This is a genomic window from Desulfosporosinus sp. FKA (genome assembly GCF_002196785.1).
GTDB lineage: Bacteria > Bacillota > Desulfitobacteriia > Desulfitobacteriales > Desulfitobacteriaceae > Desulfosporosinus > Desulfosporosinus acididurans.
This window is the reverse complement of the sequence record NZ_NAHZ01000027.1, coordinates 1-115,343: the sequence shown is the minus strand read 5'-3', so window position 1 is coordinate 115,343 and position 115,343 is coordinate 1. Positions and strand designations below refer to the sequence as shown.

The 115,343-nt window shown below is 42.9% G+C and carries 125 protein-coding genes, 1 tRNA gene and 4 other annotated features (1 of these 130 running past the window's edge); of the genes, 24 read left to right on the top strand and 102 right to left on the bottom strand.

The genetic code is table 11. The features are described from left to right. The 69 genes from carA to B5771_RS09925 form a co-directional block, all read right to left on the bottom strand. Positions 1-959: the 5' portion of a glutamine-hydrolyzing carbamoyl-phosphate synthase small subunit gene (gene carA, locus B5771_RS10265; RefSeq protein WP_088187417.1), read on the bottom strand. The gene continues 142 nt to the left of window position 1, outside the view; the window shows 959 of its 1,101 coding nt (coding positions 1-959); the start codon lies at positions 957-959; its stop codon lies off the left edge, out of view. Between the two features lie 81 nt (positions 960-1,040). Further along, positions 1,041-2,255 carry an acetylornithine transaminase gene (locus B5771_RS10260; RefSeq protein WP_088187416.1) on the bottom strand — a complete coding sequence of 405 codons (1,215 nt, stop codon included), beginning with the start codon at positions 2,253-2,255 and terminating at the stop codon, positions 1,041-1,043. A gap of 133 nt (positions 2,256-2,388) precedes the next feature. Then, on the bottom strand, positions 2,389-3,285 hold the full coding sequence (argB, locus tag B5771_RS10255) for an acetylglutamate kinase (RefSeq protein WP_088187415.1): 897 nt from the start codon (positions 3,283-3,285) through the stop codon (positions 2,389-2,391). 18 nt (positions 3,286-3,303) lie between these two features. Next, positions 3,304-4,566 carry a bifunctional glutamate N-acetyltransferase/amino-acid acetyltransferase ArgJ gene (gene argJ / locus B5771_RS10250; protein ID WP_088187414.1) on the bottom strand — a complete coding sequence of 421 codons (1,263 nt, stop codon included), beginning with the start codon at positions 4,564-4,566 and terminating at the stop codon, positions 3,304-3,306. A gap of 18 nt (positions 4,567-4,584) precedes the next feature. Then, positions 4,585-5,610, bottom strand: coding sequence for an N-acetyl-gamma-glutamyl-phosphate reductase (argC, locus tag B5771_RS10245; protein WP_088187443.1), 1,026 nt, complete (start codon positions 5,608-5,610; stop codon positions 4,585-4,587). A gap of 366 nt (positions 5,611-5,976) precedes the next feature. After that, positions 5,977-7,143, bottom strand: a complete 1,167-nt coding sequence (locus tag B5771_RS10240) for a M20 family metallopeptidase (protein WP_047808656.1) — start codon at positions 7,141-7,143, stop codon at positions 5,977-5,979. Positions 7,144-7,430: 287 nt separating this feature from the next. After that, a complete protein-coding gene (locus tag B5771_RS10235) occupies positions 7,431-8,159 on the bottom strand; it encodes an N-acetylmuramoyl-L-alanine amidase (protein ID WP_088187413.1) in 729 nt (242 codons plus the stop codon). A 129-nt stretch (positions 8,160-8,288) separates the two neighbouring features. Further along, positions 8,289-8,684 carry a 30S ribosomal protein S9 gene (gene rpsI, locus B5771_RS10230; RefSeq protein WP_047808654.1) on the bottom strand — a complete coding sequence of 132 codons (396 nt, stop codon included), beginning with the start codon at positions 8,682-8,684 and terminating at the stop codon, positions 8,289-8,291. Positions 8,685-8,708: 24 nt separating this feature from the next. Beyond that, positions 8,709-9,140 (bottom strand): 50S ribosomal protein L13, encoded by a 432-nt coding sequence (gene rplM, locus B5771_RS10225; protein ID WP_088187412.1) that lies wholly within the window; start codon positions 9,138-9,140, stop codon positions 8,709-8,711. A 249-nt stretch (positions 9,141-9,389) separates the two neighbouring features. Beyond that, positions 9,390-10,175 carry a tRNA pseudouridine(38-40) synthase TruA gene (gene truA / locus B5771_RS10220; protein ID WP_088187411.1) on the bottom strand — a complete coding sequence of 262 codons (786 nt, stop codon included), beginning with the start codon at positions 10,173-10,175 and terminating at the stop codon, positions 9,390-9,392. Between the two features lie 31 nt (positions 10,176-10,206). Further along, a complete protein-coding gene (locus B5771_RS10215) occupies positions 10,207-10,971 on the bottom strand; it encodes an energy-coupling factor transporter transmembrane component T (RefSeq protein WP_088187410.1) in 765 nt (254 codons plus the stop codon). Between the two features lie 10 nt (positions 10,972-10,981). Continuing rightward, positions 10,982-12,430 carry an ATP-binding cassette domain-containing protein gene (locus B5771_RS10210; RefSeq protein ID WP_088187409.1) on the bottom strand — a complete coding sequence of 483 codons (1,449 nt, stop codon included), beginning with the start codon at positions 12,428-12,430 and terminating at the stop codon, positions 10,982-10,984. A 72-nt stretch (positions 12,431-12,502) separates the two neighbouring features. Further along, the gene (gene rplQ / locus B5771_RS10205; RefSeq protein ID WP_047808650.1) at positions 12,503-12,841 is read right to left on the bottom strand and encodes a 50S ribosomal protein L17; all 339 of its coding nucleotides are present in this window, start codon (positions 12,839-12,841) and stop codon (positions 12,503-12,505) included. 24 nt (positions 12,842-12,865) lie between these two features. Next, on the bottom strand, positions 12,866-13,813 hold the full coding sequence (locus tag B5771_RS10200) for a DNA-directed RNA polymerase subunit alpha (RefSeq protein WP_047808649.1): 948 nt from the start codon (positions 13,811-13,813) through the stop codon (positions 12,866-12,868). 69 nt (positions 13,814-13,882) lie between these two features. Further along, entirely contained in the window at positions 13,883-14,512 is a 630-nt protein-coding gene (rpsD, locus tag B5771_RS10195) for a 30S ribosomal protein S4 (RefSeq protein ID WP_088187408.1), read from the bottom strand. 13 nt (positions 14,513-14,525) lie between these two features. After that, positions 14,526-14,915: a 30S ribosomal protein S11 gene (rpsK, locus tag B5771_RS10190; RefSeq protein ID WP_088187407.1), complete on the bottom strand. Its 390-nt coding sequence runs from the start codon at positions 14,913-14,915 to the stop codon at positions 14,526-14,528. Positions 14,916-14,933: 18 nt separating this feature from the next. After that, complete coding sequence (gene rpsM / locus B5771_RS10185; RefSeq protein WP_047808647.1) at positions 14,934-15,305, bottom strand: 30S ribosomal protein S13; 372 nt, start codon at positions 15,303-15,305, stop codon at positions 14,934-14,936. Between the two features lie 93 nt (positions 15,306-15,398). Then, entirely contained in the window at positions 15,399-15,512 is a 114-nt protein-coding gene (gene rpmJ, locus B5771_RS10180) for a 50S ribosomal protein L36 (RefSeq protein WP_083995862.1), read from the bottom strand. A gap of 18 nt (positions 15,513-15,530) precedes the next feature. Next, entirely contained in the window at positions 15,531-15,749 is a 219-nt protein-coding gene (gene infA / locus B5771_RS10175) for a translation initiation factor IF-1 (RefSeq protein ID WP_014825592.1), read from the bottom strand. Between the two features lie 39 nt (positions 15,750-15,788). Continuing rightward, positions 15,789-16,535: a type I methionyl aminopeptidase gene (gene map, locus B5771_RS10170; protein WP_088187406.1), complete on the bottom strand. Its 747-nt coding sequence runs from the start codon at positions 16,533-16,535 to the stop codon at positions 15,789-15,791. 6 nt (positions 16,536-16,541) lie between these two features. Continuing rightward, the gene (locus B5771_RS10165; protein WP_088187405.1) at positions 16,542-17,183 is read right to left on the bottom strand and encodes an adenylate kinase; all 642 of its coding nucleotides are present in this window, start codon (positions 17,181-17,183) and stop codon (positions 16,542-16,544) included. Positions 17,184-17,196: 13 nt separating this feature from the next. Continuing rightward, on the bottom strand, positions 17,197-18,483 hold the full coding sequence (gene secY / locus B5771_RS10160; protein WP_088187404.1) for a preprotein translocase subunit SecY: 1,287 nt from the start codon (positions 18,481-18,483) through the stop codon (positions 17,197-17,199). A 1-nt stretch (position 18,484) separates the two neighbouring features. Further along, positions 18,485-18,925, bottom strand: a complete 441-nt coding sequence (rplO, locus tag B5771_RS10155) for a 50S ribosomal protein L15 (RefSeq protein WP_088187403.1) — start codon at positions 18,923-18,925, stop codon at positions 18,485-18,487. Positions 18,926-18,943: 18 nt separating this feature from the next. Beyond that, a complete protein-coding gene (rpmD, locus tag B5771_RS10150; RefSeq protein WP_014825587.1) occupies positions 18,944-19,123 on the bottom strand; it encodes a 50S ribosomal protein L30 in 180 nt (59 codons plus the stop codon). 12 nt (positions 19,124-19,135) lie between these two features. After that, positions 19,136-19,636 (bottom strand): 30S ribosomal protein S5, encoded by a 501-nt coding sequence (rpsE, locus tag B5771_RS10145; RefSeq protein ID WP_047808642.1) that lies wholly within the window; start codon positions 19,634-19,636, stop codon positions 19,136-19,138. Positions 19,637-19,663: 27 nt separating this feature from the next. Continuing rightward, the gene (gene rplR / locus B5771_RS10140) at positions 19,664-20,032 is read right to left on the bottom strand and encodes a 50S ribosomal protein L18 (protein WP_088187402.1); all 369 of its coding nucleotides are present in this window, start codon (positions 20,030-20,032) and stop codon (positions 19,664-19,666) included. Between the two features lie 53 nt (positions 20,033-20,085). Next, entirely contained in the window at positions 20,086-20,643 is a 558-nt protein-coding gene (gene rplF / locus B5771_RS10135) for a 50S ribosomal protein L6 (RefSeq protein ID WP_047808640.1), read from the bottom strand. 24 nt (positions 20,644-20,667) lie between these two features. Beyond that, a complete protein-coding gene (gene rpsH, locus B5771_RS10130; RefSeq protein ID WP_047808639.1) occupies positions 20,668-21,066 on the bottom strand; it encodes a 30S ribosomal protein S8 in 399 nt (132 codons plus the stop codon). A gap of 29 nt (positions 21,067-21,095) precedes the next feature. Then, a complete protein-coding gene (locus B5771_RS10125; protein WP_083995860.1) occupies positions 21,096-21,281 on the bottom strand; it encodes a type Z 30S ribosomal protein S14 in 186 nt (61 codons plus the stop codon). A gap of 20 nt (positions 21,282-21,301) precedes the next feature. Then, the gene (rplE, locus tag B5771_RS10120; RefSeq protein ID WP_047808637.1) at positions 21,302-21,841 is read right to left on the bottom strand and encodes a 50S ribosomal protein L5; all 540 of its coding nucleotides are present in this window, start codon (positions 21,839-21,841) and stop codon (positions 21,302-21,304) included. A gap of 20 nt (positions 21,842-21,861) precedes the next feature. Then, complete coding sequence (gene rplX, locus B5771_RS10115; RefSeq protein ID WP_088187401.1) at positions 21,862-22,230, bottom strand: 50S ribosomal protein L24; 369 nt, start codon at positions 22,228-22,230, stop codon at positions 21,862-21,864. Positions 22,231-22,243: 13 nt separating this feature from the next. Continuing rightward, on the bottom strand, positions 22,244-22,609 hold the full coding sequence (gene rplN / locus B5771_RS10110) for a 50S ribosomal protein L14 (protein ID WP_047808635.1): 366 nt from the start codon (positions 22,607-22,609) through the stop codon (positions 22,244-22,246). A gap of 36 nt (positions 22,610-22,645) precedes the next feature. Then, a complete protein-coding gene (gene rpsQ / locus B5771_RS10105) occupies positions 22,646-22,906 on the bottom strand; it encodes a 30S ribosomal protein S17 (RefSeq protein WP_053006266.1) in 261 nt (86 codons plus the stop codon). A 23-nt stretch (positions 22,907-22,929) separates the two neighbouring features. Next, positions 22,930-23,133 (bottom strand): 50S ribosomal protein L29, encoded by a 204-nt coding sequence (gene rpmC, locus B5771_RS10100; protein ID WP_047808634.1) that lies wholly within the window; start codon positions 23,131-23,133, stop codon positions 22,930-22,932. Next, positions 23,123-23,560, bottom strand: coding sequence for a 50S ribosomal protein L16 (rplP, locus tag B5771_RS10095; RefSeq protein WP_088187400.1), 438 nt, complete (start codon positions 23,558-23,560; stop codon positions 23,123-23,125). The genes rpmC and rplP overlap by 11 nt, the downstream gene beginning before the upstream one ends. Further along, a complete protein-coding gene (gene rpsC / locus B5771_RS10090) occupies positions 23,561-24,223 on the bottom strand; it encodes a 30S ribosomal protein S3 (protein ID WP_047808633.1) in 663 nt (220 codons plus the stop codon). Positions 24,224-24,227: 4 nt separating this feature from the next. Further along, complete coding sequence (gene rplV, locus B5771_RS10085) at positions 24,228-24,569, bottom strand: 50S ribosomal protein L22 (RefSeq protein WP_047808632.1); 342 nt, start codon at positions 24,567-24,569, stop codon at positions 24,228-24,230. A 22-nt stretch (positions 24,570-24,591) separates the two neighbouring features. Further along, the gene (gene rpsS / locus B5771_RS10080; protein WP_047808631.1) at positions 24,592-24,873 is read right to left on the bottom strand and encodes a 30S ribosomal protein S19; all 282 of its coding nucleotides are present in this window, start codon (positions 24,871-24,873) and stop codon (positions 24,592-24,594) included. An 18-nt stretch (positions 24,874-24,891) separates the two neighbouring features. Continuing rightward, positions 24,892-25,719, bottom strand: a complete 828-nt coding sequence (gene rplB / locus B5771_RS10075; RefSeq protein WP_047808630.1) for a 50S ribosomal protein L2 — start codon at positions 25,717-25,719, stop codon at positions 24,892-24,894. Between the two features lie 30 nt (positions 25,720-25,749). Further along, positions 25,750-26,037: a 50S ribosomal protein L23 gene (locus tag B5771_RS10070; RefSeq protein ID WP_047808629.1), complete on the bottom strand. Its 288-nt coding sequence runs from the start codon at positions 26,035-26,037 to the stop codon at positions 25,750-25,752. Further along, positions 26,037-26,660, bottom strand: coding sequence for a 50S ribosomal protein L4 (gene rplD, locus B5771_RS10065; protein WP_088187399.1), 624 nt, complete (start codon positions 26,658-26,660; stop codon positions 26,037-26,039). The genes B5771_RS10070 and rplD overlap by 1 nt, the downstream gene beginning before the upstream one ends. Before the next feature lie 23 nt (positions 26,661-26,683). Further along, positions 26,684-27,322: a 50S ribosomal protein L3 gene (gene rplC, locus B5771_RS10060; RefSeq protein ID WP_047808627.1), complete on the bottom strand. Its 639-nt coding sequence runs from the start codon at positions 27,320-27,322 to the stop codon at positions 26,684-26,686. A 167-nt stretch (positions 27,323-27,489) separates the two neighbouring features. Further along, the gene (gene rpsJ / locus B5771_RS10055; RefSeq protein WP_088187398.1) at positions 27,490-27,795 is read right to left on the bottom strand and encodes a 30S ribosomal protein S10; all 306 of its coding nucleotides are present in this window, start codon (positions 27,793-27,795) and stop codon (positions 27,490-27,492) included. A 230-nt stretch (positions 27,796-28,025) separates the two neighbouring features. Then, positions 28,026-29,228 (bottom strand): elongation factor Tu, encoded by a 1,203-nt coding sequence (gene tuf / locus B5771_RS10050; protein WP_047808625.1) that lies wholly within the window; start codon positions 29,226-29,228, stop codon positions 28,026-28,028. A 106-nt stretch (positions 29,229-29,334) separates the two neighbouring features. After that, positions 29,335-31,413 carry an elongation factor G gene (fusA, locus tag B5771_RS10045; RefSeq protein WP_047808624.1) on the bottom strand — a complete coding sequence of 693 codons (2,079 nt, stop codon included), beginning with the start codon at positions 31,411-31,413 and terminating at the stop codon, positions 29,335-29,337. A 39-nt stretch (positions 31,414-31,452) separates the two neighbouring features. Continuing rightward, positions 31,453-31,923, bottom strand: coding sequence for a 30S ribosomal protein S7 (gene rpsG / locus B5771_RS10040; RefSeq protein ID WP_088187397.1), 471 nt, complete (start codon positions 31,921-31,923; stop codon positions 31,453-31,455). 47 nt (positions 31,924-31,970) lie between these two features. Then, on the bottom strand, positions 31,971-32,390 hold the full coding sequence (gene rpsL, locus B5771_RS10035; protein WP_047808622.1) for a 30S ribosomal protein S12: 420 nt from the start codon (positions 32,388-32,390) through the stop codon (positions 31,971-31,973). Positions 32,391-32,479: 89 nt separating this feature from the next. Continuing rightward, a complete protein-coding gene (locus tag B5771_RS10030; RefSeq protein WP_047808748.1) occupies positions 32,480-32,731 on the bottom strand; it encodes a ribosomal L7Ae/L30e/S12e/Gadd45 family protein in 252 nt (83 codons plus the stop codon). 68 nt (positions 32,732-32,799) lie between these two features. Next, positions 32,800-36,234, bottom strand: coding sequence for a DNA-directed RNA polymerase subunit beta' (gene rpoC / locus B5771_RS10025; RefSeq protein ID WP_088187396.1), 3,435 nt, complete (start codon positions 36,232-36,234; stop codon positions 32,800-32,802). A 27-nt stretch (positions 36,235-36,261) separates the two neighbouring features. Beyond that, positions 36,262-39,636 carry a DNA-directed RNA polymerase subunit beta gene (rpoB, locus tag B5771_RS10020; RefSeq protein WP_088187395.1) on the bottom strand — a complete coding sequence of 1,125 codons (3,375 nt, stop codon included), beginning with the start codon at positions 39,634-39,636 and terminating at the stop codon, positions 36,262-36,264. A 482-nt stretch (positions 39,637-40,118) separates the two neighbouring features. Further along, positions 40,119-40,499: a 50S ribosomal protein L7/L12 gene (gene rplL, locus B5771_RS10015; RefSeq protein ID WP_047808619.1), complete on the bottom strand. Its 381-nt coding sequence runs from the start codon at positions 40,497-40,499 to the stop codon at positions 40,119-40,121. A gap of 51 nt (positions 40,500-40,550) precedes the next feature. Continuing rightward, the gene (rplJ, locus tag B5771_RS10010; RefSeq protein ID WP_088187394.1) at positions 40,551-41,078 is read right to left on the bottom strand and encodes a 50S ribosomal protein L10; all 528 of its coding nucleotides are present in this window, start codon (positions 41,076-41,078) and stop codon (positions 40,551-40,553) included. 24 nt (positions 41,079-41,102) lie between these two features. Further along, positions 41,103-41,233: a sequence feature (ribosomal protein L10 leader region), on the bottom strand. Positions 41,234-41,271: 38 nt separating this feature from the next. After that, positions 41,272-41,964, bottom strand: a complete 693-nt coding sequence (rplA, locus tag B5771_RS10005) for a 50S ribosomal protein L1 (RefSeq protein WP_047808617.1) — start codon at positions 41,962-41,964, stop codon at positions 41,272-41,274. A gap of 49 nt (positions 41,965-42,013) precedes the next feature. Next, positions 42,014-42,442 (bottom strand): 50S ribosomal protein L11, encoded by a 429-nt coding sequence (gene rplK / locus B5771_RS10000; RefSeq protein ID WP_088187393.1) that lies wholly within the window; start codon positions 42,440-42,442, stop codon positions 42,014-42,016. A gap of 34 nt (positions 42,443-42,476) precedes the next feature. Further along, on the bottom strand, positions 42,477-43,004 hold the full coding sequence (gene nusG / locus B5771_RS09995) for a transcription termination/antitermination protein NusG (RefSeq protein ID WP_047808615.1): 528 nt from the start codon (positions 43,002-43,004) through the stop codon (positions 42,477-42,479). A 42-nt stretch (positions 43,005-43,046) separates the two neighbouring features. Continuing rightward, complete coding sequence (secE, locus tag B5771_RS09990; protein WP_047808614.1) at positions 43,047-43,268, bottom strand: preprotein translocase subunit SecE; 222 nt, start codon at positions 43,266-43,268, stop codon at positions 43,047-43,049. An 83-nt stretch (positions 43,269-43,351) separates the two neighbouring features. After that, positions 43,352-43,501 carry a 50S ribosomal protein L33 gene (gene rpmG, locus B5771_RS09985; RefSeq protein WP_014825554.1) on the bottom strand — a complete coding sequence of 50 codons (150 nt, stop codon included), beginning with the start codon at positions 43,499-43,501 and terminating at the stop codon, positions 43,352-43,354. Positions 43,502-43,670: 169 nt separating this feature from the next. Continuing rightward, a tRNA-Thr gene (locus B5771_RS09980) sits at positions 43,671-43,746 on the bottom strand. A 96-nt stretch (positions 43,747-43,842) separates the two neighbouring features. Next, positions 43,843-44,493 carry an RNA polymerase sporulation sigma factor SigH gene (gene sigH / locus B5771_RS09975; RefSeq protein ID WP_047808613.1) on the bottom strand — a complete coding sequence of 217 codons (651 nt, stop codon included), beginning with the start codon at positions 44,491-44,493 and terminating at the stop codon, positions 43,843-43,845. A 338-nt stretch (positions 44,494-44,831) separates the two neighbouring features. After that, on the bottom strand, positions 44,832-45,581 hold the full coding sequence (gene rlmB, locus B5771_RS09970; RefSeq protein WP_242966812.1) for a 23S rRNA (guanosine(2251)-2'-O)-methyltransferase RlmB: 750 nt from the start codon (positions 45,579-45,581) through the stop codon (positions 44,832-44,834). Continuing rightward, complete coding sequence (gene thyX, locus B5771_RS09965) at positions 45,578-46,258, bottom strand: FAD-dependent thymidylate synthase (protein ID WP_088187392.1); 681 nt, start codon at positions 46,256-46,258, stop codon at positions 45,578-45,580. Before thyX ends, rlmB begins: the two co-directional genes overlap by 4 nt. A 24-nt stretch (positions 46,259-46,282) precedes the next feature. Further along, positions 46,283-46,690: a ribonuclease III domain-containing protein gene (locus tag B5771_RS09960; RefSeq protein WP_088187441.1), complete on the bottom strand. Its 408-nt coding sequence runs from the start codon at positions 46,688-46,690 to the stop codon at positions 46,283-46,285. Between the two features lie 16 nt (positions 46,691-46,706). Further along, complete coding sequence (cysS, locus tag B5771_RS09955) at positions 46,707-48,137, bottom strand: cysteine--tRNA ligase (RefSeq protein WP_088187391.1); 1,431 nt, start codon at positions 48,135-48,137, stop codon at positions 46,707-46,709. Next, positions 48,034-48,780: a serine O-acetyltransferase gene (gene cysE, locus B5771_RS09950; protein WP_242966813.1), complete on the bottom strand. Its 747-nt coding sequence runs from the start codon at positions 48,778-48,780 to the stop codon at positions 48,034-48,036. Before cysE ends, cysS begins: the two co-directional genes overlap by 104 nt. A 78-nt stretch (positions 48,781-48,858) precedes the next feature. After that, positions 48,859-49,071 (bottom strand) — a binding site (T-box leader). 96 nt (positions 49,072-49,167) lie between these two features. Beyond that, complete coding sequence (gene gltX, locus B5771_RS09945; RefSeq protein WP_088187390.1) at positions 49,168-50,616, bottom strand: glutamate--tRNA ligase; 1,449 nt, start codon at positions 50,614-50,616, stop codon at positions 49,168-49,170. Between the two features lie 67 nt (positions 50,617-50,683). Then, on the bottom strand, positions 50,684-51,169 hold the full coding sequence (gene ispF / locus B5771_RS09940) for a 2-C-methyl-D-erythritol 2,4-cyclodiphosphate synthase (protein WP_088187389.1): 486 nt from the start codon (positions 51,167-51,169) through the stop codon (positions 50,684-50,686). A gap of 9 nt (positions 51,170-51,178) precedes the next feature. Beyond that, positions 51,179-51,871, bottom strand: a complete 693-nt coding sequence (ispD, locus tag B5771_RS09935) for a 2-C-methyl-D-erythritol 4-phosphate cytidylyltransferase (RefSeq protein ID WP_088187388.1) — start codon at positions 51,869-51,871, stop codon at positions 51,179-51,181. Then, the gene (locus B5771_RS09930) at positions 51,864-53,039 is read right to left on the bottom strand and encodes a PIN domain-containing protein (protein ID WP_088187387.1); all 1,176 of its coding nucleotides are present in this window, start codon (positions 53,037-53,039) and stop codon (positions 51,864-51,866) included. Before B5771_RS09930 ends, ispD begins: the two co-directional genes overlap by 8 nt. Positions 53,040-53,135: 96 nt before the next feature. Then, entirely contained in the window at positions 53,136-53,612 is a 477-nt protein-coding gene (locus B5771_RS09925; protein ID WP_088187386.1) for a CarD family transcriptional regulator, read from the bottom strand. 179 nt (positions 53,613-53,791) lie between these two features. On the opposite strand from B5771_RS09925, the gene B5771_RS09920 reads away from it, so the two are divergent. The 9 genes from B5771_RS09920 (at position 53,792) to B5771_RS09885 (ending at position 58,829) form a co-directional block, all read left to right on the top strand. Continuing rightward, a complete protein-coding gene (locus tag B5771_RS09920; protein WP_088187385.1) occupies positions 53,792-54,184 on the top strand; it encodes a DUF1573 domain-containing protein in 393 nt (130 codons plus the stop codon). A gap of 151 nt (positions 54,185-54,335) precedes the next feature. Continuing rightward, on the top strand, positions 54,336-55,085 hold the full coding sequence (gene sigK / locus B5771_RS09915) for an RNA polymerase sporulation sigma factor SigK (protein WP_047808605.1): 750 nt from the start codon (positions 54,336-54,338) through the stop codon (positions 55,083-55,085). A 176-nt stretch (positions 55,086-55,261) separates the two neighbouring features. Further along, positions 55,262-55,417, top strand: a complete 156-nt coding sequence (locus B5771_RS24280) for a hypothetical protein (protein WP_172408233.1) — start codon at positions 55,262-55,264, stop codon at positions 55,415-55,417. Positions 55,418-55,595: 178 nt separating this feature from the next. Further along, a complete protein-coding gene (locus B5771_RS09910; RefSeq protein WP_088187384.1) occupies positions 55,596-55,802 on the top strand; it encodes a DUF1657 domain-containing protein in 207 nt (68 codons plus the stop codon). Between the two features lie 15 nt (positions 55,803-55,817). Continuing rightward, on the top strand, positions 55,818-56,675 hold the full coding sequence (locus B5771_RS09905) for a DUF421 domain-containing protein (RefSeq protein ID WP_088187383.1): 858 nt from the start codon (positions 55,818-55,820) through the stop codon (positions 56,673-56,675). A gap of 11 nt (positions 56,676-56,686) precedes the next feature. Next, positions 56,687-57,166, top strand: a complete 480-nt coding sequence (gene spoVAC, locus B5771_RS09900) for a stage V sporulation protein AC (protein ID WP_088187382.1) — start codon at positions 56,687-56,689, stop codon at positions 57,164-57,166. After that, entirely contained in the window at positions 57,167-58,171 is a 1,005-nt protein-coding gene (spoVAD, locus tag B5771_RS09895; protein ID WP_088187381.1) for a stage V sporulation protein AD, read from the top strand. It begins immediately after the preceding gene. A 13-nt stretch (positions 58,172-58,184) separates the two neighbouring features. Further along, positions 58,185-58,538: a stage V sporulation protein AE gene (gene spoVAE, locus B5771_RS09890; RefSeq protein ID WP_047808600.1), complete on the top strand. Its 354-nt coding sequence runs from the start codon at positions 58,185-58,187 to the stop codon at positions 58,536-58,538. Between the two features lie 87 nt (positions 58,539-58,625). After that, on the top strand, positions 58,626-58,829 hold the full coding sequence (locus B5771_RS09885; protein ID WP_047808599.1) for a DUF1657 domain-containing protein: 204 nt from the start codon (positions 58,626-58,628) through the stop codon (positions 58,827-58,829). Between the two features lie 103 nt (positions 58,830-58,932). Here B5771_RS09885 and B5771_RS09880 read toward each other — a convergent pair whose 3' ends face one another. The 3 genes from B5771_RS09880 to acs all read right to left on the bottom strand — a co-directional run bounded on the left by B5771_RS09880 (position 58,933) and on the right by acs (position 62,944). Then, positions 58,933-59,334, bottom strand: coding sequence for a (deoxy)nucleoside triphosphate pyrophosphohydrolase (locus tag B5771_RS09880; RefSeq protein WP_088187380.1), 402 nt, complete (start codon positions 59,332-59,334; stop codon positions 58,933-58,935). A gap of 38 nt (positions 59,335-59,372) precedes the next feature. Then, complete coding sequence (locus tag B5771_RS09875) at positions 59,373-60,398, bottom strand: aminotransferase class I/II-fold pyridoxal phosphate-dependent enzyme (RefSeq protein ID WP_088187379.1); 1,026 nt, start codon at positions 60,396-60,398, stop codon at positions 59,373-59,375. A gap of 236 nt (positions 60,399-60,634) precedes the next feature. Further along, on the bottom strand, positions 60,635-62,944 hold the full coding sequence (gene acs, locus B5771_RS09870) for an acetate--CoA ligase (protein ID WP_088187378.1): 2,310 nt from the start codon (positions 62,942-62,944) through the stop codon (positions 60,635-60,637). 240 nt (positions 62,945-63,184) lie between these two features. Between acs and B5771_RS09865 the strand changes: the two genes are divergently transcribed. Next, the gene (locus tag B5771_RS09865; protein WP_088187377.1) at positions 63,185-64,129 is read left to right on the top strand and encodes a DUF4474 domain-containing protein; all 945 of its coding nucleotides are present in this window, start codon (positions 63,185-63,187) and stop codon (positions 64,127-64,129) included. Positions 64,130-64,190: 61 nt separating this feature from the next. Here B5771_RS09865 and B5771_RS09860 read toward each other — a convergent pair whose 3' ends face one another. Together B5771_RS09860 and B5771_RS09855 are read right to left on the bottom strand one after the other, a co-directional pair. Further along, positions 64,191-65,261 (bottom strand): HD-GYP domain-containing protein, encoded by a 1,071-nt coding sequence (locus B5771_RS09860; protein WP_088187376.1) that lies wholly within the window; start codon positions 65,259-65,261, stop codon positions 64,191-64,193. 222 nt (positions 65,262-65,483) lie between these two features. After that, complete coding sequence (locus B5771_RS09855) at positions 65,484-66,149, bottom strand: HD domain-containing protein (RefSeq protein ID WP_088187375.1); 666 nt, start codon at positions 66,147-66,149, stop codon at positions 65,484-65,486. Positions 66,150-66,308: 159 nt separating this feature from the next. Between B5771_RS09855 and B5771_RS09850 the strand changes: the two genes are divergently transcribed. The 3 genes from B5771_RS09850 to B5771_RS09840 are packed head-to-tail and all read left to right on the top strand — an operon-like array spanning position 66,309 to position 69,286. Continuing rightward, entirely contained in the window at positions 66,309-67,244 is a 936-nt protein-coding gene (locus B5771_RS09850) for a LysR family transcriptional regulator (protein ID WP_088187374.1), read from the top strand. A 56-nt stretch (positions 67,245-67,300) separates the two neighbouring features. Beyond that, the gene (locus tag B5771_RS09845) at positions 67,301-68,080 is read left to right on the top strand and encodes an alpha/beta fold hydrolase (RefSeq protein WP_088187373.1); all 780 of its coding nucleotides are present in this window, start codon (positions 67,301-67,303) and stop codon (positions 68,078-68,080) included. A gap of 42 nt (positions 68,081-68,122) precedes the next feature. Further along, complete coding sequence (locus tag B5771_RS09840) at positions 68,123-69,286, top strand: iron-containing alcohol dehydrogenase (RefSeq protein ID WP_088187372.1); 1,164 nt, start codon at positions 68,123-68,125, stop codon at positions 69,284-69,286. Between the two features lie 145 nt (positions 69,287-69,431). On the opposite strand, the gene B5771_RS09835 is transcribed toward B5771_RS09840, so the two are convergent. Then, a complete protein-coding gene (locus B5771_RS09835) occupies positions 69,432-69,617 on the bottom strand; it encodes a 4Fe-4S binding protein (protein WP_088187371.1) in 186 nt (61 codons plus the stop codon). A 263-nt stretch (positions 69,618-69,880) separates the two neighbouring features. Between B5771_RS09835 and B5771_RS09830 the strand changes: the two genes are divergently transcribed. Next, on the top strand, positions 69,881-70,453 hold the full coding sequence (locus tag B5771_RS09830) for a xanthine phosphoribosyltransferase (protein ID WP_088187439.1): 573 nt from the start codon (positions 69,881-69,883) through the stop codon (positions 70,451-70,453). A 212-nt stretch (positions 70,454-70,665) separates the two neighbouring features. On the opposite strand, the gene B5771_RS09825 is transcribed toward B5771_RS09830, so the two are convergent. Further along, positions 70,666-71,331, bottom strand: a complete 666-nt coding sequence (locus B5771_RS09825) for a hypothetical protein (RefSeq protein WP_088187370.1) — start codon at positions 71,329-71,331, stop codon at positions 70,666-70,668. Positions 71,332-71,598: 267 nt separating this feature from the next. Then, on the bottom strand, positions 71,599-72,219 hold the full coding sequence (locus B5771_RS09820; RefSeq protein WP_088187369.1) for a DUF3786 domain-containing protein: 621 nt from the start codon (positions 72,217-72,219) through the stop codon (positions 71,599-71,601). Between the two features lie 536 nt (positions 72,220-72,755). Here B5771_RS09820 and B5771_RS09815 point away from each other — a divergent pair. The 3 genes from B5771_RS09815 (at position 72,756) to B5771_RS09805 (ending at position 75,463) form a co-directional block, all read left to right on the top strand. Then, positions 72,756-74,741, top strand: coding sequence for a methyl-accepting chemotaxis protein (locus B5771_RS09815; RefSeq protein ID WP_088187368.1), 1,986 nt, complete (start codon positions 72,756-72,758; stop codon positions 74,739-74,741). Between the two features lie 169 nt (positions 74,742-74,910). Next, the gene (gene tlp / locus B5771_RS09810; RefSeq protein WP_088187367.1) at positions 74,911-75,126 is read left to right on the top strand and encodes a small acid-soluble spore protein Tlp; all 216 of its coding nucleotides are present in this window, start codon (positions 74,911-74,913) and stop codon (positions 75,124-75,126) included. A gap of 163 nt (positions 75,127-75,289) precedes the next feature. Next, positions 75,290-75,463 carry a DUF3787 domain-containing protein gene (locus tag B5771_RS09805; RefSeq protein ID WP_083995852.1) on the top strand — a complete coding sequence of 58 codons (174 nt, stop codon included), beginning with the start codon at positions 75,290-75,292 and terminating at the stop codon, positions 75,461-75,463. Between the two features lie 146 nt (positions 75,464-75,609). Here B5771_RS09805 and ileS read toward each other — a convergent pair whose 3' ends face one another. The 15 genes from ileS to B5771_RS09730 form a co-directional block, all read right to left on the bottom strand. Further along, a complete protein-coding gene (gene ileS / locus B5771_RS09800; RefSeq protein WP_088187366.1) occupies positions 75,610-78,708 on the bottom strand; it encodes an isoleucine--tRNA ligase in 3,099 nt (1,032 codons plus the stop codon). Between the two features lie 76 nt (positions 78,709-78,784). After that, positions 78,785-79,011, bottom strand: a binding site (T-box leader). A gap of 524 nt (positions 79,012-79,535) precedes the next feature. Beyond that, positions 79,536-83,063: a pyruvate:ferredoxin (flavodoxin) oxidoreductase gene (nifJ, locus tag B5771_RS09795; RefSeq protein ID WP_088187365.1), complete on the bottom strand. Its 3,528-nt coding sequence runs from the start codon at positions 83,061-83,063 to the stop codon at positions 79,536-79,538. A 264-nt stretch (positions 83,064-83,327) separates the two neighbouring features. After that, the gene (locus tag B5771_RS09790; RefSeq protein ID WP_047808583.1) at positions 83,328-84,137 is read right to left on the bottom strand and encodes a CoA-transferase; all 810 of its coding nucleotides are present in this window, start codon (positions 84,135-84,137) and stop codon (positions 83,328-83,330) included. Beyond that, entirely contained in the window at positions 84,137-85,111 is a 975-nt protein-coding gene (locus tag B5771_RS09785) for a CoA transferase (protein WP_088187364.1), read from the bottom strand. Before B5771_RS09785 ends, B5771_RS09790 begins: the two co-directional genes overlap by 1 nt. Positions 85,112-85,171: 60 nt before the next feature. Continuing rightward, the gene (locus tag B5771_RS09780; RefSeq protein ID WP_088187363.1) at positions 85,172-86,320 is read right to left on the bottom strand and encodes an acyl-CoA dehydrogenase; all 1,149 of its coding nucleotides are present in this window, start codon (positions 86,318-86,320) and stop codon (positions 85,172-85,174) included. A gap of 47 nt (positions 86,321-86,367) precedes the next feature. Then, positions 86,368-87,726, bottom strand: a complete 1,359-nt coding sequence (locus tag B5771_RS09775) for a thiolase family protein (protein ID WP_088187362.1) — start codon at positions 87,724-87,726, stop codon at positions 86,368-86,370. Positions 87,727-88,023: 297 nt separating this feature from the next. Continuing rightward, positions 88,024-90,114 (bottom strand): sigma 54-interacting transcriptional regulator, encoded by a 2,091-nt coding sequence (locus tag B5771_RS09770; protein WP_088187361.1) that lies wholly within the window; start codon positions 90,112-90,114, stop codon positions 88,024-88,026. Between the two features lie 329 nt (positions 90,115-90,443). Then, on the bottom strand, positions 90,444-90,827 hold the full coding sequence (locus B5771_RS09765; protein WP_088187360.1) for a desulfoferrodoxin: 384 nt from the start codon (positions 90,825-90,827) through the stop codon (positions 90,444-90,446). Between the two features lie 23 nt (positions 90,828-90,850). Further along, positions 90,851-91,012: a rubredoxin gene (rd, locus tag B5771_RS09760; RefSeq protein ID WP_047808577.1), complete on the bottom strand. Its 162-nt coding sequence runs from the start codon at positions 91,010-91,012 to the stop codon at positions 90,851-90,853. 356 nt (positions 91,013-91,368) lie between these two features. Continuing rightward, positions 91,369-92,526: a UxaA family hydrolase gene (locus B5771_RS09755; protein WP_088187359.1), complete on the bottom strand. Its 1,158-nt coding sequence runs from the start codon at positions 92,524-92,526 to the stop codon at positions 91,369-91,371. Positions 92,527-92,544: 18 nt separating this feature from the next. After that, positions 92,545-92,832, bottom strand: coding sequence for a UxaA family hydrolase (locus tag B5771_RS09750; protein ID WP_088187358.1), 288 nt, complete (start codon positions 92,830-92,832; stop codon positions 92,545-92,547). 318 nt (positions 92,833-93,150) lie between these two features. Beyond that, positions 93,151-93,969, bottom strand: coding sequence for a GDSL-type esterase/lipase family protein (locus B5771_RS09745; protein ID WP_172408232.1), 819 nt, complete (start codon positions 93,967-93,969; stop codon positions 93,151-93,153). A 43-nt stretch (positions 93,970-94,012) separates the two neighbouring features. Next, the gene (locus B5771_RS09740) at positions 94,013-95,137 is read right to left on the bottom strand and encodes a DHHW family protein (RefSeq protein WP_242966811.1); all 1,125 of its coding nucleotides are present in this window, start codon (positions 95,135-95,137) and stop codon (positions 94,013-94,015) included. A 71-nt stretch (positions 95,138-95,208) separates the two neighbouring features. Beyond that, positions 95,209-96,615 (bottom strand): MBOAT family O-acyltransferase, encoded by a 1,407-nt coding sequence (locus B5771_RS09735; RefSeq protein WP_088187355.1) that lies wholly within the window; start codon positions 96,613-96,615, stop codon positions 95,209-95,211. Positions 96,616-96,661: 46 nt separating this feature from the next. Then, positions 96,662-97,141 carry a DUF4358 domain-containing protein gene (locus tag B5771_RS09730; protein WP_088187354.1) on the bottom strand — a complete coding sequence of 160 codons (480 nt, stop codon included), beginning with the start codon at positions 97,139-97,141 and terminating at the stop codon, positions 96,662-96,664. 315 nt (positions 97,142-97,456) lie between these two features. Between B5771_RS09730 and B5771_RS09725 the strand changes: the two genes are divergently transcribed. Next, complete coding sequence (locus B5771_RS09725) at positions 97,457-98,350, top strand: GDSL-type esterase/lipase family protein (RefSeq protein ID WP_172408231.1); 894 nt, start codon at positions 97,457-97,459, stop codon at positions 98,348-98,350. A 113-nt stretch (positions 98,351-98,463) separates the two neighbouring features. On the opposite strand, the gene B5771_RS09720 is transcribed toward B5771_RS09725, so the two are convergent. Continuing rightward, on the bottom strand, positions 98,464-99,306 hold the full coding sequence (locus tag B5771_RS09720) for a GDSL-type esterase/lipase family protein (RefSeq protein ID WP_088187352.1): 843 nt from the start codon (positions 99,304-99,306) through the stop codon (positions 98,464-98,466). Between the two features lie 260 nt (positions 99,307-99,566). Continuing rightward, positions 99,567-100,583, bottom strand: coding sequence for a 3D domain-containing protein (locus B5771_RS09715; RefSeq protein WP_172408230.1), 1,017 nt, complete (start codon positions 100,581-100,583; stop codon positions 99,567-99,569). 287 nt (positions 100,584-100,870) lie between these two features. Next, positions 100,871-101,149: a binding site (T-box leader), on the top strand. A gap of 72 nt (positions 101,150-101,221) precedes the next feature. Here B5771_RS09715 and iorA point away from each other — a divergent pair. The 4 genes from iorA to B5771_RS09695 all read left to right on the top strand — a co-directional run bounded on the left by iorA (position 101,222) and on the right by B5771_RS09695 (position 106,257). After that, positions 101,222-103,009: an indolepyruvate ferredoxin oxidoreductase subunit alpha gene (iorA, locus tag B5771_RS09710; RefSeq protein ID WP_088187350.1), complete on the top strand. Its 1,788-nt coding sequence runs from the start codon at positions 101,222-101,224 to the stop codon at positions 103,007-103,009. Further along, positions 103,010-103,597, top strand: coding sequence for an indolepyruvate oxidoreductase subunit beta (locus B5771_RS09705; RefSeq protein ID WP_172408229.1), 588 nt, complete (start codon positions 103,010-103,012; stop codon positions 103,595-103,597). Between the two features lie 9 nt (positions 103,598-103,606). After that, positions 103,607-104,833, top strand: coding sequence for a phenylacetate--CoA ligase (locus tag B5771_RS09700; RefSeq protein WP_088187437.1), 1,227 nt, complete (start codon positions 103,607-103,609; stop codon positions 104,831-104,833). Positions 104,834-105,132: 299 nt separating this feature from the next. After that, on the top strand, positions 105,133-106,257 hold the full coding sequence (locus B5771_RS09695) for an NAD(P)/FAD-dependent oxidoreductase (protein ID WP_088187349.1): 1,125 nt from the start codon (positions 105,133-105,135) through the stop codon (positions 106,255-106,257). 46 nt (positions 106,258-106,303) lie between these two features. On the opposite strand, the gene asrC is transcribed toward B5771_RS09695, so the two are convergent. From asrC to B5771_RS09675, 4 genes are all read right to left on the bottom strand, one after another. Next, positions 106,304-107,290 carry a sulfite reductase subunit C gene (gene asrC / locus B5771_RS09690; protein WP_088187348.1) on the bottom strand — a complete coding sequence of 329 codons (987 nt, stop codon included), beginning with the start codon at positions 107,288-107,290 and terminating at the stop codon, positions 106,304-106,306. Positions 107,291-107,305: 15 nt separating this feature from the next. After that, the gene (asrB, locus tag B5771_RS09685; RefSeq protein ID WP_088187347.1) at positions 107,306-108,127 is read right to left on the bottom strand and encodes an anaerobic sulfite reductase subunit AsrB; all 822 of its coding nucleotides are present in this window, start codon (positions 108,125-108,127) and stop codon (positions 107,306-107,308) included. Then, complete coding sequence (gene asrA / locus B5771_RS09680) at positions 108,120-109,130, bottom strand: anaerobic sulfite reductase subunit AsrA (protein ID WP_088187346.1); 1,011 nt, start codon at positions 109,128-109,130, stop codon at positions 108,120-108,122. Before asrA ends, asrB begins: the two co-directional genes overlap by 8 nt. Before the next feature lie 230 nt (positions 109,131-109,360). Further along, positions 109,361-110,356: an NADH:flavin oxidoreductase gene (locus B5771_RS09675; RefSeq protein WP_088187345.1), complete on the bottom strand. Its 996-nt coding sequence runs from the start codon at positions 110,354-110,356 to the stop codon at positions 109,361-109,363. Positions 110,357-110,647: 291 nt separating this feature from the next. Between B5771_RS09675 and B5771_RS09670 the strand changes: the two genes are divergently transcribed. Both B5771_RS09670 and B5771_RS09665 read left to right on the top strand, forming a co-directional pair. Further along, the gene (locus tag B5771_RS09670) at positions 110,648-110,974 is read left to right on the top strand and encodes a DUF1992 domain-containing protein (RefSeq protein WP_088187344.1); all 327 of its coding nucleotides are present in this window, start codon (positions 110,648-110,650) and stop codon (positions 110,972-110,974) included. 288 nt (positions 110,975-111,262) lie between these two features. After that, the gene (locus tag B5771_RS09665) at positions 111,263-111,481 is read left to right on the top strand and encodes a hypothetical protein (RefSeq protein WP_088187343.1); all 219 of its coding nucleotides are present in this window, start codon (positions 111,263-111,265) and stop codon (positions 111,479-111,481) included. Between the two features lie 214 nt (positions 111,482-111,695). On the opposite strand, the gene nagA is transcribed toward B5771_RS09665, so the two are convergent. The 4 genes from nagA to B5771_RS09645 form a co-directional block, all read right to left on the bottom strand. Continuing rightward, positions 111,696-112,859 (bottom strand): N-acetylglucosamine-6-phosphate deacetylase, encoded by a 1,164-nt coding sequence (gene nagA / locus B5771_RS09660; protein ID WP_088187342.1) that lies wholly within the window; start codon positions 112,857-112,859, stop codon positions 111,696-111,698. A gap of 108 nt (positions 112,860-112,967) precedes the next feature. Further along, positions 112,968-113,462, bottom strand: coding sequence for a rubrerythrin family protein (locus tag B5771_RS09655; RefSeq protein WP_047808554.1), 495 nt, complete (start codon positions 113,460-113,462; stop codon positions 112,968-112,970). A 153-nt stretch (positions 113,463-113,615) separates the two neighbouring features. Then, a complete protein-coding gene (locus B5771_RS09650; RefSeq protein ID WP_088187341.1) occupies positions 113,616-113,825 on the bottom strand; it encodes a DUF3006 domain-containing protein in 210 nt (69 codons plus the stop codon). A gap of 55 nt (positions 113,826-113,880) precedes the next feature. Then, complete coding sequence (locus B5771_RS09645) at positions 113,881-114,801, bottom strand: ComEC/Rec2 family competence protein (protein WP_088187340.1); 921 nt, start codon at positions 114,799-114,801, stop codon at positions 113,881-113,883. Positions 114,802-115,343 lie beyond the last annotated feature (542 nt).

The following is a 115,343-nucleotide window of genomic DNA, read 5'->3' as shown; positions in this document are numbered from 1 at the left end:
ACACTTTGATCGTTAAGATTGCGATGGGTTACATATAAAGGAGTCTGAGCTAAACTGTTCTCAGAAATCGCATAACCGTGGTTCTGGGAAGTAATCGTAACCCGCTTTGTCTCAAGCTCCTGTACAGGTTGATTTCCTCCCCGATGTCCAAACTTCATCTTATAGGTATCGCCTCCTAAGGCCAGCGACAAGAGTTGATGACCGAGGCAAATACCGAAAATAGGACGTTGATTAATCAAGTTACGAATTGTTTCTATCCCTGCTTGAACACATTTGGGATCACCTGGACCATTGGAAAGGAAAACCCCATCAGGACGCCGTTTGAGGATCTGCTCTGCCGTGGTGTTGTAGGGAACAACCGTCAACTGGAATCCCTGAGCCTGCATAGCCTGCAAAATATTGTTTTTGATCCCGAAATCCATAACCACAACATGAAAGGAGCCTTTTTTCGATTCCGTAGGCGGCAGGGTATATATTTTCTTGGTGCTGACGTCTGCTACAACGTTCTCCGGAACTTGCCAAGTTTTTAGTTTAGCGGTTAGCTCGTTAAGGTGTTCCAGGCGGGTTGTGATTACACCGCGCAGAACTCCATATTCGCGTATAATTCTGGTTAGGGCACGGGTATCTATCCCTTTGATCCCCACAACGCCTGCTTGTGCCAATGTTCTCGAGATATTTTTCTCGAGCTGCCAATGATTGGGATTAAGAGCAGCCTCTTTGACGATAAATCCTTGCACTTGGACTTTTTCAGACTGATCATCTTGCTTGTTAATTCCGTAATTTCCGATGAGAGGATAGGTCATACAGACCATTTGCCCAGCATATGAGGGGTCTGTCAGTACCTCTTGATAGCCCGTCATTCCTGTGTTGAAGACCACTTCACCCCAGGTCTCTCCAGAGGCTCCAAAGGATTCCCCCATAAAAACTTTGCCTGTCTCAAGAACGAGTGCTGCCTTCATTTTATCCCTCCTCGGATCAATAAGTTAGTTCTGCCTTGTCTATTCATTTTGCACATCCACTATAAATTTGCTTTTCTTGGTCTACTTCCAAAGTTCAGCAAACACTTCGTCCAGTAGTTTCAAAGCTTCATCAATTTCAGGTTTTTCCACGATCAGTGGCGGGAGAAAACGCAGAGTCTTGCCGCCTACACAATTAATGAGTAATCCTTTTTGGAGACAGCGAGCTACAATTTCCGGACCAAACTTAGATACCGGCCAGCCAAGGATAAACCCTTGCCCTCGGATGGGATCTCCTGTTTGATACTTCTGCGCTAAATGTTCCAGACCTTGTCGAAAATAGTTTGCTCTTTCTTGAACGCCCGTGAAAAATCCTTCTTGAAGCATAATATCTAAAACTGCACATCCTGCGGCTGTAGCCAAAGGATTGCCGCCAAAAGTTGAAGCATGGTCTCCAGGCTGAAACACATTCGCAACCTTATCGGTGGCCAGCATTGCACCCATTGGAACACCGCCCCCTAAAGCTTTGGCTAAAGTCATAATATCGGGAGTCACACCGCTCCACTCGTAGGCAAAGAGCTTACCGGTTCTTCCCACGCCGCACTGTACTTCATCAAAAATTAACAAGGCACTATATTGATCACACAAGTCCCTCGCAGCTTGGAGAAACTCCTTAGAACAAGGAATAACTCCCCCTTCACCTTGAATGGGTTCAATAAAGACTGCAGCCGTCTTTTCGTTAACTTTAGCCTTTAAACCTTCTAAATCGTTAAGTGCCGTATAGCTTAGACCGACAGGCAATGGAGAATACCCTTTTTGATACTTTGTTTGTCCGGTCAAAGTTAAGGTCGCCAATGTACGCCCATGAAAGGAGTTTTTCAGCGATATTACTTTATATTTGTGGTCACCGTACATTTCTTTAGCATATTTGCGAGCCAGCTTAAAAGCAGCTTCATTAGCTTCAGCTCCGCTATTGCAGAAGAATACTTTGTCAGCAAAGGAATGCTTCACTAAACTCTCTGCAAGAGCAACTTGATTAGGAATCCAATATAAATTTGAAGTATGCAATACTTCTTCAGCCTGTTCTTGAATCGCCTGCACGATAGCCGGATGGCTGTGTCCCAAAGAATTGACGGCTAATCCCGTTAAAAAATCCAGATAGCGTTTTCCTTCTGTATCCCAAACCCAGACGCCTTTCCCTTTAACAATGGTCATAGGCAAACGGCCATAAGTATTCATAACCACATTTTTTCCACGCTCAATGATGGCCTCTGTGGATAAACCTTCTAACTGTGTCATTGTCTCATTCCTCCCTATCTCTTTTAAGACCCCCGCTTCTATAAGTGGGAGTAGGTCCTTCGTTAACCTCAGGTGGGGTCGAGTCCTCACCTAAAGCCCCGATGTTCAGCTTTAGCTGAACGAGTTCACTGCCTTAGTCCTTAAACATTGTTCCTATACCGCCGTCGGTAAATAGTTCCAGAAGTATTGCATGGCGTATTCGTCCATCAAGGATATGGACACTGCCTACCCCTTGTTCTAGTGCGGACACAGCACACTCAACTTTAGGCAGCATTCCGCCTTGTAAAACTCCTTCTTCTATCAGTGTATCTACTTCATCTCGATTAACCGTTGAGATCAGTGAATCTGAATCCCCGACATCACGAAGAATACCACGCACATCCGTCAACAAAAGCATTTTGTCTGCTTTCAGAGCTTCCGCAATTTTCCCCGCGGCAGTATCCGCATTGACATTGAAGGTTTCCCCATTTTCACCGCTGGCAACCGGAGAAATTACAGGAATATATCCTTGCTCTAACAGAGTATTCAAGATATTGGGTGTCACTGTATGAATCTCGCCGACAAGTCCTAAATCGATTTCTTCCATAGTTCCGTCACTATTTGGCATTTTGAGAGGTTTCTTAGTTGCCAATAAGAGCTGTGCATCTTTTCCAGATAAACCAACACTTTTACCACCAAAACGGTTCAACATAGCGACTATCTCTGTGTTCAGCTTCCCTACTAAAACCATTTGGGCTATTTCCATCGTTTGAGCATCGGTAAATCGCAAGCCCTTAATAAAATGGCTCTCAATGCCCACCTTTTTCAGCATGGCATTAATCTCGGGGCCGCCGCCATGGACTAGAACCGGGCGAATCCCCACGGAATGCAAAAGCAAAATATCTAACATGACAGATTCCTTGAGCAACGGATCTACCATGGCATGCCCGCCATATTTAATGACGACTGTTTTCCCTGCAAATTTTTGGATATAGGGCAGTGCTTCTACCAAAACACCGGCTTTGCCAATTCCCTCTTCAATCGGGGTCATTTCTTCCGCCTCCGTTCTTTAGGTTCTGTAACTCCCATTGATCGTGACATACTCATGAGTAAGGTCACAACCCCAGGCAGTGGCATTTTCCGATCCATCATTTAAAACTAAGCGTATCTCTACCTCTTTGTGCTGCAAAATTTCTTTCGCGGTTTCTTCGGAAAAAGAAATCCCTTTCCCTGCTTGAGCTACAGCCAAATTACCCAGAAAAATATCAACACTGTTCGGATTAAAGTCTGCACCTGAATAACCTGCAGCAGTCAAAATCCTTCCCCAGTTAGCATCTTCCCCGAACAAAGCGGCTTTGACCAAACTGGATCCGCAAATACTGCGAGAGATTTTACGGGCATCTTCCTTCGTTTTAGCCCCAGTGACCTGTACTTCCATAAGTTTACTGGCGCCCTCCCCATCACGGGCAATATCCTTAGCCAGTTGTATGCACATCGCTTTAACCATAGCTTCAAAGTTGACCATGTCGTCGCCATTTGGTGCAATCCCAGACACACCATTGGCTAAAATCAATACCATATCGTTGGTACTCGTGTCTCCATCCACAGTCACCATATTGAAACTATCCTCAACAGCTTCTCGGAGAAGACGCTGCAAGACTGCAGCGGGGACCTCTGCATCTGTTGTGAGAAAACCTAACATGGTTCCCATATTCGGATGAATCATTCCGGAACCTTTCGCCATGGCCCCAAGTTTGATAATTCCTCCTTGTGAGCAAGGAAGTTCATAGGCATATTCTTTAACGACGGTATCTGTTGTCATAATAGCTAAGGCTGCTCGATGAGCTCCTTCCGCTAAAGAAGCATCAAGCTTTTCATCGGAAGCCTTCTCCATAGTTTTGAACAACTCGGTACCGGCGTTTTTAATACCGGTTAACACTCGTTCAAGAGGCAGCTCTACTCCAATTACGCCGGTTGAGGCCACAAGCACATCATCTTGAGGAATCGCTGCGGTCTCTGCCACTGCCTCAGCCATTGCTTCAGCAGATTGGTCCCCAAACGCACCGACGCAGGCATTGGCGTTGCCGCTGTTAACGACAATACCTTGAGCCATCCCATTCTGCAAATGACGCTGGTTTAAATAAAGAGGATGTGCCTTAACCAAATTTTTAGTATATACTCCTGCTGCTTGAGCTTGAACTTTTGAATAAATTAACGCCACATCATATTTGTCCGGATATTTAATACCTGCTTTTACGCCTTCCGCATAGAATCCCTGCGGTGCTGCGATACCGCCCGCAATTTGTTTCCAAGGTTCAACTGTTTTAACCATAGTCTCATACTCCTTCACTTAGGGCCAGAGCGCTGTCCCGCCTAATCCCAATTCTTCCGGCCATCCCATGACCAGATTCATATTCTGCACTGCCTGCCCTGCAGCACCTTTCATCAAATTATCGATCGTAGATACTATAACGGCATTTCCGGTTCTCTGATCTACAGTTAATTGCAAAAAGGCATGATTGCTGCCGCTGGAAAATTTCGTCTGAGGCCAGGTTCCCTGCGGCAAAAGGTGGACAAACTGTTCGCTCGCATAGTGTTTTAACCAACAGTTTCTCAAGTCAGCCTCATTAATTCCCTCTTTAACCTTGGCATAGATGGTGATTAACATTCCCCGTGTCATGGGCACCAGGTGAGGCGTGAAATTTACCGTTAATGGCTGACCGGCCGCTCGCGAAAGTTCTTGCTCTATTTCAGGAGTATGGCGATGGCTGGCGACTCCATAGGCTTTAAAATTTTCATTAACCTCTGAAAAATGATTGCCTAAAGAAACCCCTCGGCCTGCTCCCGAAACACCCGATTTAGCATCGATGACCAACATTTCCGTCTGAAGCAGCTGCTCTTTCAGCAGGGGGACAAGGGCCAATAAGGTCGCAGTTGGATAACAGCCTGGATTGGCAATTAAAGATTGGCCTTTAATTTTCTCGCGGTATAACTCCGGTAAACCATATACCGCCTGACCAAGCAAATCGACGTCAGGATGCTTTAACTTGTACCATTCCTCATATACTTGGGCTGAATTCAGGCGAAAGTCGGCTCCTAAGTCAATAACTTTTATCTTACGATCAAGAAATCCTCTTGCTCTGGAGGCTGTCAAGCCATGAGGAAGAGCACAGAATAAAACATCAAGATCGGGAACATCTTCATCTTGTAAAATACCAATATTTTGACCGCTCCAGTGCGGATAAACCTCCTCATACCCTTGGCCTGCCACACTGGACGATGAAAGAACAAGCTCAGCAACTTCTTCATGGCGACGCAAGAGCCGTACTAATTCTTGTCCTGCATACCCCGTGGCCCCTAGTACACCAACTCTCATTGTCATTTCCTCCACTCTTGTTTCGTTTTCATAATTATACATTCGCTCGTATAATAATTCAATGCCTTCCATTAAAAAAGAGCCTGTCTTAACCAGCCTCTTTTCTCTCTTAATCGTTGATCAAGGTTAACTTACCTTAGTTTATGACAATTTATGCCCATTTATGATTCATTATTCTTCAGGTGCCAAAAGACCTGCCTTTGCTCCAGCACAAGCGAGTAGTGAGCATCGGAATGCGAAAGTGATGAGAATTCGAAGTGAGTGCACATACCAAAGGAGTTCTCGCTTCACTAGTATAGTGGAGTGAGAACTCCTTTAATGATTAGGCGAGCAAAATTGGGGATTCAATGAGAGTTGCCAACAAGTTCAAGTTTTGGCTCGAAATTCTTTCTTAATTTGCTGCAGCAGTTTTTTGTCCCGCAGGACATCTGATCCTGTAAAAGCAAGAATTTGCATTGCCAGCATAACAAGCTTTTCCCCTTCCGAAGACAGAGCTGCCTTCGCAAATTCCTTAGTATGTGGTATCTCTGTCCCGCTGCCCAAGGCTAAATAGGGGTGTATTGCCGGAACTGCCCGACTGACATTACCCATATCCACTGAACCCATTGCCGTCTGAGGAGAGGCAATATGACGAATCCCTAACTCGCGCAGATTTTTCGTAAAACAATCTGCCAAGGTCAAATTTGTGAGCATTTCATCGTAAGAAAATTCGAATTTTTGCCAAGTCATTTTGGCAGAAACCATCGCTGCTGCCCCTTCGGCACAGCGAATGACCTGCTCCCGCAATTCATCAAGTTCTTTTCGCTTCCGCGCCCGGAGGTAAAAACGAGCAACGGCGCGATCCGGAATAATGTTCGGGACCGTTCCTCCTTCAGTAATGACTCCATTAATTTTCATGTCTTGGGAGATTTGCTTTTTGAGAGAATTTATCCCTACAAAGAAATTGATAACTGCATCGAGGGCATTTATGCCAAAATTAGAGGCCGCAACCGCATGAGCAGCCCTGCCATGAAAGGTAAACTCCAAGGCATCCAAAGCCAAGCTGAAAATTACAGGGACATTTTGGCTTCCGGGATGAAACATTATTGCAGCATCGACACCATTAAAAATTCCTTCTTCGACCAGCGTCACTTTAGCTCCGCTGGTTTCTTCAGCTGGACTGCCAACCACAATAATTTCCCCGGGGACTTCCAAACTCTTGCTTAAGATTACAGCCGCTCCGGCACTGGCAGCACCAATCAAATTATGTCCACAACCATGGCCAACCCCTGGCAAAGCGTCATACTCAGCCAGAAAGGCAATCTTAGGTCCGGGAATATTGCTTTTAAAACAAGCTAAAAAAGCAGTTTCTACTCCCGCAACTCCTCTCTTCACCTCGAACTTATGTTTTTTAAGAAAATTACTTAACACCTCAGAAGCAAAGTATTCTTTATATCCGAGTTCCGGGTGCTCACCGATCTGACGAGCAATTTCCCACACGTCTTTGTGCAGATGCTGTGCCTGATCTCGATAAAAAGCCTTAATGGCATCCATGCACATCCCATCTCTCCACTTATTTTTTCAGTCTCTTATATCTTCCATAGATCTTTAAGATTGACTTCATACATATGACAAAAAGATTTTTCAAAACCTTCTTCCTGTAAAAATATTAAGAATTGTTAACCTCTTAATTCAAGACAGCCTCATTCTTTTTTCTAATAACTATTTTACCTACAATCCATTTTCAGCGCAACGAATATTCAGATTCCTCTCGACTTCCCCATCGAAGTCTCGTTGTTCAATTTAGCTGAGAACAGATGATATGACTTTAAAATCTTGAATCAATGCTGATTTGCTGTTTGTTTACTAAAATACTCGTTTAAACCTTGATATATTGCGACAGCCAATGTCTCCTGATACTCCGGAGTTGTTAATAATTGCTCTTCAGCAGGGTTCGACAAGAAACCGACTTCAACGGTGACGGCTGCCTGATGGGCTTTTTTGAGGATATAGATATCTTTATTAGCTTTAATAAGCCGTTTGCCCTTCGTCATTAGATTCAATTTTTCTTGAATAGCTTGCGCTAATATTTTTCCTTCCGCTGAATCTGCATTATAAAACGTTTGAGCTCCAGTCAATTTTTCATTGGGAAAACTATTAGCATGAATGCTTATAAACACCTCGGCTTGAGCTTCCATTGCCAATTGAATTCGTTGAGCCAAATCTTCTCGTTTCCGTTTTAAAAGTCCTTGGGATGTTCCTAAATCTTTATCCTCTTCACGAACCATAATTGTTTTGGCGCCGCATTGCTGTATATGAGCTTGCAGACGTTTCGCTACCGCTAAGGTAATATTTTTTTCTAAGACTTTGTTTTTTCCTACAGCTCCGGGATCAACTCCGCCATGACCTGCGTCAATAACAACCACTCGATGACCAAGCGTCCAGCTCCATATTTTTTGGTTTGTGCCTTCTAATTTCCAAGCTGCGGCAAGAATTAAACACACCATTAGAATGCTGCCTATGATTAACGCTTTTCGAGGTTTAAAAGCAACTACCCGGATTGTTTTCATTTTCCTCACCCTCCCCATCTATTCCGTCACTACAATATGGGGAGAGGGAGGAAAATATGCGTTGAGCAGATCACTTTAGAGTAAAAAGACAAACCCCCCAAACCAAGAAGGCCTGAGGGGTTCTGATAATTAACGTTTAGAGAATTGTGGAGCCTTACGGGCTTTCTTCAAGCCGTATTTACGACGTTCCTTCATTCGTGGGTCACGAGTCAGGAAACCGGCGCGTTTCAAGCTTGGACGAAGACTTGCATCAGCCTTCAATAAAGCACGAGCTATTCCGAGACGAATTGCACCGGCTTGACCGGTGGTTCCGCCTCCGTGAGCAAGAGCAATAACATCATATTTTGCGAGAGTATCCGTTATATTAAATGGCTGCTGAACAATCATTTCTAAAGTCTTCTTACCGAAGTATTCGGATAATTCGCGTTTATTAATCGTAAATTTCCCTTCACCGGGAATAAGACGAACGCGAGCAATAGCGTTCTTGCGGCGGCCTGTTGCCGCATATTGTAATTGAGTTGCCATAGTTATTCTTCCTCCTTCCTAAACCTACTGTATTGTCCAAACTTCAGGTTGTTGAGCTTGATGAGGGTGTGATTCTCCCTTGTACACTTTTAACTTAGTGTACATTTGAGCGCCCAACCTGTTATGAGGAAGCATTCCCTTAACAGCATGTTCCATCGCACGTTCAGGCATGGTTTTCATCAGCTTCTTGTAGGGGATCTCTTTCAATCCACCAGGAAAGCCGGAGTGACGACGATAAAGTTTAGCATTTAATTTATTACCCGTGAGTAATAACTTTTCTGCATTAATAATAATAACGTGATCCCCTGTATCGACATTCGGGGTAAAAGTTGGTTTATGTTTACCTCTTAGGATACGTGCTGCTTCTGTGGCAACACGGCCCAAAGGGATACCTGCAGCGTCAATGATATACCATTTGCGCTCTTGGTCCTGCGCCTTCGCAAAAAACGTAGTCATGACTTTCCCTCCAAAAATTATCAGTTTCCGTTTTGTTTCACGCTCATGGGGCTCAATCATGCTCGTGATATGTCAAGGTTATGGGGCTCAAGCACAGCCATGACATAAAAACTCATAATGCTATTTTATTTAGATTTTCTTTCCTTGTCAAGTCAATTCCTTGTCAAGTTCTATATGAAAGACATTTTTTCGTCTTCCAGACTCTGTTACACGATTCAAGCTGACAAAAGAGTATTAATACCTATGATTTTACTTAGGATTAAGATCGGGAAATACTTCAAAAGGACTTTCCTCAGTGTAATTCACATGCGTTAGAAACAAACCATGGGCTGAAGCAATCAAGCGGGCACGTCTCCGCTCTTGACTCTTAATAATATCCGGTATCTCTTCGGGACTAATTCGCCCTCTTCCGACATCAACGAGTGTACCAACAATGATCCTTACCATATGGTATAAGAATCCGTCACCAACACAAGTTACACGGATCAAATCCTGATCAAACCGTACTTGACAGCGATAAAGCGTTCGTTCAAAGGTTTTACTGTCGCCTCCGGCAGCGGCGAACGTTTTAAAATTATGCCTTCCTTCCAGGAAGTTTGCAGCAGCTTGCATGTTAGAAATATTAAGAGGTACAGGAATATGCCAGGTATATAACCGATTAAAGACATCCGGTATTCGCCGATTATCGATCTGGTAATCATAGCGCTTCCACACTGCAGACCAGCGTGCATTAAAATCGAAGGGAACATTCTCTGCCAGAAGAATACGTATATCCTTAGGAAGCAAACTATTAAAAGCCTTAGGAATTTTATCTTCCGGTATTCTTGCTTCTGTTTCAAAATTAACAATCTGGCCGGAAGCATGAACACCTGCATCGGTCCGTCCCGCCATAGCTAGAGTCACCTTTTCATCCACCAGTCGCTGCCATACGTCTTCTAAGGTTCCTTGGATCGTAGGCCCTGCTGTTTTGATCTGGCGCTGAAAGCCATGATAATTTGTACCGTCATAGGCTACCTTGAGCCGTATGTTTCGCATCGTATGCCACCAACCTCCACGAAGTCCCGTTTTAGTGCCAGATTAACAGCAGCACTCCCCATAATCCAACGGCAATTCCGCCCCACCAGTCCATTGCGGTTCTTTCATGAATTAAGAACGTTCTAAAGCTGCCTGAACCATATCCGCGGGCTAACATAGTTTCTCCAAGTTCTTCTGCTCGCTTTAAACTGATAAGAATTAAGGGAACAATAAGCTGGCATATCTCCCATGAACGCCGCAGCCATGTGGCTGGCCAATTTCCCTTTATCATTCTCGCTTTCCAGATTAATGCTGCTTCTTCACCCAGAAGCGGAATAAAACGCAAAGTCAGAGTCAGTAAAAGAGCAAATTCTGCTGCTTTAGTTGAAAGACTGGTCAGGGGCGCGAAAAAATAGACAATTCCCAGACCTTGTTCCATAGGGAGGGTTACTGCCGCAAAGAGCCTGGTCAAACCAAAAATTAGGGTTATACGCCAGAGCATGAAAACCGCCTGCAATAAACCTGCCTGCGACCAGTGCCCTTGCCAAAAAGAAGCTGATTGACCCCAGACCCACCCTGCAGCGACACCATAAAATAACCCTAACCATAGGAGAACAAACGTCATCCCCCGAAATAACCTCAAAGGAGTGTGGCTTATGATCACCAGCCCCACAAGTGCCAATGACGTTAGAACTAATCCCTGCCAACGAGTCAACGTCAGGAGGAGTGACAAAATCGCCAATCCGCCCACCTTTAACCTTGGGTCCAGCCGGTGAAGAACACTATCGCTGAACCAATAAAGTTCCTGAGAATCCATCGTCCCCCTCCTAACAGTGCACTCCAGAGCGGATGAATTCGTCCCTGTAGTTGCCCCACTCCTCGACGAGGCAATCAAGCACGATTTCGCCGTTTTCGACGAGCCAAATCCGGTCAGCTGCCCCCAACACGTCTCTAAGATCATGGGTTACGAATAGAATTGTAATTTCCCGGAGGGAGAAAATTAACCTCTGTATACTTTCCCTGCTCTTCGCATCCAGGCCGAGCAATGGTTCATCCAGCAATAAAATCTCCGGTAAGGTCTTCATGGCAGCTGCCAAAGCGACTTTTTGTCGCTCGCCGCCGCTCAGCCTTTCAGGAGCAACCCTTGCCAGATGAGCAGGGATTCCATAGCGGTTCAAATACAATTCCTGCTCTGCGCTGGGAGATTTAGCGGCAGTCCTCTGCTGATGGTAGAATATTTCCTCGGATACACTGCGGCCGATTAGATATTCTCCCGCCTCTTGCAGGACGAAGCCCATTTTTCGCCGCAAATCGCCGCTATTATGCTTGTTCATTACTTCCCCGTTAACCAATAATTGCCCTTTGGCCGCCAGGGTAAAGCCATAAACGCTTTCTAAAATTGTTGTTTTACCAGCTCCTGAAGGTCCCACGATTGCCAAAAATTCACCGGGTTTTATGGACTTATTAATCTTCAAACGTGAATTGAAGTCTGCCTCTTCCCATACTAAAATCCGACGTTGATCCTCTTTCCTTGGTCCTGCTTTCAACTCTGAAAATTCGTGACTTTGCTGCTTCGCTTCAAAAATTGAGAGTTCCGCATAATGGCGTTCAAAAGCATCTCTGGGATTGCCCCAATCGACAAGAGATCCATCGTGTAGAACTAACAATCTGTCTGCCTGTCGTGCCAGTTCCGAATCATGTGTAATCCATAGCTGTCCTGTCGTAGTCCGTGCTTTTCTTAAGAGCTCTAATATGCTATCTTGAGCCTTAGCATCAAGCATGCTCAGCGCCTCATCCAAGATTAAGAAAGATGGTTGAAGAGCCAAAATCGCAGCTGTGACAAGTCTTTGGCGTTGCCCGCCGGATAGCGTTGCGGGAGACTGATTCTCTTTACCCTGCAAACCAATCTCCCTTGTCAATTGTGACACATGGTAACGTACAGTCTTTTGATCCATGCCAAGGTTAATTAGCCCAAAACCCAACTCTTCAGCAACCGTTGCCCCAATGGTCTGCCGCCTTGGATGTTGGCCTATAAAGCCTATTTCACGCCATCGCTCAACGGCCTCCCAAGGAAGAATTCTGCCATTTTCCTGCAAGCGGATCTCACCTTTATTGGGTGCAATTAGACCAGCAAGCAATCGAGCCAAGGTCGACTTACCTGCACCGTTCAACCCCATCAGGGCAAGGATTTCTCCTTTTCGCCAGTTCATAGTGACTCCTTTGAGGATGTCACCATAATAAAGGTTTTGAAGTTCGAGAACCTTCGCTGAGTTCAAGAAACCACTCCCTAAAGTTAGCAAAGGCCGGGCGCTTAACTTGTAAGCAACCCGGCCTTTAGCAACTCGCTTCTAGACGAGTTCAACGATAACCAAAGACGCAGCATCTCCCCGGCGCATGCCGAGTTTCATAATACGAGTATAGCCTCCCTGACGGTCAGCATACTTTGGCGCAATGGTATCAAATAATTTTTTAACAACATCCTCATCCATTAGATAAGACATCGTTAAGCGACGTGCTGCCAGATCGCCTTGCTTTCCAAGCGTAATCATCTTTTCAGCAATTGAACTAAGTTCCTTGGCGCGTGCTTCGGTCGTTTCAATACGTTCGTGTCGTAATAGGGAAGTGACAATGTTGCGCAACATTGCTCCGCGATGACCTGAGTTTCTTCCCAACTTGCGGTAAGCCATTACATTCCCTCCTTTTGCACCGAATTAGTCCTCAGACGGGCGGAACGATAAACCTAAGTCTTTAAGCTTGAATTCCACTTCTTCTAAAGACTTACGACCAAGGTTACGTACTTTTATCATGTCTTCCTCCGTTTTTTGAGTCAACTCTTCAACGGAGTTAATTCCTGCACGTTTCAGGCAATTGTAAGAACGGACAGATAGATCCAATTCCTCAATCGTCATCTCGAGGATTTTATCTTTAGCTTCTTCTTCTTTTTCTACCATGATTTCAACATTATTGAGTTTATCTGTAAGTCCCATAAAGAGGCGCAGGTGATCGCTCAAAATTTTTGCTGCCGAACTTGTAGCCTCTTCTGGAGAAATACTGCCATTAGACCATACTTCAAGGGTTAACTTGTCGTAATCCGTAGTTTGCCCTACCCGAGTGTCCTCTACGGTATAGTTAACCTTGTAAATAGGAGCAAAGATTGAGTCAATAGGAATAACTCCTATAACTTGATCAGGCTTCTTATTTCTGTCAGCAGAAACGTAACCACGTCCGCGTTCTACCGTCATTTCCATAAATAATCGGCCATCATGATCTAAAGTAGCAATTTTTAAGTCACGGTTTAGAATCTCAATATCTGGGTCTGTTATGATATCTCCCGCCGTCACAATCCCTTCATGCTGGGATTCTAAACGAATGACTCTGGGTTCGTCTGTATAACCTTTTAAGGCTAAGGACTTTAAATTAAGAATGATGTCAGTAACATCTTCTAAGACACCCGGAATCGTGGAAAACTCATGGAGTACCCCTTCAATTTTGACTGAAGTAACCGCTGACCCTTCAAGAGAGGATAACAGGATCCGTCTTAGTGAGTTTCCTAAGGTGATCCCGTAACCCCTTTCCAAAGGCTCAACTACAAATTTTGCATAGGAGTCATCTTCAGAACGCTCGACACACTCGATTCTGGGCTTCTCGATTTCTAACATCGGAATGCACCTTCTTTCTCGAGAACTTGATATACAATCCATCCGACCCAAAAGGGCAGAACGTCAACATTAACGGGAGTATTTCTCCACGATGAGGTGTTCTTGAATTGGAAGTTGAATATCTTCACGAGTAGGAAGCGCAACAACGGTTCCTGCAGCTGCATTTGCATCCAAGCTTAACCATCCCGGAACAGTACGTGTGCCTAAGTTTTCCAGAAGTTCTTTCATTCTGGGTGAGCTCTTGCTGCCTTCTTTAACAGCAATAACTTCACCAACACGTACTGAATAGGAAGGTATATCGACTCGTTTGCCATTTATGGTAAAGTGGCCATGACTGACGAGTTGACGTGCTTCCGGACGGGATGAAGCAAAACCTAAGTGGAATACGACATTATCCATGCGTCGTTCTAACAAGACTAATAAGTTCTCACCAGTAACTCCTTTGCGGCGAGCTGCCTCATCAAAATAGTGTTGGAATTGTTTTTCCATGACACCATATAAACGACGGGCTTTTTGTTTTTCACGCAACTGAAGACCATACTCAGTAGGCTTCTTGCCACGAGCCTGACCGTGCTGTCCGGGGGCGTAAGCACGACGGTCAATAGCACATTTTCCAGTATAGCAACGTTCTCCTTTAAGGAATAACTTCATACCTTCACGCCGACATAAGCGACAAACTGGTCCAGTATATCTAGCCATGATTACACACCTCCTATACCCTTCTGCGTTTTGGTGGCCGACAACCATTATGTGGAATCGGTGTCACATCTTTGATTAAGTTAACTTCTAAGCCTGCAGCTTGCAGCGCACGAATGGCAGCTTCACGTCCTGCTCCAGGACCTTTTACATAACATTCAACATCTTTCAAACCATGTTCCATTGCAACCTTTGCACAAGTCTCTGCAGCCATTTGTGCTGCAAATGGAGTGCTCTTACGTGAACCTTTAAACCCTAAGGAACCTGCACTTGACCAGGAGAGTGCGTTCCCGCTGGTATCCGTAATGGTCACCATGGTGTTGTTGAAGGTGGATTTGATATGGGCAATTCCACTGTCAATATTCTTACGTTCCCGGCGCTTTGTCCGGACAACTTTACGTGCCATCTCGGTTATCCCTCCTTATTACTTCTTACGTTTTGCTCCGACAGTTTTAGCCGGACCCTTACGAGTACGAGCATTGGTTTTCGTGCGTTGTCCTCTCACGGGAAGTCCCCGACGATGACGCAAACCACGATAGCAACCAATTTCCATCAGACGCTTGATATTGAGGGAAACTTCGCGACGCAAATCGCCTTCAATTTTGAACTCTTTATCAATAACTTCCCGAAGCTTGCCGACTTCGTCTTCTGACAAGTCACGCACTCGGACATCTGGACTCACACCTGTTTTGGCGAGAATCTTATGTGAAGTCGGAAGCCCAATGCCATAAATATAGGTCAAGGCAACTTCTATACGTTTCTCGCGCGGTAAATCAACCCCAGCGATACGTGCCATCTAAAATTTACACCTCCAATGTTTTCAGCTCTTACCATTATAAAAATCGGTGCATTAGAGAAAATCTCCAATCAGCCGCGCAACCGAAACTATTTACCCTTGGCGTTGTTTGTGCTTCGGGTTTTCGCAAATGACCATGATCTTACCATGTCTGCGAATGATTTTACATTTTTCGCAGATGGTTTTAACAGAAGGCTTTACTTTCACCGTAATCCCTCCCTTGACTTACTTAAACCTATAAGTGATTCTGCCCCGTGACAGGTCGTAGGGAGAAAGTTCCACCGTCACCCGATCGCCGGGAAGAATCCTAATAAAATTCATGCGTATTTTACCAGAGACATGGGCCAGTACTTTGTGTCCGTTAGGCAATTCAACGGAAAACATCGCGTTTGGCAATGGCTCTAATACTTTACCTTCTACTTCAATAACGTCTTCTTTAGACATACTTAAATTCCCCTCCTCTGACAATCCTACGGTATAGACCTAACTTCGAGTTAGAATTTCCAAGCCATTTTCCGTAATTGCGACTGTGTGCTCGAAATGAGCCGACGGCTTCTTATCCTTCGTGACCACAGTCCAGTGATCCTTCAGCGTCAGCACTTCATACGTCCCCATGTTTACCATGGGCTCAATAGCCAAGGCCATACCAACCTCGAGTCGTGGCCCCCGGCCAGGCTTGCCAAAATTAGGGATCTGCGGATCCTCGTGCATGGCTCGGCCAATTCCGTGCCCGACATAATCACGCACAATCGAAAAGCCATTGTCTTCTACATGCTTTTGAACTGCGTGTGATATATCATAAAGTCGATTTCCAACTTTCGCCTGAGCAATACCGAACATTAGTGATTCTTCAGTTACCTTTAAGAGTTTTAAGAGATTATCATCAACATCGCCGATTGGCAGAGTTAGAGCAGCATCTCCGAAATATCCATCAATGACCGCTCCACAATCAATACTGATAATATCTCCAGATTCTAAACTCCTTAAACTTGGGATTCCATGAACAACCTGTTCATTAACCGATGTACAGAGTGTCGCCGGAAATCCATTGTAACCTTTAAATGCAGGAATTGCACCTTGAGCACGAATATATTCCTCTGCCCTGCGATCCAATTCAAGCGTCGTAATCCCAGGCTTTGCGACCTCACGCATTAATGCGAGAGCATCGGCCACAATTTTCCCTGCTTTACGCATACGCTTAAACTGGCTGGCATTTTTAAGCTCAATCATGGTAAATTAGCCCAAGGCCTTGAGAATATCCGCAAAGACTTTATCGATTGGCTGATCACCATTGATTCGTTTCAGCAGACCCTGTTGTTGATAGAAATTGATCAAGGGCTCAGTCTGTTGATTGTAAACGTTTAAGCGATTCTTGGCTGTTTCCACAGTATCGTCGGAGCGTTGATAAAGCTCTCCTCCGCACTGGCCACAGACACCTTCCTGTTGGGGAGGATTGAAAACCATATGATATGAAGCTCCACATTTACGGCAGACGCGGCGTCCGGTTAGACGCGGAATTAAGACATCCTCGGCTACTTCAATATTAATGACGCCATCAAGCTTCATACCAAGACTATCCAAGATCTCATTTAAAGCATTCCCTTGAGCCAGTGTACGCGGGAACCCATCAAGAAGGAACCCTTCAGCACAATCCGGTTGTGCTAATCGCTCTGCAACGATTCCAATGGTAACTTCATCCGGAACCAATCCGCCGGCATCCATATAGGACTTCGCTTTTAATCCTAAAGCTGTTCCTTCTTTAATTGCCGCACGGAACATATCACCTGTGGAGATATGAGGAAAATGATATTTTTCCACCAGTGGACCTGCTTGAGTACCTTTACCTGCTCCTGGACCGCCCATTAATATAATTTTCATCTCTATTCCTCCTTTACTTCATAAACCCTTGATAATGCCTTGACATAAGCTGGGATTCGATCTGTTTCATCGTTTCAAGCGCAACCCCAACTACGATCAAAAGGGAAGTACCACCAAAATAGATGTTTTTTAGACCCGTCAGTCCCATGACTATTGTCGGTAGAATTGCTATCAATGCAAGGAATATGCCGCCTGCCAGCGTAATCCGGCTTAGAATCTTGGATAGATATTCAGCCGTAGGACGCCCAGGACGAAGGCCAGGGATAAATCCTCCATACTTCTTCAAGTTGTCCGCTACATCCACCGGATTAAACGTAACAGCCGTATAGAAGTAAGTAAAGAATATTATGAGCACTGCGTAGACCAGCAAATAGGGGATGGACTGAACCGACCCATTCATGCTGAACCAAGTGTTGACAAATCTCGCAAATCCAGAAGTTGGCATCCATGTTGCAATCGTCTGCGGAAAGGCGAGCAAAGAAATCGCGAAGATAACCGGAATAACACCGGCTTGATTAACCTTCAAGGGAATGTGACTGCTTTGTCCTCCATACACCCGTCGACCAACAACTCGTTTCGCATATTGAACCGACACTCGTCGAGTTCCTTCCTGAACATAGACAACTCCTGCGATAATAAATACCACAATGACCGCCAAGCCAAGAAGCGAAAAGACATTGATCTCATGAACCGTAAACAAACTATACAAGTATTTAAGAGCATCAGGTACACGCGAAACAATACCTGCAAAAATAATCAGCGAGATACCATTTCCAACACCGTTCTCTGTTATCGCTTCACCAAGCCACATTAAAAACGCTGTTCCAGCAGTTAAGACGAGAGCCACTAAAAAGTAAATACCCCACTTCCAAGGGGAGTTGGGAACCATTAAGGCGCTGCGGATCCCAAAGGTGAGACCGAAGGCCTGAATAAAACCCAAAACTACGGTGCAATATCGTGTATATTGGGTAATCTTTTTATGGCCATAATCGCCTTCTTTAGAGAGTCTTTCTAAAGATGGGATTACTATCGTCAGCAACTGTAGAATGATAGAAGCTGTAACATAAGGAGTAATGCTTAAGGCAAATACTGTTAGTCGTTTGAAGGAGCCCCCGGAGAGCGTGTCCATAAAATCAAACATGCCCCCGGTTCCAAGCATATTCTTTAAAACTTCATGATTAACAAAGGGAATGGGAATATGTGCTCCGATACGGAAGATCAGGAACATAAGAAGAGTGTAACCGATTTTCTTCCTGAGATCCGCTACATTCCACGCATTCTTCAGGGAATCGAAAATCATCCTACTCCACCTCTACTTTGCCACCAGCTGCAACTATCTTTTCTGCCGCGGCAGGGCTGACTTTGTCAATCTTGACGGTCAAAGCTTTGGTTAATTCCCCCGTTGCTAAAATCTTAACACCATCTTTTACAGCCTTAATGAGACCGCTCTCTAAGAGGAGCTCAAGGGTGATTACCGTTCCGTTTTCAAAACGTTCTAAATCACGAACATTCAGAGCAACAATTTCTTTTCTGAAAATATTTTTAAAGCCACGTTTCGGCATTCTGCGATAAAGTGGATTTTGTCCGCCTTCAAAACCGGGACGGACACCTCCGCCTGCACGGGCATTTTGTCCTTTATGCCCTTTGCCGGCCGTTTTGCCGTTACCTGATCCAATTCCACGCCCAAGACGTTTCGGGGCATGAGTCGATCCTTCAGCAGGCTTAAGATCATGCAGTTTCATACTCGACCACACCTCCTTCTATTGAACTTGTTCGACTGTTACTAAATGCATACATTTATGAATCATCCCTAAAATGCTTGGGGAGTCTTCATGAACAGCACTTGAGCCAACTTTTCCCAGACCAAGTGCTTGCAAAACTTTATGCTGCGCCTTTGAATAACCAATCGGACTCTTCGTCAGCGTCACTTTAATTTTCATGACCAACCCTCCTTAACCTAGAATTTCTTCTACGTTTTTACCTCGGAGTTTGGCAATCTCATCTGGACGCTTAAGAGATTTTAACGCAGCCATTGTCGCATTGACCATATTATGCGCGTTTGCCGAACCCAAAGACTTTGCTAAGATATCATGCACGCCTGCAGCTTCAAGAACCGCACGAACTGCGCCTCCAGCAATAACACCAGTTCCTTTGGAAGCTGGCTTTAACAAAACTTGTCCTGCGCCAAATATTCCTAAAATAGGATGTGTAATGGTTGATCCATGCATAGGGATGGAAAGAAGGTTCTTCTTCGCATCTTCGACTCCCTTGCGGATAGCCTCAGGAACTTCGCCAGCTTTGCCTAATCCAGCTCCTACACGTCCATGACCATCGCCGACAACAACGAGGGCACTGAAACTAAAGCGGCGTCCGCCCTTTACAACTTTAGCAACTCGAGCTATATGAACGACCCTTTCATTCAACTCCGACTTGTTTGCTTCGAATTTAGCCAATTTGATTTTTCCCTCCTTTACCCTAGCTTAAAAGCTGAGCCCAGCTTCACGTGCTGATTCTGCTAACGCAGCGATTCGGCCATGATAGAGATTGCCTCCACGATCGAAAACAACCTGCGTAATCCCCTTTTCAAGAGCTTTTTTTGCGATCATCTCGCCGACTTTTTGAGCTCCGGAAGTATTTCCACCGGACAGGTTTGCTGCTTTAAATTCCGGATCAAGGGAAGATGCAGCTGCCAGTGTCACACCAAGCTCATCATTGATCACTTGAGCGTAGATATGATTCAAGCTCCGAAATACAGCCAAACGCGGACGATCTGCGACGCCGGTTATAGTTTTGCGGATACTCTTATGCTTTTTAATGCGAAGAGCCTTTCGATCAATGCGCTTAATCAAAGGGTACACACTCCTTTCAGAACTGCAAGAGATTTGGCCCTTGCTATTTTGGATTATTTCTTAGCGCCGCCCTTTTTACCGCCGGTCTTACCAACTTTACGACGAACAACTTCAGTTTCATACTTAATTCCTTTGCCTTTATAGGGCTCAGGCAGTCGTTCTGAGCGGACAACAGCCGCAAAAGCTCCGACAAGCTCCTTATCCATTCCTTTAATCAGGATCTTATTGGGAGCTGGAACTTCGAAATCAATACCTTCAAAAGGTACTAATTCCACAGGGTGGGATTTACCGACCGTTAAAACAAGCTTGTTGCCTTGCTTGGCTGCACGGTAGCCAACACCAACCATATCAAGTCCTTTAGTGAACCCGTTTGTCACACCTTCTACCATATTGGCAATCAAAGTGCGAGACAACCCATGTAAGGATCGGCTCAAAGGTTCATCATCGGCTCGAGTGACAGTGACCTGTGAATTTTCTACTGTGACCGTCATTAACGAATGAATTTGTCTGCTCAGGGTGCCTTTAGGACCCTTTACAGTGACCAAGTTATCCTCTATTTTGATGTCGACGCCATTGGGGATTCCAATGGGACGCTTACCAATTCTGGACATTCACTGCACCTCCCATTGCGATAATTACCAAATATAGGAGATTACTTCTCCTCCAAGACCCTCTTTACGGGCTTTTCTATCCGTCATAATCCCCTTTGAAGTTGAAATAATGGCAACTCCGAGGCCTCCGAGAACTTTGGGAATTTCATCCTTTTTCGCATAGACACGCAATCCTGGACGGCTTATTCGCTTAAGTCCAGTGATAACGCGTTCACGATTGGGACCATATTTCAAATACATCCGGATAACACCTTGTTTATCGTCCGCAATGTACTCAACGTCTTTAATGTAGCCTTCGGCTTTAAGCAACTCCGCAAGTTCTCGTTTAATCCGGGATGATGGTACCTCAACCTTGTCGTGATAAACCATCCCAGCGTTGCGGATACGTGTTAGAAAATCTGCAATCGGATCTGACATTGACACTTCAGTCGTCCCCCTTCCTTACAATAGTATTACCAACTGGCCTTCGTGACCCCAGGAAGTTCACCTTTGTGAGCCAACTCCCGGAAGCAAACCCGGCATATACCAAACTTCCGAATATAAGCATGGGGACGTCCACAAAGCTTACAACGGTTATGCGAACGTACGGCGAACTTTTGCCCGCGATTTTGGCGGACAACCATCGATGTTTTAGCCACGCTCTTGAACCTCCCTTTCTTTAATCACGATACGGCATTCCGAATCCGCGAAGCAACTCTCGCGCTTCTTCGTCGGTCTTTGCCGTCGTTACGAAAACTACATCCATACCACGGAGCTTATCGATCTTGTCATACTCAATTTCTGGGAAAATCAATTGCTCCTTGATCCCTAAAGTGTAGTTTCCTCGTCCGTCAAACGCCTTACCTGAAATTCCGTGGAAGTCACGAACGCGGGGTAATGCCACACTTAAAAGGCGATCCATAAATTCATACATTCTTTCACCGCGAAGAGTTACCTTGCATCCGATAGGCATACCTTCACGAAGTTTAAAAGCTGCAATCGATTTTTTCGCTCTGGTCACAATAGGTTTTTGCCCTGTAATAATCATCAGATCTCCTACAGCAGAATCAATCGCTTTGGAGTTTTGAACAGCTTCTCCCACACCCATGTTGACCACAATCTTTTCAAGTTTAGGGATTTGCATAACATTTTTATAAGCAAACTTCTGCTGCAGCGCAGGAGCTATTTCACTAATGTATCTGTCTTTTAGACGAGCCACTGGGGTCCCTCCTTTCGCGATTAGTGTTTATCAGGAAGATTCACTCCGCAATGCTTGCAGACGCGAACTTTTCCATTATCCGTTAACTTGAAACTTACACGAGTCACGGAATTACACTCTTGGCAATATAGCATAACGTTGGAACTGGCCATCGGAGCTTCCTTGGAAATAATGCCGCCTTGAGGCATCGCTTGAGAGGGTTTTGTATGACGTTTAACAATATTAGCCTTTTCAACGACAACGCGGCCCTTTTTCGGGAATACTTCGATTACTTTACCTTTTTTTCCGGCATCTTTACCGCTGATGACCATGACATAGTCGCCTTTTTTAACGTGTAGTTTATTAGGTTGTACTTTATGCTTAGTAGCAGTCACTTTCTTCACCTCCATCTGTCATGGGGTCTTAGATAACTTCCGGTGCCAGGGAAATAATTTTCATATAATTATCACGCAGTTCACGTGCAACAGGTCCAAAAATACGTGTTCCACGAGGACTCTTGTCATCTCTGATAATGACGGCAGCATTCTCGCTGAAACGGATATATGAACCGTCGGGACGCCGAATTTCCTTCTTTGTGCGGACAACAACTGCCTTAACGACGTCACCTTTTTTAACAACGCCCCCTGGCGTTGCCTCTTTAACAGAAGCTACAATAATATCTCCAATTGATGCATACCGACGCATTGAGCCCCCGAGCACCCGAATACACATCAATTCTTTTGCACCAGAGTTGTCTCCAACCCGAAGCCTGGTTTGTACCTGGATCATTCCCTTTGACCCCCTTCCGAACTAAATATCAATAGATTAGAGCGCAATAGCCCTTTCCAGAACTTTAACCATGCGCCAGCATTTATCCTTACTTAAACGGCGAGTTTCCATGATTGTAACAGTGTCACCGATATGAGCTTCATTATTCTCGTCATGAGCTTTAAATTTCTTTGTGCGAGTAAATGTCTTTTTATATAGAGGGTGGCTTTCAGTAATTTCTACAGAGACAACAATAGTTTTATCCATCTTGTCGCTGACTACTTTGCCAATCCGAACTTTACGCTGGGCTCTTTCCACGCTAAAAAGCCTCCTTTCTCAACTTAAGAACGTTCAATCTTTAATTCACGTTCGCGCAAAATCGTCTTGCCACGAGCAATTCCTTTGCGGATTTCACGGATTCGCATCGGGTTATCAAGTTGTCCCGTTGCCAACTGGAAACGCAAATTAAACAGTTCGGTTTTGTAATCATCAATCTGCTTAACGACTTCATCATCTGTCAGATCACGGATATCCTTAGTTTTCATTTGCGTCACCTCCTAGTAAATCTGCACGGGAAGCGATCTTACATTTGATCGGGAGTTTGTGCATTGCTAAACGAAGAGCTTCGCGAGCGACGTCCTCAGCAACACCATCGAGTTCAAACATGACACGACCTGGTTTGACAACGGCTACCCAATATTCCGGGGAACCTTTACCACTGCCCATACGAGTTTCAGCCGGTTTAGCCGTAATTGGCTTATCTGGGAAAATCTTTATCCATACTTGACCGCCCCGTTTAATATATCGAGTCATAGCAATACGTGCGGCTTCAATCTGACGATTGGTAATCCAGCCGCTTTCCAGGGCTACAAGACCGTATTGACCAAAAGTAATCGTGGTACCTCGAGTTGCCTTACCAGTCAAGCGACCACGATGCTGTTTTCTATGTTTCACTCTGGTTGGGACTAACATTTAGTTTCCTCCTTCCACCTGAGCGACGACCTTCTTCGCTGGAAGAACCTCACCTTTATAAATCCAAACTTTGATACCAATTTTACCGTACGTAGTATTAGCTTCGGCAAAACCGTAGTCTATATCAGCACGTAAGGTATGAAGGGGCACTTTACCTTCATGATACCATTCTGTTCGGGCAATTTCGGCTCCAGCCAGACGACCGCTGCATTGAATTTTAATTCCCAATGAACCTTGACGCATGGTCCTGCCGACCGTTTGTTTCATGGCACGACGGAAGGATACACGTTTTTCCAGTTGTTGGGCAATATTTTCGGCAACTAATTGCGAATCCAACTCAGGCTTTTTAATTTCAACGATGTTAACTGCAACTTGCTTGCCAGTCATGGCTTCGAGCTGCTTCCTTAAATTTTCGACTTCTGCACCGCCGCGGCCGATGACAATCCCCGGTTTAGCAGCATAGACTGATATCTTGATACGGCTTGCCGCACGTTCAATCTCAACTTTGGGACAGCCAGCTTGTTTAAGCTTATTTTTAACGAATTCACGAATTTTTAAGTCTTCGTGAAGAAGTTCTACGTAGTTTTTATCTGCATACCATCGGCTTTCCCAATCACGGATTATCCCGATGCGGAGGCCTTTGGGATTAACCTTTTGACCCACAGTTTTAGTCCTCCTTCTTCTCGCCGACAACAACGGTAATGTGACTTGTCCGTTTGCGGATTTGGTCAGCACGTCCCATAGCTCTTGGCTTAATGCGTTTTAAAGTCGGTCCTTCGTCCACACAAATTTGAGTGATTATAAGTTCATCCGTATCCATGTCATAATTATGCTCTGCATTTGCAACTGCTGATTTGAGAACCTTTGTTACATCAGCACTTGATCCCTTAGCAGTAAATTGAAGAATGGCGAACGCATCACTAACCTTTTTGCCGCGGATCAAATTTACAACTTGGCGCACCTTACGAGGAGAGATACGTACATATTTTGCCACTGCTTTTGCTTGCATGTGTCTTTAGCCTCCTCTCGATTTATCGTAGACCGCTGGACTTTTCACTGCCAGCATGGCCCTTATAGGTGCGAGTCGGCGCGAACTCGCCAAGTTTATGCCCTACCATATCTTCGGTAATATAGATAGGAACATGTTTCCGTCCATCATGAACTGCAATAGTAAAACCAATCATTTGAGGGAAAATTGTTGAGCGTCTGGACCATGTCTTGACAACGCGCTTGTCACCGGATTCGTTCATCGCGTCAACACGTGCGAGGAGACGAGCTTCGACGAAAGGTCCTTTTTTTACAGATCTGCTCATTCATGGGCCTCCTTTCGACTACTTACTGCGCCGTTTCACAATAAAGCGATTCGACAAATTCTTTTTCTTCCGAGTCTTGGCACCAAGGGCTGGTTTTCCCCAAGGTGTAACAGGGTTACGACCGATCGAGTTACGACCTTCACCACCGCCGTGAGGGTGATCACATGGGTTCATAACAGAACCACGGACCGTCGGGCGTATTCCCAACCAACGCGATCGTCCAGCTTTACCAATGTTAATGTTTTCATGGTCCAAATTCCCAACTTGGCCAATGGTAGCTCGGCATTCGAGCCGAATCATGCGCATTTCTCCAGAAGGGAGACGGAGAGTGGCATAAGCGCCCTCTTTAGCCATTAATTGAGCCGCTGCTCCGGCAGTTCGAACCATTTGGGCTCCCTTGCCGGGTTTCATCTCAATGTTATGCAATAAAGTACCAACCGGTATATTTTTCAGTGGTAATGTATTTCCCACTTTGATATCTGCCTCAGGTCCGGATACGATCATTTGATCGATTTCCAATCCATTGGGGGCAAGAATATAGGCTTTGAACCCATCTCTGTAGTTGAGTAATGCAATATTGGCAGATCGATTAGGATCATATTCAATACTAGCTACCCGAGCTGGAATACCATCTTTATTTCGTTTGAAATCAATTTCGCGATACATTCTTTTATGTCCGCCGCCTTTGTGGCGAACGCTTAAATGACCTTCGCTATTGCGACCGGCCTTCTTGCGCAACGGCTTTAACAAGGAACGTTCCGGCTCAGTTCTAGTAATTTCTTCAAACGTCGATACAGTCATTTGACGTCGACTAGCTGAAGTTGGTTTAAATGACTTCAGTGCCATAGGTTTCTTTCCTCCTTTGCTTTAAGCTGCTTACAGGCCTGCGAAGTTTTCGATTCTATCTCCAGCTTTAAGCGTAGCAATCGCTTTTTTACGATTCGGGGTTTTACCGGCATACTTGCCAACCCGTTTCATTTTTCCACGAACGTTGATCGTGCGAATTTCAACCACTGAAACTTTGAACATTTTTTCCACTGCGGCTTTAATTTCAATTTTATTGGCAGCCGGATTAACCCAGAAGGAGTATTTGTTTTCCTCTACAAGGCCTACGGATTTTTCAGAAATAACCGGGCTTTTGAGGACCTCACGTGCGTCGCGCATTACGCAAACACCTCCTCTGTTTTTGATACGGCAGCCTTGGTCATTACTAAGACATCATGATTGAGTAAATCCAAAACATTCATTCCGGCAACATCCATTGAAATTACGCCCTCGATGTTGCGAGCCGAACGGGATACCGCTTCGTCAACCTCATCTGTAACGATCATAGCCTTCTTGTTAACCTGAAGAGCTTTAAGAAGTTTAACGATTTCACGAGTCTTTACTTCCGAGAGGTTCAAATCGTCCAAAATGATGAGTTGCTGTTCTATAACCTTCGAAGAGAGCGCCGAATGCAAAGCCAATCGTCGAACTTTCTTCGGTAATTTAAATCCATATTTCCGTGGTTTCGGTGCGAATATAACACCGCCGCCTCTCCATACCGGGGAGCGTGAGCTACCAGAACGCGCACGGCCAGTTCCTTTTTGACGCCAAGGTTTACGGCCGCCTCCGCGCACTTCACCACGCAGCAGAGCAGATTGTGTTCCTTGTCGAAGAGAAGCCAATTGGGAAACTACGGCTGAATGAAGAACCGGAACATTCGGTTCTATTCCAAAGACATTATCACTAAGTTCAATTTCACCAACAGGTGCGCCTTGCATATTTACTACTTGAACTTTAGGCATTGCTTATTCCTCCTTTCTCAGTGCTACTTCGCTTTGTTCGCCTTGACAGAAGGCTTCAGAATGAGCAATGATTTTTTCGCTCCTGGGACAGCCCCTTTGATCAAGATCAAATTTTTATCTAAGTCAACTCGGATAACCTCCAAGTTTTGTACAGTTACACGTTCGCCACCCATTCGGCCTGGCAAAACACGACCTTTAAATACTCGAGCCGGGCCCTTCGCGCCAAGGGAACCTGAACGGCGATGATACTTTGATCCATGAGCCATCGGTCCGCGACTGGCACCATTACGCTTAATCATGCCTTGAAAGCCTTTACCTCTTGAAATGCCAACTACATCCACTTTATCGCCGACTGTAAAAAGGTCCGCATTGACTTCTTGACCAATTTCATAATTGTCAATGTCATTAACCTTAAATTCGCGGACATAACGCATAGGCTTTAAATTTGCCTTTTGAAAATGTCCTTGGCGAGGCTTGTTCGCCAGGCTTTCACGAAGTACGGAAAAACCTAATTGGATAGCATTATATCCGTCTGAGGCAACCGTTTTCTTTTGAACCACCGGGCAGGGACCTGCTTCCACGACTGTGACCGGAATAACTTTACCTTCACTGGTGAAGACTTGGGTCATTCCTATTTTCTTACCTAGAATTCCTTTTGACACGAATGCCACCTCCTAGACGCTTTGAAGTGCGCCAGAATACTCTGGTGCACGAGAGCGTCACCTTATTTATCTTACCGCGAATTTCTACACGCTACCGGGTGTTTCTCGCGACAAGCACATCCTATTATATCATAAGTTTTTTCATTAAGCTACAAAAACTTATGATTTTAAAGCTTTATTTCAATATCTACCCCAGCAGGCAGATCCAAACGCATTAATGCATCCACAGTTTTTGAGGTTGGTTCAAGGATATCGATTAAACGTTTATGGGTCCGCATCTCGAATTGTTCCCTTGAGTCCTTATTAACGTGGGGCGAACGCAAAATCGTGTAAATATTCTTCTCTGTCGGGAGCGGAATCGGGCCGCTGACCTGAGCTCCGGTACGTTTTGCTGTGTCTACAATACGTTCTGCAGATTGATCTAAAGTTTTGTGATCGAAAGCTTTTAAGCGAATTCTAATCTTTTGACTCATTGTTTCTTCTACCTCCTTAATTCCCGTTACACGGGTCCAGCGCAAAAATTCCCCAGACAAGCGGAGTCACCTGCCCAGCAACCTTTTGCACCATTTCAGATATCAGAGATCAGATGCCGGAAATCAGATAGGCGAATATAACTCCAACTATCGACGTTCCTTCACCAGACCTTCACAATTAGAGAGGAAGAATTCCTTCCTCTCTAATTCTAATTCTTTGCAAACAATAATTAAGCGTAAATCTTAGCAACGATTCCTGATCCAACGGTACGTCCGCCTTCACGGATAGCGAAACGAAGTCCTTCTTCCATAGCGATTGGAGTGATGAGCTCAACGTCAATCGTTACACGGTCTCCAGGCATAACCATTTCAGTTCCTTCAGGAAGGTTGATAACACCGGTTACATCCGTTGTACGGAAATAGAATTGGGGACGATAGTTGTTAAAGAAAGGAGTATGACGTCCGCCTTCTTCTTTATTCAGGATGTAAACCTCACCGGAAAATTTGGTGTGAGGCTTGATGGAACCTGTTTTAGCCAAAACTTGACCGCGTTCAATGTCTTTACGCTCAACACCACGAAGAAGCGCACCGATATTATCACCGGCTTGAGCTTGGTCTAAGAGTTTGCGGAACATTTCAACACCGGTTACAACTGTCTTACGAGCAGCTGCGCTTAAGCCAACGATCTCAACTTCGTCTCCGACTTTAACTGCACCACGTTCAACACGGCCAGTAGCAACGGTACCACGACCAGTAATCGTGAATACGTCCTCGACAGGCATTAAGAACGGTTTATCGGTATCGCGTTCTGGAGTAGGAATGTAGGAATCAACGGCATCCATAAGATTCCAGATCTTACCGCACCATTCACACTCACGTTTTCCGCAGCCACATTGAAGAGCTTTGAGTCCGGAACCGGGAATGATGGGAATGTTGTCACCATCAAATTCATACGAACTTAAAAGTTCACGGATTTCCATTTCAACAAGCTCTAAGAGTTCAGCGTCATCAACCATATCAGCTTTGTTAAGCCAAACAACAATGCTGGGAACACCAACTTGGCGAGCCAAGAGGATGTGTTCACGAGTTTGCGGCATCGGGCCGTCAGCAGCTGATACAACGAGAATTGCGCCGTCCATTTGAGCAGCACCGGTGATCATGTTCTTAACATAGTCAGCGTGCCCTGGGCAGTCAACGTGAGCATAGTGACGAGTTTCGGTCTCATACTCAACGTGAGCTGTGGAAATGGTAATACCACGTTCGCGCTCTTCTGGAGCCTTGTCAATTTGGTCAAAGGCAGTTGCAATAGCACCGCCGACTTTAGAAAGAACAATTGTGATTGCAGCAGTAGTAGTAGTTTTACCGTGGTCTACGTGACCGATGGTTCCAACGTTAACGTGTGGTTTTGTACGTTCATATTTCGCTTTTCCCATGTTTTTCACTCCTTTAAATTATTTCAGGGATTTATAATTCAGTGAGGTGCCAAGGTTGCGATCATACTTATCGCCTTGAATCGCAACCTCAGACTTCAAACCTCGCTTACGAACCTTGACGTTTAGCAATAATTCCATCAGCTATGGTCTTGGGAACTTCTTCGTAATGGTCAAATTGCATCACGTAAACACCGCGGCCTTGAGTGGCTGAACGCAAATCAGTCGAATAGCCAAACATTTCGGCAAGAGGAACAAAACCGCGAACAACCTGGGAATTTCCGCGGGCTTCCATACCTTCAATACGTCCGCGGCGAGAGCTGATATCACCGATAACATCACCCATATATTCCTCAGGAACCGTTACTTCAACTTTCATTACAGGTTCCAAAATTACCGGATCAGCTTTTAGGGCACCGGCTTTGAAAGCCATAGAACCGGCAATCTTAAAGGCCATTTCTGAAGAGTCAACATCGTGATAGGAACCGTCAACGACAGTAGCCCGGATATCGAGAGCAGGATATCCTGCAAGGATACCATTTTGCATAGCTTCTTCGATACCATCGCCAATCGGGTTGATATATTCGCGAGGAATAACCCCTCCGACGATCTTGTTGACAAATTCAAAGCCAGATCCTGGTTCCAACGGTTGAAATTCAACCCAGCAGTGTCCATATTGTCCACGGCCGCCCGACTGCCTTACAAATTTACCTTCAGCTTTAACTGTTTTGCGGATGGTTTCCTTATAAGCAACCTGCGGACGTCCAACATCACATTGAACCTTAAATTCACGCTGCAGACGGTCAACAATAATCTCCAGATGGAGCTCGCCCATTCCGGCAATAATTGTTTGCCCTGTCTCAACATCTGTACGCATTCTGAACGTCGGATCTTCTTCAGCCAAACGCGAAAGCGCGCCGCCCATTTTTTCCTGGTCGGCTTTTGTTTTCGGCTCAATAGCGACATCAATAACCGGTTCAGGGAAGACCATTTTTTCAAGAATAATCGGTATTTTTTCGTCACATAGAGTATCTCCGGTCGTCGTTTCTTTCAAACCGACTGCGGCAGCGATATCTCCTGAACGAACCTCAGGAATATCTTCACGGTGGTTAGCGTGCATTTGAAGAATACGTCCAATGCGTTCCTTCTTGCCTTTCGTTGAGTTGAAGACATAGGAACCTGCACTCAGCACACCGGAATAAACGCGGAAGAAAGCCAGTTTCCCGACAAAGGGGTCTGCCATGATCTTAAACGCCAAGGCAGAAAATGGTTCTTCATCAGATGCTGTTCGATGATCCTCTTCGCCTGTATCCGGATTAACCCCTTTAATGGGGGGAACATCCAAAGGTGACGGCATATAGTCTACTACTGCATCCAAAAGAGGTTGAACCCCTTTATTCTTAAAAGCGGAACCGCACAATACCGGAATAAAGGTATTGCTGATAACTCCTTTGCGGATGCCATTACGTATTTCATCTTCCGTCAATTCTTCGCCTTCGAGATATTTCATCATGAGTTCTTCGTCAGTCTCTGCTACTGCTTCAACAAGCTTCTCGCGATACTTATTCGATATTTCCTGCAAATCTTCAGGAATCGCGTTATGCTCTGCAGTTGTACCCAAGTCATCCGTGTAAATGATCGCCGTCATTGTTACCAAATCCACGACACCTTTAAAGTTGTCTTCCACTCCAATAGGCACTTGAATTGGTACAGGCTTAGCGCCCAATCTGTCCGCGATCATGGAAACACCACGGAAGAAGTCGGCTCCCATCCGGTCCATTTTATTAATATATGCAATACGCGGAACTTTGTATTTGTCCGCTTGACGCCAGACGGTTTCAGACTGCGGTTCAACTCCGCCGACTGAGCAGAATACTGCCACAGCGCCATCAAGCACCCGCAGAGAACGTTCAACTTCTACGGTGAAATCCACGTGCCCTGGTGTGTCAATGATGTTAATTCTATTATTTCTCCATTGACAGGTTGTTGCTGCTGAAGTAATTGTGATACCGCGTTCTTGTTCCTGAACCATCCAGTCCATTGTTGCTGCGCCATCATGTACTTCACCAATTTTGTGCACGCGTCCTGTATAGAATAGAATACGTTCCGTCACCGTCGTTTTACCAGCATCAATATGGGCCATAATCCCAATATTACGCGTATTTTCAAGTGAGTTTTGTCTTGCCACTGCGATTCCCCCTTTCTGTCAAAATCAGTGTGCCTCAAACTACCATTTGTAATGCGCAAAAGCTTTATTCGCTTCAGCCATTTTATGCATATCTTCCTTCTTTTTGACAGAACCGCCGGTATTATTAGCGGCATCGAGCAACTCGGCAGCAATTTTCTCCTGCATCGTTTTCTCGCCCCGCTTACGAGCCATGGAGACAATCCAGCGGAGAGCGAGAGTCGAACGACGTTCTGCACGTACTTCGATAGGAACTTGATAGTTGGCTCCACCGACACGACGGGCCTTAACTTCTAAAACGGGCATTACGTTTTTCATAGCATTATTGAAAACTTCCAGCGGATCTTTGCCGGCTTTCTCCTGAATCATATCAAAAGCACTGTAGCAAATAGCCTCTGCCGTCCCCTTCTTGCCGTCTAACATAATCTGGTTTATGAACTTAGTTACTGTCTGATTTTTATAAATTGGATCAGGCAGAACTTCTCGTTTCGCAATATATCCCTTACGTGGCATTAGTTTTTTCCCTCCTTTATAGCGTACTCAAGCACTCTAAAGCATAATTAAGCTTTTTTCGGACGTTTTGCCCCGTATTTCGAGCGGCCTTGTGCACGTTTTTGCACTGCCGTTGTATCAAGGGCGCCGCGAATCACGTGATAACGTACGCCAGGCAGATCCTTAACACGACCTCCACGGAGAAGAACCACGGAGTGCTCTTGCAGGTTGTGACCAATACCCGGAATATATGCAGTAACTTCCAGTTGATTTGTCAAACGTACACGAGCAACCTTACGAAGGGCAGAGTTAGGCTTTTTAGGAGTGGTGGTATAAACCCTTGTGCACACCCCTCTCTTTTGTGAGGAGCCTCCAGACGGAAATTGCTTACGTTTTAAAGAATTATAGCCCCACTGTAATGCCGGAGCTGTCGACTTTTTCTCAACTGAAGTACGACCTTTGCGAATGAGTTGGTTAATTGTCGGCATGTCTTTACCTCCTTTCTGATCAAATCAATATACAAGGAATTGCTTGCTTCAGCATTTAGCAAGCAATTCCAAAACCAGCAGTGAATAATTCAGTCCTTCAAAACAGCCGCTACGGCCGTTCCTACTTCAATCCCGCATGCTTTGCCAAGTTCCTTCATTGTAGGCACCTCAAGACGTTCAACATTATGAGAGCGGCACCATTCAACCAGCGGACGCAAAACGTGGGAATCGGCATCTTTAGCTAGATATACGCGCTGAACCAGTCCTTTTTCCAAGGCGCGCTGAGTCTGTTTTAAGCCAACGGTTTTGTTTTTAGCCTGTTTAAAGGTTTCATCAAGCAGCAATATGCTTTCCTCCCTTAGCACACACTATAGTAGTTTAGCATTTGCATTCAAACGTGTCAATATTTTCAAACCAGATTTGTTTCAGAGGTTTTGATATTGCGGTAACGAGCCATTCCCGTACCTGCAGGAATGAGCTTGCCGATGATGACGTTCTCTTTGAGTCCCAGGAGAGGATCCACCTTTCCTTTAATCGCTGCCTCTGTGAGGACACGAGTCGTTTCTTGGAAGGAAGCCGCAGACAGGAAAGAGTCTGTCGCCAAAGAAGCCTTGGTAATTCCCAGCAAAACGGCATGAGCAACAGCCGGTTCTCCTCCATTGGCAATCGCTTTAGCATTTTCATCTTGGAAATCAAATATATCTATGAGACCACCTGGAAGCAGGCTTGTGTCTCCAGCATCATCTATCTTCACCTTACGAAGCATCTGGCGAACCATGACTTCAATATGTTTATCATTAATGTCAACCCCTTGAAGGCGATAAACACGCTGAACTTCACCCACGAGATAAACCTGTACCCCTCTCAGACCCTTTACCTTCAGCATATCGTGAGGGTTAATACTTCCTTCTGTCAGTTCATCCCCTGCTTCAACAATCTGCCCGTCCCGAACTCTGAGGCGTGATCCATAAGGTATTGTATAAGTTACATGTTCATCGGATTCGGTAGTGATCTCCACTTCTCTGCGTCCCTTAACTTCACTGACCGCTACTTTTCCTTTGACTTCAGATATTATCGCTTGGCCTTTCGGTTTACGGGCTTCGAAAAGCTCTTCTACCCGCGGAAGACCTTGAGTAATATCGTCACCGGCTACACCTCCGGTATGGAATGTCCGCATAGTCAGCTGAGTACCCGGTTCACCGATGGACTGCGCCGCGATAATCCCAACTGCTTCGCCCATTTCAACCGGGCGTCCTGTAGCTAAGTTTCGTCCATAGCATTTCTTGCAAACTCCAAAACGTGAAGTACAGGCCAGAACGGAACGAATAACGACGGAATCAAACACAGAAGCTATTTCTTTCGCTTGTTCTTCCGTCATCTCCTTATCCGGAGCAGCAAGAAGTTTTCCTGTTGTAGGATGATATAAATCTTCCAGCACGAAACGGCCCACGAGTCGTTCTTCCAAGGACTCAATGATTTCCGGACCATCCTTGATGTCTTCCACAATAATACCAGTCGTTGTTCCGCAGTCCTCTTCACGTACAATGACATCTTGAGAAACATCGACTAGACGACGGGTCAGATAGCCTGAGTCTGCAGTCCTTAGAGCTGTATCAGCCAAACCTTTTCGAGCACCGTGAGAGGAGATGAAGTATTCCAAAACCGTCAATCCTTCACGGAAATTCGCCTTAATCGGCAACTCAATGGTACGTCCGGACGGATCAGCCATAAGGCCCCGCATTCCGGCCAGCTGTCGGAGCTGTTGAATATTACCCCGTGCTCCCGAAGTTGCCATCATATAGACAGGATTGAACTGATTTAAGCTTTCCATCAAAGCATCGGTGACCGTCTTAGTCGCTTTAGCCCAAGTATCAATAACTAAATTATAACGCTCTTCATCGGTAATTAAACCTCGGCGATACTGCAATTCGGTTTTGGCAACGGCCTGATCGGCATTGGCGAGAATTTCCGTTTTCGCTTCAGGAACGGTGATATCCATTAGACCAACAGTCATCCCTGCACGGGTCGAAAACTTAAATCCTTGACTTTTTAGTCCGTCCAGCAGTGCGGCGGTTGCTTCATATCCGGCAATTCTGTAAGTCTTGGCCACAATCTCACCTAGACCCTTTTTGCCGACAACTTCATTGAAGTAGCCGATCTCTTTAGGGATTACAGAATTAAAGATCAGACGACCGACCGTTGTCTCCAAAAGTCCATCATCACGGCGAACCTGAATCTTTGCTTGTAAATGAACTTCACCCGAATCATAGGCTAAAACTGCTTCATCGAAGTCTTTGAATATTTTCCCTTCACCAAAAGCCCCCGGTCGTTCCATCGTCAAATAATAGGAGCCTAAGACCATATCCTGGGTAGGAGTTTGTACGGGCCGGCCATCCTTAGGATTTAAGATGTTATGAGAGGCCAGCATTAACAAACGTGCTTCGGACTGAGCTTCTGCAGACAATGGAACGTGAACAGCCATTTGGTCTCCGTCGAAGTCAGCATTATAGGCTGTGCAGACGAGAGGGTGGATCTGTAAGGCACGTCCTTCAACCAAGCTAGGCTCAAAAGCCTGAATTCCCAAACGATGAAGGGTCGGAGCACGATTCAAGAGGACCGGATGATCGGTAATGACCTCCTCCAAAACGTCCCAAACTTCCGGACGTACGCGCTCAACCATTCGTTTAGCGCTTTTTATATTATGGGCATGCCCTTCATTAACAAGCTTCTTCATAACAAAGGGTTTAAAGAGTTCTAAGGCCATTTCCTTAGGAAGGCCGCATTGATGCAATTTAAGGTTTGGCCCGACTACAATAACGGAACGTCCTGAATAGTCTACGCGTTTTCCTAAAAGGTTTTGACGGAAACGCCCTTGTTTTCCTTTCAGCATATCGCTCAGAGATTTCAGCGGACGGTTTCCCGGTCCTGTCACTGGACGTCCGCGCCGCCCATTGTCAATCAGAGCGTCAACCGCTTCTTGGAGCATTCGTTTCTCATTGCGAACGATGATATCCGGAGCCCCTAAATCCAAAAGACGCTTCAGTCGATTGTTACGGTTGATCACGCGTCTGTAAAGGTCATTAAGGTCTGAAGTGGCAAATCTGCCGCCGTCCAATTGAACCATAGGCCGCAGTTCAGGCGGGATTACCGGAACCACATCCATAATCATCCATTCCGGACGATTACCTGATTGCTTAAAGGCCTCAACGACTTCTAAGCGACGAATAGCGCGAATTTTCCGTTGCCCGGAAACCTCTTTCAGTTCTCCGCGCAGCTCATCGTTAAGTTTATCTAAATCCATTTCTGCGAGCAGAAGTTTAATGGCTTCAGCACCCATACTTGCTTGAAAACGATCACCATACTTCTCCCGGTATTCACGATATTCCGTTTCAGTCAAAAGTTGCTTTTTCATGAGGGAAGTATCCCCAGGCTCGGTAACAATGTAGGAAACAAAATAGAGGACTTTTTCCAAAGCTCGGGGTGACATATCTAAAAGCAGACCCATGCGGCTTGGAATCCCTTTAAAATACCAAATATGGGAAACGGGAGCAGCCAGAACAATATGTCCCATCCGCTCACGGCGAACCTTCGATCGAGTGACTTCAACTCCGCAGCGATCGCAGACAATACCTTTGTAGCGGACCCGTTTATATTTTCCGCAATGACATTCCCAATCCCTTGTCGGACCAAAGATCTTTTCACAAAACAATCCTTCCCGTTCCGGCTTTAAGGTCCGATAGTTAATGGTTTCAGGCTTCTTTACTTCTCCATAGGACCAATCTCGGATCATATCCGGGGAAGCTAAGCCGATACGCATACGGTCGAAGTTATTGACGTCTAGCAATCCTTATCGCTCCTTTCCTCCGGGGGACTATTTGAGATCGTCAAAGTCTATTTCCTCTTCTTCAAGGACTTCTTCATTCAAATCTTCAAGAGGGTCTTCTTCATCCACGGTTTCTTCTTCATCCTCATCTTCAGTTTCTACGAGACGAGGGCCTGGAGCAGGAAGTTCCTCATGCAGATCGATACCAAGTTCTTTAGCAGTTTCCGCGATATCCTCATCCGTATCATGAATCTCAATTTCCTGATCATCTGAGGAGAGCACTCGAACATCCAATCCCAAACTCTGCATTTCTTTAATCAATACTTTAAAGGACTCAGGAATTCCCGGTTCGGGGATATTTTCCCCTTTAACAATAGCTTCGTAGGTCTTAACGCGGCCGACAACATCATCAGATTTAACGGTTAGGATTTCTTGGAGAGTATATGATGCTCCATAAGCTTCCAGAGCCCAAACCTCCATTTCTCCAAAACGTTGTCCGCCGAATTGCGCTTTACCTCCCAAGGGTTGTTGGGTTACCAGGGAATACGGACCTGTCGAACGGGCATGGATTTTATCATCAACCAAATGGTGCAGCTTCAGTACATACATATAGCCTACAGTAATCTTACTGTCAAAAGGTACTCCCGTGCGTCCGTCGTACAACATTGTCTTGCCGTCTTTGGGAAGCCCGGCCTTTTCCAAGGTTTCAAAAATATCTTCTTCACGCGCACCATCAAAAACCGGCGTAGCAATGCGAATACCCAGAGCTTTGGCCGCCCAGCCTAAGTGGGTTTCCAAAACCTGACCGATATTCATCCGCGAAGGAACGCCCAGAGGATTCAATACAACCTCGATCGGCGTGCCATCCGGCATGAAGGGCATATCCTCCTGACGCATAATCCGGGAAATAACCCCTTTGTTTCCATGCCGGCCTGCTACCTTGTCGCCAACAGAGATTTTACGTTTCTGAGCAATATAGACACGTACCAGCTGGTTAACGCCCGGTGATAATTCGTCTCCGTTTTCGCGGGTAAAGACCTTGACATCAACAATTTTTCCGGCCTCACCATGAGGAACCCGTAAAGAAGTATCCCGAACCTCGCGGGCCTTTTCGCCGAAAATAGCACGCAGCAAGCGTTCTTCAGCTGTCAGTTCCGTTTCTCCCTTGGGAGTAACTTTACCGACTAAAATGTCTCCAGGACGAACTTCCGCACCAATGCGAATGATTCCACGTTCATCAAGATCCTTCAGAACATCTTCTCCGACGTTAGGAATATCCCGAGTAATTTCTTCAGGCCCCAGCTTCGTATCACGCGCGTCGGATTCATATTCTTCAATATGGATTGACGTATAATAATCTTCTCGGACAAGCTTTTCATTAATCAGAATAGCATCCTCATAGTTATACCCTTCCCAAGTCATGAAGGCCACTAAGACATTTCGTCCCAGAGCAAGTTCACCATAGTCAGTGGAGGGGCCGTCAGCAACGATCTGGCTCGCCTCGACTTTTTCGCCCTTCTTGACGATCGGTCTCTGGTTAATACATGTTCCTTGGTTCGAGCGCAAGTACTTAAGCAGTTTATGTCGTTCCGTAGTACCATCGTCATGAAGGACTACGATCTCATCCGCTGTTGCCCGTTCGACAACCCCAGCTTGTTTGGTGATCGCGCAAACCCCTGAATCTTTAGCAGTCTTATATTCCATCCCTGTTCCCACATAAGGAGAGTCTGTACGCAAGAGGGGAACAGCTTGGCGCTGCATGTTTGAGCCCATTAGTGCCCGGTTTGCATCATCATGCTCCAAAAATGGAATCAAAGCGGTAGCAATTGAAACCATTTGCTTCGGAGATACGTCCATGTAGTCCACTTGGCTCGGTGAAACATGCACGAAATCAGGGCCATGCCGGCCGTCAATTTTATCTAAGAGGAAATTGCCGCTTTCATCAAGAGGCGCATTAGCCTGAGCGACAACGTACTTTTCTTCCTCATCTGCCGTTAAATAGTGAATCTCATCGAGAACTCTGCCGTTTTCTTTATCCACCTTACGATATGGAGCCTCGATAAAACCGTAAGGATTAATGCGGGCAAAGGTACTTAAGGAACCGATCAAGCCAATGTTCGGACCTTCAGGAGTTTCTACAGGACACATCCGCCCATAATGGGAGTGATGAACGTCACGAACTTCAAAACCAGCCCGTTCACGGCTCAAGCCACCCGGTCCCAAAGCACTTAAACGCCTTTTATGAGTTAGCTCGGCTAAGGGATTCGTTTGATCCATAAACTGTGACAATTGACTGCTGCCGAAGAATTCCTTAATAGCCGCCACAACAGGACGGATATTTATTAAAACTTGTGGAGTTATGACTTCGACGTCCTGAATAGTCATTCGTTCACGGACAACACGTTCCATTCGCGATAAACCAATACGAAATTGATTTTGGAGCAGTTCTCCTACGGAACGCAAGCGGCGATTTCCTAAGTGGTCAATGTCATCCTTAAATCCTCCGCCTTCCATCAGGTCTAACATTCGTTGTATACTCGCCACGATATCCCCGCGGGTCAGATGACGAACCTCCATGGGAATGTCTAAACCTAACTTCTTATTAAGCTTATAGCGGCCAACCTTTGCCAGATCGTAACGCTTAGCATCAAAAAATAAGGCTTCCAACAGCGAGCGGGCACTGTCGACAGTTGGAGGTTCTCCTGGCCGTAATCGTTTATAGATTTCAACGAGAGCTTCTTCGGTAGATTCCGAATTGTCTCTTTCCAGGGTAGCACGAATGTATTCGTTATCATTGAACAATTCCAGAATTTGTCCATTGCTGGAATATCCCAAGGCCCGGATGAGTACCGTGCCCGGAAGCTTACGTGTACGGTCAACTCTTACAAAAATATTATCATTAATATCCGATTCAAATTCCAACCACGCTCCACGGTTTGGAATCACCGTAGCCCCATAAAGTTTCTTACCACTCGGATCAATTTGTTCCGCATAGTAAACACCAGGTGAACGAACAAGCTGACTTACAATAACACGCTCAGCACCATTAATAATAAAGGTGCCTTTGTCTGTCATTAGCGGGAAATCACCCATGAAGACTTCTTGTTCCTTAACTTCCCCGGTTTCTTTGTTAATAAGGCGTACTTTTACCCGCAGAGGAGCCGCAAAAGTTACATCTCGCTCTTTACACTCCTCAACCTGGTACTTGGGTTCTCCTAAGCTGTAATCAATAAATTCCAAAACTAGATTGCCCGTGAAGTCTTGAATCGGAGAAATATCGCGAAACATATCGCGCAATCCTTCATCAAGAAACCAACGATAGGAGTTCTGCTGGATTTCAATTAGATTTGGCATGTCAAGGACTTCCCGGATTCTGGAATAACTCCAGCGCTCCCGTACCCCGACCTTAACAGGATAGAACATTAACGCTTCACCCCTCAGTGCGCATTTCTCTCATTGAGGTATAATATATTGACATAAACAGCCAAAAGCAAGGCCTTTAAATAAAACCTCGCTTAACTATCTATGGTATTCCGCATCATCGTGACAATTCCAAACTACTATCTCCTTATTATCCAATGCTTTCTAGTAATTGCCATAGCATGGAAGAATCGAGCAAATACCTTCACCTATGTATAGTAACAGTTATAAATTATACCAAATTCATCGTACAGTGTCAAGAAAATCTTCAGAGTTAGAAGAATAAATAATGAAGATATGACACTAATAATGGCGTTGGCAGTAAAGGATTGCCGCTTTGCGGCACGGAGGTCTGATAATATAAACATACATGGACATTTTCGGTTCCCTAAGTAGGATAAATGTATTTGCGCCAGGAAAGATAGCCTGCCTGTAATTAAAGAAGGCACTCTCTACTTAGAGAGCACCTTCTTATATTCTCTAAACTATTTAACTTCGACAGTTGCGCCAGCTTCAGTTAATTTAGTTTTTACAGCTTCAGCTTCGTCTTTAGCGACCTTTTCTTTAATAGGTTTCGGAGCATTATCTACGAGATCTTTAGCTTCTTTTAAGCCCAAACCAGTTACTTCGCGAACAACTTTAATAACATTGATCTTCGATGCACCGCAGTTGGTGAGGATAACATCAAATTCAGTTTTTTCTTCAGCTGCTTCACCAGCAGGTGCTGCCGCTCCGCCAACAGCTGCTACAGCTACAGGAGCTGCAGCACTGACACCGAATTCGGTTTCAAAAGCTTTAACGAGTTCAGAGAGTTCGAGGACAGTTAAACCTTTAACTGCTTCGAGAATTTCATTAACTTTAGACATATTATATTTCCTCCTTAAACTATGAAACATTTTATGTTTCTGTCATTAATATTATTGAGCTTCTTTAAGCTTACGCACTTCTTCGAGAGCGTAACCCATTTTGCGAATAGGCCCTTGAAGAACATTGGCCATACCTGCCAAAGGAGCTTGCATACCGCGCAGAACCATGGCCAGCAGTACTTCCCGCGACGGCAGATCGGCAAGATTTTTAACGCCGTCAGGTCCGATAACTTTGCCCTCTAAAACTCCAGCTTTAATGGCAAAGCTCTTAAGCTTATTTGCTTTGGCAAAGTCCAATAAGATTTTAGCAGGAGCAACAGGATCTTTGCTGAAAGCAAGCGCTGTTGGTCCTTCTAAATAGGACTCAAGTCCTTCGACACCTACTTCTTGAGCCGCTCGACGTACAAGGGTGTTTTTCAACACCTTATACTCCACGCCAGCTTGACGAAGCTGTGCCCGTAATTGGGTCACCTGAGCTACTGTTAGCCCGCGGTAATCAGCTAAAACAACCCCTGAAGATTGTTGAAACTTCTCTTTAATCTCTGAGACAACCTGGCTTTTTTCCTCGATATTAGGCATTCTGTGTACCTCCTTCCTATAGGGCAACTCAGCAAAAAACCTCCGCAGCTGCAGAGGTTAAGAATGCCAAGTATATCTTTCGGCACGTGTTCCAACCTCGGCAGGAAATTAAGCCTAACGGCACCTGCTATCTACAGCGGATATTTAATTCCTGATAAGTGTACCCTCATTGTAGAATACTGTCAAGAGAACTTTAGAGAGCCTTAACCGGATTGATTCTTACGCCAGGGCCCATAGTCGAACTAACCGTTATGCTGCGGATATATTGACCTTTAGCAGCAGCAGGTTTTGCTTTAGCGATGGTTTCCCCTAACGTACGATAGTTCTCTAACAGCTGCTCTGCACTGAAAGATGCTTTGCCAATGGGAGCATGGATAATTCCAGCCTTTTCGGCACGATATTCAATCTTACCAGCTTTGATTTCCTTGATGGCACGAGTTACATCCGGGGTAACGGTTCCTGTCTTAGGGTTCGGCATTAAGCCTTTAGGTCCAAGTACACGGCCTAATCGTCCGACCATTCCCATCATATCCGGAGTAGCTACTACAACATCAAATCCGAACCAGCCTTGATCGATCTTCGCGATCATGTCTTCAGCGCCCACAAAATCTGCGCCTGCAGCTTCTGCCTCTTTCGCTTTATCTCCCTTGGCGAAAACCAAAACAGAACGAGTTTTTCCTGTTCCATTAGGCAGCACAAGAGCACCGCGAATTTGTTGGTCTGCATGACGAGTGTCAATTCCTAATTTAAAAGCAACTTCGATCGTCTCATCGAATTTTGCTTTGGCATTAGCCTTCACGAGCGTTAATGCTTCAAGGGGTTCGAAATATCCTGTGCGATCAAAGGTCTTTACGGCCTCTTGATATCTTTTTCCAACCTTAGCCATTCTTTTACCTCCTTGTGGTTATGCGGGCTAAACCCTCCCACAATTCATCTTAGCCTTCAACAACATCAATGCCCATGCTTCGGGCTGTACCTTCAACCATCCGCATTGCTGCCTCTATACTTGCTGCATTCAGATCTTTCATCTTAATATCCGCAATTTCGCGAACTTTGGATTTCGGGATCGTGGCAACCTTCTTGCGATTGGGTTCAGATGAACCGGAATTAATATTGGTCATCTTTTTAAGCAGAACAGAAGCAGGCGGAGTCTTGGTAATAAAGGTAAAGGAGCGATCTTCATAGACCGTAATTTCCACCGGAATAATAAGCCCAGCTTGATCCTTTGTGCGCTCATTGTACTCTTTACAGAAGGCCATAATATTGACCCCATGTTGACCAAGAGCCGGACCAACCGGAGGTGCCGGTGTAGCTTTACCTGCAGTGATTGCTAATTTGACCATACCAATTACTTTCTTTGCCATAGTTTAACACCTCCTTGATAGAATAATCCCTATTTTAGTCGAGTTTTTGAACCTGTCCGAAATCTAATTCCACAGGCGTCTCTCTTCCAAACATCGATACTTCCACACGCAACTTGCCCTTATCGGGGAGTATTTCTCGGACCACTCCTACAAAGTCTTTAAACGGCCCAGCTATAACCTGGACAGTTTGATTAACCTCGAAATCAATTTTAGCACGCAGATCATCCATCCCCATTTGCTGGAGAATCTGAACAACTTCTTGCTCAAGGAGCGGAATCGGTTTAGTTCCCGTACCCACAAAACCTGTTACCCCCGGCGTATTGCGAACAACATACCAAGAGTCATCGGTCATTTCCATTTCAACAAGAACATATCCCGGATAAACCTTACGCTTCGTTACTTTTTCCTTCCCATTTTTGAACTCAACCTCGTCTTCCATGGGAACAAGAACGCGAAAGATCTTCTCCTCCATATTCATGGATTCTACGCGTTTTTCGAGATTCATTTTAACTTTATTTTCATAACCCGAGTACGTATGAATTACGAACCAGTCTTTAGCCATTTCTCAGGGACCTCCTCAGACACTGCCGCAGAAACTCGCAGTTTAGGGCACTAGCTTGGTTAAGGCAATACTTAAACCGCCGTCCACAGCCCACATGAGAACAGAAACAATCCCCACCGCGACAAATACTACACCCGTATAGGCAAGCAATTGCTTACGGCTTGGCCAGTGAACTTTTTTTAATTCACTCAGAACTCCGCGAAAGTAGTCTTTCGTCTTATCCGCTTGCTTCTGAGTATTAGCTGGTTTTTTTAACGCGCCCATCGCTTCACATCCTTAAACGACATCGGTGTCCTCGACATTGTGACAACGCTTCCTGGCGTACAGTTTAAAACGTCACAAAAAAATTATTTGGTTTCTTTATGGAGAGTATGGCTTTTGCAGAACTTACAATACTTTTGGACTTCTAAACGATCAGGATTATTCTTCTTATTCTTCATCGTAGCATAGTTACGGTGCTTGCAATCCGTACACGCTAAAATAATGCCCACACGCACTCACGAACACCTCCCAGACAACAGTAGGACGCTGCATTTATTCCATTACTCAAGTACTGTATCACAAGATAATTACCCTGTCAAGAAAATACGGGATGAAGCAACATGGTCAGCGTACTTTGTGGATAAAACAAAAGACAGCAATGCTGCCTTTTAACTTCAAAATAAATGGAGCCAACGATGGGACTCGAACCCGCAACCTGCTGATTACAAATCAGCTGCTCTACCAATTGAGCTACGTTGGCATTTTGTTAGTACCTCTCTTGTTGAGGGGCACTCATATAATCTAGCACTTTTTATAAAAAAATGCAAGCATTTTCTTTCCAGGAATTTATGTAAAATCACCCATCCCGACGTTCAAGATAACGTTCAAGTTTCCTCTTCACTCTCTGCAACGCGTTATCGATTGATTTCACATGTCTTTTCAAGTCAACAGCAATTTCCTGGTAGGACTTCCCTTCCAAGTAAGACATCAGTACCTTCCATTCTAAGGAACTGAGAATCTCACCCATCTTTTCCTCAATGTCATCGAATTCCTCACGGCTGATGATCAGTTCCTCCGGATCCGTAATACGAGTCCCAGAGATAACATCAAGCAGCGTCCGATCAGAATCTTCGTCATATATCGGCTTATTGAGTGAGACATACGAGTTAAGGGGAATGTGTTTCTGCCTTGTAGCTGTTTTAATAGCAGTAATAATCTGGCGGGTTATACATAACTCCGCAAATGCCCTGAACGATGAGAGCTTATCGCCGCGAAAGTCTCTTATGGCCTTATAGAGTCCAATCATTCCTTCTTGAATAATATCTTCGCGGTCCGCACCTATGAGAAAATAGGAACGAGCCTTTGCCCGAACGAAGTTCTTATATTTGTTGATTAGATACTCTAGTGCTGTAGCGTCGCCTTCCTTGGCAAGCTCAACCATCTCTTCATCTACGATAATGTCGATGATTTCGCACTCTGGTAGTTCTGGTTGGGCTTGAAAAGTCAAGTTGATCCCCCCTACAATGTCGTCATGAAGAAGACGCAATCTCGCCTAGCCCTTGTCCACGGGAACATTCTCATTATACCCGACCCCTAAGAAAAGCGTCAAGGCGAAGTTTTGGTTGTTCTGTCGCATAGGCGTCATTTGAGACCTGATATTCAAAGTCCGAAGTTCAATATTGGGTGAAAGCGACTCTTTTAGAAGTATCATAACCAGTGACGCCCAATCTTTCAAGTCTAATTTTTATCCAATCGTACTTTCTTCGATGGGAGACTCCGCCCCCCACTGAAGTTTCGATGTTCAGCTTTAGCTTAACAATTTCACATTCCTACAACGTCTCTGGTTTATTGCTTCATAGATCTTTGTCTCAAGACCTCATAGAGCATCACGGATCCTGCGACACTGGCGTTAAGCGAAGTTACTCTGCCTTTCATAGGCAAACTGACAATCTCGTCGCAATTCTCCCTTAAGAGACGGCTGATCCCCTTGCCTTCACTGCCAATGACGATAACTCGCGGGCCTGTGAGATCTGCTGTAAATACATGACCTCCTCCGGCTTCCGCTCCGGACACCCAGCAGCCTCTCTTTTTTAAATCCTTAATGGTTTGGACTAAATTACTTACACGAGCGACCAGAACATACTCAACTGCTCCGGCCGATGTTTTAGCAACAGTTCCAGTCAAAGAAACACTGCGGCGTTTCGGAATAATAACTCCATGGGCCCCCACAGCATCAGCGGTTCTCAGCAAGGCCCCCAGATTATGCGGATCTTCAATTTCGTCCAGCATCAAGATAAAGGGATCTTCCTGCCGTTCTTCAGCCAGTGCCAAAATGTCCTCAACTTCGGCATATTCTCTTGCCGCAATATAAGCCAAAATACCTTGATGACTTTCCTTCTGCACTAAGCGGTCAAGAACCTGTCGTTTTACAAACTGGTAGGGAATGTTCCGTTCCTGCAGGAGAGAAAGGATTTCATGATTCCTCTCGCTCGTATTCTCCGAAACCATAAGTACTTTATTGACAGGTTTACCGCTCCTCAGCAGTTCAATAACCGGATTTTTACCATAAACGATTTCATCGTTCAACTTGTTCACGTCTTCTTTCCTTTAAGGGTTTGTAATCTTCCGCAGCTATAAGCGCCCTGATGACACACTCCCTGAGTCACACAGGTTGGCCCCGCCTCGCTGAAAAGGTTTGGAGCTGCGACCCGTACCAGTTCCAGCATTTTCTCTGCCAGAGCGCGAATTTCCCATTGTGCCCTCATGCAGGTTCGATGTTCAAAGAAATTTAATAACGAGCGAGCGTTAAAGGTCGCCATTAAAGAGGTGGTACAGGCGTTGGGCAGAACAAAACGAGCATCTTCTGCAGGCACCATAGCCTGAAGGGCTAGATATTCTTCTTGAAGGTTTGTCATAACCTTTGCAAAACGCTCCATAGCCTCAGGGCTGCGCTGAATGCTGGGGGGAACGACATATTCGAAACCATTCTCTTTGACATAACGCTGAGAGCGCTGAGAATAACTAGCGATTCTATGACGCACTAATTGATGGGATAAGACCCGCGAGACACCGTCGATTGAAAACTGAAAACACACATGTTCAAAGGGCGATAAATGTCCCATATCACGCAGTTTTCGCACAAAGCGCGCCACCGTCTCATCTTCTAAGCGATCCAAAAGTTCAGGCACAGGATCTGCCGAATAACACAAACGAGCAGCAGCAGCCACCACTTTTTCCGGATCTGGCGTGTATTGAATTAGATCCACTCTCATCTCGACAGCCTTCTTTCCTCTTTATCATTCTTCTTCAAAATCGATTTTGTCCGGTCCCTTGCTGATAACCCCATCGACTTGATTAAAGGCCCATTGCATACGTTGAGCTTGTCCGCTTAATTGCCAATATCCAACTAAACTTTCAAAGGCTGTAGCATAACGATAGGTTACAACGTCAACATTTTTCGGGTACCCGCCTTTAGCATTTCGCCCACGCAAAACAACCTTCCGCTCAACATCATCAAGTTCCGGAAAAAGGGCTTGTAAAACCTTCGCTTGAGCCCCCGCCCGAACATAACTAATTGCTTGTTTGTGAAGTTCCTTAACTTTTTCATTCCCTAACTCCAGCAAATGGGTTCGAACCCATAATTCATAGACAGCGTCTCCCAAATACGCCAGGGTTAAAGGATTCATTTCTTGCCAACTGCGCATACGGTCACCTTTCAACCTATTTAATCTTCCACCTCGCACCTTGTGGAGTATCTTCAATTACAATTCCCTGAGCCTTAAAGGCATCTCGGATAAAATCCGACATTTCCCAGTCTTTCTTCTGTCGAGCTTTAGAGCGAATCTGAAGAACGAGATCCATTACCTTAGAAAGCATCTCTTCATTTTCTACCTGAACTTGAGCCGGATGCAGAAAATCGAATCCCAATACTTCTCCCAGTTCAATGAGAGTTTTTTGAGCCTTAGCCAGGCCTTCCGAAAAAACAGGATGTTCTTGTACAGATCCATTCATCGTCTTGGCTAATTCAAAAAGCGCCGCATAAGCTAAAGCTGAATTGAAATCATCATCCATCGCCTTTTCAAAGGCTTTACGGGCTTCTTCTGCGGCCTTCAGTAATCCTTGCTCAACCTGTTCATTTTTAACGGATTCCGTCCTTTCCAAGGCCTGTTGGGCTAAACGAACGCTTGTCTGTAATCGTTCAAGCCCTTTTTGGGCCATTCCCAGATTCTCGTCGTTAAAATCCAGAGGACTGCGATAATGAGTTCCAAGCAAATAAAAGCGAATCACTTCTCCGGAATTTTTGACCAACAGTTCCCGAGTCGTAAAGAAATTCCCTAGGGACTTAGACATCTTTTCCTGATTAATCGTCAGGAAAGCATTATGCATCCAATAATGTGCAAAGGTTTGACCATCTAAATACCCTTCCGTTTGAGCGATTTCATTTTCATGGTGCGGGAAAACCAAATCTCCGCCCCCGCCATGAATGTCAAAGCCCGCTCCCAAGTATTTCAGAGACATAGCCGTACATTCAATATGCCACCCGGGGCGTCCCATACCCCAGGGACTTTTCCATGCTGGTTCTCCCGGTTTAGCCTTTTTCCAAAGTGCAAAATCCATAGGATGCTGTTTGCGCTCATCCACTTCAACCCTTGCACCGGCCTTCATATCTTCTAATGTTCTGCCCGAGAGCTTTCCATAACCGGGAAACCGATCTACGGCAAAATACACATCCCCATCGACGTCATAGGCAAGCCCTTTATTAATCAACCCCTGGATAATTTCGAGCATTTCCTGTATATGTTCCGTGGCTTTGGGATGAACCGTAGCCGGAAGAATATTAAGAGCTTTAGCGTCTTTAAAATACTCATCGATATACTTTTGCGCTAAAGCCAGAGGGTCCATTCCTTCCACATTACCCCTCTGAATAATTTTGTCATCAACATCCGTAAAATTTTGTACGTAGCGGACCTCATAGCCTTTATACATAAAGTAACGTCTTATCATGTCAAAAACGACAAGCATCCGTGCGTTTCCCGCATGAAAGTAATTATACGTCGTCGGACCGCAGACATACATCGCAACTTTCCCGCTCTCTCGAGGCTTGAACTCCTCTTTCTGCCGGGTCATGGTGTTGAATAATTTCAAAGACATTGTATCGACTCTCCTCTTCTTTTAAACGTTTTTCCAAAAATTCTACTCGCTGCATTAAACATCGCAGCATTTCATTGACTGGATCCGGAAGATCGTCATGTCTCAAATCAGGTTTTTTAATGGGCACCCCATGATGAAGGACAATCTTGCCTGGTATACCTACGACAGTTGTATCACTGGGAACAGATTTATTTACAACGGAGCCCGCTCCTATTTTAACATTATCTCCAACTTTAAACGAACCTAAAATCTTAGCCCCCGCCCCGATTACAACATTATTGCCAATAGTCGGGTGACGTTTGCCTTTTTCTTTTCCGGTTCCTCCAAGAGTAACCCCCTGATACAAAGTAACATTATCACCTACCTCCGCGGTTTCGCCAATCACTACACCGCTGCCATGATCGATAAAAAAACCTTGCCCAATTGTAGCGCCCGGATGAATCTCAATTCCCGTGAGAAACCTTGAAAATTGAGAGATCATCCTCGGTAAAATTACAAAATTGTGTTTATATAACCAATGAGCTAGGCGATGAAAAAGCACCGCATGAAAACCCGGGTAACAAAAGATAACCTCTAGTATACTTTTAGCAGCAGGATCCCGTTCAAAAATAACGCGAATATCGCGCCGAAGTTGCCCAAATATCATCGCTGGCAGACACCCCTTTCCTTTTTCATCGTATTCTCTCAGCCAAAAATTGGGCACAAAAAAGCGGAATCTCCGTCCAGAGACGAAAGGTTCCGCGGTTCCACTCTGATTGAACGACCCAAGTCATTCCAGCTTAAAACTTTAACGCAGTTAACACGGAAAGACATACTCTAATTCTGCCTTTCAGCTCAGAGATGCACTTCCAAAAATTCCTGCCGATGGCTTACACCAATCCCATCTTCGCTAAGGGCAATTCCTTTTTGTACTCTTTCTCATCATAGCCTTAATTATTAATTAATGACCAATTATAGGACAGATTCCCGCCGCTGTCAATAAAGTGTCATACCATTTTTAGACATTATTTCATATAGCTCCAGGTTAATGTTATACTGATAATTTACTGATCCCAATGTCTAGTCTGCGCAGGGTTTCTGTTTTACCCAATATTTCAGCCAATTCTACACCGCCGCCCGGGCTTGACTCCTTACCAGAAAGAGCAGTTCTAAGAGGCCAGAGAACTTGTCCGTTTTTGACCCCAAGTTGGGAAATGACATCAGCCAGTAATTTCTCCAGTTCAGACAGGTCCCAGTTCTCCAGAGCAGTTAAGGCCTCACGGGCTGCCTTTAAATTACTTAAGGAATTGACGACATCCGTTTTCATTTTCTTATGGACGAATAGGTTAATATCATAATCCGGGAGGCTCTTGAAGAAATCAATCTTCTCAGGGATTTCCTTGAGAATCTCTATTCTCTTTTGTAATAAAGCACTGACCTTTTGGACATCAATACCTGCGCCAAGCGCATCTTGATAATAAGGCAGGGCTAAAGCATTAAATTCTTCCAGACTTAGCCTTCGCAGATATTCGCCGTTCATCCACTTTAATTTATTGACATCAAAGATCGCCGGTGACTTGCTTAAGCCTTCGACATTAAATAGTTTCTCAAGCTCTTGGAGCGTGAAGAATTCTTCATTAGTCCCCGGATTCCATCCCAGCAAGACAATATAATTCACAATAGCTTCCGGCAGGTACCCTTGAGAAATAAAATCTTCAAAAGAGGCATCGCCTTCGCGTTTGCTTAATTTCTTCTCAGCCGTTTTCATGATTGGCGGTAAATGAATATACTCTGGAATATCCCAGTCAAAGGACTTATAAAGCAAATTATATTTCGGTGTGGAGGAGAGGTATTCCGATCCCCGTACGACATGGGTGATTTCCATCAAATGATCATCGACTACATTGGCAAAATTATAAGTTGGCAATCCATCAGACTTTAAGAGTACTCCCTCATCGAGTTCAGAATTGGCAACAGAAACCGTTCCATAGACAAGATCATGAAACTCTGTTGTACCTTCCTCAGGTATCCATTGCCGCACAACATACGATTCATTATTGCTTAGCTTTTCCGAGATTTCTGCAGATTTTAAATGTTTACATTGACAATGATGCTTGGTCGGTGCAGCTGCGGATTGACTGCCGTTTTCTAAGCCTTCGCCTCGCTCTTTCGAACAAAAGCAGTAATAAGCGCCCTTTAATTCAACAAGCTTATCGGCATATTCCTTATAGATTGATTTCCTTTGACTTTGGACATAAGGTCCATAAGGTCCTCCGATGTCAGGGCCTTCATCGTACTTTAAGCCAACAATATTCAGTGTTTTTAAAATCACTTCAACAGCGCCCTCGACAAAACGGGCTTGATCCGTATCTTCTACTCTTAATAAAAATTTTCCGTCCTGAGATTTCGCAATTAAATATTCATAAATTGCAGTTCTTAAGTTGCCGATATGCATATAGCCTGTCGGGCTTGGAGCAAATCTTGTCCTAACTTCTTTCATACAAACCACCTTAAAAAAATTCTCTGAGGATTTCCCTCTCTTAGGACAAAAGAATTTTAAAGCATGTTTATCTCTTATCCTTTACGACATTAACAATAGCCTGGGCTCCAATGCCTTCACTTCGTCCTTCGAAGCCCAGTCGTTCCGTAGTTGTTGCTTTCACTGATACACTTTCAATGTCAACATCTAAAGCCCGAGCGAGATTTGAGCGCATCTGGGGTATGAAAGGAGCAAGCTTCGGACGCTCTGCCACAATAAGACTGTCAATATTTCCAACGCAGTAACCTTGACCTTTAATCAGTTCGGCAACACGTTCCAGCAAAAGAAGACTAGAAATTCCTGCATACCGGGGATCATGATCAGGAAAATGAGAGCCTATATCTCCAAGCGCCAATGCCCCTAACAACGCATCCATAAGAGCATGAATTAAAACATCCGCATCCGAATGTCCAAGCAAACCTCTTTCATAGGGAATTTCCACTCCCCCTAGGATCAAAGGTCTCCCCTCAACCAAGGCATGAACATCATACCCTATTCCAACTCTAATTTTCAACACCCCAATCTATGTTTCGCGCATTGTTAAAATTCGTTCCGCTAACCAAAGGTCCTCAGGCGTAGTAACCTTGATATTCTCCTGAGCGCCCTCAATGACCTGTACCGGATACCCCATCCATTCTAACAAAGATGCGTCATCTGTGCCATAGTACCCGTTTGAAGCAGCACGGAGGTGTACAGTTTCTAATGTCTGACGATCAAAGATCTGAGGAGTTTGTACTGCCCGTAAACGTTCTCTGGGCAGGGTATCTGTCACACTTCCGGAATTATTGGTCTGTTTAATAGTATCCTTGACCGGAATCCCCATGATCGCTGCCGAAAACCCCTCGGCAGCTTGCAAAAAGCGATGAAAATCCTTCAACGTCAAAAGGGGCCTAGCCCCATCATGAACCACTACTCGTTGAATAGTAGGACTGAGCGCTAGTACCCCTAAGCGAACGGAATCTTGACGTTGGACTCCGCCTTGACAAATTCTTGCTACTTTATCTAAATTATACCGACTAACAAGATCTTCGATCAAGGCAAGATCATTTTCTGCCCCAACAATCACTATTTCCGAGACGCAGTCGGACATTTGAAATACTCTTACCGTATGGACTAAAATTGGTTGTCCCTTTAAGCTGAGAAATTGTTTATTGCCTTCGGCCCCCATCCGTTTACCTTGGCCCGCTGCAGGAATAACGATGCCTAATTCAGCCAATCGCATTCACCTCATCCGTTGGACGAAGACCCATCGACTTTTTTTCCAGAGAACTTTTAGGTTTTGCAAAAATCATACGGCCGGCAGCTGTTTGCAGAACACTGGTTACTAATACGGTAATATTTTGCCCCATATAACGGCGGCCAGTATCGACTACAATCATCGTTCCGTCATCCAGATAGGCCACACCCTGACCCGGTTCCTTTCCTTCTTTCATGACTTGAACCAGCATTTCTTCTCCCGGGAGAACAATTGGTTTCAGGGAATTGGCTAATTCATTAATATTCAAAACCTTGACGCCTTGGAGTTCAGCGACTTTATTCAAATTATAATCATTGGTTAAAAGAGGAGAATCTAAAACTTGACCTAAACGTACCAGTTTACTGTCTACCTCGTTAATATCTTCGAAATCCTGTTCGTGTATATGAACCCTAATAGCTGTTTCCTTCGAGATCTGATTAAGAATATCCAGCCCTCGGCGCCCTCGATTTCGTTTCAACAGATCAGAAGAATCTGCGATATGACGAAGTTCTTCTAATACAAAGCTTGGAATTAGTAACGTTCCCTCAATAAACCCTGTTTTAACAATATCTGCGATCCTGCCGTCAATAATTACGCTTGTATCAAGAATTTTATAGTGAGGAGCCTCAACAACGGTACTCTCCCCAGCCTCTAAAATCTGATCATCCTTTACTTCCTTCTGTTTTTCTCCGCGATCTCTAAACTTGGGAATGAAATTAAGGAATCCCAAAACATCCTCTTTACGTTTCATACCTATCGTTACGCCAAGATAACCTAAGAAAAGGCTTAAAAGTACCGCAAGGAGTGGGCCAAAAAAGGTGATACTAATAAATGAATTACTAAATAAACTTGAAATAATAAGTCCAATAATTCCACCAATAGCCCCACCCATCAGATCATGAGTCGGAACTCTGGTTAAGCGGGAATCCAGCCACCGCATCAGTTTAAGAACAGAACGAATAGTCACAGGTGCCACTAGAAAACCCAGGCAAGCAAAGAGGAAAATCATAGCAGCATAGGTCCAAACCGGGGAAAAACTCCATTTGAACGATTGTAAAAGGTTAAGACGCAGTAATAAGTAATCTACATAAAATCCTAATGCGCCAAATAATAGGGTGATGATCCCGCGAATTAAATTGCGAATCATCATTTCACCTCCTTTTCTTTTATCATAGTTTGACTAAAAGTCTTTCCAATTATACAGTTAATTCCATTTATTTTCAAGCAAAGAGAATATAACCCTTTAAGCCAGGGCTTTAGAAACCCATTGCCTAACCGCGGCCTCTTCAGATCCTTCCGTCAGAACAAGCTCACTAATCAAGATCTGGCAAGCGTTTTCATACATCTTTTTTTCCCCGGTTGAAAGTCCTTTTTCGCTTTCTCTTTGAGCAAGGCTGCGCACTACATTAGCTACTTCAAAAATATTACCGCTCTTAATCTTTTCCAGATTGGCACGATAGCGTCGATTCCAGGCCAGGGTCGTTGCCGTGTCTTTTGTCTTTAACACCTCTAAGACGTCTTTAACCATGGCCGGAGATATAACTTGCCGCAAACCCAAGTTTTCAACATTCTTTAAAGGTATAAATAACTTCATATTACCCACAGGCAAATGCATGACATAATATTGGCTTATTTCACCGAGAACTTCCCGTTCCTCAATGGATTCAATGATCCCGGCACCATGCATTGGATAAACAACTTTATCACCAACATTAAACATTCAGCCACCCCCTTCTTAACATTATAACAAGTTACAATGTCCCGGTCAAAATTTTAAAATTATATCACACAAGTCTTAAGCCTGTCAATTTTCCTTTTTGATCTCTTGGACTCCCGAAAATTGACAACGACCTAACCATCTCGTTATAATAGAAAAGGCAGAAAGGAGTGAGGATACTCGTGGAACAACTCACTGACCAATTCCAAAATATCGTGAAGTCTCTGTTAATCCGACACCAAAGTATTTTGGACATCCTGTCCAAAGGCCAGGAAACCTCGGCACGTGTTAACAGAGCCGTTGTCAAATCGGTAACCAATTGCGGTTGTCATTCAGTGAATGCGCACAAGAAGTCAATCCCCCCCGATGCAAGCCTTGCCGATTTAAAAGACCTCTTAGACAGCCAACTCGAAGGGAAACTCTGCGATAACTGCAGAGACATTATAGAGGCAGAATTGGGTAAACAGCTCTTTTACATAGCTGCCTTAGCTAATGTCTTGAACATTTCCCTGTCGGATGTCCTCAACCTGGAATGCAATAAATTACAGACACTTACTATTTTCAATTTAACTTAAAACAGCGTTCATTGAGCTCCTGCTTAGCAGGAGCTTTTATAGTTTGCTCCTAAACACTCAGTGAATAAATAATTATTACTGCCAGATTCTTTTAAATCACAAGTTTTGCTCCGTTCACATAGGATAACTTGATGTGAAAGGAGTGAAACGGATGTTTCTACAGGCTCTTCTAGTCGGTTTTGCCCTCTCTGTCCTAAAAGGCGCCAGTCTGCTCGTTTCCTATGTCAACAATAACGCATTCCCACATCCTCTTAACAAAGACGAAGAATTACACTACCTACAAGTATTAGAGACAAGTCGCGCAAACCCTTCTCCTGAAGACACAGCTCTCAGCAGGAGCATTGAAACTGCTCGCAATAAATTAATCGAGCACAATTTACGTTTAGTCGCTCATGTTGTCAAAAAATATGAAGGTCCTGAAGAAAGAACCGAGGATTTGTTTTCCATCGGTATTGTTGGCTTAGTTAAAGCTATTAATACTTTTAATTTAAAAAAAGGAGCTAAGTTAAGCACCTACGCAGCCCGCTGCATTAATAACGAAATCCTAATGCACTTTCGCATCTTAAAAAAACGCCGCGGTGAAATGTCCATCTATACACCCATTGGTCAAGATAATAGTGATGGCGAATTGAGTATTTTAGAAAGTCTTTCAGCTGATACCACCCCCATTCCTGAACAAATCGCTGACGAAGAAGATCAGCGTCTATTACTGGAAAACGTCAAAAAACTCCCGCCTCTTGACCGTCAAGTTCTTCATTTAAGATTTGGATTATTGGAAGAAAACGAACATTCGCAACAAGAAATAGCCGATATTCTCGGGATATCCCGTTCTTACGTCTCACGAATTGAAAAAAGAGCTATCCAGACCTTAACTCTGGAAATGAAAGACAGCCTCCCCTAGTCTAGCAAATTGCTAACGAATATTAATTATGTAAGCAGCGGTAAAACCTTGAAAAAGATTTTACCGCTGCTTACATAATTGGATCAATCAAGAACCATACTTAGCTATATTAGGTTAAAATCCATTAGACTATAAACTGTAAAAAAATGCGGATTCCAAAAAGGAGGAACTATAACTTGAATCAAAACGGAAATAAAGCTTCGCAGCAAACGACTAATAACCATACCTCTATGCAAAATACTAAAAACTCACCCTCTAATGCCAACGAAAAAGAGAGAGATAACTTAAACCCTGCCAAAGACAAAAGTCCGGATGATTTGGAAATATTCTAGTTTGTAAACCGTAAACAATAACCTTTAAACAGCAAGGCCGGCTTCAGCCTTGTTTTTTTATCCTCATTGTTGGGCAAGGGCTCAATGCCACTTCTATTCAAACTGCCTTCACTTTCCAGCTTTGTTAAGGCATTAAAAAAAAAGCAAGAGAGATAATAACTCTCGGGAGGTGATAAGTATGACAGTTGCTTCTCAGGTAAAGCAAACCTTAGCAACCTTAAAAGGAGTTCAAGGTACATTAAGAACCTATAACGTTCAAGCAAAAAATGAAAAAGCTCAGTCCGTTTATAATAATTCCTTAGAAATCACTAATGTGATCATTAAGGATCTGGAAGATCGAATCAAGGTGCTTGAATTTGAAGAGCCACAATACAAAGGCAATTAAAAAGGCGGGTAAGGTATGCAGGAAACTCTTTATTTAATATTAAAAACGCTCGCGTTATTTTGTATAGCATGGTTATTTATGCGGCTTATCGGAAAACGCAACATTACCAAAGTAAAACCTTTTAATTTTATATCCTATATTATTATAGCCGTTGCGGTAACATTAATGTCCTTAAACCTTATAAACCTGAGCTCGGGATTTGTCGTTTTAATAACCTGGGTTGTTCTTCCACTGGCCCTTGATTTTCTTGGTATCAAGAGTCAGGTAATTCACGAGTTTATTACCGGAAAGGAAACTGTGTTAATTAAACATGGAAAAATCATGGAAGAAAATCTTCTCCAGCTCCGGATGACAGGAGAGGACCTGCTGGCCGAACTACGGTCGAAAAGTATTTTCAACCTGACTGATGTTGAATTCGCTGTAATGGAATCTAACGGTGAAATTAACGCCTATCTAAAAGCTGACAAGAAGCCGATTACTGCCCATGATGTTGGACAGAAGGTGGCACCTCAAGCTGAACCTCAAACTGTTATTATGGACGGGAACATTCTCACCGAGCCTCTTTCCTCCCTGGGACTTAATCAAGATTGGCTAAAAACTGAACTTGACAAAATGGGAGTAGCTCTTGAGAACGTATTTGTTTGCCAGGTTGATTCCTCTGGCGAATTATTCCTTGACCTCTTCAACGATGCTGTTGAACTTCCCCAGCCTAAAGTTAGGGAATTACTCTATGCCAACCTGGAAAAAGTTCAGGCGGACCTCTTAGCCTTTTCTTTGCAAACGGAAAACAAAAGTGCTAAAGGAATGTATCTCCGCAATTCCCAGAAGCTTGATCATCTTATCAACAAATTACGTCCTTACTTATTACATTAAGAGGTGTTACCATGTCCGACAAAAAAAAGAAAAAATTATCTCCCACTCAACAGGAGTACCAGAAATTTGCCCAGGACAGAGAACCTAAGCGGCCTATTTTCCTTAACTGCATAAGGGCTTTCTTCGCGGGAGGCCTGATTTGTGTCATTGCTCAAGGAATACAAACGTTTTTTATTACTTATTATCATTTTTCCCAAGAGAATGCCGGAAATCCTACTGGGGCCGTTATTATTATAATCACGGTCTTACTTACCGGTTTGGGCGTTTTTGATCATATCGCTCAATGGGCAGGAGCCGGCACCATAATTCCTGTAACCGGTTTTGCTAATACCATTGCTTCGGCTTCTATTGAACACCGAAGTGAGGGATTTGTTCTTGGAGTAGGCGGCAATATGTTTAAACTAGCCGGGCCTGTTATTGTCTATGGTGTTTTTTCTGCCTTTGTAGTTTCATTAGTCGTCATAATGTTAAGAGCATTGGGTGTGATGTAAATGTTGCATGGTCATCAGTCATGGATTTTTGATTCCAAACCTACCATAATTGCTTCTGCTGCTGTCGGCGGACCTCATGAAGCCCGTGGTTCATTAGCCGACGATTTCGATCTTCTTCACGAGGATATATGGCTGGGACAAGAAAGCTTTGAAAAGGCTGAACGAAAACTGCAAGAACAGGCTTCTGAATTAGCGATTAAAAAAGCAGCATTGAAAAAGGAAGATATTCAGTTTTTATTAAGCGGAGATTTAATCAATCAGACAGTCCCCAGCAGTTTTGCAGCACGTACTCTCGGAGTTCCTTTTCTCGGGCTTTATGGCGCCTGTTCAACCTCAATGGAAGGCTTAGCCCTGGCCGCTCAACTTGTCGACAGCAAATTTGCCCAACGTGTTCTTGTATGTACGTCGAGCCATAATGCTGCCTCAGAAAAGCAATACCGATACCCCACGGAATACGGGGCTCAAAAGCCTCCCACAGCACAATGGACCGTTACAGGGGCTGGAGCGGCCTTAGTATCCGATCAGGGAGAAGGCCCAAAAGTTACGTCGGCAACCATTGGCAGAGTTATCGATATGGGATTGTCCGACCCCTTTAATATGGGGGCTGCCATGGCACCGGCAGCAGTAGATACGATTGAAGCTCACTTTAGAGACTTAAACAGAGAACCATCCTATTATGATGTCATCGCTACCGGTGACCTGGGCAGAGTTGGACATAGGATCGCCGGTGACTTATTAAAAAAACATGGTTTAGAAATACCGGAAGCAATTTTTACAGATTGCGGAATTCTAATCTATAAAGAAGACCAGCCTGTTGTTTTAGCAGGAGGAAGCGGATGTGCCTGTGCGGCAACAACAACCTTTGGACATTTCTTAAAGCGAATGAGAAAAGGCGACTTAAAGAAGCTTTTAGTTGTTGCTACAGGAGCCTTATTATCCCCTATGTCCTTTCAGCAAAAGGAAAGTATTCCTTGTGTTGCTCACGCAGTAAGTATTGAACTATAAGGAGCGCGGTACAATGGAAAAATTTCTCTGGGCTTTTCTGATCGGAGGAGGCATTTGTGTCATCGGGCAACTCTTATTAGATGGACTTAAACTAACTCCTGCTCATACAACATGTGCTTTAGTTGTAGTTGGAGCAATACTTGGAGGGCTGGGTCTTTACGATCCTCTGATTAAATTTGCCGGTGCCGGCGCATCTATTCCGATCAGCAGTTTCGGAAATTCCCTGGTCAAAGGAGCGTTGAATGAATATGCGGGGGTGGGTCCCATTGGAGTCCTTACGGGCATATTTGAAGTCACAAGTGCAGGAATATCGGCGGCGATCATCTTTGGCTTCATGGGAGCACTTATTTTTAGGCCTAAAGGGTAAGAACTAAAATATGAAAATCCTTGTTCGAAACTCTGTGGGACCTCAGATTATTCGTCCTTTGGACATTTTATAAGGAGGTGATGAGAAATGACTGTTGGAACACAAATGACACAAGCGATTGCTACAGTTCAAAGCGCAGCAGCAACCATGAAAACATTTGCTTTAGAAACCCAAGATCAGGAAGCAAAAAAGACTTTTGAACAACTTGCCCAAACCTTTGATTCTGCTCTTACCGTTTTAAAAGGCAGAGAGCAATACATTCAACAACAAGAACCTCAATATAAACAATAGCCGTGTATTAAAACAATTAATAACCCTAGGCCAACTGGCTTAGGGTTAACTGCACTCAATTAAATTGCAATTGTCATTGACATCATCCAAAAGCAACGCTGCTTTATGCTTTTACAATCTGTGACTTTAGCTTTTCTGCCAAAGGGATATCTGCCGGAGAAAAATCATAGTTGTCCAATTCGTCATAACTAATCCAAGCAATCTGACTATGAACATTTAACGTAAAGATACCCGAAAACCATTGGCACCTAAATGCAAGCAGTTTAATAGTGCCATGTGGATAATCATAAATACTTTCTCCAAAAAAATCCTGAACTTTGATTTCTACCTCAAATTCTTCCCGGATTTCACGTCTCAAACAATCTTGGGGAGTTTCACCGGGTTCAATCTTTCCTCCCGGGAACTCCCATTTCCCCTCTAAATCCTCACCCGGTGCCCGTTGAGCAATCAAAACTTTCTTGTCCCTAATGATAATGGCAGCGCCTACTTCAACCGTAGTCTTCATCGTATTTTCACCTTCCCGGCCGTCGATTAGAGCAAAACTTACAGTGCAACATTCAAATCCTTGATAAAAGCTAACACTTCTTCTTCTTTGGTTGCCCAAGAAGTAACGAGACGGACTGACGAATGATCGAGGTCAACCTTTGACCAAACATAAAACGCGTAGTTCTTTTGTAGTTCGGAAATTATTCTATCTGGTAAGATAGGAAAAATTTGATTCGATGGTGAATGAACCAAAAAGTTAAAGCCTGCTTTCGTTATTTCATCCCGAAGCAAACTGGCCATTGCATTGGCATGTCTAGCCATATCAAAGTATAAATCATCTTTGAAAAGCTCCAGGAATTGAATACCAAGGACCTTACCTTTAGCAAGCATAGCTCCTTTCTGCTTCATATGGAATCTAAAATCTTCCTTAAGTGATTCGCGACAAATTACCAGAGCTTCTCCTAAAAGTGCTCCATTTTTAGTTCCGCCGATATAAAAGGCATCTACGAGATCTGCCAAGGCAGAGAGCTCCAGGTCATTTTCATCTGAACACAAGGCTGAGCCCAGTCTTGCTCCATCCATATATAGAAAGAGATTATTCTCCTGACAACAGACACTAATCTCTTCAAGTTCCTTCTTTGAATAAATCGAACCAATTTCTGTCGGATTTGAAATATAAACTAATTTTGGTTTTACCATATGTTCATCTGTATGTAAATCAAGAACAGATTTAATATGCAAAGAATTAAGTTTTCCATCCCCTGCTTCAACGGAAATAATTTTATGTCCCGTTGCTTCGATAGCTCCCGTTTCGTGAACCAATATGTGTCCAGTGTTGGCCGCAATGATTGCTTCATGAGGTCTTAAGAAGGCTGAGATAGCGGTAAGGTTTGTTTGTGTTCCCCCCGAAAGCAGGTGAATGTCAATGTCATCTCTTCCTATTGTTTGCTTTAGCAATTGAACAGCTTTTTGCGTATAGAGATCTTCCCCGTAACCATCAACCTGTTCAAAGTTTGTTTCACTCAAAGCTTTTAATAATCTTGGGTGGGCACCTTCACTATAGTCGTTTTTAAAACTGTACATTGCTAAGACTCCTTTGTATATTCTTTGGAAGGTATGGGCTTAATATCCCAATTATTGTTAGTATCTACCTGCAGGATATTTAATATCTTAACCCTCCAAGCAAACTAATTCAACGGCTGGTTGACAATCATTGCAAAAGTCTCTGCCAGACACAAAACAATGAGGCCCGTTCTTCGCATCGCAAAAAACGAGCCTTCGTTATTGTAGGATTTGGAAAAATGCTTAACTATACCTTCTCAACCCGCTGAGCCACAGAAGCAAATTTGTCCTTCTTCAGATAAGTCATCCTTAATATTCCCCTCATTGATAACTGCATGGCTAAAATCCGGTTCCCCATTACCAAATATCGCATCGCAGGCGCTGTTATTATTGATCATAATGTTGGAGATTGCCAGTGCCACTTCCGCCGGGAGATTTAATCGTCCTATCCACTTGAAGCAATAGAAATTGGTAACTGGATGAGGTGAGCCATCTTTGGCAGGAGTTGAAAACCATACTGTATAACTATACCCATCATAGGACTCTTCTTGGCAATGGTTAACGATAGCCGTATCAGGAATCAAAATTCTATTTCCTAATCTCATTGCAGCCTTACGGGCATCGCGAATCTTATGGGCATCAATATTCTTTTTAAGGAAATTAATGACCGTTGCATCGGCCAGAGTCGTGGTATCACCCATGGCTCGGCCCTCAGCAATATCTTTGAGAAGGCGCCTCATAATCTTTCCGCTTCGGGTCTTGGGTAATTCAGCTGTTAAAAAAATATCATCAGGTCGGGCTAGTGAACCAATTTTCATCACCACATGAGATTTAAGTTCATTAATAAGTTGATCTCCTATCTCAATTCCCTCTTTGACACTGACAAAGGCAAATACTGATTGACCTTTGATATCGTGAGTTTTGCCAACACAAGCAGCTTCAGCAACCGATGGATGATCAACCAAAGCGCTTTCTACTTCAGCTGTTCCGATTCTATGCCCTGAAACATTGATAACGTCATCGGCACGCCCGATTATCCAGAAGTATCCATCTTCATCCCACTTTGCTTCGTCTCCCGTGAAATAAGCGCCTGGAATATCGCTCCAATAGGTATCCACATAACGTTTATCATCGCCATAGACTGTTTTCAGCATTGCCGGCCATGGCTCGCAAACTACTAAATACCCGCCCTCACCCTTAGGAACAGGTTTACCTGACGGATCTACTATTTCAACACAAACACCTGGAAAGGGGGTTGTGCATGACCCCGGCTTTAAAGGAGTAATCCCAGGAACAGGCGTCATCATAATCATACCGGTTTCTGTCTGCCACCAGGTATCAACAATTGGGCAGTGCTCTCCCCCAATATGTTTGTAATACCACATCCAAGCTTCAGGATTAATTGGTTCCCCTACCGACCCTAAAAGCCGTAAGCTTGAGAGATCCCTGCCCGCAGGATAGTTTTCTCCCCATTTCATAAAGGTGCGAATCGCAGTTGGTGCCGTATATAAAATGGTTACTCTGTATTTCTCAATAATTTCCCAATAACGGTCCTTTTCAGGGTAATCTGGTGCTCCTTCGTACATCACAACTGTTGCTCCATTTGACAAAGGGCCATATACCAAATAACTATGCCCTGTTATCCAGCCGACATCCGCGGTACACCAATAAACATCCTCATCTTTAATATCAAATACCCATTCGTGAGTTGTCGATACGCCTACCATATAACCGCCGACAGTATGAACCACCCCTTTAGGTTTACCGGTCGTTCCGCTGGTATAAAGAATAAAGAGCATATCATCGGCTTCCATAGGTTCTGCGGGACAAAGATGAGTCACATTCCTGATGACTTCATGATACCACACATCCCGTTCAGCTTTCATGTCCACAGGGTGTCCCGTCCGCTGAATAACCACAACTTTTTCGACACAGCTAACACCACGTAATGCTTGATCCACACTTTCTTTTAAAGGTATAATATTTCCACGACGATAGCTTCCATCTGAGGTAACAACCACTTTTGCCTGAGCATCAAGAATTCTATCCTTTAAAGCATCAGAACTAAAGCCCCCAAAAACGACACAATGGGCAGCACCGATTCGGGCACAAGAGAGCATCGCAATGACAGCCTCAGGAATCATCGGCATATAAATTGTCACACGGTCGCCCTTTTCTACCCCAAACGACTTCAGAACATTAGCAAACTGAGATACCTCACGTTGAAGATCTTGATACGTTAAAACTCTCCGGTCTCCCAATTCGCCTTCGAAAATCAAGGCGGCTTTATTTCTGCGCGCACCTTCCAAATGCCGGTCCAAGCAATTATAGGCCGCATTTAATTTTCCGCCAACAAACCACTTGGCGAAAGGAGGGTTCCATTCTAAAACTTTGTCCCAAGGTTTAAACCAGTGCAGCCTTTCCCCTTGTTCGCCCCAATATTTCTCCCGATCACGAGCAAGTTCATGAACTTCCGAATTTTGAATAACGGCTTTAGAACGAAACTCTAAAGGAGGGAAAAACAACCGCTTTTCCTCCAATAATCCCTCACGGCGTTTCTCTTCCATACTATACTCCTCCTATCATTTATTTGTTTTGTATATAATACACTAAATTATTTAGAATGTTAAGAATATTTAGTGTATGGCTTGATAATAAGCACTTATCGTTATTTTCTTATTGTAACTTCTTTCGTCCATACTCAACCTAATTACATTTCTTTCTGGTCATGTCTGCAAAAAACATACAATTTTATGCAACTCTAACCCCCCAAGCCCGTACTATAATATAAAAGGGGGAGTATCATTATGCCCGAACAGTTAACGTTATTTAACAGCGGGATTATTTCAGAGGAAAACTACGATAAATTAGCATCTATACCTGATGAGACAGGGAATAAAACACTTGATGAAATAATAGAGATTTCCGGTTATTCTTATGATCCTAACCAGGATATTTTTTATTCAAATATGGACCCTTGGCAGAGGAAGATTGGCTATTGTCATTTTTTCGATGTGGCAGCAGCACCAATGGGAATGATCATTGACTGTGAACCCATTTTCTTTGACTATAATGACAAGCAATGGATGATCGGCTTTTGGAAGGGGCAATATGATTTAGTTTCAGGAGCAGAAATCGGGATCTATACAAGGACTCCGAATCGCAATCCCCTAAGTTATATGTTGGGTTCTTATTATAAAAGTGCTGACGACAATGAGCTCTTGCCAATGTCCTTTACGTTAAGGAAAAATGGGAAAATACTTTTTACCAGGAAAGACCTTCACTGGTGGTTAACGGGTTTCAAACTAGGCGAATTCTCTCAGCCATCGGAATTGTCCATGGCTATAACTATTACTTTAGATAACGCAATTATGCGTGATGCCTTTATTGATGGATTGAGAAATGCCGGCTATTCTGATGAGGAATTTACTCATTTTGGAACAACCGTGAGTTTAAATTTTGACGTTCCTCATACCCCCCAGCCAATCACCCGAAACAAAGTCTTTGAGTGGATTATTCAGTGGAAGAATGAGCAATTATGCCATGAATTTCAAGACATTACAGGGGAATCAAATACTGTACCGGAAAAATTGAAGGTTCTTGAAGAATTAGCACCAGAACTTTACAAACGACTTCTCAGAATGGGGAGATCAAAACCATTGTATAATTTGTATCAAAGTATTTTGACAGCAGCAATAGCTTTATTGGTTATCATTATCGGTACCTTTTTCTCAAATTTTGTTTTACTCTAGCTGCCCGAGACACCCAAATGAATAAAAACGAAGGCCTTGAACTCTGTCAAGGCTTTCGTTTTTATTCTATAATATAATCTACAAATAATGTTCGTTCTTCGACAAGATCGCGTTCAACAACTCGCACTTGCTTGAGATTAACTTTTCCTTCGAAAACACGCACGATAGGACGAGTTGGCAAGCCTTTATTTTGTCCTACAATGACTCCTGTTTCTCCATTATTAAGCTTGACCGTGTATCCAGTTGGGTAAGCTGCTATGTGCCTTAAAAAGACATTTATTAATTCATGCCGAAAACGAACACCGGCGTTAGCCATCATTATTTCGCAAGCCACATGGGGCAATACCCTCGGAATAGCGGGAGAACCATGAATCAAACAATCATAGAAATCGGCAACGGCAATAATTTCCGCCAAGGGATGAATTGAGGTACCTTTCAGCTGACGAGGATAACCCTTCCCGTTAGTCCATTCATGATGCTGATAGGCCATATGGGCGGTTATAATGCTGCTTTCAGGCCTTTTACGGATAAGCTCATAACCTTGAATTGTATGAGTCTGGTATATCTCTTGTTCTTCCTTTGTCAGGGGGCCCCGTTTATTAATAATTTCTTTTGGCAAATTGATAATTCCCACATCATGGAGCAAAGCACCTTGAGCAAGATCATTAAGCTTCTCCACCGGCAGACCGAGCCCTTTTCCCAGGACAGTAGCCAATACACAAACATTGACAGAATGGAAGTACACCTGATTATCCAAACTTCGCATATCCATTAGGCTAATCATTATATCCTTTTGAAAGAGAATATCCTGTACGATATTGCTCACAGATTCTTTGATATCTATTTCTTTATCTTTGTCTTTATCTTTATCACTGTGAATCGTTTTACAGGAGGTCTCGATTGCTTTCAAAGCATCGAAGCGGTGTTGATCGGAAATAACATCCTCTATGACAACATCATTTGTTAATTCATCTTCAATATATATGCTATAAATCCCCATATCTTTTAAGCGCTCAATGTAGGGCTTTTTAAGCACGACACCTTTTCCAAGCAGTATTTTGCCATAGGAAGTGTAAATTTCTTTTGCCAGAATATCACCATCATTAAGACGTTCAACACTTACTTCTCTCACGTTGTTTCCTCTCTTCTTTCCCACGTCCTAAATTTCGCAAACCCCGCTGCAAACTATAACTAATCAGCAAAGTGAATACAAGCATGAGAAAACTCTGAATTGAATTTCCAAAGCCAAAACCTATGATCATTTCTGATCACCTCAATACCGGTCTTTATCCATTTTACCATAGGTTTAAGCATAGATATGCAAAAATTAACGTGAAGATTTTGTTTGCCCGGTTTAATCAATTTTCTGAATAAAACCTTGAAAATTATCAGCATGAACTCCCGGATTTAAATAGTCACTGCAATTCTCCAAAAAAGTTACAATGCTTTTTTCCTCTTCTAATTTTTTATCAGGGGTCATATTTCCTCTCCCTAAACGGTCACATAACCCTAAAAGAGCGACCTCGTGGATAGAGACCTCTGACGACATTTTTCCTATATCGGCAAAAGGCAATTTCTTGGTAACAAATAGAATTTGCATATGCCAGCGTACCAATTTAGAAACTTGGCTTATAAAATCCCTATCATTTGTCAGCTCCTGAAGAAATTTTGTCGAAAGACTCTCCCCCAATTTGTCATGGTCGTAAGAAGTAATCCGCCCTTTTTTCAACTTGGTAGCAGGGGCTTTGCCTAAATCGTGGAGCAATGCTGCCCACATAAATGCCTTTGGATTTTGGCTTAGATCTTTTCTTTCCGCGGCATTGTCCAGAACCATCATCGTATGGTTCCAAACACTCCCTTCGGGATGATGTTTTGGTGATTGAGGCGTACTCATTAAGTCACCGATCATTGTAAAAGGATATTCCTGAGAAAATATTCCCGTTCCGCTTAATTCACTAAAATACTTGGAGGGTTTACGGTCATTCAACAAATGGTTCTCAAATTCATTATACATTTGCATGATATTTTCTCCATTTAAAATAGTTTAGTTTATAGTTACCCAAATTCCTCGAATCTACTCCTCATATACTTAATCACCTATGACATTGTTAAATGCTAGAAAAAGAAGTATTATAATTAGAATCTAATTCTCAGAATTCAATTGATAGAGGTGTAAACTATGATCAACGATCCCATAAAAACTTTCGTTACCGTAGTTGAGCTCAAAAAATTCTCTCATACTGCAGAAGAACTTTATCTTACCAATACTGACGTTAATACACAAATTGACCGTTTAGAGCAAGAACTCGATGCAAAACTCTTTAACAATCCTTCCGACTCGTCCAACCATCTGGAACTTACGCTCGCTGGTGAGATTTATTATAAATATGCCAAACAAATTATTAATTTACAAGATAAGGCGAGGGAAGAAATTAAAAATTTGACCAACATGGTTACAGGCAGCTTGAGAGTTGGGGGAAGCTATACCATTGGAGAATACATTTTGCCTTTTGCCGTCACTGAATTCGCTGCCCACTATCCTGGAGTAGAAATTGAAACGTCCATCGCTAATACAGAAGAAATTATTCAAGCAGTTCGAAGGAATCAACTAGACGTTGCCCTTGTGGAGGGGGAAGTCAATCATACAGACATTCAAATCCATTCTATTATGGAGGATGAAATTATCCTGGTTGTTCCCAACCAACATCCTTTAGCTAGACTTCCTATTGCAACCTCTGAGCATCTCCAAGATCAAGTATGGATACTCCGGGAAAACGGTTCAGGAACTCGCGCTTTTAGCGACAAGCTTATTAAAGAATGGGGTATCAACGTCAGAAAAAGTTATGTTTTTGGAAGTGGTCAAGCAGTTAAACAGGCTGTTATTGCTGGTCTAGGAATTGCCCTTGTCTCACGCTGGATCGTACGAAAAGAATTAAATGCCAAAGAATTAAAATCTCTGAGAATTAAAGGAAAACGACTTACTCGTTCCTTTTACTTAATAGAACCGAAGAATCAAGAAGCAAATGAAGTAACGGAAGCTTTCACAGAACAGCTCCTTGGTCAAGATCTTATTACATCGTGGAGAAAATTAACCAAAAAGGGAATTGATCTATAAAAAGAGAATTCCAACAGAATTCACAGTATATTATTGATGGGTTACGGGGGGAAATAATGCCATTTATTCTTAACGATGATATAAGAATCAATTATGAAATTGAAGGAACAACAAAGGGAGAGTGCCTTGTTCTGCAGCATGGATTTTACGGCAGTATAGAGGATTGGTATGATTATGACTACGTTGAAAGGCTTAAGAAAACCTTTAAATTAATAGTAATTGATGCTAGAGGGCATGGCAAGAGCGATAAACCTCATCGTTCAGAGCAATACTCTTTATATCTACGGGCCCAGGATGTAATTAAGGTACTTGATGCTGAGAACATTGACAAATGTCATTACTTCGGTTATTCAATGGGAGGCTGGATTTCCTTTGGATTAATGAAGTGGTTCACGTCGCGCTTTAAAGCTTTTATTCTGGATGCCATCCATCCTTACGAAAATGATATGCTTTCTTTACGGGACTCTGTCGTAAACCTTGAACATTGGGTCCCGCAACATAACATCTCTGACGAGCATAAACGAAGGTTTTTATTGAATGACAGAAAGGCGTTATTAGCGGCAGTCGAAGAACCAAGAACTAATAGCACTGAGCTCTTAAAAACCATGTCGGTGCCGTGCCTAATGCTGGCCGGAGAAAATGATCCAATTTATGAGAAAGTAAAAGAAAGCTCGAAATTATCCCCCTTCATTGAGTTTGCAACAATTCCTGAAGCCGATCATTGGTTTTCTTTGTATAAGAGTGACTTCCTCATTCCACAAATAGAAGGATTTATTGAAAAGGTGACATTTAAATCTCATTTTCGCAAAAACTATAATTCAGAGAATCAGCCTTAATCTATGTTGTTTCAACAGAACAAGGAGAAAGGAGTCTATACTTTGTTAAACTTTGATTACTCAATCCCCACTAAAATTTTCTTTGGCAAAGACCAGATTCAGAAACTACCAGAACAAATATTAGAATTTGGTTCACGGGTACTTCTTATTTACGGCGGCGGAAGTATTAAAAAAATCGGATTATACGATCAGGCAATAAAGCTATTAAGGGAAACAAACATCCCCTTTTGGGAACTTTCCGGAGTAGATCCAAATCCAAAAATTGAGAGTGTCCGCCGCGGAATTGACCTTTGCCATAACCATCAAATTGATTTCGTCTTAGCTATTGGAGGAGGAAGTACCATTGATTGCGCGAAACTAGTTGCCGCGGGTTATTCTTATTCCGGCGATCCTTGGGATTTAATGATCGGTGAAGGACAATTCGAGAATGCTCTGCCCATCGGTACAATTTTAACTCTAGCTGCGACAGGCTCCGAAATGGATCCTATCGCAGTCATCAGTAATCCTGAGACAAACCAAAAACTTGGAATGGGACATCCCTTAATGGCGCCTAAGTTCTCAATTCTTGACCCGACTTACACCTATTCTGTCCCTAAAAATCAAACTGCTGCAGGCATTGCCGACATTATGAGTCATGTTTTCGAAGCCTATTTCAGCAATATAAAAAGTGCATATGTACAGAACCGATTAGCTGAGGCTATCTTAAAAACATGTATTCATTATGGTCCTATTGCTCTGGAGGAACCCAATAATTATGAAGCTCGGGCTAATTTGATGTGGGCCTCCAGTTTAGCTATCAATGGGCTTCTGTCTTATGGAAAAATGCGGAAATGGAGCTGTCATCCTATCGAACACGAGCTGAGCGCTTATTATGACATCACTCATGGGGTGGGACTTGCCATTATCACACCGCATTGGATGGAGCATGTCTTAGAAGATAGCACCGTTGAAGTCTTTAAGAACTATGGTGTCAACGTTTGGGGCTTAAACCCTAATGAAGATAATTATACTATAGCGAGAACAGCCATCTCCAAAACGAAAGAATTCTTTATCACCTTAGGGCTTCCGACAACACTAAGATCAGTTAATATTGATGAAGAAAAGCTCGAACTCATGGCCGATGCCGCCACAAAAAAAGGGACTTTAGGTGAATTCCGCCCCATTAATAGTCAGGACGTCCTCCAAATCCTAAAGTCCGCTTTATAAGTCCGCTTTATATGCCGCTTTAACCTTTAAAAGGTATAACTTATGGAAATCCCTCATTCGTAAAGGATTTCCGTTTTTATTCGGTTTTAGCCGCACGAGTTCACTCCTTCCACTTCTACGAATGGGAACAGTTCCCATACCGGATTCACTCGCCTACTTGAAAAGCTCCCATCGGACAATATTTCACGCATTTTTTACACCCGATACATTTATCTTGATTAATCACAGGAGCATTAAAACCAATTTGTTCAATCGCCCCCACCGGACAGACCCTTATTGAAGGACAAGGATGATTTTGAGGACATCTATCTTTGTTAATGGATACATTCATGAAAGCACCTTCCTTGCAAATAAATAATAGCAACGACTATACCATTCTACGGTATACCCCTAGCGGGTATAAGTGTACTTGAATTATGGTATCCTGTCAAGAGGATGGTACAATTCTTAGCGGCGATGTAGAACTCTAGCCCACCTGAAAATTACTGTAAAAAACTTTATTTGATTTTTTAAGGCAATCAAGTTATTCTTGTTATTATTATATTTTCGCAAACTTACAAGGAGCTTTTCATGGAGGGAGGGAGTATTTATCATATGCAGCTTTTAAAGGATAAAATCAGAAACGACGCAAAAATCATTGAAAATCGCATTATTAAGGTTGATAACTTTTTAAATCACCAGTTAGATATTTCGCTATTCAATGAAATAGGTAAGGAATTCAAACATAGATTCGCCCATAAAGAAGTTACAAAAATAGTTACCATTGAAACCTCTGGTATTGCTATTGCAAGTATTGTTGCTCAATACTTTAACTTTGTACCCGTTGTATTTGCTAAAAAACATGCTGGCATTAACATGACTCAAGATGTTTACGAAGCAAGAATTTATTCCTATACAAAAGAGCAGGAATATACGATAAAGATATCAAAGGAGTTCCTAACTTCTAATGACAAGGTATTAATTATTGATGATTTTTTAGCTAGCGGAAGTGCACTCATTGGATTAATTAACTTGCTGTCCCAGAGTGAGGTGGAAATTGCCGGTGCAGGAGTCGTTATAGAAAAAACATTTCAAGAAGGCAGACAACGCATTCTCGAAAAAGGTATTCAATTAGAATCTTTGGCCATCATCGACTCAATCGAAAATGGACAAGTTATTTTTAAGTAACCTCGTTCAGCTAAAGCTGAACATCGGGGCTTCGGTGATGAAAGCGCCTAGCCCATAACAAATGCTATCGCGCTGAAGGATGGACTCTGCCCAATGTCAGTAAGGTATGGGAACCGCTCCCACTTGTAGATGCGGATCTCTCACGATTGGATAAATAACTTCTCTAGATTCTGCCAATAGAAAGAGACCGCTCTCTTATGAGCGGCCTCTTTCTATTTACGAGCTTTGGATAATAACTGAAATCGTTCGGCAGATTTAGCCTTTTCATATTCATTTTTTTCAGTATTAATAATATCGGTTGAAAGATGATTGGCAATTAGTTCAGCCTGCATCGCATCCAGAGTTCGGTAGAATTGATTGTCCACGCTGGCCTCAAGCATGTTCCCAGCCTGAATATATTTTTCAGCAAGCGCAGAGCGATTTAATGTCCCGGATTTTTTTCCTTGTTCGTACTCTTGCACAGCCGCTGCGTACAAAGCGTTTAAGCGGCTTAAGGCGAGATTTTGCAGATAACCAAACTGCGGCGTATACTTTTTAATAATCTCATCTTGAGTAACCCCTTTGGCACTCGTGGATGCATTCGCAAAATTTGAGGTTAATGTTTTTTCAGCATTTTGTTCTGTTGGCGTATGCTGCTGAGAATTTTCTCTTATATCACTCTGCCTGGTCTGATCCCTATCCGTTTTGCCATTATCAACTGCATTTGAACCAGTTATCTCTTTGGGAAGGGCAATGTTAAAAAAATCAGCCCCAAACTGATTTTGCAGTTGTTTCTGAATTACCGGGTTGGGTCTTAAATATTTATTGTATCCCCATATTCCTCCAAAGCCTATTAACACAAGAATAACCCCAGAAATTAGCAAAAGCTTTTTTTTCATAACTCCTCCTAACCATTTGAACACATTTACATATTCGTTAAAGAGACAGCTTTTTAGGTTAATAGGCTGATTTTGAAGCAAAGAGTGTTCTTTAGCTGAGAGTTTTCATACAATTTTATATTGTAATCTATGTCACTATAATACCACAATTTGGTTTACCAGTATATATTTTCATATTATATTCAATCGTGAGACTTCCACTTCTTGTGGGAGTGGGTCCATCGTTAACTTCAGGTGGGGTAGAGTCCCAATCTGAAGCCCCGATGTTTAGCTTTGGCCGAACGAGTTCACTAGTTTTTCAGAAAGATACATACCCAGTCCAATAATACTCTCAATATGCAAAAAATCTTCAACAGAGGGATCAAATAGAATTGTGGCATTGGCCTCAACTTCTTCGTCCCCTTCCCAAACGATTACACACATGGGAATCTCGGGAAAGGCTTGAAAAGTCACAGATGCGTCACCTAAGTTTGTAGGTTTTCCATTCATGGCGGCAGCACTTACTAACAATTTCTGAGATTGCCAACCAAATGCCTTGATAAGAGGAATAATCGAGTTCTTCTGAAATGCTGGATAAAACAATGCTCCTCCATTAGCGATTTCTTTAAGGCTAACCCACCTGTTTTCTTTTTTTCTAAATGGTCCTGCATAAACTAAATAATTCAACATAATTATTGATCCCATAATATCGGGAACATACTTGTCGCCTTTACGACAAATCCTCTCACTGAGACAGTCAAAAACATATGTCGAGCCAAAGAAGTTCAGTTCGAATTGATGGTTGGTGCTGTTAAATGTTACAGCACGATAGGCTGAAACCTCCTCAGGAAGCTTCTTCTTTATGTCATTCCAATATTTGTCGTAGGCAACTCGATAATTTGTTTCCAATTTAATCCCTCCGCAATCCAAATGTTTTTTTTGCAAATCGAAAATGAGTATTCTAAGACCACTCTAACAATAACGAGAAATTGCATCTGTATAATGAAACGTAGTTTTAAGATATTTGCATTTGATATATGATTTTTGCATTAAATTCATGACAAAAAGCACTATTCTAATTTAAAGAAACAAGTTAAAATGAAATATGCAAGAAATATAAGGAAAAACCCGCAAAGGAGACGAAGACATTGGAAAATTAGACATTAATTTTAAATTAATATAATTATTGGAATAATAAATAGTAATTTTATAACAGATATGTCATATTTTTAGTTATATATAACATAAAACTTTACCCAATCGTAAGATTCCCACTTCTTAAGTGGGAGTGGGTCTCCCGTGCTCTGCTTCGGTGGGGGTTGAGTCCCCCACCGAAGTCTCGATGTTCAACTTTAGCTAAACGAGTTCACTATTCTTAAAAATACAGCCTTATATTGCTTTGCGATTTGACGAAAAAGACGATATAGAATAATTGGAGGCGAACCATGAAAGGGTCCATGCAGCGAAAATTAGTAGGCTTAATTCTGGTCTTGTCCCTGGTGCCAACTTCGATTTTAGGTTTCTATAGTTATGAGGATGCTAATTCTGTTCTTGCTTCAGAGCTTAAAACCTCCGCCTCTCAATCGGTCACTAAAGTCGAAGAAACAACGAACATGTTTATGAAGGGTATTGAGCAGGACGTTAACCGCTTAAGCAACGATCCCAGCGTTATAGGAATTACTCCAGGAAGCAACGGATCTCAGGCCTTAGCCGTTTTTAAAGCCTACAAAGAATCTAACAGTGATGTCCTAAATGTTTATTTTGGTACTGCAGACAAGCGCATGATTCTCTACCCGTCAACTCAACTTCCAAATGGATATGATCCGACAACACGTCCCTGGTACACGCAGGCTGAGAAGGCAAAAGGGATTGTTTGGACTGATCCCTATGTAGATGCAGGTACTAACCAATTGGTCATTACTGTTGCTAAACCTGTTTACAATCCACAAACAAATGAACTTCTTGGAATTATGAGCATTGATATATCCCTAAATTCACTCACTCAGATTATCTCACAAATGAAAATCGGTCAGCAAGGTTATTTAATTATGCTGGACAAAAATAATAAAATCATGGTGGATCCTGACAAGACTCAATTAGGAAAAGATCTTTCGGTCCCTGAACTCAAAACTGGTTTGGCAAACAGTACTTCCGGAGTTGCAGACTTTAAGGCAAGTGGCGGTCGGTATTTCGGAAGCTTTGACACCTTTAAGAAAACAGGCTGGAAATTTGTTGGAGTTGTAAGTTATGCTGAAATTCAGACCTCGACCTCCCAAATTCTCCATCACACCGCCATAGCTTCAATACTTTTAGCTATTTTGGCTATCGTTGTAGGAATTCTTTTTTCTAAAACTGTTACCAAAGCTTTAAATCTATTGGTTGAAGATGCCCAAAAAATCGGAAATGGGGACTTTACCGTACGTTGTAAACTGACCTCAAGCGATGAAACAGGAATTCTAGCTGCAACCCTTAACGGAATGGTTGAAGAGCTTGGAACTCTGATGAAAAACATTCAAAATCTCTCCCTGCACGTCAGTACGTCGGCCCATGATTTAGCAAGTACTGCTATGCAAACGAGCAAATCTGCGGAAGAAGTATCGACAACCGTTAGCCAAATTGCCACCGGCGCCTCAGATCAAGCAACTCAGGCAGAACAGGGATCTCTGTTTGTGGAACATGTATCTAATAATTTTCAGTCATTGGAAATGAGCAGCAATAATATGCTGGAAGCCTCTCAAGAGGCCGCTCAAGCTAATCAAAGAGGTATCGATTCGGTTAACGAGCTTACAACAACATCGCAAGCCAATAAAGATTCCATCGACAAAATCGAAAGTGTAATTTCTCTCCTCAATAATAAAGTGCAAGCTATCAGTACCATTCTCCAAGCAATTACCACGATCTCCGAACAGACAAACCTCCTGGCACTTAACGCCTCGATTGAAGCCGCACGTGCCGGCGAAGCGGGTAGAGGATTCTCTGTAGTTGCCGAGGAAATCCGAAAACTTGCAGAACAGTCCTCAGATTCGGCAAATGGCATCCGACAAATTGTTTTAGATATTCAAACTGAAAGTCAGCATACTGTCGGTGTTATGCAGGAGGTTCAAACACAAACTGTTGCCCAAATGTCTGCGGTAACTAAAGTCAATTCATCATTTGCGGATATTTCCATAGCAATTGAGACGATCCACGAAATTATACAACAAAATACAGATCATATGAAAGAAGCTTCAACTAATAGCGCTAAGGTCGTTGAAGTTTTACAAAACATATCGGCTGTTTCCGAACAAACAGCAGCAGCCTCTGAAGAAGTTACAGCTTCAATGCAGCAAACGTCAAACGCCGTTGAGCATGTTGCTGGAACCGCGGAAGCACTGGATAAAGTCGCGAAACAGCTTACTGAAGAAATTCTTAAATTTAAAGTTGATGACTAGTCAGCCAAAAAAACCTTTAAACCAAACAAGGTGCTTTGCCTCAATGGCAAAGCACCTTGTTATTATTAATGAGCACCTGACTCCTGTAATCTTGAAATTATTCCAGTATAAATTGAAGAAATAAGGCAAATCATAAAAAGAATTCTAATTTAAGCAGGGGGGAATTAGGGTGGCCAAACCAGATAATCGTGCCGATAACGATGTCCATTTGCAAGAACATATCAACCATACTCTAGCAAAATTGCATGCCGCAGAAGAATATCTTAATGAACATGCCGAAGAACTATCTGCAAAAGACAAACAAGATATCGAAGCCAAAAACGAGCGGCGCAAAGAGAGTATTAATGCCTTTATTTCAGAAAAAAGAGACGAGTCTCAGAAATAACACCTTGGTGCCTTTAATAAGAATGACAGTCTATCTCTTCCAAGAAAAGGGCTGCCATTCTTTATTTAGGATGATCGGCTCTGCTCTTATGACCTTAATAATAAGAAACTATAGATTAAAAATTTGGGAATACTAAGCATGAATTTTAAAGGAGGTAATTGAAATGGCTGAAAATAAATCCAAGGAAAAGTTTATCGCTAATCCTATTGAAAGACACGACACAGCGGCTTGGCGGGGACATATCGAAAACGTCAAACCGGAATCGAATGTTCCTATCCCCAGTGAAGAATCCGTACTTAATGCCAAAGAATGGGTAGATACAAATTCTCTTTCTTAAGTATTACCCTGGGCAAAGACAGCAAGCCATAACACATCTGTCGTGAACTTTATTGTCTAATAGTGAATGAACTCCGTACCACTTTCTTCCCTTGGAAAGCGATACGGAGTTCTTGTTTTTTATGAGTAAATTTGTTAAGCGGCAGATTATAGTTTTTCCAGCTTCAGACCTGTCTTATGACCATTAAGATTTTGTTTTTCCAAACTCGGATCATTAACCTTCCCAATAGTGACGGCTAGAGTTTCCCGTTTAATATAGTTTTCAAACAACGTAACGGCCTCGCTTATTTCCTCATCGCCATCAAAGAAGATATTAATCCTGTCCATCATTTCGTAGCCGTTATTTTTTCGCATTTGTTGTACCTTGGAAACAAACTCCCTCGCATATCCTTCATCAATTAGCTCTTTCGTCAGTGTTGTATCCAGAATTACGAATAGATTGTCCTCCACGGTCATTGTGAAGCCTTCTTTGGCAGAAATCGAAGTAATCACATGATCTTTAACCAGTTCTACGTTTTCTCCCTCTACCTCAAGCGAAACAGTTTCCCCCGCTTCTAATTTAGGCACGATCGAAGAAGCGTCTAAGGCTGCCAACACTTTGCTTAAAGACTTTATTTTCGAGCCAAAGATAGATCCTGCTACTTTGAAATTGGGTTTGAGACTAAAGCTCATATACTGATTTAAATCTTGAGCAAAAACAACTTCTTTAACATTTAGTTCCTCTTGAATTAAAGGAAGCATATAGTCTATTAATTGTTGATATTTGCCATCGATTAAAATCCTTTGAATTGGCTGCCGCACTTTAATCTTAACTTGTTCCCTGGCCGCTCTGCCCAAGCCTACAAGATTTCTTACCAAATCCATTCTTGTTTCCAGCTCGTTATCAAGCAACTGCACGTCAGCGACAGGATAATCAGCCAGATGAACTGACAGTTCATCTGTTAGTCTCTTAAAGAGCTCTTCCGAAATATAAGGTGCAAAAGGCGCTACCAGTTTGGACAGTCCTACAAGAATTTCATAGGTAGTATTGTAGACAGCTTTCTTATCATCTGTTAGTTCTGTACTCCAGAAACGACGGCGTGCACGTCTGATATACCAGTTGGAAAGATCTTCATTGACAAACTCCTGAATTTTTCTGACAGCTTTGGTTAGGTCAAAAACATTTAGATCTGACTCAACAGCTCGAAGGAGACTGTTATATTTCGACATGACCCACCGATCGAGTTCTGGGCGATCCTTATACTCAATGAAGAACGTTCTCGGATCAAGCTTATCCGTATTGGCATACAAGGAAAAGAAAGCATAAACATTTCTGAGGGTGCTGAAGAATTTACTTTGTACCTCTTTCAGCCCTTCAATATCAAATTTTGTTGGAGTCCAAGCCGGAGACACATAGAGCAAATACCATCGTAAAGCATCGGCTCCGTATTGATCAAACAATTCAAAGGGGTTGACAGTATTTCCTTTGGACTTGGACATCTTATGACCGTCCTTATCCAGGATCAGATCATTAACGAGAACACGTTTATAAGGGGCAACACCTTTGACAAAGGTCGAGATCACGAGCAGCGAATAGAACCATCCCCTCGTCTGGTCAATCCCTTCACAGATAAAATCTGCCGGAAAGACTTGATCAAAGGTCTCGCTGTTTTCAAAGGGATAGTGCTGCTGGGCGAAGGGCATTGATCCACTGTCAAACCAGCAATCAATTACATCCGTAACACGAGTCATCGTTGCGCCGCATTTCTCGCATTTTAGATGAATACCGTCAACAAAGGGCCGGTGCAATTCCACTGTTTCATCCAAGGGTTCCAGAGATTTCTCTATTAACTCTTTGCGGGAGCCTATGGATGTGGTATGCCCACATTGGCATCGCCAGATATTAAGCGGTGTGCCCCAATATCGGCTGCGGGACAGTGCCCAATCGTTGACATTCTCCAACCAGTTGCCAAACCTTTTTTCTCCCACATAATCAGGATACCATTCAACCTGGTTGTTGTTTTCGACTAATTGGTCTTTAAATTTGGTAACTTCAATATACCAGCTCGGTTTCGCATAATAAAGCAGGGGAGTATGACATCTCCAACAATGGGGATAATTATGATCAACTTTTTCCTTTTTGTATAATTTCCCTTCTCCGTGCAGCCACTTGATGATCTCCAGATCGGCATCCATAACAAAAGTACCTGCCCAGGGTGTGGTCACAAATTTCCCGGTTTCATCAACTGGTTGGAGCACAGGCAGGTTATACCTTCGCCCGGTGTTGTAATCATCTTCACCAAAAGCCGGAGCAGTATGAACGATTCCTGTCCCATCCTCTGTCGTTACATAATCGCCTAAGGTAACAAAGAAGGCCTTTTTATCTGATTTCACGAAGGGCATCAACTGTTCATACTCTACATGCTCAAGGTCCCGACCAAGGATTTCGTCCAAAACCTCAAACTCTTCTCCCAGCACTTTGTTGGACAACGTCTTAGAAACATAATAGACTTCATTATTTTGTCTGACTTTCAGGTATAGTTCCTGAGGATTTACTGTCAGGGCCACGTTTGAAGGCAAAGTCCAGGGCGTGGTCGTCCAGACTAAGAAGTATTCCTCGGCATCTTTTTTCTTAAACTTAACGTAGACAGTATTGGTCTTTATTTCCTTATATCCTTGGGCAACTTCATGGGAAGCCAACCCCGTACCGCAGCGTGAACAATAAGGGAGGATTTTATGTCCTTCATAGATTAAACCCTGTTTGAAAAACTGATCAAGAATCCACCACACGCTTTCAATATAATTATTATCTAATGTCACGTAAGGATGATCTAAATCAATGGAATACCCCATCCGTTTTGTCATTTCCCGCCACTGTTTCTCATAACTAAATACAGATTCCCGGCATTTTTGATTGAATGCGGCAATACCATAAGCTTCTATTTCCTGTTTATTGGAAAGCTTAAGTTGTTTTTCGACTTCGATTTCTACAGGGAGCCCATGAGTATCCCATCCGGCTTTACGTTTAACTTGATACCCCTGCATAGACTTTAAGCGGCAGACGGAATCTTTAAGAGTTCTGGCTATAACGTGATGGATTCCCGGTTTACCGTTAGCTGTAGGAGGCCCTTCATAGAAAACAAAAGGAGTCTTACCTTCTCTAATTTGAATACTTTTATCGAGTATCTCATTTTTGTCCCAGAAATCAGCGATTTCGCTTTCTTTATGAGCTACGTGTTGCTCAGCTAAAGGTTTGAAGTCAGCCATGATTATCTTCCCTTCTCAATGAGTTAATTGTGGCAAAAAACTGTGGCAATAACAACAAAAGTCCCTAAGTCTATGACTTAGGGACGAATTATCGCGGTACCACCCTTTTTATTAATGGATTGTTCAAGAAACAATCCGTTAATCACTCAAAACATGTAACGTATGTCACTCGGAGCAGCTTAATTAGTTCAGCCGCCCAACTCCAAGGTGATCTTCATAAAGAACCTTCGTCATAATCTTTCAGCCAGGGATTATGTCTCTAAGAACCGGATTCTAGATTACTGTCCTTTTCATCGTTGTTTTCCATACTTTAACCGAAATTATAAAACTTTAAACCTACACCATTAGTCTTTTACTCAAGGTTAACATTTACAATCCCCCCACGTATCCTCGAATTATAATACCCATACGCCTAAAAATTGTAAGAAATAACGTAAAAATCCAAATTAAGCGTCTGCGAGAGGGGTAATAAAGTTAGCCAATTAGTAGATCTAATTAATAAAGTTTAACCAATATTTTGTTAAAAGTAAACCCTTCCTGGGATAATTCGTTACTTTTTTATCTAGAATACTTTTTTAGCTTGCTGTCCACGCTTTGTCTAAATGCCCAGCACCTGACATAGGACTGTAAAGTAACTCCAATAAAAAAGAGAACGTTACAAATAAATCTAAGGTTAAAGCAACGTCCTCACTCTTCAACTAATCGTGAGACTCCCACTTCAAGTTGGAGTGGCTCCCGTTCTCTGCTTCGGTAGGGGAAGAGTCCCCCACCGAAGCCTCGATGTTCAGCTTTAGCTGAACAAGTTCACTTTACTTATAAACCGGTTTTCAATATTGCATTTCTGCAAAACGCTTTAAGGTTTGATATTTATCTCGAGCATGACCCTCAGCAACATCGAACATTTCCTGTGCGACATCCGGGAATACGGTTAGCAGAGAAGAGTATCGAATTTCGCCTTTGAGGAAGTCTTGGAAAGAAGCCGTTGGCTCTTTGGAGTCGAGTATAAATGGGTTCTTCCCTTGATCTTTAAGGCGGGGGTCAAAGCGCCAGAGATGCCAATAACCAGCTTCGACAGCTTTTTTCTGCTCAAAAATACTTGTTCCCATTCCTGATTTTATCCCATGGTTTATGCAAGAAGCATAGGCAATAATGATTGAGGGGCCATGATAACTTTCGGCCTCAGCAATCGCTTTAATTGTTTGATTCATATTCGCTCCCATGGCTATTTGGGCAACATAGACATAGCCATAGGTTGTGGCAATGAGGCCTAAATCTTTCTTACGGACTCTCTTACCTGCTGCTGCAAACTTGGCGATCGCTGCCGTCTGCGTAGCCTTTGAGGATTGTCCGCCGGTGTTGGAATACACTTCCGTATCCATGACCAGAATGTTTACATCATCACCGCTGGCGATGACATGGTCGATACCGTTATAACCGATATCATAAGCAAAACCATCACCGCCGAAAATCCAAACGGAAGGTTTAATGAGATAATCTTTCTTTTCTTTGATTTCACAAAGAAGCGGATTACCTGCAGCATCTTCATTCTCCATCACTTCAAGCAACCGGGCAGAAGCTCTTTTTGATCCTTCACCGTCTTCCATATTATCAAGCCATTCACGGAAAGCGTCTTTGAGATTATCGCTTAATGCGCTTTCTAATCCTTGGCGCATCAATTGAGCAAGCTTTGCTCGAACCTGTTTAGAACCTAAGTACATACCATAGCCGAACTCGGCATTATCTTCAAATAAAGGATTCATCCAAGCGGGGCCTTTGCCTTCGGCATTAACCGTATAGGGAACCGAAGGTGCACTGCCTCCCCAGATTGAAGAACAACCTGTGGCATTAGCAATAATCATCCGATCACCAAACAGCTGGGTTACCAGGCGAGCATAAGGTGTTTCACCACAGCCTGGACATGCTCCGTGAAATTCAAGCAGCGGTTGGGCAAATTGACTGCCTTTCAGGGACTTAACATCCATGAGATGACGCTTTTCAACAACATTTTTAATCGCGTATTCCCAATTTTCGGATTCCATTTCTATTTCATGGTCAGCAGGTTTCATGACAATGGCTTTACCCGGTGCGGGACAAACGTCAGCACAGTTTGCACAACCGGTACAATCGAGGGGAGCAACCTGAATTCGGTAGTGGTAACCTTCCAGCCCTTTGCCGATCGGTTTCTTAGTTTTGAAAGTATCTGGAGCTTTCTCGAGTTCGCTGTCATCCAAGAGGAAGGGACGGATCGTTGCGTGAGGACAAACATAGGAACACTGATTACATTGGATACATTTATCGATTTGCCATTCAGGCAAGTAGACGGCAATTCCTCGTTTTTCGTAGCGTGTAGTGCTTAAGGGGAAGGTCCCATCCTCCACCCCAACAAAGGAACTAGTCGGCAAGTCTTCTCCTTCATGACGCGCCATAGGCCTTTGAATATTTTTAACAAAATCCGGTTCATCTTTAACAGGCATTTCCTCCTCCGGAACTTCAGCCCAGGAAGCAGGAACCTCCACTTTATGTAGAGCTTCAATTCCGCGATCCACAGCCTTATGATTCATCTCTACGATGTTGGAGCCTTTTTTGCCATAGACTTTCTGAATAGAGTCTTTGAGGTATTTAATAGCGTCCTCAACAGGGATGACCTTGGCTAATTTGAAGAAGGCAGCCTGCATGACCATGTTAATCCGCCCGCCAAGACCAATTTCCCCAGCGATGGAAATAGCATCGATAATGTAAAAATTGATATTGTTCTTGGCGATATATCGTTTTAAAGAAGCCGGTAAATGATCTCCGATTTCTTCAGCACTCCAAGGACAGTTTAAAACAAACGTTCCGCCTTTTTTTAAACCCTTAAGGATGTCATAGTGATAAATAAATGACCTATTATGACAGGCAATATAGTCAGCGTCAAACACCATATAAGAGGATTTAATCGGTTTCTTGCCAAAGCGCAAATGAGAAATCGTTGTGCCACCGGATTTCTTACTGTCATATTCAAAATACCCTTGAACGTAAAGATCCGTATTATCACCAATAATTTTGATGGCACTTTTATTAGCTCCAACCGTACCATCAGAACCGAGTCCCCAGAATTTACAGCGTATAGTACCTTCCGGCGAGGTGTCAACGGTCTCCTCGATAGGTAACGAGGTATTGCTCACATCGTCAATAATGCCAACGGTAAAGCGATCCTTAGGCTGAGCCTTCTTCAAATTCTGATAAACAGCGATTATCTGTGACGGAGTGGTGTCTCTGGAACCCAAACCATAACGCCCGCCCACAATTATGGGTTTTGAGGATTCATGATTAAAGATCTGAACAATGTCCAGGTATAGAGGTTCTCCCGTCGAACCAGGTTCTTTTGTCCGATCAAGGACGGCAATTTTTTTAACAGATTTAGGTAAAACATCAAAAAAGTATTTTTTGGAGAAAGGCCGATATAAATGTACTTTTATTAGCCCGACCTTTTCTCCCCGCTGGGCTAAGAAGTCTATAGTTTCTTCAATGGTATTGCAGACAGAACCCATGGCGACAATAATCGTTTCCGCCCCAGGATCACCGTAATATTGGAAAGGATGATACTCCCGTCCGGTTACTTTCTTAATCTCTTTGAAGTAATCTTCAACAATATCTGGAACGGCTTCAAAGAAAGGATTGGAAACTTCCCGGCCTTGGAAATAGATGTCGGGGTTTTGGGCTGTACCTCTGAGAACAGGGTGATTGGGATTTAAAGCTCTATCTCTAAATTCTTTAATCTTATCATAATCTACAAGCTTCCCAATCTCATCGTAACTTGTCGTTTCTATTTTTTGGACCTCATGGGAGGTTCTGAACCCATCAAAAAAGTGCAAAACCGGAACCCTTGATTTAATGGCTGCAAGATGAGCAACAAACCCCAAATCCATGGCTTCTTGAACGTCATTTGAGCAGATCATCGTAAAACCGGTTTGCCGGGCAGCATTAATATCTTGATGATCACCAAAGATTGATAAAGCATGAGTTGCCAAAGCCCTGGCACTAACATGGAATACTGCCGGCACCAGATTTCCGGCCATTTTATACATCTCGGGAATCATAAGCAGTAATCCCTGAGAAGCAGTGTAGGTTGTCGTCAGGGCTCCAGCTTGAAGGGAGCCATGAGTTGCGGCGGCAGCCCCTGATTCCGATTGCATTTCTACAACTCTTACAGGTTGATCAAATAAATTCTTCTTACCGTGGGCAGCCCATTCGTCAACCCCTTCTGCCATTGGGGAAGAGGGCGTAATTGGGAAGATCGTTGCAACCTCAGTCAGAGCATATGATGCTTCTGCTGCAGCTTGGTTCCCGTCCATTGTTTTCATTTTCTTAGCCACACTGAGAGCCTCCTCTGAAAAAACTTTAAATCTGGTCCAAATTAGTATTCGTCATTGAAAAACTCTCATACATGATTTATAGGAAAAATAACAAATTCGATATCCATTTAATACTGCCTAAGCGAAAAAGGCTGACATATCTCCGCCCAGGAAGATAAGTCAACCTCTTCTTTTTACCTCTATTATCAAATCCTAAATGTCCCTCTTTTAGCGAGCATGGACACCCGTTGTTCACATTAGACCGAACAAGTTCACTGTGAGCACTTATTTCATAATGATTCCTTCAGGATCGATGACTTTGTAGAGCAAATCCAATTCTTCGTACGTAGGAGTCAGCGTTTCTCCCTGACATCGGGCAATATTAAGCTCGAAACTGCAGTTCTCCCGGCATTCCTCAGGCGTGAAACCTGGATGAACGGTATCAAGGTACATTTCGCCCTGCTCGTCAAAACGGTAGACTCCCATGTCAGAAATCACAGCGGCCGGACCGCCATTAAAGGCCGGGCCATAGACTTGTTGTTTGGGAACCCATTCTTGATCCGGCCAATGAGGAATTTTCCAACCCGGAGAGGTAATATAGCTGACTCTCTCTACGAAGCGCCGTTTTTGACCTAACTGAGGCATAATTAAAACACTTCTCTTCGCCAGAGAGTGTATATCCGAATTTCCACCACTGCCGGTAAGTCTTTTGCCTGTAGGGCCGCCCATGAAGGTGCAGTTAACGTTTCCATAGCGGTCAACTTCTGCCCCTCCCAGATAAGCCAGGTCAACTTTACCTGACTGGAGCTGCCCGAAGACATCCGTTAAACCATCAGCCACAGCCGCTTGATAACTACAGCGGGCATCGGCTACCGAGGTCGGCAGATCAATAGGTCTGCCGTCAATTGAACCTGACTCATAAATGCATACAGCTGTAGGGGCTTGAGTATGCTGAGCAACCATGATTGCTAACATCGGCAAACCGGTCCCTGCAAAGACGATTTCACCATCCTTTACTTCTCGAGCAGCAGCACAGGCTAAAAGATCCATGGGCTTAAATTCGCCGGGTTTAGAATATCCTTTTTTGCTCTCCATTATCTCGACCCCCTTTTCATTGTCGAAGAATAGCCTAGAGCAGGATTGGCTCTGAGGGATTCTAGGCGGTTGATTCCCAGCTTATTAAGATATTCCTGAAAATCTTTGACACCAAAGATCCATTCCTCAGCCCATTGGTCAAAGCCTTCTTGAGTCCGAGTCGCTTTAAAAAAGCTGGCGATAAATTCACCGTCCGGTTCATGTACCCCGTATAACCCCGTTGGGTGAGCACCCCAAGGCAACTCAACAATATAGTCAACCAGGTATCCCGGCAGCATATTGCGGGTTGGTTCCCGCCGCAAGTATTCCTCTGGAACAATTTGTTCTGTAATAATAATATTGTGCTTCGAAGCTTTGATAACTTCCTGGTCGCTGAATTTTAACCCCTCAACTCTTACAGTTCCTTCATTACCTGCCATCTGAACATGGGTGATGCACCAGTCCGGATTAGCAGCAGGAACAAGGATAATCTCAGAATCTGTGAAGGGCTCTTTATACATCATGTATTTATGCTTGCCGATATGACGATTGGAGCCATTACGAAGTCCCGCTTTACCAAGATTATCATTCTCCGGATTCAACATATCGCAGCCCATAGCAGAATAGGTCGGCAAAAAGGGGAGACCTTTTGCTCCGGCAGTTAACCGGTTTAAAATATGAATATGGGCCCAATCTTCGTATAAAATTTCGCCCTTTTCAATCCTGCGGGCAAGATTGCTGCCAAATTTCCCATAAAGTTCATGCCCGCACCAGCTCGATTCCCATATGCCAACGCAGCCGGCTCCGACAAGCATATCATCATGTGTTCCACCATTAACCTCTACGAGATGAAGATTCCGCTTCTTCTGGCGAATCAATTCATAAATAGCAGCCATAGGACGACGCCAGACTGTAAATCCTCCGAAGGTTAACATATCCCCGTCATTGATCTGCCCGATAGCTTCTGTAAGGCTTACAACTTTAGGTCTAGCCATGACACAACCCCCTCACTGTTATTTCATTGCTTCCTTCAGTGCACGCAAATCCCAATTAATCTAAAAACGGCCGATGACTTCCCGTCCGATAATCATACGCTGAATTTGGTTAGATCCTTCGTAAATTTGGGTAATTTTAGCGTCTCTCATCATGCGTTCGACCGGGTATTCTGAGCAATAGCCGTATCCGCCCATTAATTGCACACAATTGGTAGTAACCTCCATGGCAGTATCTGTGGCGAAAAACTTAGCCATTGACGCTTCCTTGTTATGAGGCAAGTTATTGTCTTTGAGCCAGGCTGCTCGATAAATTAACATTTGGGCAGCCTCAATTTTAGTGGCCATTTCAGCAATCATGAACTGAACACCTTGATTCGCTGCCAGCGGTTTGCCAAATTGTTGTCGTTCTTTGATGTAGTTATTGGTATATTCCAAAGCCCCTTCAGCAATGCCCAGGCCCTGGGCACCGATTGTTATACGGCCGCCGGCCAAAAGCCCCATGGCGACAGCAAAGCCGTTATTGATCTCTCCCAGAACATTTTCTTTAGGAACTTTCACGTTTTCAAAATTCAGTTCCACCGTCGGTGAACCGTGCATTCCCATTTTCTCAACAGGCTTGCTGATGGTAAACCCAGGAGTGTCCTTTTCAATGATTAAGCAGGTAATCCCTTTGCCATTAGGCTGGGAGGGATCAGTTTTAACAAACGTGCAATAGGTTGTTGCCTGACCTCCATTGGTGATAAATATTTTGCTGCCGTTAACCAGGAAATGGTCGCCCCTATCTTCGGCCCTGCATTTCAGCGAACCAGCGTCCGATCCGGCATTAGGTTCGGTCAGTGCATAAGCCCCGATAATCTCACCAGTGGCCAGTCTTTTGAGATATTTTTCTTTTAGCCGCTGACTCCCATATAAGTAAATACTCATACAGCCTAAACCCGTGTGTACGCTCGTAATAACTGCCGTCGAAGCACAGGCTTTGGCTAATTCCTCAACAATAATTGCAAAGTCGAGATAAGTACCGCCTCCACCGCCCCATTCTTCCGGAACAGGAAACCCTGTCAATCCCAGTTCCCTCATTTTATTCCAAGTTTCCATGGGAAATTCATGGCTCTTGTCAATTTTTTCGGCCAATGGGGCAACCTGACTCTTGGCAAACTTCCTTACCATGTCCCTGACCATTAAAGTTTCATCGCTGAGCTGAAATTCCATCCTAACTCCACTCCAATCTTTTTTGTAGCAGTGAACTCATTAAAGCCTTAGTCTGCATCCACACGAATCAGCATGGCGTCGCCTTGAGCATGACCGGCACAAATTCCACAAACCCCATACCCTCCGCCGCGACGTTTTAGTTCATAGGCTAAGGTCATGACAATCCGAGCGCCTGAAGCCCCAATGGGATGACCGTAGGCAATAGCCCCGCCGTTGACATTAACCTTTGCAAACATCTCTTCCTTGGTCATCCCCAGAATACTCCTGGCGCTTACGAGAACCACGGCTGCGAAGGCTTCGTTGATTTCGATAAGCTTTACATCTTCTAGCGTCATATTGTTTTGTTCCAGAACCTTCTTGATAGAAAGGCCGGGAACTGTGGCAATGTCCTTCGTAGGCTGTGACACTTCCGCATAATCCACTATGGTAAAGAGAGGCTTAATTCCTAATTCATCAGCTTTAGCGCGGCTCATCAGCAGACAGACGTCTCCCCCATCATTCGTACCGGGTGCATTACCGGCGGTTACACTCCCTGGCTTTCCGGTTACGGCACTGACATGATTGAACACCGGTCCAAGCTTAGCCAAACCTTCCAGGGTAGAATTAGCACGCGGCCCTTCATCCTTTTCCAGAACTTCCTGACCCTTTTTGACAGCAACGGAAAAAACTTCATCATCAAGCTTTCCGGCAGCCATGGCTGCTGAAGCAGCTAATTGGGAACGAAGTGCCCATTCGTCCTGTTCTTCGCGGCTGTAGCCGAATTCATCGGCTACTTCAGAACCATGAATAGCCATATGCCGATCGTAAATCGAATCCCAAAGACCATCTTTAACCATTAAGTCTTCACAGGCCGCATTAAGCAGACCCATCTTCTTGCCGCGTCTCATATCAGGAAGGGCAAAGGGAATGTTGCTCATGCTCTCTTGTCCGCCGGCAATGACGATGTCCGCTCTTCCCAGGGCAATCATTTGCGCGGCTAAATCGATGGTTTTCACACCCGAAGAGCAAACCTTATTCACCGTAATCGAGGGTACATGTTCGGGAAGTCCTGCCAAAAGAGTGGCCTGGCGGCTGGGAACCTGCCCGCAGCCGGCCTGAACGACGTGACCCATAATGACATAGTCAACATCACCAGGGGCGACCTTGCCTTTAGTTCTATGGATCACTTCTTTAATAGCTAAAGCTCCTAACTGAGCAGCATCATACTCGCCTAAAGCCCCAAGAGATTTACCATATGGAGTCCGGCAAGCTTCTACACATACCACCTCTCGTTGTCGTGCATAGGTATTGCCGATTTTCCGTCCCATAGTCGAATAATCAGGCTTTCGTTCGCCATAAGCACAGATTTTCGCATCTTTGTAGTAATTTTTTCTAACTATTTTTAGCTTTTGCACTTCCTTAGGCATCTGTCTTCCTCCATTCAAATCCCTTATTATTTTATATGTCCGAATCGTAAGAATTATTTTGCAATTACTGTGCCAGTGAAAACTGCAGGACTTTATTATCTCAAATTCAGTTGATCCATCAGCCTATACCGTTGCTAATCATGAACTTTTAACTCTCAAAGTCGCTATCTTTGCACATGTTGACTTCTGAGAGGACAAAAAAATCGTCCCGAAAGCGGACACATCTGTTCAAAGTGTGTCCGCTTTCGGGACGACAGGAGGTACTTGAAAGTATGAAAACCACTAACGGGGATATAACTAGTTTTTCAGATTATATTTATTCAGTTTATCATAAAGCCTAGATCGACTAAGGTTAAGGATTTTGGCTGCCTTTGTCTTGTTCCCGCCGGCTTTCTCTAGTGCTACGATAATCATGTTTCTTTCTATACGGGCAATCTGATCTTGATGGCGGATCTCGCCATTATTTATCTGACTTTCAGAGGAGCTGTTGCTTAGAATTTGATTTGGCAAATGAGTTAAACGTATTAAACCGCTGCGTGTATAATTAACAGCCCTCTCAATAACGTTTTCCAATTCACGTATATTTCCCGGCCAGGAATAGTTTAAGAGGGCTGCCATAGTATCATCGGCGATACCCTTAACATTTCCTTTAAGAATAGTATTGAATTTCCCGATGAAATAATGGGTTAAAGGTTTAATATCTTCCCAACGCTCCCGTAAAGGAGGTAAATGCAAATTGATAACATTTAAGCGATAAAAAAGATCGGCTCGGAACTGACCTTCAGAAATGGCTCTATGAAGATTTTTATTCGTTGCCGCAATAATGCGGACATTGACTTTAATGCTTTTGGTACTGCCTAAACGTTCAAATTCACGATCTTGCAAAACCCTAAGCAGCTTCGATTGTAAACCAAGAGGCATGTCGCCGATTTCATCTAAAAAAAGAGTACCGCCATCGGCAATTTCTATTCGTCCTTGTTTTCCGCTCTTTGCGGCCCCCGTAAATGCCCCCCCTACATAGCCAAACATTTCTGCCTCCATTAAATTTTCTGGAATGGCCGCACAGTTTACCTTTATAAAGGGACCCTTCCAGCGATCACTACAGGCATGTACAGCTTGAGCCACTCCTTCTTTACCTGTACCGCTCTCCCCAGTAATTAAAACAGTGGAACTGCTTGAGGCAACAATCGTTATTTCTTCCTTCAGCTTTTTCATTTCGCTGCTCTCAGCAACAATATTATTCAAAATATCTTGAGCAGTTTTGTTTCTCTGTAATTCTTCCTGAAAAAAAGTTACTTTGTTTTCCAGTAATCTTATTTTATCGGCGAGTTCTCGAACTTCAGCAAGTTGAGGAAATACTGCTTTACCTACTGCACCCACAACCTCGCCTTCTCGAACAATGGGCAAGCGGGAAACAATAATCGGCTTACCCTGAATTGTCATAACGTCACTCGTTTCCGAAACACCGGAACCAGCTACTAAATGAAGCCTGCTTTCCGCCATAATTTCCGTAACATGTTTTCCGATCATTTCTTTGGAGGGCAAGGCTAAAAAGTCTGCCAGAGCCTGATTAACTAATGCGGTTTTTCCCTTTTCATCCACCACAATAATACCATCATGAATAATATTTAGAACTGTATCAAAAGTCTTGTTTAAAGCTTTGACCGTCTCTAATTCTTTAGCAGCCTGCTCTAAATCTGTAAGGTCTTGAAAAATCACAATTCCTCCGGCGATGCTGCCGCCAATAATTAAGGGAGTTATGTTAACAATCATGGTAATGTTGTCATGCTTATATTTTAATCCTATTTTAACCTCACCATTGACCAAAGCCGGAGTTAAGTCCAGATTCGGTAATAGCCTATTACACCCGCACCCAAGATAGTTCTCAGACTTTAAGCCTAATATACGGCTGGCGCCAATATTCAGGTGTGTTACTATGCCACTGCTGTCAACGGCAATGACACCATTGTGCATGGAATCTAGAATAGCTTTTAATTGACCATTAAGCAGTTCAGATTGCCTAAATAAAGTCATAACCATATTCGTCTTACATAAAAGGCCAATTACTTTTCCTTCCTTGTTGACGACAGGAACAGAGCCCACAGGACTCACTTTTACAAAATCCGCTAACTCTTCGTCGGAGATATCATCGGAAATACTAATCACTTCTTTGATCAGATACGGGTCGACAATGTCTTGATGGGTTGCTCCATTTAGGATTGCCCGATAAAGACTGCTCCTGCTAAATATACTCACAAGACTTCCTTTTCCATCTAACACAGGGATAATTGCAATTTTTAAATCCATGAAAATCCGCACAGCTTTGGCAATCGTGTCGCCAAGGATTAGATATGAAATTCGCTTATTAGTCCCTTCCCGCAGGAGCATATCTGATCACTCCTTTAATTTTTACTCAAACTGGTTTCTCCTTGAGAAATTTGAGAAGTTTGCGCAAATACCGTTTATGGTTTTGTGTGTTCGTAAATTTTCTATATATTCTTACTATTCTATACTCTCTAGATATTCCCTGCTCCCTTACTTCTATTATAAAAAACCATCGAGTATCACCATAAACACGTAAAGACCCTCTTTATAAGTTTACTAAGTTTTTATAACTCCAAGCAATATTTTCTCATTTTTCTCATTTCTTTAAGAACCACAATCAAAATAACAGACGGAAATTAATCCGTCTGTTATTTTGATATATCTTTATCCAGTTACTGAACATTTTTCCATAAACCATGTATTGTACAGTATTCTCGTACTTCCAGGACTTCTAAAGCATTAACTTTAAACAATGCTTCAGGTGGATCATTGGGCGTAAGTTCCACTCTTAGTACTTGATCTTTTGTTAACACCTCAATAAAGCGAATAAAATGTTTTTCTTCCATTGGGTGAGCAACACTGCCAACTTTTACTTTTACCCAGCCAGCAGACGGCTCGATAACGGGAATATGCTTTTCAGTGCTGGCTTCAGTAACACCAGCTTCCAATTTCTCCATGGGCTGATGACAACACACTAAGGCAGGTGCTCCTGGATTCACTACTTCAACCACATTACCACAAATACTGCACTTATATAATTCTCGCAAATTCGTCATTTCTTATCCCTCCAAAACAATCGTTAATCAACAGGTTCAAATTGATCTTTGCTAACGCCGCATGTGGGGCAAACCCAATCCTCTGGAATGTCTTCAAAAGAAGTGCCCGGTGCAATTCCCGAATCAGGATCTCCTAAGGCCGGATCATAAACATAACCGCAAACAGTACATTGATATTTTTTCATTGTCTTTTCCCCCTTAATATAATGATTTTAAGTATTAAGCTGATTAGTAATTAATAAGTGTTAACTCATTTACCTTGTTCTTATTTTATAATTAATTTAATTATAAATCAATAATTAAATTCGATTTTCTTTGAAAAATTTTTCGATTTATTTCGACATAGAGTAAATAATGTTTTAGGATTTACCAATAACTGTTTCTCTATTCATCCATTGGTGTCTTGCCATAAACTCAAAGTACCGACAAAAGAAGGATTCCCACATCGCGGAACCCTTCTTTGCAAAAATATATTCAAAGAGCCTTAGTTCATATCAGATATTTCGAATTTCTATCCGGTTATTATTATTTGCCAAGGCCATTAATAGGTCGGAGCAATTTTATAAATTCCAAACTCCTTGTGTCCAAGACTTTCAGCCTTTGGCATATGCCCGTTAGCGACTTCAACGACCATCTCGTAGATTCTTTTTCCAACTTGTTCAATTGTTTCTTCGCCGGAAATAATGGTTGAAGCATCAATATCCATGTTATCTTCCATCATTTTAAACGTTCGCTCGTTGCCCGTGATTTTAATGACCGGAGCAATCGGACAGCCTGTTGGAGTTCCCCTCCCGGTAGTAAAGATAACGACGGTAGCTCCGCCGGCAACCATACCGGTAATTGACTCGATATCCTGACCGGGAGAATCCATAACGTATAGACCCTTGCCCTTGGGAACTTCACCGTAGGCCAAAACATCCTGAATAGGGGCATGTCCTGCCTTATGGATACAGCCCAAAGATTTTTCCTCAATCGAACTGATTCCGCCGGCAATGTTTCCCGGTGTTGGTTGGCCGCCGCGTATATCGACGTTCAGAAGTTTTGCCCTCTCTTCACATTCGCGGACATAGCGGATTAATTTTTCTCCAATCTCCGGCGTCTTACAGCGACGAGCCAAAACGTGTTCGGCGCCAATAAATTCTGTGGTCTCTGAAAGCATAGACGTACCGCCTGCAGCAACAAGCATGTCTGAGGCAATTCCACAAGCCGGATTAGAAGCTAAGCCGGAGGTGAAATCAGAACCGCCGCATTCAATAGCCATAACCAGTTCACTAACGTCTATTTTTTCAGGCTGTAAATGGGCAACTTTGCGGGCGAGTTCACCGGCTTTACGGAGTCCTTCAGCCGTGGCTTTGAGTGTCCCGCCAACTTCTTGAATTACTATTACCTCCACTGGTTTCCCTGTAGCGGCAATTTCATCAGCGACCTCGCGAATAGGAACACCTTCACAGCCAAGTCCGACGACTAGAACTGCTGCAACATTCGGATTCTTACCAAGGCCAATCAATGTGCGAACAGTTTGTTCATGATCAGCCCCGATTTGACAGCAGCCATGCTGATTGGGAAGAGCTACTGCTCCGGGAACCTGAGCTGCTATATTGGCTGCAACTGTACTGGAACATACTGCCGTTGGAATTATAGCAATATGATTACGTATGCCTACTTTACCGTCAGGACGTCTATATCCCAAAATCTCCATCATAAAACCCTCCCTTTTTCACTTATCTCCACGGCCGCGCAAGCTTTCCATGTTATGAACATGAACGTGCTGGCCGACTTTAATATCTGTAGTTGCGCCTCCAAGGCTTTCTCCGTATTTAATAACCTCTTCACCTTTTTTAATCTCGCGAATAGCCACTTTATGACCAAGGGGGATATCCTGAAGAAGAATTACCGATTGTTCTTGCTCTCCTCTAAAATAATGAATTTCAGTACCCGATGTAAAATCGTCCACTAAGGTGGCTACATTGTCTTTAACATTAATCACCACTGCTTGTTTTTTCAAAGAGATTCACCTCCAAATTAATACCTGATCTATTTACGCAAAAACCATGCCATATTTTAATGGTTGTTAAAATTGGGATCCACTCCCACTTGTAGAAGGGGGAATCTTACGATTGGATAAAGTATTTGGAGCCAAGAATAGTATGCTTTGCTCCTTGATTACATCACAGCAAAAGCAGCACCACTTTATAATCCAACAACTTTGCGTTGCAAACTAAAACGATGCTGCATTATACAACAATTTATACAATACCACTATTACGCCCAGTTCTAAATATAGCAAAAGTGTGTTAAAAGGACCGTCCCCCTGACACTCCTGTTACTTAAGAAGGTTCTCCAGATAGGTTAGCCACATACGATAGAAATCCGATTTAAAATGAATGCCATCGCCTTCGTACAAGTTTTTATTGCTGTCATTCAAGATCGAGCTTAAATTAACATAGTTTACGTTTTCTTTATTTGCCATCTCAAGGAGTCCGGTATTGCATTCTTTAATATGAGCATTGTTAAGGTGGGGGTTTTTAACAATGTTCTCCAAAACAGGAAGCATTGATGTGACATAAATTTGGGAATTTGGCAGGTTGGCTTTCAATTTTTCTACTAACTTCGTATAGTCGTCTACAAGGACTTTGCTTGAAGTTCTGTCATCTGCCTCATTTAAACCGATAAGTATAAAGACACGCTTAGGCTTAAGTGCTATAACTTTATCAGCCTCGTCAATGCCTTTAGTAATACTAAGACCCATTTCTGCAATAACTCTGCTGTCATCTAAATAATCATAAAATGATAATCCTTCCGTTATAGAATCACCAAGGAAAGCATCATCCTTAAAGAATTCTTTAAAATCCGAGGTCTGTTGTGCCGCAGACTCATTGGCAGAAGTTATAGGCTGCGATTTTGTCTCTTGCGCATCAGCAGTATTGGGAGAGCTTTTTTCAGCGGTATTTGTAGGAGCTGTTGATTCTTTGTTTGAGGAACCCGGGATAGTATTGTTGCCTGTTGCAGGACTCTGAAGAGAACCTGAAGCCTGAGCTTTATTAGAACCAGCAAAAACAAAAATTGATACACCTGTGACAACCGCAACAAAAATTATCAGTCCCAGTATTATTGGCCAGCGTTTTAATTTTTTAATATCCATAAGCCCTACCCCCATACCCAATAGTTGTCTGAAAACTATTAATTTAATTGGATGAGTCATTATAAAATGTATTTACATTATATAAAATGAGCAGATCATTGATCTTATTCGTTGTAACTAATTTACTTATGTCATCTTCATAATACCTTGGATCAACAATATAGATTTCACTATAATGACTCATGAGAAAAGGAATTAAGCAGTTAGCAAAGGAATCTTTAACTATTAAAAGCTTTTTCCCACCGGGTACACTGGTCGTTATTTTTACTAGACCGTAATTCCCGCCAAAAAATACGTTGTACTTGTCTTTTGTCTGAAGACTTTTCATATCATAAATAGTATTGGTAACTTTGTTCAAATCAACATAGTCCACTGTATAACTTTTTTCATCTTTAGGAACGTATAGTTCAATACTATCTGGTTTTAGAAATTGATAACCGCTTTTTGATGCCAATGAACCCAGAAAATCATCAGTGACATCCTTAATATTATAATAGCTTTCAGCATGAGCCTTGAATCCCATATACTTCGAAAGCTCTTGATAAGCATAATAAGCGCCCTTCGACGTCCAATGATGATCTGTTCGGTAGAAAATGTATTCATTTTTTTTGGAATTCAAGGTATCAGATACATCAACAAATTTTATACTTTTATCAAGTAACTGCTTCGTTTGCTTAAGAGCCGCCGCTTCACTGTCCGTTGGAGCATATGCCGGAAGATAATCCTTTAATATCTCTGCAGTCGTCGGAACCATCATTAAATACTTGTTTGCCAAGGGAGCTTGAGCCGCAATCTGATTAATGGTGTCAAGTTTAGACTTAAAACTTCGGGTACTAGGTTTAGTGTATGTTTGAATTAAGTAGTTATGTTGACTTAAGAATACACCATTACTTTCATTTTTAAGGAATAATCTTTCACAGTCAGTTTTAATTCCGATCCACAAATCTCTTAATACGAATTGGTCTTCGATGTACTTCTCATACTCTTTAGTAAACCGTCCTTGAAAGAGATTTTCCAAGGAGAAGACAGGCTTCTGTTCAAGGTCCCTATTTTCTGTTTCAGAAAAGGTTTTAATCGGTGATATTAAATTGAAGAAAACAAGTAAGACGATATATATACCCATGAAAATTCCCAAAAAATATTTATATGATAAACTATAATTCTTCAAAATAATTCTTCTTTCTCCAAAATTACATAACTATCGCGCATAGTTAACTCAACTTTCAAGCGAAAGTTGAGTTAGAATCTGAAATATAAAAATGGATTATAGCTTTCATTAACTAAGTAGGCAGTACATAATACGACAATAAGCATATAGGCAATAGGAATAGCAATGGTTCCGGTTACTTTCATAGTCTTCTTAAATTTATTCAATAAATTACGCATAAGAGGTGTGGAACAAATGGCGAGTATAACAAACAATATGGCATTAGTATAGAGATAGTATAATGAATGCCCATCAATCAGTTTATTAGCTCCAATCCCAAACATTGTTCTAATAAACCCTAACCCTTGAGTTAAGCTGTCAAACTCAAAAAATACCCAGCCTACAATGACAACCAAAAGTGTATAGACATGACCTATAAATCTGGGTTTATTGTTAAGCCATTTTAATAAGAAGAATTTTTCTAATACTACAAAACTTCCAAAGTATAAACCCCACACAATAAAATTCCAGTTAGCTCCGTGCCAAAAGCCTGTTAAAAACCAAACAACAAACAAATTTCGCAGTTGTTTCCATTTACCTTGTCTGTTTCCCCCAAGAGGTATGTACAAATATTCTCTAAACCATGTACCGAGTGATATATGCCACCTCCGCCAAAACTCCGTGACAGTCCTGGATATATAAGGGTAATTAAAGTTTATATTTAATTCAAAACCAAGCATCTTGGCAAGGCCGATAGCCATATCAGAATAGCCGCTAAAATCAAAGTAAATTTGAAAGGTGAAGGAAATAATTCCTATCCAAGCTGTGAGAATAGATATTTCCCCCTGCGGAGTTGCCTTGATGCTGGTCCATAAGATGCCAATATTATTAGCAAGCAAAACCTTTTTAGCTAGTCCGATAATAAAAAGCTCAAGGCCATCTAAAAATTGAACTAAGTTTTGTTTTCTGTTGTCTATCTGCTTTGAGATATCAATGTACCGTACTATCGGCCCGGCAACAAGTTGAGGAAACATAGTTACAAATGTAGCATAGGCTAAAATCTTCTTTTGTGCAGGGACTTTTCCTAAATAAACATCGATAATATATGACATAGACTGGAATGTATAAAAGGAAATTCCCAGAGGTAAAGGAAGACTTTTAATCGTTAAATTAAGATGAAATAAGGCCGAAACGTTGCTGACAAAAAAACCATAGTACTTAAAAAAACTTAGCAGGCCAAGATTTACTACTAAAGACGCAATTAAGCCCAATCTTTTTATAACGATATTCGCAGAATTTTTTTCAATAATCAGCCCATTAGTATAATCAAAAACTATTGCGAAGAGCATAATTACTATATAGACAGGTTCTCCCCAAGCATAAAATATTAAGCTGGCAAGAATTAAAACAATATTTCTTAGAGACTTTGGTACGATATAATACAAAAGAAGAGTAATGGGCAAAAATTTAAAGATAAAAAGCAGACTACTAAAAACCAAATTGCCACTTCCTAAACGAAATCAAATTAAATTAGATTTAAAAACACTAATTAAGCACTTGATCGATTGCACTGGAAATTTTGTCAGCGTCTTTGGAAATAATTAAGATAACAAAATCCCCCTTAGCTTTGACGATATTATGCTGAACAAGATATGTCTCGTCAGGAAGATATCCGCCGAAGTTCCTTTCTTGCTTATTGATGCGTTTCTTAATTTGGTCTTTAATACTTTGAATATCATTAGAATTTTTAACTTTGAAAATAGCTAATTCATCAGCTTTTATATTAGAAGATGCCGTGTAAAGTGCGAAATCAGAAAGTTCGTCACTATTTATGCCATATAACTTCTTTAATTCTGCAGCATCTGCGACTCTCATTTTAGAAATATCAACTGTTTGTTTGACTTTCTGAACTATATCTGCCGCAGAAGGGTCTTTAGCCGCTGCTGTTTGCGATGAACCACATCCAACTAAGGTTATGACCGTAATTAACAGCATTAAAGAAATAATTCCAAACTTTTTCACCATTTCCCTTTATCCCCCGTTTTCGTAAATAAGTACCCAAATTTCTTGGTAATATGTGAATAAACTCATAAGTATAGGCTATATTAATCTGAAAACCTTGTCAAGACGCAAATTATTACAGAATTATTACAGTATGTTTAAATTATTATTACGGTGAATTTTCCAATTCTAATCTTGATTTAGAAGTCTCGTAATAGTATATTTATAGCAAAATATCGCAAAAAAGCTATACGATTCTTCAGGGCAGTATAATCTAAGATGACGATGATGACGATGTTAGATACTAGTTCTTTGTTCAGAAAGGAGGATATAACAATAATGTATATATCTAATCCTGATTTAGCAACATTACTTCAATCCAGTACTCTTAATCAAGAATCTTCCACCAAAAGCGAACTGCCTGCATTTCTCAATTGCTTTGAAACATTTTTGCAATACGAACTTTTACATACTGAAGACTCTTCCGGTCTATTTAACTCTAATTCCTCAAGCTTTGGTAATTCAGATAATTCCTTCCCTAATATATTAAGCGCCAATAATAATATGCGCACGAATCAGCTTTTTACTAATTTAATTGCCCATACCATTCTCGAACATGAAACCGGTTCGCTGCCTTTGGAAGATAAAAATCAAGTTGCCCGAATTTATTCACAGAACCAGCCCATATACTCCACCTCATCTAACAGCAATTACAATAAAATATTTAATAATGATGTGTTTTTAGGAGATTCAATAACGAAAGGATTATCTGCCTACAAACTGTTGGATGATTCCAAGGTCTATGCCCAAGTTGGAATTGGTACTGACAAGGTTAGACAGTTGGTTGATTCGGCGGCAAAACAGAATCCGCAAAGAGTTTTTATTATGTGTGGAGTTAATGACGTGGGAAAATATACAAAGGCCCAATTTGCTCAGCACTATACCGACTTAATAAATACAGTCAAGGCCGAATGCCCAAATGCCAAAATATATGTACAATCTATTCTTCCTGTGCAAAATCAAGCAACTCAAAGAAATCCCTCTTTAAATAATGTTAATATTGACGAATATAATTCGGCAATCTTCCAGATAGCCAATAATGAAAATGTTGGATTTATTAATCCTTCATCTTTAGTTAACTTTAATCAAAGTTACTATGCCAATGATGGCATACACTATAAACCGTCTTTTTATACGTCTTGGTTAAACTTTCTGCAAAACAATGCTCTATAGCGATATCCTGATTACTCAAAAGAAGCCGCTGCTAAACGACTGAATCGTTTTATAGCAGCGGCCTTACGTTTGCATGGAGATCCTTTTTAAAATTGCTCTAACCAGGTTGAGAATTATAATAGTTGTTTAACATTATTTTTAATCACCGCAATCCAAAGGGGATACAACTCTGATTTAAAGTGCAATCCATCTGAAAGAAGTAAATTTGTCGCATTAGGAATACTCTTGGAAATATCCAAATACGTTACATCTTCTTCAGCAGCTACAGCTTTTACAATCTTATTCAGTTTTTGCGGTTCTAAATTCCTTTGCGGTTGATCAAGGGTACTCTTCATAGGCATCACAGATTGCAAAATAATTTTGGACTCGGGGAACATCTTTTTTGTGGATTCTATTAATTCTTTATACCATTTTTGGTAAGAACGCATATCATAGCCAAAATCGTTTGCTCCAAACATCAGGAATACATAATCTACCGAACCATTACATCGACTCCTGATTATATTGCTGTTGTCTCCCAAAAGTTTAGCCCCTTCATAAACATGAGCCCCAATTTTGGCATAAACGTGGTCCTGTTTTACTACAGTATTGTGAGATTTCTTAAATCCGTATGTTATTGAATCACCGACAAATATTACATTTGAAAAGTCGGCCTTTATTTCTCTGCTTGGCACTATAGTCGATAATGAAGATCTCGATTGAGATTCGGATTGAACAATAGTTTGAGTTGAGGGCGCAGAAGCGGGGATTGTTCTGGTTTTAGTCTGGGTCTGGGTCTGGGTTTCCTTTGCTGTTGAATCAGGAGATTGCGTGGGATTGTTTGCTTTTCCAGCCCTTAAGGGCAAGAAAAAGCCAAAGATCAATAAAAACAACAGCCCTGTAACGATCGTGGCTTTTAGCGATAGGGACCAATTGATAGGTTTCTTTAAGTATTTGTACTTTCTAAAGCTAGTCATTTATCCTACAACTCCTCTCGCGAATTGTGTAACATCAATCGCTTTAGACCTATGAAGCGTCCATAAACAAAGCTTCTGTATCATTTACATATTTTACCATATATGGATATTGATGTACTAGCCTTTCTGCATTATCTTTACCGCTACCTCTTATTGTTTTCCAAACATGCTTTAAAGCCAAAAAAACTCTAGCTTCCTGCTAGAGTTTTCATAATCCGTACTTATTAGAACCATTTCGATTATACCCGCTATGGGATGATTTAAAGAATATATACTTTTACATATTTAACAGCCCATCTGCGAGCTTCCGCAGATGTATCAAAGAAAACATCAATCCAATTTCCTCGAATTGCCGTACCGGTATCAGCGGCAACGGCAAAGCCATAACCTTCGACAAAAACTTTAGTCCCATAAGGTATAACGCTGGGGTCTACGGCAATCGTGCTGTATCCGTCCGGATTTCTCACTGCCATTCGTCCAGAACTAGTGTAAGTACTGCCAACACCATGAACAGCATAATAGGCTGTCGACTTAACTTGAATAACTTTTTTATAATCAATTTGTTGTCCGCCTCTAGATACAGGCATTAATGGAAAGGTGCCGACAACTACAATTTTATCAACGGGCTTTTTCGTGAAATGCTCATCTATAATTTTCTTTGAAATCTCTTTACCGTTTTCATAGATTGTATCAAAAATAGTTTGTTTTTCTCCATTTTGTCCTTCTTGCACCGTTTGTTCATAGGTATTAGGCAAACTGCTGTCAGGCCTTCTAATAGTATTATAGGCAACCGTATCCAGGGAAGAAAGAGTCTTATGCTCAACTCTAACCACATCAATCTTTATCCCATTGTACAATTTAGCTTCTTTTTCAGGGGTAACTTTATCTTCCGAACCTACAACGATTCCTTGAGAGGTTAAGAAGTCTTTGACATTATCCTCAGGAGAGTATTTTGTAGTTTCTTTCCCTTCAAGGGTTAAATTTACAGCGACGGCATGTTTTACAGTTATGGTCGAATGATTAGTTACTTTCGAATCCAGCGCTGGAGTAACTTTATCATAAGGAGATATTTTAACACCTTCGCTAAATAACACTTGACTTACATTAGATTTATAGGTAATGACACTTTTCGAATTGCCATTAATAATAATGCATACGGATTTTCTTGTGATTAAAATAATAATCACAACAGCAAAAAGTGCTGTTAACGTTAAAGGTAAAATAGTTTTAAGTAAATTTTTCTTGTTAGATTTAAGATCACCCCTAATCTTTGTCAAAAAATTTAAACATTTGATTCTTAAGTTTACTATGAAACTCACCCCACTTTAAATGATAACAAAGGAGGTTTAGCGAAGTTGTCACCCTGATGTTGGCTTATTGTATCATATAATTGCGTTTAAGTAAATATTAGTTGTATTAGTAGGAAAATATTCCATAATAAGTAAATAGCTTTGCCGCAAATACCTGCAGCTATTTTAGCATTTCGCCGCATCTGCACGAGAGAGCTTACCAGGTGCCTATTGACAAAGGAACTTATTCCAACTAAAATTAAGTAAATTTTAAATTAAATCCTATGATCAGAAAAAGTAACTGATGAATATTGAGAAGCGAGCCGGCGATTGGTGAAAGGTCCGGTGCAATGGAAATCAGCGAATGGTTCTGGGAGGAGCAGGGTAAAAGAGCAATGCTTAACTAGCCCGCGCCGTTGTCCCTGCGTTATAAGGGAAGGGTATTAATACTAAGGTTTGACACCTGCGTTGCGTACCTTTTGAAGAGAAACCAACTTTCTGAGAAAGTGCCGGTTTCTGAATTGGGTGGCACCGCGAGCTATATCGCCCCATATTTATGTGGGTGATATGGCTTTTTTGCTTTTAGGAAACCTTTATTTTAAAAATCATATCAGGGAGGTAAGACTATGGCATTAGAGTTATTAATGGGCAATCAGGCTATCGCTCTGGGTGCAATTCGCTCCGGAGTCGGAGTCGTTACAGGATATCCAGGTACACCTTCAACTGAAATCCTGGAAACAGTTGCTAAGAGGAATCCCGGCATCTATGTTGAGTGGTCTGTCAACGAAAAATCGGCCTTGGAAGTTGCCTCTGGCGCTGCCTTCGCCGGGTTCCGAACCATGGTAACCATGAAACAGGTTGGACTAAATGTAGCTTCAGATCCCTTAATGAGTCTGGCCTACCTTGGCGTCAAAGGAGGCATGGTTATCGTCGTCGCCGATGACCCCGGCCCGATCTCTTCACAAACGGAACAGGACACCAGGCATTTTGGCATCTTTGCCAAATTACCTGTCTTTGACCCCTCTTCTCCCGAAGAAGCCTATCTGATGATCGGTGATGCTTTTGAATACTCGGAGAAATATAATACTCCCGTGTTATTCCGTCCAACTACCAGAGTATGCCATGGTTATGCCACAGTCGATCTTGAAGAAAAACGCTTTGAAGTTAAAGCCGAGGGCTTCATTAAAGACCCCAAGTGGGCAATTTTCCCCCGGCTTTCTTACCTCAATCATTTGAAAATGGAAGCACAACAGCCTGTGCTTAGTGAAGATTTTTCGTCTTATCGCTATAATTCCCTACAGGGAAGCGGTAAAAAGGGGATTGCTTCCGGAGGAATCAGTTATGCCTATACTTGCGAGGCATTATCAAACCTAAAGGGAGAATGCAAAATCTTCCGCGTGGCTACACCGCATCCTTTCCCGGAGAAATTGGCTCTCGAATTCCTGACAGGCCTTGATGAAGTTCTCGTAATCGAAGAATTAGATCCTGTTATTGAAAAAGAATTGGTTTATTTATGTGGAAAGCATCATTTACCTGTGAGAATTATGGGCAAGCTGACAAAGCATATCCAAAACGCCGGGGAAAATTCAGTCGAGTCAGTCAGTAAGGCCGTTTCTGAATTTTTGCGAATCCCAATTCATCCTGTAAAACCCTCTGAGGATATGCCGGCTCTTCCCGTCAGGCCGCCTGTTTTATGTGCAGGTTGTCCGCACAGAGCTTCTTTCTATGCCGTAAAACAAGCGATGAAAGGGCGAAAGGCCGTTTTCTCCGGTGACATCGGCTGCTATACGTTAGGAAACGCCAAGCCCTTGGACATGGTTGATACGTGCCTTTGCATGGGCGCCGGAATTACCATAGCCCAAGGCCTTCATCGAGCAGAACCCGATGCGGTCAATTTTGCTTTTATTGGAGACTCTACCTTTTTCCACACGGGTATACCCGGTGTCATCAATGCCGTTTACAATGAGACAGATATTGTTCTTATTATCTTAGACAACTCAACAACTGCTATGACCGGTCACCAACCACATCCGGGAACAGGCAAAACTATGATGGGAAACATTTCCGAAAAAATCAAGATCAGCGAAGTGCTGAAAGCACTTGGCGTTAAGCATATCACAACGATGAATCCTTTTAACCTCCAAGACTCTAGCGCAGCCGTCAAAGAAGCAGCCGCCAACAAGGGGATATCCGCTGTTATCTTTAAATCTCCCTGCATTGCTGTTGCCGACCCGGCACCTGTCTTTTCCGTTGACAGCGAGAAATGTACAGGTTGTAAACTATGTATTAAGGAATTGGGATGTCCGGCCATTGTTAAAGATAATAACAAAGTTCGAATTGATGCTTCCTTATGTTATGGCTGTTCAATATGTGCACAAGTCTGTCCATTTAAGGCAATCGGAGGTGCAAACTAAATGATTAATTGCATTTTAGCGGGGGTCGGCGGTCAAGGTACGGTACTTGCATCGAAACTCATTGCCCAAACGGCCATGGGCAAGGGTAAAAACGTCCGCACAGCGGAAACTATTGGTATGGCACAGCGCGGCGGCTGTGTCGTCAGCCATGTCCGAATTGGTGAAGAGATTCATTCTCCCTTGGTTCCCCTCAGGTCCGCCGATGTTATTATTGGCTTTGAACCTGCCGAAGCGGTGAGAAGCTTGCCTTATTTAAAAGAAGAAGGAATTGTCATTGTCAGCCAAAAAGATATCAAGCCGGTTACAGACTCTCTTGCCAAAACGAATTATGAAGGAACAGAAATGCTTGACTACCTGAAAAGTCATGTCAAACGTCTGATCATTATTGATGTTGAGCCAATCTTCGCTGCCTGCGGCAGCACTAGAGTTTTAAATATCGCCCTGCTGGGAGCGGCGGCAGCTGCCGGTGTATTCGATATTTCTTTGGCAGAAATAGAGCGGACCATTGAGCATAAATTACCACAGCAATTTATTGCGATGAATCTAAAAGCATTGCGTGCAGGCGCTAAAACCGCCATAAAGGAGTAATTTAAAATGATGAATCAGACCCAATTTGACGCTATCAAAAAAATGCTTGTCAAACTTTCCCAAGTCGATGGGTTTTATAAGAAAAGATTTGCAGACATCGATGTAACGGCTATTCAGAGCCAAGAGGATTTTGAAAAGCTTCCTTTTACTGACAAAGGCGATTTAAGAGAGGCTTATCCCTTAGGACTTCAGGCAGTTCCAGACAGCGAAATTGTTCGTATTCACTCCTCTTCCGGCACGACGGGTACTCCGGTAATCATTCCCTATACTAAAAAGGATGTTGCTGATTGGGCAGAAATGTTCAAACGCTGTTATGAAACTGCCGGGTTAACCAATTTAGACCGAGTCCATATCACGCCCGGTTATGGTTTATGGACTGCAGGAATAGGTTTTCAGACCGGTGCAGAACTGTTAGGTGCTATGGTTATTCCTATGGGACCTGGGAATACGGACAAGCAAATTCAGATGATGAAAGATTTAAAAAGTACAGTTTTATGTGCGACGTCTTCCTATGCCTTACTTTTAGCGGAAGAAATCACCAAACGCAAAGTCAAAGATAAAATTCATCTTACTAAGGGCATTATTGGTTCAGAGCGTTGGGGAGAAAAAATGCGCCGCCGCATAGCCAATGAACTCGGAGTTCAGCTCTATGATGTCTATGGTTTAACTGAAATCTACGGGCCCGGCATCGCTATGAGCTGTGATCAAGAATGCGGCATGCATTATTGGGATGACTATTTCTATTTTGAGATTATTAATCATAATACCGGAGAACCGGTTCCCTTTGGGGAGATCGGCGAGTTGGTTATTACAACTCTCCGAAAAGAAGGCGCCCCGCTCATTCGCTATCGCACACACGATCTGACGCGGTTCATACCGGGAGAATGTGCTTGTGGTTTGAAATATCCAAGGATCGATACCCTGATCGGCCGAACCGACGATATGGTTAAAGTTAAAGGCACAAATATTTTTCCGGCGCAAATTGATGAAATGCTGCGAGAAGTTGAGGGAGCAAGCAGTGAATATCAGGTAATTATTGACCATTTGAATGGGAAAGATATTATGACGGTGTTCTTTGAAACGGAGAATGAAGCAGATAAACGAGTCATTGAACAGAACGTCAAGCAACATTGTAAAGCAAAAATCGGAATCACAATTGTGCCAAAGGCTGTCGCTATTGGTGAACTTCCCCGAAGTGAGAAGAAATCCACGCGGATTTTCGATAACAGATATTAAGCGCTTTTGCCAGCCTCTGGCGGCAGCGGCAGGTTAGTTTGATTATACTTTCTGCTAGTACAAATAGCCCGAGAAAATCCTAATTGCTGGAAGTTCTCGGGCTTTACTTTACTTTAATCCAATTGTAAGACGCCCACTTCTCCCAGTGAGGGCGGTTCTCAGTTCACTCTCTAAAAATAAGATCAAGCACAGTTTGGCAATGTTGACAAATACCAAGACATAACGCTTATAATTATATAGTAAGACTAATAATACCTTGGAAAATTTATGTTCACAATTGACAAAAAGGGATGGTAGCTATGGAGCAGGTAGAGATTGTTGTTATCGGAGCGGGAGTTGTCGGTTTAGCCGTCGCTGCGGAACTATCAAAGCAATTCAAAGATCGTTCTCTGGTCTTGCTTGAGCGGCATAGCAAATTTGGGCAGGAAACCTCCAGCCGCAACAGCGAAGTCATCCATGCCGGTATTTATTATCCAACAGGAAGTCTCAAGGCAAACTTATGTGTTGAGGGCAACCAACGCCTTTACCACTTTTGCCGGGCTTGGAATATCCCTCATCAACGAATCGGAAAATTAATTATTGCCCGAAGTGAACAGGAAATCCCAGTACTGGACTCCCTCCTGGAACAGGGGCAAAAAAACGGAGTTAATGATCTGGAACTTATCGACAACGATCAGATCGCCCGATTAGAGCCCAACATTCGCGCGGTCGCCGCCGTCTTATCCCCTTCTACCGGGATCGTTGACTCTCACCAGTTGATGTTAAGACTTGAATGGTTAGCTCTTGAACAAGGAGCCGTCATAGCCTATCAGCATAACGTCCAAGGTGTTGAACACATAGATAATGGCTTTGAGGTGACTTACCGCAATCCGGCAGACCAACTCGAAGCGCTGCGCTGTCAGTGGCTCATCAACTGTGCAGGCTTAAGCTCAGATCAAATCCCTTCCTTCCTGGGGATTGACATTGATAACAGCAATTACCGCATCTATCCCTGCAAAGGAGAATATTTTAGTGTTCCGAACTCCAAATCCGCACTAGTGTCACATCTTATTTATCCACCTCCCCTCAAGGCACTGAAGGGTTTAGGCATACATGCGACCAAATCCTTGGATGGTCGCATGAGGTTCGGTCCCAATGCTATCTACACCGAAACGCTGGATTATGATGTCGACGAAGCACATGGCCAGGAATTTTTTAATGCGGTCACAACGTATATGCCATTTTTAGACTCTGAGGATTTCTTGCCTGATATGGCTGGCATACGCCCAAAAATTCAGGCCCCGGGTGATCCCGTTCGTGATTTCATTGTCTGTCATGAAACCGAACGCGGTTTTGAAGGGTTAATTAACCTCATCGGCATAGAATCGCCCGGTTTAACCTCCTCCCTGACGTTGGCTGAAAAAGTAAAGAATCTAGTGTACTAATTGTTTCCAAGTGAACTCGTTCAGCTTTGGCTGAACATTAATTGGATCAATCAAAAATGCATTTTTTATCATAGGAGTACCCCGCAAAATCCAAATAATTGGCTGTTTTTGCTTTCGGGCCCAATTCAACTCCCTTAAGCATCTCCTCTCTAAAGACAGGATAGCCTGTGCGATCCAGGATATAACCAACATGTTCTTTAGGAAGAGAACGGTCAATGTGCTTATCAATATAATCATAAAGGTTATTACACAGCCGCAGGACTGCTTCTCGTTCTGCCCATTCCAGGAATGGAGCAGCTAAACGAGGATTCTTTTTCCCGGTTCTGCCCATAACCACAACTCGATAATATTGTCCGCCCCGAGTCCAGGCACCTGTCGGACATTTCAAAACACACTCGCCGCAGCCTATACAGCGGGAAGCATCTCGTTTCACTTTATAGTTGACTATGGAAAGAGCCCCGGTAGAAACCTTGGCACAATTTTTAACACAGGCTTGGCAGTTGATGCAGCGCTGAGCATCGTAAAGAGGTTCAACCTGTCCAATAATGCCGATATCATGCATATGAACTTTTACGCAGTCATTGGGGCAGCCGGTGACTGCAATTTTAACGTGGGGATTATTAGGGTAAATAATTTTCTCGATATCTTTAGCTAAAGCCGTCGTATCAAACACAGCATTAGTACAAACTTTATTGCCGATACAAGCTACTACATTTCGTGTCCCAGCCGCAGGATAACCCTGAGCAGGTTGCTCGAGGAGTACTCCGATATTGACTTCCAGTTCCTCAAGGAATGGCTCGAGGAGAGCATTAATTTCCTTCATATACTCAAAAGGAATAGCAGGAATTTCCAAGCCTTGTCTTGTCGTGATATGAACATCGCCATTGCCGAAACGTTCAGCTATTTCCTGGATCAGCGGAAGCAGCTTTACCGGCAAATGACCTCCGGGTACCCTGAGACGCAGACAGGTAAGATTTCTGTCTTTCGTAATTCGCCAGGCATTTTTCATAACTTTTTTTGTATTAATTGTCATCCTAAATCCCTCCAACTAATCCAAGAGAGTTTGCGCTTGAGAAAAATTAAATACCGGACCTTCCAAACATACATACGTTTCGTCAATCTTGCAATGACCGCATTTGCCAAGGCCGCATGACATTTTACGTTCAAAAGAGACCCAGATGTTCTCTTTGGCTAAGCCTCTGCACAGGAATTCTTGAGCAGTAAACTTCATCATGACCGGCGGTCCAACGATGATAACCCGCACATCTTCCAGGGAGGGTATCTCTACATCCGGAATCAAAGCAGTAATAAGACCTGTTCTGCGGCTGCAAGAATTGGCGATTACTTCGAGGTTTCCAGACTCATCAAGTTTATCAACGGTAACTTCAACTCTGAACGTTTGGGCCCATTTATCTAAGTCACGTTTAAACAAAACATCGTTAGGGGTTTTAAATCCGGTTAAAATATCGCACCGCTGCAAAAGCTCCGGACGAGCATAGAAGTAATTAATGACACTTTTGACAGGAGCAAGTCCTGTTCCACCTGCGGCGATAATCAAATGTTTATTGTAAAAGGACTCCAGAGGAAACCCATTCCCATAAGGGCCTCGCAGGAAAAGATAATCTCCCGGAACTAGCTTATCAATACCCCCTGTCACCTGGCCAACCCTGCGAATGGTCATTTCGATATAGCCATCCCCAAAGTCACTGATGGAAATCGGACATTCCCCGACTCCGGGAAGGGAGACTTCCATAAATTGACCGGCAATAGGTTGTATCTGGCACTCTAAACGGTAGGTCCAATCCAGTTCAGTCTGTTGATATTTAGCGAGAATTTTAGCCTTAAAGGGTAAATAGCTGTTTTTAGCCACGGTTTTCTGCCTCCTCTTTGCCCAGGCGGTCGATGCAGTGAGCCAAGGAGATATATTCGGGACAGGCATTGTCACAACGTCCGCATCCGACACACATATGAACTCCAAATCTCTGTTTAAAGTCTTTTATTTTGTGCATAACCTTGAAACGCATCCGCTCTCCATTATTACGGCGAAAGCTGTGCCCCCCGGCCATATCTGTAAAACCATCGATCTGGCAGCTGGCCCAAACCCGACGTCTCTCTCCGCACTTAGGGTTATCGTCATAGAAAATATCCTGCATTGTATAACAACTACAGCTGGGACAAACGACAGTACAGCGTCCGCAGGCAATACAGCGTGAACCATACTCCTCCCAGATAGGGTTTGCAGCCACTGATTCAAGGGCCAGATTTTCCGGAACCTTAACTGATTGCTTATTACTCTCAACAAACTTAGGAGACACCTCAATCGTCTCACCATGGAAGGCGAACAATCCTTCAATATCTTCTTGAACATCACTTAGATAAACACCGTTCTCCAAGCGCACAGATGCGCTGTAGTTCTCAGTCTTATTAGTTCCCATACTAACGCAAAAACAACTGTCAAAGCTCTCCTGACAATCCATAACAATCAGCTTTAGTTTATTTCTCAGTCTCTCATAGTAATAATCCGCAGAGGGACCGTTTTCTAACATTATTTTATCCAGACGTTCTACCGCCTGTATGTCACAAGCACGCAGGAAAACAATCATACCTTTTTCATCAACAACAGCTTCACTAAACCCATTTTCGTTAAAATAAAAGAGTCTCTGAGTAACAGGATAAAAGGTTTCTTTAGGAGAAAAATAGGATTTTTGGTTAAAGACAACGTCTTCAATTTTTGAGATTTCAGCATACCCGACCAAATCGGTATCGGAAAACTTGCCTTTGCCTTTTAATAAAGTCGGCGCATAGACCCGATACTTTTCCCTCAGACTCTCAAGAAGCTGATTAAACGCCGCGGCGGTAAACCTATAGCCCAAAGTTCACACTTCCTTTGATTTCTTTTACTTCAATGTTAAGTATAAGCCCTTAACTCCTTTGTGACTGTGATTGTTATCACAAAAGCTTGCCTTAGATCTTAAATCTTTGTAAACAAAAACGTATAAAGAAGTAAAACAGCCAGAGCAATTAAGTCTCTAGCTGTTAATTTATTAAACGCGAGAGTAGAGTCCATCCTTCAGCGCGATAGCATTTGTTATGAGCTGGACACTTACTTGAAACTTTCCATAGCATTTTTAGCCCAATTGGAATCTTTGTAAATGGCCCTGCCAACACCTACTAAATCGGCCTTTTTGTTCCTAAGAATCTCCTCAGCGTCTTCGGCTTTCGTAATCCCGCCGGTAACTATTACAGGAATTGACACTGCTGCTTTAATAGCCGCAGAATAGGGAGCAAAATATCCCGGCTCTTGAACGCCTGGAAGGGTATATCGGCACATTCCCCCCGAGATATCTAAAATGTCGACCCCGGCCTGAGCAAAAGCTGATGCGGCTTTTTGACTATCTTCAATAGTAAGGCCATCTTCTCTGTAATCCGTTGCACCCATACGCAGAAGAATCGGAAAGTCACCGACCGCCTCGCGAATCGCCTTGATGATTTCCAGATGAATTTTGATTCTTCCTGTAATATCCCCACCGTACTCATCAGTTCTTTTATTTGTCAGGGGGGATAGGAATTGGTTGAGGAGGTAGCCATGGGCAGAATGAATCTCCACACCATCAAATCCCGCCTCCTTTACCCGTATGGAAGCTTTTTGGAAATTATCTACAATTTTTTTAATTCCATCTCTATCGAGTGCTATTGGCACTGCTGCATTTTCCTTGGAAGGATTAATCACAGCCGAAGGACCAAGGGGATCCATATTGATCACTTCTTTGCTGGCGGCGCTTCCGGCATGGTTAATTTGCATCACTGTTTTTGTTCCATTGTTATGGATAAGGTCGGACAGCTTTTTCAGGCCGTCTATAAGAGAATCCTCAGCGACGGAAAGTTGATTTTTACTGGCTTTTCCAGCAAGAGTGACATAACTATGTTCAATGATTACCAGAGAAAGATAACCGCCCTTAGTTTTTTCCTCATAATAGTTCAAAATATCCTGGGTGATGCCCCCATCTATTCCAGATTTCGCAGTAGCCATTGGCGGCATTATTAATCTATTTTTTAAGGCTAACTTACTGTTTTCTAAAGGTTGATCTAAATACATTATCTGGGACCTCCTTATTATTTCTTATGTTCCTGTTATACATGATAGTTTGATAACAATAGAATGAGTTGTCAACATTAATAATGCCTCTAGGTTGTATCCTCTGTTAATTTGTGGCCCCCTATTCTGCTCGTTTTGAAAATTAGTTTTCTCAATTCTTCCGGCTTGTCAGTCAGGAGAAATCTCAGATCATCAAGTTAGTCGTTTTATTGCAAATTTAAGTTAAAAAAGCTCTCTAAACCTTATATAATAAGATTATGAAATCTATAGTTTGGATTAAGGAGCTGTCCTTCGATGTCAAACATTTTCGATAAAATTGCAGAAGACAGGATTCAAGAGGCCCTTAGAAACGGTGAATTTGATAACCTCCCTTCCCAGGGTAAGCCTATTAACCTCGACTACTGGGCAAGTCTTCCCGCAGGAATCCGTGCCGGATATATGCTTTTAAAGAATGCCGGATTTGTTCCCGAAGAGGTACAGTTGTTAAAGGATATGGAAAAACTAAGGGAACAGATGTCAAGCTGCCCTGATCAAGAAGAAAGGCTTGCTATGCAGAGGAAGCTGCAAGAGACGCAATTAAAATATAATCTAATAAGCGAATATAAAAAACAGAAGAAATAATTTCTTTGCCCAAGATTATTTCTTAAGTCAAAAACAAGCTGCTCATTTATTGAGAAGATGTGGCAAGTGAATGGCTTAAATCTCAGGGCCTAATCAAATAGTATTTATGATGTTATTTTTTAATGCTATGAAATAATTAAAGGAGTGCCCCCAAAGCAAATCGGGTCTTCGAGTTGCTTTGGGGGCACTCCTTTTTACGCAGCCGCCTGACCTTATAACTACCGAATTTACAACTCTATTACATTGTTGACCTTGAGGGCATGCTACAATATGAGTTGAGGTGGTTTTATGGCACATATTCTTATTATTGAGGATGAAAAATCCATCAGTGATCTGGGAGCAACCCCGAAAACCGGCGTCTCAGTTGTGTGTCAATTATCCGACGGCTCGGCCTGCGCGGTTCGCTTAACCGGCGACAATAAAGAAGCGGCGGCCTATCGATACTTCCCCAACGGCTATGACGGAAGCTGGGATTATCATCCGGTAACAGCTAACGGAGTCGGTTAAAACAATAGAAAATTCGTTTCCGTCCTTTTGTAGAAAAGATTAAAGAGTACTCTGTTGGCAACAAATCTTCGAGTAAAGTAACCTATAGTGACTTTTGTTCATATTCATAATGGGCAGCGATAAAGGTTTATAAAACTCTGTCAAAAATAAAGCGTCCCCACTCCACTGGATAGTGTAGCGAGGACGCTTTATCCTGTATTAAATGAGATCATTGCTATGGCTTCGAATTGAGATAAACTACGTTGCCGCCGACTATTGTCATCTCAACTCTGAGCAGCTCATCAAGTATGACGAGATCGGCATCTTTGCCTATCTGAATAGAGCCCTTATGCTGTCCCAGATTCAACATTGATGCAGGATTTGCTGTCAGCAGCAAAATAACCTCTTCTAATTTTCGACCGGTATAAGTCATCAGATTTCTTAAAGCAATAGACGTGGTAAGAGTGCTTCCCGCTCGCGTGCCGTCGCTAATAAGTTTGGCATCCCCGTCGCTGACCTGTACTCTGCTGACTCCAAGATTATAAAATCCATCAGGCAATCCGGCTGCCATGATACTGTCTGTGATGGCCACAATTCTGTTGAGACCCTTTGTTTTGAGAAGCAGTCTTATTATTCCCGGATGAAGATGTTTTCCATCACAAATAGCCTCGCAAAAAATATCCGTCTCTAGAACAGCTCCGCAAATTCCGGGAGCATGATGATCCAATAATCTCATAGCATTAAAGGTGTGAGTCGCGCTCCTCGCTCCATTGCGAATACACGTTAAGGCAGTCTCATAATCAGCCCCCGAATGACCAATTGAGACAATAACCCCTTTCGCCGATAGTTCTTTAACCAACTCGGGCGCTCCCTCCACTTCGGGGGAAATCGTAATATAGTTAATCAAACCTGCCGCTGACTTCTGATAGGTTTCAAACAAGGAGTTATCGGCTTTTCGCAGCCAACGCCTATTCATTGCTCCTTTATAAGCCTCGCTGAGAAAGGGACCCTCCAAATGAATGCCAAGTATTTGGGCCCCGTCCTTTATCTCCGCTTTAGCCCGACAAATCTGTTCTATACACTGGACGGTCCTTTCATATGTATCGGTGATGATCGAGGCAAGCCATCCGGTTGTTCCTTGAGCGGCAAAATAGCGACTGAGCCGAAGTAGATCTTTCGTCGTTGCATTGTTAATATCAACTCCATTTCCTCCGTGAGTATGGACATCGATAAAGCCGGGAACTATTTTTTTACCGGCAGCATTCCAACGGTTAAATGCTTTCTGATCAGAACTGTTCTTCTCTAAACTTACGATTTTCCCATTGATGATACCGATATCGAATTTTTCAAAACGACCGTTTATTAAGACGTTACCCTTCTCAATGAGGAGATCTAGCATAATCTTAACCACCTTAAATTCACAACATTGACCTGAAGCAGCAAAAGCTGCTGCAAAACAAACCTATTCGGTTCATTAGGCAGCAGCTCTCGCTTTCTAAAGGATATTCTAATACTTAATAAATTTAGATCCCGGAACCCCACAGATCGGACATTTTTCCGGAACAAATTTCTCAATGTTTCCACAAACGGGGCAGAGATAATAAAATACTTCTTCCTCCTGCTCCAAGTTATCTAAGGCTTCTTGATAAAGTTTAGCATGGGCTTCTTCAGCTTTAAGAGCATAGGAAAATGTTCTTATGGCAGCTTGGTTACCCTCTTCTTGAGCAACTTTCAAAAATTCCGGATACATGGTTTGATATTCGTAGTTTTCACCATTAACCGCATCATTTAAGTTTTCCGTTGTCGACTTAATCTTTTCGGCGACCTCAAAATGTTTTAAAGCATGAATGGTTTCTGCATCTGACGCAGCCTTAAAAAGTTTCGCAGCATTCTTTTTCCCTTCAGACTCCGCTTTTTTGGCATAAGCGAGATATTTCCGATTGGCTTGAGATTCTCCGGCAAAAGCGCTCATCAAGTTTTCCAATGTTTTTTGGCTATTCATATATGTTCCCTCCCATTTCTCTAATCATCATGATTGGCCGCTTAACATAAGACCATTACAAAAGCACGCAAGACTATATATATCACTACTTCTACTGTTTTATGACAACTCCTGCAGGTATCTCCAAAAATAATTACAGCTTAATAGGGTATATCACCACAAATCTTGGGTGAGTTTGGCAGTCTCGTCCCTAAGCCGTTTTGTTTCCTCACTATCAATTTCATACTTGCCGTTAACAGGTCGAAGTACATCGCCTTCTCTAGCCCCCGCAGGAATATCGGATTTAGGGATATTTTCCATAGATCGTCCATCAACTTCAACGACTGCAAAATCACCCTCAAAACGATCAATGATCATGGCCATAATATGATCCTCCCTCAACAATTTAAGCTTTCCTTAATAGTTCTGACTCATTTTTCTAATCTACAGCTTTAAGAGGCGGGGCATTGGATGGAATGGTTTCTCCTGTTTTAGTAAATTTTATGGTGTCTCCATTGGTTGTTGCTATGATTGTTCCATCTTGATCTGTGCGATACACTTGAACCCCGGCACCCGCTAATTTTTTTAACGTCGTCTGAGCGGGATGACCATAATCGTTATTAACCCCCACAGATATAACAGCATATTGCGGAGAAACTGCTTTTAGAAAAGCTTTGGAAGTTGAACTGCTGCTGCCATGGTGTCCAACTTTGAGCACTGTTGCCCTTAAATCTTTCCCGCTTTTTAACATTTCCGCCTCGGAAATAGATTCAGCATCTCCTGTGAACAGGAAGGAAACCTTACCATATGTTAGCCTTAAGACAGCACTATAGTTGTTAAGATCTTCATAATGTTCACTATTTGGTGCCAGAAATAAACCTGTAATCCCGGAAACATCAAGCTGAGTATTCGCCTTAGCTCTAATTTTCTTGGCCCCGCTGTCATTGACGGCGGTCATAAAATCTCTAAAAGCTTGAGTGTTTGCCGTTCCATTGCTTAGATAAACTTGTTGGGGCGGAAAACTGCGAATGACAGCGGCCAGTCCGCCAATATGATCTTCATGGGGATGCGTGGCAACAATTGCAGTAAGTTGTTTGACTCCCTGGGATTTCAGATAACTGATAACCCCAGGTCCATCCTCAACATTTCCCCCATCAATTAGAATTGTCTGACCGTTAGGTACCATCACTAAAATACTGTCTGCCTGGCCGACATTAAGAAAATGAACTTGTAACAAGCTGCCTTGTTTTGTTGGAATGTCTGAAGAATTTGGCTTTGTTGCCGCAGGACTACACCCGGAAAAAACCATCAAAATGAGGATAACCAAAGGAATGATAAAAAGTTTTCTGCGAGATAACAATTAAGGTAACTCCTCTCACTATTTAGTCTTTTGACTCATTTGACTCTAATTATGCTTTTCTTTACAATCGTTTGCCTTTTAATGTTCTTATTTTAGTATAACATTAACCTTCGACAAGAAGTTTTTGCTTATGAACTCGTTCGGCTAAAACTGAATATTGGGGCTTGTTCAAAACAGCCTTCAGGAAATAATATGCAAAAAAAATAAGCCCATAAGGACGCTTTAACGCCTTTTGGGCCCCTTTTCTTACCTTATTTTTAAATGCTTGAGCAAATTGCTATTGCAGGTTTTATCCAGTTTTTAAGACCCTCACTTCTTAAGTGGGGGTGGGTCCCCATCTGAAGTCCCGATGTTCAGCTTTAGCTGAACGAGTTCACTTTACAACAAGCAAATCTAAAATAGTTTATTTACCGGCATTACAGAAACGTAGCCAAAAGCCCACGGTTTCAATCGTGGGATGAAGGCGGCTCCCGTTTCGTTTCTAAATAATCCGTTGTAGTATAATTGAACAACTGATACAATAATGATATGGGACAAGACTA

Bases quoted from the DNA above. Each gene is read 5' to 3' on its own strand.
- B5771_RS09845 (WP_088187373.1), top strand. From the start codon at position 67,301: ATGCCATTTATTCTTAACGATGATATAAGAATCAATTATGAAATTGAA.
- rplA (WP_047808617.1), bottom strand. From the start codon at position 41,964: ATGGCTAAGGTTGGAAAAAGATATCAAGAGGCCGTAAAGACCTTTGAT.
- nusG (WP_047808615.1), bottom strand. From the start codon at position 43,004: ATGGCTAAAGACTGGTTCGTAATTCATACGTACTCGGGTTATGAAAAT.
- B5771_RS09775 (WP_088187362.1), bottom strand. From the start codon at position 87,726: ATGCCTAAGGAAGTGCAAAAGCTAAAAATAGTTAGAAAAAATTACTAC.
- rpsI (WP_047808654.1), bottom strand. From the start codon at position 8,684: ATGGCAACTCAATTACAATATGCGGCAACAGGCCGCCGCAAGAACGCT.
- B5771_RS09835 (WP_088187371.1), bottom strand. From the start codon at position 69,617: ATGAATGTATCCATTAACAAAGATAGATGTCCTCAAAATCATCCTTGT.
- B5771_RS09670 (WP_088187344.1), top strand. From the start codon at position 110,648: ATGTCAAACATTTTCGATAAAATTGCAGAAGACAGGATTCAAGAGGCC.
- iorA (WP_088187350.1), top strand. From the start codon at position 101,222: ATGGCATTAGAGTTATTAATGGGCAATCAGGCTATCGCTCTGGGTGCA.
- rpsD (WP_088187408.1), bottom strand. From the start codon at position 14,512: ATGGCTAGATATACTGGACCAGTTTGTCGCTTATGTCGGCGTGAAGGT.
- B5771_RS09805 (WP_083995852.1), top strand. From the start codon at position 75,290: ATGGCTGAAAATAAATCCAAGGAAAAGTTTATCGCTAATCCTATTGAA.
- nagA (WP_088187342.1), bottom strand. From the start codon at position 112,859: ATGCTAGATCTCCTCATTGAGAAGGGTAACGTCTTAATAAACGGTCGT.
- rpsG (WP_088187397.1), bottom strand. From the start codon at position 31,923: ATGCCACGTAAGGGATATATTGCGAAACGAGAAGTTCTGCCTGATCCA.
- tuf (WP_047808625.1), bottom strand. From the start codon at position 29,228: ATGGGAAAAGCGAAATATGAACGTACAAAACCACACGTTAACGTTGGA.
- B5771_RS09865 (WP_088187377.1), top strand. From the start codon at position 63,185: ATGCCCGAACAGTTAACGTTATTTAACAGCGGGATTATTTCAGAGGAA.
- rplN (WP_047808635.1), bottom strand. From the start codon at position 22,609: ATGATCCAGGTACAAACCAGGCTTCGGGTTGGAGACAACTCTGGTGCA.
- map (WP_088187406.1), bottom strand. From the start codon at position 16,535: ATGATTGAGCTTAAAAATGCCAGCCAGTTTAAGCGTATGCGTAAAGCA.
- secE (WP_047808614.1), bottom strand. From the start codon at position 43,268: ATGGGCGCGTTAAAAAAACCAGCTAATACTCAGAAGCAAGCGGATAAG.
- rplB (WP_047808630.1), bottom strand. From the start codon at position 25,719: ATGGCACTGAAGTCATTTAAACCAACTTCAGCTAGTCGACGTCAAATG.
- rplM (WP_088187412.1), bottom strand. From the start codon at position 9,140: ATGACTACGTTTTTTGCGAAGGCGCAGGACCAAGAGCGCAAATGGTAT.
- rpoB (WP_088187395.1), bottom strand. From the start codon at position 39,636: ATGTTCTATCCTGTTAAGGTCGGGGTACGGGAGCGCTGGAGTTATTCC.
- secY (WP_088187404.1), bottom strand. From the start codon at position 18,483: ATGATTTTCGATTCCCTGAAGAATGCGTGGAATGTAGCGGATCTCAGG.
- B5771_RS09850 (WP_088187374.1), top strand. From the start codon at position 66,309: ATGATCAACGATCCCATAAAAACTTTCGTTACCGTAGTTGAGCTCAAA.
- infA (WP_014825592.1), bottom strand. From the start codon at position 15,749: ATGTCTAAAGAAGACGTTATTGAAGTAGAAGGTAAAGTATTAGAGCCA.
- ileS (WP_088187366.1), bottom strand. From the start codon at position 78,708: ATGGCTGACTTCAAACCTTTAGCTGAGCAACACGTAGCTCATAAAGAA.
- spoVAC (WP_088187382.1), top strand. From the start codon at position 56,687: ATGTCCGACAAAAAAAAGAAAAAATTATCTCCCACTCAACAGGAGTAC.
- B5771_RS09765 (WP_088187360.1), bottom strand. From the start codon at position 90,827: ATGACGAATTTGCGAGAATTATATAAGTGCAGTATTTGTGGTAATGTG.
- argJ (WP_088187414.1), bottom strand. From the start codon at position 4,566: ATGGTTAAAACAGTTGAACCTTGGAAACAAATTGCGGGCGGTATCGCA.
- B5771_RS09960 (WP_088187441.1), bottom strand. From the start codon at position 46,690: ATGCGCAGTTGGCAAGAAATGAATCCTTTAACCCTGGCGTATTTGGGA.
- rpsM (WP_047808647.1), bottom strand. From the start codon at position 15,305: ATGGCACGTATCGCTGGGGTTGATTTACCGCGCGAGAAACGTATAGAA.
- B5771_RS09815 (WP_088187368.1), top strand. From the start codon at position 72,756: ATGAAAGGGTCCATGCAGCGAAAATTAGTAGGCTTAATTCTGGTCTTG.
- rplO (WP_088187403.1), bottom strand. From the start codon at position 18,925: ATGAAACTGCATGATCTTAAGCCTGCTGAAGGATCGACTCATGCCCCG.
- B5771_RS10240 (WP_047808656.1), bottom strand. From the start codon at position 7,143: ATGGATGCCATTAAGGCTTTTTATCGAGATCAGGCACAGCATCTGCAC.
- B5771_RS09745 (WP_172408232.1), bottom strand. From the start codon at position 93,969: ATGGATATTAAAAAATTAAAACGCTGGCCAATAATACTGGGACTGATA.
- thyX (WP_088187392.1), bottom strand. From the start codon at position 46,258: ATGAGAGTGGATCTAATTCAATACACGCCAGATCCGGAAAAAGTGGTG.
- rplP (WP_088187400.1), bottom strand. From the start codon at position 23,560: ATGTTAGTCCCAACCAGAGTGAAACATAGAAAACAGCATCGTGGTCGC.
- spoVAE (WP_047808600.1), top strand. From the start codon at position 58,185: ATGGAAAAATTTCTCTGGGCTTTTCTGATCGGAGGAGGCATTTGTGTC.
- rd (WP_047808577.1), bottom strand. From the start codon at position 91,012: ATGAAAAAATATCAATGTACTGTTTGCGGTTATGTTTATGATCCGGCC.
- truA (WP_088187411.1), bottom strand. From the start codon at position 10,175: ATGCGAAACATACGGCTCAAGGTAGCCTATGACGGTACAAATTATCAT.
- B5771_RS09695 (WP_088187349.1), top strand. From the start codon at position 105,133: ATGGAGCAGGTAGAGATTGTTGTTATCGGAGCGGGAGTTGTCGGTTTA.
- rpmC (WP_047808634.1), bottom strand. From the start codon at position 23,133: ATGAAAACTAAGGATATCCGTGATCTGACAGATGATGAAGTCGTTAAG.
- B5771_RS09930 (WP_088187387.1), bottom strand. From the start codon at position 53,039: ATGATTCGCAATTTAATTCGCGGGATCATCACCCTATTATTTGGCGCA.
- B5771_RS09725 (WP_172408231.1), top strand. From the start codon at position 97,457: ATGTATATATCTAATCCTGATTTAGCAACATTACTTCAATCCAGTACT.
- rpsL (WP_047808622.1), bottom strand. From the start codon at position 32,390: ATGCCGACAATTAACCAACTCATTCGCAAAGGTCGTACTTCAGTTGAG.
- rplX (WP_088187401.1), bottom strand. From the start codon at position 22,230: ATGGAGGTGAAGAAAGTGACTGCTACTAAGCATAAAGTACAACCTAAT.
- B5771_RS09755 (WP_088187359.1), bottom strand. From the start codon at position 92,526: ATGGAGATTTTGGGATATAGACGTCCTGACGGTAAAGTAGGCATACGT.
- B5771_RS09855 (WP_088187375.1), bottom strand. From the start codon at position 66,149: ATGCAAATGTATAATGAATTTGAGAACCATTTGTTGAATGACCGTAAA.
- argC (WP_088187443.1), bottom strand. From the start codon at position 5,610: ATGAGAGTTGGTGTACTAGGGGCCACGGGGTATGCAGGACAAGAATTA.
- rplD (WP_088187399.1), bottom strand. From the start codon at position 26,660: ATGCCTAAAGTTCAAGTAGTAAATATGCAAGGCGCACCTGTTGGTGAA.
- B5771_RS10235 (WP_088187413.1), bottom strand. From the start codon at position 8,159: ATGAAAACAATCCGGGTAGTTGCTTTTAAACCTCGAAAAGCGTTAATC.
- B5771_RS09665 (WP_088187343.1), top strand. From the start codon at position 111,263: ATGGCACATATTCTTATTATTGAGGATGAAAAATCCATCAGTGATCTG.
- rpsJ (WP_088187398.1), bottom strand. From the start codon at position 27,795: ATGAGTCAAAAGATTAGAATTCGCTTAAAAGCTTTCGATCACAAAACT.
- asrC (WP_088187348.1), bottom strand. From the start codon at position 107,290: ATGACAATTAATACAAAAAAAGTTATGAAAAATGCCTGGCGAATTACG.
- B5771_RS09825 (WP_088187370.1), bottom strand. From the start codon at position 71,331: ATGAAAAAAAAGCTTTTGCTAATTTCTGGGGTTATTCTTGTGTTAATA.
- B5771_RS09705 (WP_172408229.1), top strand. From the start codon at position 103,010: ATGATTAATTGCATTTTAGCGGGGGTCGGCGGTCAAGGTACGGTACTT.
- rpmD (WP_014825587.1), bottom strand. From the start codon at position 19,123: ATGAAAATTAAAGTGACGCTGACGAAGAGTCCGATTGGTTATTCAAAG.
- gltX (WP_088187390.1), bottom strand. From the start codon at position 50,616: ATGAAAGAAGTTAGGACAAGATTTGCTCCAAGCCCGACAGGCTATATG.
- B5771_RS09925 (WP_088187386.1), bottom strand. From the start codon at position 53,612: ATGTTTAATGTTGGTGATAAAGTTGTTTATCCAATGCATGGTGCCGGG.
- rplJ (WP_088187394.1), bottom strand. From the start codon at position 41,078: ATGCCTAATATCGAGGAAAAAAGCCAGGTTGTCTCAGAGATTAAAGAG.
- B5771_RS09700 (WP_088187437.1), top strand. From the start codon at position 103,607: ATGAATCAGACCCAATTTGACGCTATCAAAAAAATGCTTGTCAAACTT.
- rplK (WP_088187393.1), bottom strand. From the start codon at position 42,442: ATGGCAAAGAAAGTAATTGGTATGGTCAAATTAGCAATCACTGCAGGT.
- B5771_RS09905 (WP_088187383.1), top strand. From the start codon at position 55,818: ATGCAGGAAACTCTTTATTTAATATTAAAAACGCTCGCGTTATTTTGT.
- B5771_RS09730 (WP_088187354.1), bottom strand. From the start codon at position 97,141: ATGGTGAAAAAGTTTGGAATTATTTCTTTAATGCTGTTAATTACGGTC.
- B5771_RS09880 (WP_088187380.1), bottom strand. From the start codon at position 59,334: ATGAAGACTACGGTTGAAGTAGGCGCTGCCATTATCATTAGGGACAAG.
- rplF (WP_047808640.1), bottom strand. From the start codon at position 20,643: ATGTCCAGAATTGGTAAGCGTCCCATTGGAATCCCCAATGGCGTCGAC.
- B5771_RS09910 (WP_088187384.1), top strand. From the start codon at position 55,596: ATGACAGTTGCTTCTCAGGTAAAGCAAACCTTAGCAACCTTAAAAGGA.
- spoVAD (WP_088187381.1), top strand. From the start codon at position 57,167: ATGTTGCATGGTCATCAGTCATGGATTTTTGATTCCAAACCTACCATA.
- B5771_RS10215 (WP_088187410.1), bottom strand. From the start codon at position 10,971: ATGGATTCTCAGGAACTTTATTGGTTCAGCGATAGTGTTCTTCACCGG.
- rpsK (WP_088187407.1), bottom strand. From the start codon at position 14,915: ATGGCACGTAAAGTTGTCCGGACAAAGCGCCGGGAACGTAAGAATATT.
- acs (WP_088187378.1), bottom strand. From the start codon at position 62,944: ATGGAAGAGAAACGCCGTGAGGGATTATTGGAGGAAAAGCGGTTGTTT.
- rplV (WP_047808632.1), bottom strand. From the start codon at position 24,569: ATGCAAGCAAAAGCAGTGGCAAAATATGTACGTATCTCTCCTCGTAAG.
- B5771_RS10200 (WP_047808649.1), bottom strand. From the start codon at position 13,813: ATGTTAGAAATCGAGAAGCCCAGAATCGAGTGTGTCGAGCGTTCTGAA.
- B5771_RS09770 (WP_088187361.1), bottom strand. From the start codon at position 90,114: ATGCTCCTGCGGGAAGGGACTAATAAGCGAATTTCATATCTAATCCTT.
- B5771_RS09875 (WP_088187379.1), bottom strand. From the start codon at position 60,398: ATGTACAGTTTTAAAAACGACTATAGTGAAGGTGCCCACCCAAGATTA.
- B5771_RS09780 (WP_088187363.1), bottom strand. From the start codon at position 86,320: ATGGAATTTCAGCTCAGCGATGAAACTTTAATGGTCAGGGACATGGTA.
- B5771_RS09785 (WP_088187364.1), bottom strand. From the start codon at position 85,111: ATGGCTAGACCTAAAGTTGTAAGCCTTACAGAAGCTATCGGGCAGATC.
- cysS (WP_088187391.1), bottom strand. From the start codon at position 48,137: ATGTCTTTGAAATTATTCAACACCATGACCCGGCAGAAAGAGGAGTTC.
- B5771_RS09885 (WP_047808599.1), top strand. From the start codon at position 58,626: ATGACTGTTGGAACACAAATGACACAAGCGATTGCTACAGTTCAAAGC.
- B5771_RS10260 (WP_088187416.1), bottom strand. From the start codon at position 2,255: ATGACACAGTTAGAAGGTTTATCCACAGAGGCCATCATTGAGCGTGGA.
- argB (WP_088187415.1), bottom strand. From the start codon at position 3,285: ATGACCCCGATTGAAGAGGGAATTGGCAAAGCCGGTGTTTTGGTAGAA.
- rpsS (WP_047808631.1), bottom strand. From the start codon at position 24,873: ATGAGCAGATCTGTAAAAAAAGGACCTTTCGTCGAAGCTCGTCTCCTC.
- rplL (WP_047808619.1), bottom strand. From the start codon at position 40,499: ATGTCTAAAGTTAATGAAATTCTCGAAGCAGTTAAAGGTTTAACTGTC.
- B5771_RS09655 (WP_047808554.1), bottom strand. From the start codon at position 113,462: ATGAATAGCCAAAAAACATTGGAAAACTTGATGAGCGCTTTTGCCGGA.
- B5771_RS09720 (WP_088187352.1), bottom strand. From the start codon at position 99,306: ATGACTAGCTTTAGAAAGTACAAATACTTAAAGAAACCTATCAATTGG.
- sigK (WP_047808605.1), top strand. From the start codon at position 54,336: ATGTTTCTACAGGCTCTTCTAGTCGGTTTTGCCCTCTCTGTCCTAAAA.
- rplQ (WP_047808650.1), bottom strand. From the start codon at position 12,841: ATGGCTTACCGCAAGTTGGGAAGAAACTCAGGTCATCGCGGAGCAATG.
- B5771_RS09650 (WP_088187341.1), bottom strand. From the start codon at position 113,825: ATGGCCATGATCATTGATCGTTTTGAGGGTGATTTTGCAGTCGTTGAA.
- B5771_RS09790 (WP_047808583.1), bottom strand. From the start codon at position 84,137: ATGGAGAGCAAAAAAGGATATTCTAAACCCGGCGAATTTAAGCCCATG.
- B5771_RS10165 (WP_088187405.1), bottom strand. From the start codon at position 17,183: ATGAAAATTATATTAATGGGCGGTCCAGGAGCAGGTAAAGGTACTCAA.
- B5771_RS09830 (WP_088187439.1), top strand. From the start codon at position 69,881: ATGCAGCTTTTAAAGGATAAAATCAGAAACGACGCAAAAATCATTGAA.
- B5771_RS10070 (WP_047808629.1), bottom strand. From the start codon at position 26,037: ATGCGCGACGCACGTGAGGTCCTCAAAAGCCCGGTTATTTCTGAAAAA.